At 68.1% G+C, this 115343-nt stretch carries 105 protein-coding genes and 3 tRNA genes (2 of these 108 running past the window's edge); 70 read left to right on the plus strand and 38 right to left on the minus strand.

Annotation, left to right across the window (positions count from 1 at the left end; translation table 11 throughout):
• The 12 genes from ACQ5DX_RS23785 to ACQ5DX_RS23840 all read left to right on the plus strand — a co-directional run.
• Positions 1-37: the 3' portion of a metal-dependent hydrolase gene (locus ACQ5DX_RS23785; RefSeq protein WP_430334930.1), read on the plus strand. 887 nt of this gene lie to the left of the window's left edge; only the last 37 of its 924 coding nucleotides appear in the window; its start codon lies beyond the left edge, outside the window; its stop codon occupies positions 35-37.
• A complete protein-coding gene (locus ACQ5DX_RS23790) occupies positions 34-1155 on the plus strand; it encodes a PDR/VanB family oxidoreductase (RefSeq protein WP_430334931.1) in 1122 nt (373 codons plus the stop codon). The genes ACQ5DX_RS23785 and ACQ5DX_RS23790 overlap by 4 nt, the downstream gene beginning before the upstream one ends.
• Before the next feature lie 24 nt (positions 1156-1179).
• Entirely contained in the window at positions 1180-2103 is a 924-nt protein-coding gene (locus tag ACQ5DX_RS23795; RefSeq protein WP_430334932.1) for an alpha/beta fold hydrolase, read from the plus strand.
• A gap of 230 nt (positions 2104-2333) precedes the next feature.
• Positions 2334-4367, plus strand: coding sequence for a DNA topoisomerase (ATP-hydrolyzing) subunit B (gene gyrB, locus ACQ5DX_RS23800; protein ID WP_430334933.1), 2034 nt, complete (start codon positions 2334-2336; stop codon positions 4365-4367).
• 186 nt (positions 4368-4553) lie between these two features.
• Positions 4554-7292, plus strand: a complete 2739-nt coding sequence (locus tag ACQ5DX_RS23805; protein ID WP_430334934.1) for an ATP-binding protein — start codon at positions 4554-4556, stop codon at positions 7290-7292.
• A complete protein-coding gene (locus tag ACQ5DX_RS23810; RefSeq protein ID WP_430334935.1) occupies positions 7289-7729 on the plus strand; it encodes a roadblock/LC7 domain-containing protein in 441 nt (146 codons plus the stop codon). Before ACQ5DX_RS23805 ends, ACQ5DX_RS23810 begins: the two co-directional genes overlap by 4 nt.
• A 13-nt stretch (positions 7730-7742) precedes the next feature.
• The gene (locus ACQ5DX_RS23815) at positions 7743-8117 is read left to right on the plus strand and encodes a DUF742 domain-containing protein (RefSeq protein ID WP_430334936.1); all 375 of its coding nucleotides are present in this window, start codon (positions 7743-7745) and stop codon (positions 8115-8117) included.
• A gap of 16 nt (positions 8118-8133) precedes the next feature.
• Positions 8134-8685 carry a GTP-binding protein gene (locus ACQ5DX_RS23820; protein ID WP_430334937.1) on the plus strand — a complete coding sequence of 184 codons (552 nt, stop codon included), beginning with the start codon at positions 8134-8136 and terminating at the stop codon, positions 8683-8685.
• A 206-nt stretch (positions 8686-8891) separates the two neighbouring features.
• Positions 8892-11402 (plus strand): DNA gyrase subunit A, encoded by a 2511-nt coding sequence (gene gyrA / locus ACQ5DX_RS23825; protein WP_430334938.1) that lies wholly within the window; start codon positions 8892-8894, stop codon positions 11400-11402.
• Positions 11403-12614, plus strand: coding sequence for a DUF3566 domain-containing protein (locus ACQ5DX_RS23830; RefSeq protein WP_430334939.1), 1212 nt, complete (start codon positions 11403-11405; stop codon positions 12612-12614).
• Positions 12615-12689: 75 nt separating this feature from the next.
• Positions 12690-12763: transfer RNA gene (locus tag ACQ5DX_RS23835), tRNA-Ile, on the plus strand.
• A 161-nt stretch (positions 12764-12924) separates the two neighbouring features.
• Positions 12925-12997 (plus strand) — tRNA-Ala (locus ACQ5DX_RS23840).
• 167 nt (positions 12998-13164) lie between these two features.
• On the opposite strand, the gene ACQ5DX_RS23845 is transcribed toward ACQ5DX_RS23840, so the two are convergent.
• Positions 13165-13539, minus strand: coding sequence for a nuclear transport factor 2 family protein (locus tag ACQ5DX_RS23845; protein WP_430334940.1), 375 nt, complete (start codon positions 13537-13539; stop codon positions 13165-13167).
• 933 nt (positions 13540-14472) lie between these two features.
• On the opposite strand from ACQ5DX_RS23845, the gene ACQ5DX_RS23850 reads away from it, so the two are divergent.
• From ACQ5DX_RS23850 to ACQ5DX_RS23860, 3 genes are read left to right on the plus strand one after another with little or no spacing between them, the layout of a single operon-like run.
• Positions 14473-15219 (plus strand): class I SAM-dependent methyltransferase, encoded by a 747-nt coding sequence (locus ACQ5DX_RS23850; protein WP_430334941.1) that lies wholly within the window; start codon positions 14473-14475, stop codon positions 15217-15219.
• Positions 15216-16478, plus strand: coding sequence for a TetR/AcrR family transcriptional regulator (locus ACQ5DX_RS23855; protein ID WP_430334942.1), 1263 nt, complete (start codon positions 15216-15218; stop codon positions 16476-16478). The genes ACQ5DX_RS23850 and ACQ5DX_RS23855 overlap by 4 nt, the downstream gene beginning before the upstream one ends.
• A gap of 30 nt (positions 16479-16508) precedes the next feature.
• Positions 16509-17768 carry a lipase family protein gene (locus ACQ5DX_RS23860; protein WP_430334943.1) on the plus strand — a complete coding sequence of 420 codons (1260 nt, stop codon included), beginning with the start codon at positions 16509-16511 and terminating at the stop codon, positions 17766-17768.
• Positions 17769-17771: 3 nt separating this feature from the next.
• On the opposite strand, the gene ACQ5DX_RS23865 is transcribed toward ACQ5DX_RS23860, so the two are convergent.
• Positions 17772-17948 (minus strand): hypothetical protein, encoded by a 177-nt coding sequence (locus tag ACQ5DX_RS23865; RefSeq protein WP_430334944.1) that lies wholly within the window; start codon positions 17946-17948, stop codon positions 17772-17774.
• Positions 17949-18006: 58 nt separating this feature from the next.
• On the opposite strand from ACQ5DX_RS23865, the gene ACQ5DX_RS23870 reads away from it, so the two are divergent.
• The gene (locus ACQ5DX_RS23870) at positions 18007-18528 is read left to right on the plus strand and encodes a peptidylprolyl isomerase (protein WP_430334945.1); all 522 of its coding nucleotides are present in this window, start codon (positions 18007-18009) and stop codon (positions 18526-18528) included.
• A 15-nt stretch (positions 18529-18543) separates the two neighbouring features.
• The gene (locus tag ACQ5DX_RS23875; RefSeq protein WP_430334946.1) at positions 18544-19446 is read left to right on the plus strand and encodes a rhomboid family intramembrane serine protease; all 903 of its coding nucleotides are present in this window, start codon (positions 18544-18546) and stop codon (positions 19444-19446) included.
• Between the two features lie 4 nt (positions 19447-19450).
• Here the strand turns inward: ACQ5DX_RS23875 and ACQ5DX_RS23880 are convergent, their stop codons facing one another.
• Entirely contained in the window at positions 19451-19921 is a 471-nt protein-coding gene (locus tag ACQ5DX_RS23880; RefSeq protein WP_430334947.1) for a PH domain-containing protein, read from the minus strand.
• Positions 19922-20028: 107 nt separating this feature from the next.
• Positions 20029-20292: a cell division protein CrgA gene (crgA, locus tag ACQ5DX_RS23885; protein WP_430334948.1), complete on the minus strand. Its 264-nt coding sequence runs from the start codon at positions 20290-20292 to the stop codon at positions 20029-20031.
• A gap of 171 nt (positions 20293-20463) precedes the next feature.
• Between crgA and ACQ5DX_RS23890 the strand changes: the two genes are divergently transcribed.
• Both ACQ5DX_RS23890 and ACQ5DX_RS23895 read left to right on the plus strand, forming a co-directional pair.
• Positions 20464-21228, plus strand: coding sequence for a DUF881 domain-containing protein (locus ACQ5DX_RS23890; protein ID WP_430334949.1), 765 nt, complete (start codon positions 20464-20466; stop codon positions 21226-21228).
• Positions 21229-21272: 44 nt separating this feature from the next.
• Entirely contained in the window at positions 21273-21938 is a 666-nt protein-coding gene (locus ACQ5DX_RS23895) for an aminodeoxychorismate/anthranilate synthase component II (RefSeq protein ID WP_430334950.1), read from the plus strand.
• 62 nt (positions 21939-22000) lie between these two features.
• Here ACQ5DX_RS23895 and pknB read toward each other — a convergent pair whose 3' ends face one another.
• The 7 genes from pknB to ACQ5DX_RS23930 all read right to left on the minus strand — a co-directional run bounded on the left by pknB (position 22001) and on the right by ACQ5DX_RS23930 (position 31597).
• Positions 22001-23935: a Stk1 family PASTA domain-containing Ser/Thr kinase gene (gene pknB / locus ACQ5DX_RS23900; RefSeq protein ID WP_430334951.1), complete on the minus strand. Its 1935-nt coding sequence runs from the start codon at positions 23933-23935 to the stop codon at positions 22001-22003.
• Positions 23932-25314: a serine/threonine-protein kinase gene (locus tag ACQ5DX_RS23905; RefSeq protein WP_430334952.1), complete on the minus strand. Its 1383-nt coding sequence runs from the start codon at positions 25312-25314 to the stop codon at positions 23932-23934. Before ACQ5DX_RS23905 ends, pknB begins: the two co-directional genes overlap by 4 nt.
• Before the next feature lie 3 nt (positions 25315-25317).
• The gene (locus ACQ5DX_RS23910; RefSeq protein ID WP_430334953.1) at positions 25318-26805 is read right to left on the minus strand and encodes a peptidoglycan D,D-transpeptidase FtsI family protein; all 1488 of its coding nucleotides are present in this window, start codon (positions 26803-26805) and stop codon (positions 25318-25320) included.
• Entirely contained in the window at positions 26802-28244 is a 1443-nt protein-coding gene (locus ACQ5DX_RS23915) for an FtsW/RodA/SpoVE family cell cycle protein (RefSeq protein ID WP_430334954.1), read from the minus strand. Before ACQ5DX_RS23915 ends, ACQ5DX_RS23910 begins: the two co-directional genes overlap by 4 nt.
• Entirely contained in the window at positions 28244-29677 is a 1434-nt protein-coding gene (locus ACQ5DX_RS23920) for a PP2C family protein-serine/threonine phosphatase (protein WP_430334955.1), read from the minus strand. The genes ACQ5DX_RS23915 and ACQ5DX_RS23920 overlap by 1 nt, the downstream gene beginning before the upstream one ends.
• The gene (locus tag ACQ5DX_RS23925; RefSeq protein WP_430334956.1) at positions 29674-30141 is read right to left on the minus strand and encodes an FHA domain-containing protein FhaB/FipA; all 468 of its coding nucleotides are present in this window, start codon (positions 30139-30141) and stop codon (positions 29674-29676) included. The genes ACQ5DX_RS23920 and ACQ5DX_RS23925 overlap by 4 nt, the downstream gene beginning before the upstream one ends.
• Positions 30142-30304: 163 nt before the next feature.
• Positions 30305-31597 (minus strand): DUF3662 and FHA domain-containing protein, encoded by a 1293-nt coding sequence (locus ACQ5DX_RS23930; RefSeq protein ID WP_430334957.1) that lies wholly within the window; start codon positions 31595-31597, stop codon positions 30305-30307.
• A gap of 187 nt (positions 31598-31784) precedes the next feature.
• On the opposite strand from ACQ5DX_RS23930, the gene ACQ5DX_RS23935 reads away from it, so the two are divergent.
• Positions 31785-31867 (plus strand) — tRNA-Leu (locus ACQ5DX_RS23935).
• A gap of 137 nt (positions 31868-32004) precedes the next feature.
• Here the strand turns inward: ACQ5DX_RS23935 and ACQ5DX_RS23940 are convergent.
• Positions 32005-32460, minus strand: coding sequence for a MarR family winged helix-turn-helix transcriptional regulator (locus tag ACQ5DX_RS23940; RefSeq protein WP_430334958.1), 456 nt, complete (start codon positions 32458-32460; stop codon positions 32005-32007).
• Between the two features lie 181 nt (positions 32461-32641).
• Between ACQ5DX_RS23940 and ACQ5DX_RS23945 the strand changes: the two genes are divergently transcribed.
• From ACQ5DX_RS23945 to ACQ5DX_RS23970, 6 genes are all read left to right on the plus strand, one after another.
• Entirely contained in the window at positions 32642-34084 is a 1443-nt protein-coding gene (locus ACQ5DX_RS23945) for an MFS transporter (protein ID WP_430334959.1), read from the plus strand.
• Positions 34085-34748: 664 nt separating this feature from the next.
• Positions 34749-39365 carry a glutamate synthase large subunit gene (gene gltB / locus ACQ5DX_RS23950; protein WP_430334960.1) on the plus strand — a complete coding sequence of 1539 codons (4617 nt, stop codon included), beginning with the start codon at positions 34749-34751 and terminating at the stop codon, positions 39363-39365.
• Complete coding sequence (locus ACQ5DX_RS23955; protein ID WP_430334961.1) at positions 39358-40821, plus strand: glutamate synthase subunit beta; 1464 nt, start codon at positions 39358-39360, stop codon at positions 40819-40821. Before gltB ends, ACQ5DX_RS23955 begins: the two co-directional genes overlap by 8 nt.
• A 250-nt stretch (positions 40822-41071) precedes the next feature.
• Positions 41072-42859, plus strand: a complete 1788-nt coding sequence (locus ACQ5DX_RS23960; protein WP_430334962.1) for an Ig-like domain-containing protein — start codon at positions 41072-41074, stop codon at positions 42857-42859.
• 22 nt (positions 42860-42881) lie between these two features.
• The gene (locus ACQ5DX_RS23965) at positions 42882-44624 is read left to right on the plus strand and encodes an Ig-like domain-containing protein (protein ID WP_430334963.1); all 1743 of its coding nucleotides are present in this window, start codon (positions 42882-42884) and stop codon (positions 44622-44624) included.
• Positions 44625-44905: 281 nt separating this feature from the next.
• Positions 44906-45820: a cutinase family protein gene (locus ACQ5DX_RS23970; protein ID WP_430334964.1), complete on the plus strand. Its 915-nt coding sequence runs from the start codon at positions 44906-44908 to the stop codon at positions 45818-45820.
• A gap of 27 nt (positions 45821-45847) precedes the next feature.
• On the opposite strand, the gene ACQ5DX_RS23975 is transcribed toward ACQ5DX_RS23970, so the two are convergent.
• Positions 45848-46303: a DoxX family protein gene (locus tag ACQ5DX_RS23975; protein ID WP_430335785.1), complete on the minus strand. Its 456-nt coding sequence runs from the start codon at positions 46301-46303 to the stop codon at positions 45848-45850.
• Between the two features lie 192 nt (positions 46304-46495).
• Positions 46496-47101, minus strand: coding sequence for a DUF732 domain-containing protein (locus ACQ5DX_RS23980; protein ID WP_430334965.1), 606 nt, complete (start codon positions 47099-47101; stop codon positions 46496-46498).
• Positions 47102-47440: 339 nt separating this feature from the next.
• On the opposite strand from ACQ5DX_RS23980, the gene ACQ5DX_RS23985 reads away from it, so the two are divergent.
• Positions 47441-48394: a hypothetical protein gene (locus tag ACQ5DX_RS23985; RefSeq protein WP_430334966.1), complete on the plus strand. Its 954-nt coding sequence runs from the start codon at positions 47441-47443 to the stop codon at positions 48392-48394.
• A 60-nt stretch (positions 48395-48454) separates the two neighbouring features.
• Here the strand turns inward: ACQ5DX_RS23985 and ACQ5DX_RS23990 are convergent, their stop codons facing one another.
• Genes ACQ5DX_RS23990 through ACQ5DX_RS24000 form a run of 3 tightly spaced genes read right to left on the minus strand, consistent with a single transcriptional unit; the run spans position 48455 to position 51576 of the window.
• Positions 48455-49264, minus strand: a complete 810-nt coding sequence (locus ACQ5DX_RS23990; protein WP_430334967.1) for an SDR family oxidoreductase — start codon at positions 49262-49264, stop codon at positions 48455-48457.
• Positions 49261-50922 carry an FAD-binding dehydrogenase gene (locus ACQ5DX_RS23995; RefSeq protein WP_430334968.1) on the minus strand — a complete coding sequence of 554 codons (1662 nt, stop codon included), beginning with the start codon at positions 50920-50922 and terminating at the stop codon, positions 49261-49263. The genes ACQ5DX_RS23990 and ACQ5DX_RS23995 overlap by 4 nt, the downstream gene beginning before the upstream one ends.
• A gap of 3 nt (positions 50923-50925) precedes the next feature.
• Complete coding sequence (locus ACQ5DX_RS24000; RefSeq protein WP_430334969.1) at positions 50926-51576, minus strand: TetR/AcrR family transcriptional regulator; 651 nt, start codon at positions 51574-51576, stop codon at positions 50926-50928.
• 102 nt (positions 51577-51678) lie between these two features.
• Between ACQ5DX_RS24000 and ACQ5DX_RS24005 the strand changes: the two genes are divergently transcribed.
• Entirely contained in the window at positions 51679-52158 is a 480-nt protein-coding gene (locus ACQ5DX_RS24005; protein ID WP_430334970.1) for a hypothetical protein, read from the plus strand.
• A 56-nt stretch (positions 52159-52214) separates the two neighbouring features.
• Complete coding sequence (locus ACQ5DX_RS24010) at positions 52215-52508, plus strand: putative quinol monooxygenase (protein ID WP_430334971.1); 294 nt, start codon at positions 52215-52217, stop codon at positions 52506-52508.
• A 10-nt stretch (positions 52509-52518) separates the two neighbouring features.
• Here the strand turns inward: ACQ5DX_RS24010 and ACQ5DX_RS24015 are convergent, their stop codons facing one another.
• Together ACQ5DX_RS24015 and lysX are read right to left on the minus strand one after the other, a co-directional pair.
• Complete coding sequence (locus tag ACQ5DX_RS24015; RefSeq protein WP_430334972.1) at positions 52519-53226, minus strand: DUF998 domain-containing protein; 708 nt, start codon at positions 53224-53226, stop codon at positions 52519-52521.
• A gap of 7 nt (positions 53227-53233) precedes the next feature.
• Positions 53234-56614: a bifunctional lysylphosphatidylglycerol synthetase/lysine--tRNA ligase LysX gene (lysX, locus tag ACQ5DX_RS24020; protein ID WP_430334973.1), complete on the minus strand. Its 3381-nt coding sequence runs from the start codon at positions 56612-56614 to the stop codon at positions 53234-53236.
• Between the two features lie 84 nt (positions 56615-56698).
• Between lysX and ACQ5DX_RS24025 the strand changes: the two genes are divergently transcribed.
• Together ACQ5DX_RS24025 and ACQ5DX_RS24030 are read left to right on the plus strand one after the other, a co-directional pair.
• A complete protein-coding gene (locus ACQ5DX_RS24025; RefSeq protein WP_430334974.1) occupies positions 56699-56929 on the plus strand; it encodes an RNA-binding S4 domain-containing protein in 231 nt (76 codons plus the stop codon).
• Between the two features lie 118 nt (positions 56930-57047).
• The gene (locus tag ACQ5DX_RS24030) at positions 57048-58349 is read left to right on the plus strand and encodes an alpha/beta hydrolase (protein WP_430334975.1); all 1302 of its coding nucleotides are present in this window, start codon (positions 57048-57050) and stop codon (positions 58347-58349) included.
• Between the two features lies 1 nt (position 58350).
• Here the strand turns inward: ACQ5DX_RS24030 and rraA are convergent, their stop codons facing one another.
• From rraA to ACQ5DX_RS24050, 4 genes are all read right to left on the minus strand, one after another.
• On the minus strand, positions 58351-58821 hold the full coding sequence (rraA, locus tag ACQ5DX_RS24035) for a ribonuclease E activity regulator RraA (protein WP_430334976.1): 471 nt from the start codon (positions 58819-58821) through the stop codon (positions 58351-58353).
• Between the two features lie 64 nt (positions 58822-58885).
• Positions 58886-59266: a DUF5313 family protein gene (locus tag ACQ5DX_RS24040; RefSeq protein ID WP_430334977.1), complete on the minus strand. Its 381-nt coding sequence runs from the start codon at positions 59264-59266 to the stop codon at positions 58886-58888.
• A gap of 42 nt (positions 59267-59308) precedes the next feature.
• Positions 59309-59893: a TetR/AcrR family transcriptional regulator gene (locus ACQ5DX_RS24045; RefSeq protein WP_430334978.1), complete on the minus strand. Its 585-nt coding sequence runs from the start codon at positions 59891-59893 to the stop codon at positions 59309-59311.
• A gap of 150 nt (positions 59894-60043) precedes the next feature.
• Positions 60044-61081 (minus strand): phosphotransferase family protein, encoded by a 1038-nt coding sequence (locus ACQ5DX_RS24050; RefSeq protein ID WP_430334979.1) that lies wholly within the window; start codon positions 61079-61081, stop codon positions 60044-60046.
• 161 nt (positions 61082-61242) lie between these two features.
• Here ACQ5DX_RS24050 and ACQ5DX_RS24055 point away from each other — a divergent pair, with 161 nt between their 5' ends.
• The 16 genes from ACQ5DX_RS24055 (at position 61243) to ACQ5DX_RS24130 (ending at position 76031) form a co-directional block, all read left to right on the plus strand.
• On the plus strand, positions 61243-62061 hold the full coding sequence (locus tag ACQ5DX_RS24055; protein ID WP_430334980.1) for a sugar phosphate isomerase/epimerase family protein: 819 nt from the start codon (positions 61243-61245) through the stop codon (positions 62059-62061).
• A gap of 87 nt (positions 62062-62148) precedes the next feature.
• Positions 62149-63012, plus strand: coding sequence for a CoA transferase subunit A (locus tag ACQ5DX_RS24060; protein ID WP_430334981.1), 864 nt, complete (start codon positions 62149-62151; stop codon positions 63010-63012).
• A complete protein-coding gene (locus ACQ5DX_RS24065) occupies positions 63009-63767 on the plus strand; it encodes a CoA-transferase subunit beta (RefSeq protein ID WP_430334982.1) in 759 nt (252 codons plus the stop codon). Before ACQ5DX_RS24060 ends, ACQ5DX_RS24065 begins: the two co-directional genes overlap by 4 nt.
• Positions 63764-64849, plus strand: a complete 1086-nt coding sequence (locus ACQ5DX_RS24070) for an NAD(P)H-dependent flavin oxidoreductase (protein ID WP_430334983.1) — start codon at positions 63764-63766, stop codon at positions 64847-64849. Before ACQ5DX_RS24065 ends, ACQ5DX_RS24070 begins: the two co-directional genes overlap by 4 nt.
• 33 nt (positions 64850-64882) lie before the next feature.
• Entirely contained in the window at positions 64883-65758 is an 876-nt protein-coding gene (locus tag ACQ5DX_RS24075) for an SDR family oxidoreductase (RefSeq protein WP_430334984.1), read from the plus strand.
• Entirely contained in the window at positions 65751-66536 is a 786-nt protein-coding gene (locus ACQ5DX_RS24080; RefSeq protein WP_430334985.1) for an SDR family oxidoreductase, read from the plus strand. The genes ACQ5DX_RS24075 and ACQ5DX_RS24080 overlap by 8 nt, the downstream gene beginning before the upstream one ends.
• Before the next feature lie 27 nt (positions 66537-66563).
• Positions 66564-67013: an FAS1-like dehydratase domain-containing protein gene (locus ACQ5DX_RS24085; protein ID WP_430334986.1), complete on the plus strand. Its 450-nt coding sequence runs from the start codon at positions 66564-66566 to the stop codon at positions 67011-67013.
• Positions 67010-67426 (plus strand): MaoC/PaaZ C-terminal domain-containing protein, encoded by a 417-nt coding sequence (locus ACQ5DX_RS24090; protein WP_430334987.1) that lies wholly within the window; start codon positions 67010-67012, stop codon positions 67424-67426. Before ACQ5DX_RS24085 ends, ACQ5DX_RS24090 begins: the two co-directional genes overlap by 4 nt.
• Positions 67423-68400, plus strand: coding sequence for an NADPH:quinone oxidoreductase family protein (locus ACQ5DX_RS24095; protein WP_430334988.1), 978 nt, complete (start codon positions 67423-67425; stop codon positions 68398-68400). Before ACQ5DX_RS24090 ends, ACQ5DX_RS24095 begins: the two co-directional genes overlap by 4 nt.
• A 35-nt stretch (positions 68401-68435) precedes the next feature.
• Positions 68436-69635, plus strand: coding sequence for an acyl-CoA dehydrogenase family protein (locus ACQ5DX_RS24100; protein WP_430334989.1), 1200 nt, complete (start codon positions 68436-68438; stop codon positions 69633-69635).
• Between the two features lie 127 nt (positions 69636-69762).
• Positions 69763-70965 carry an ABC transporter substrate-binding protein gene (locus ACQ5DX_RS24105; RefSeq protein ID WP_430334990.1) on the plus strand — a complete coding sequence of 401 codons (1203 nt, stop codon included), beginning with the start codon at positions 69763-69765 and terminating at the stop codon, positions 70963-70965.
• Entirely contained in the window at positions 70962-71837 is an 876-nt protein-coding gene (locus tag ACQ5DX_RS24110; RefSeq protein WP_430334991.1) for a branched-chain amino acid ABC transporter permease, read from the plus strand. The genes ACQ5DX_RS24105 and ACQ5DX_RS24110 overlap by 4 nt, the downstream gene beginning before the upstream one ends.
• The gene (locus tag ACQ5DX_RS24115) at positions 71837-72883 is read left to right on the plus strand and encodes a branched-chain amino acid ABC transporter permease (RefSeq protein ID WP_430334992.1); all 1047 of its coding nucleotides are present in this window, start codon (positions 71837-71839) and stop codon (positions 72881-72883) included. The genes ACQ5DX_RS24110 and ACQ5DX_RS24115 overlap by 1 nt, the downstream gene beginning before the upstream one ends.
• A complete protein-coding gene (locus ACQ5DX_RS24120; protein ID WP_430334993.1) occupies positions 72880-73659 on the plus strand; it encodes an ABC transporter ATP-binding protein in 780 nt (259 codons plus the stop codon). The genes ACQ5DX_RS24115 and ACQ5DX_RS24120 overlap by 4 nt, the downstream gene beginning before the upstream one ends.
• A 4-nt stretch (positions 73660-73663) precedes the next feature.
• Positions 73664-74383, plus strand: coding sequence for an ABC transporter ATP-binding protein (locus ACQ5DX_RS24125; RefSeq protein WP_430335786.1), 720 nt, complete (start codon positions 73664-73666; stop codon positions 74381-74383).
• A 7-nt stretch (positions 74384-74390) separates the two neighbouring features.
• Positions 74391-76031, plus strand: coding sequence for a class I adenylate-forming enzyme family protein (locus ACQ5DX_RS24130; RefSeq protein ID WP_430334994.1), 1641 nt, complete (start codon positions 74391-74393; stop codon positions 76029-76031).
• Here ACQ5DX_RS24130 and ACQ5DX_RS24135 read toward each other — a convergent pair.
• The 4 genes from ACQ5DX_RS24135 to ACQ5DX_RS24150 all read right to left on the minus strand — a co-directional run bounded on the left by ACQ5DX_RS24135 (position 76012) and on the right by ACQ5DX_RS24150 (position 81125).
• Positions 76012-77853, minus strand: a complete 1842-nt coding sequence (locus ACQ5DX_RS24135) for an AMP-dependent synthetase/ligase (RefSeq protein ID WP_430334995.1) — start codon at positions 77851-77853, stop codon at positions 76012-76014. The two genes, ACQ5DX_RS24130 and ACQ5DX_RS24135, sit on opposite strands and share 20 nt — an antisense overlap.
• A gap of 97 nt (positions 77854-77950) precedes the next feature.
• Positions 77951-79582, minus strand: a complete 1632-nt coding sequence (locus ACQ5DX_RS24140) for an ABC transporter permease (protein ID WP_430334996.1) — start codon at positions 79580-79582, stop codon at positions 77951-77953.
• Complete coding sequence (locus ACQ5DX_RS24145; protein WP_430334997.1) at positions 79579-80478, minus strand: ATP-binding cassette domain-containing protein; 900 nt, start codon at positions 80476-80478, stop codon at positions 79579-79581. The genes ACQ5DX_RS24140 and ACQ5DX_RS24145 overlap by 4 nt, the downstream gene beginning before the upstream one ends.
• A complete protein-coding gene (locus ACQ5DX_RS24150) occupies positions 80475-81125 on the minus strand; it encodes a TetR family transcriptional regulator (RefSeq protein ID WP_430334998.1) in 651 nt (216 codons plus the stop codon). Before ACQ5DX_RS24150 ends, ACQ5DX_RS24145 begins: the two co-directional genes overlap by 4 nt.
• Before the next feature lie 186 nt (positions 81126-81311).
• On the opposite strand from ACQ5DX_RS24150, the gene ACQ5DX_RS24155 reads away from it, so the two are divergent.
• The 9 genes from ACQ5DX_RS24155 (at position 81312) to ACQ5DX_RS24195 (ending at position 93217) form a co-directional block, all read left to right on the plus strand.
• Positions 81312-82910, plus strand: coding sequence for an acyl-CoA synthetase (locus ACQ5DX_RS24155; RefSeq protein WP_430334999.1), 1599 nt, complete (start codon positions 81312-81314; stop codon positions 82908-82910).
• Positions 82911-82973: 63 nt separating this feature from the next.
• A complete protein-coding gene (locus ACQ5DX_RS24160) occupies positions 82974-84041 on the plus strand; it encodes a hypothetical protein (protein WP_430335000.1) in 1068 nt (355 codons plus the stop codon).
• 64 nt (positions 84042-84105) lie between these two features.
• Positions 84106-85659 carry a succinic semialdehyde dehydrogenase gene (locus ACQ5DX_RS24165; RefSeq protein ID WP_430335001.1) on the plus strand — a complete coding sequence of 518 codons (1554 nt, stop codon included), beginning with the start codon at positions 84106-84108 and terminating at the stop codon, positions 85657-85659.
• Positions 85660-85729: 70 nt separating this feature from the next.
• Positions 85730-86389, plus strand: a complete 660-nt coding sequence (locus tag ACQ5DX_RS24170) for a response regulator (RefSeq protein WP_430335002.1) — start codon at positions 85730-85732, stop codon at positions 86387-86389.
• Complete coding sequence (locus ACQ5DX_RS24175; RefSeq protein WP_430335003.1) at positions 86386-88095, plus strand: hypothetical protein; 1710 nt, start codon at positions 86386-86388, stop codon at positions 88093-88095. Before ACQ5DX_RS24170 ends, ACQ5DX_RS24175 begins: the two co-directional genes overlap by 4 nt.
• Positions 88096-88264: 169 nt before the next feature.
• The gene (locus tag ACQ5DX_RS24180) at positions 88265-88942 is read left to right on the plus strand and encodes a GAP family protein (RefSeq protein ID WP_430335004.1); all 678 of its coding nucleotides are present in this window, start codon (positions 88265-88267) and stop codon (positions 88940-88942) included.
• Positions 88943-88971: 29 nt separating this feature from the next.
• Entirely contained in the window at positions 88972-90519 is a 1548-nt protein-coding gene (locus ACQ5DX_RS24185) for a carboxylesterase/lipase family protein (protein WP_430335005.1), read from the plus strand.
• Between the two features lie 133 nt (positions 90520-90652).
• Entirely contained in the window at positions 90653-92296 is a 1644-nt protein-coding gene (locus tag ACQ5DX_RS24190; RefSeq protein WP_430335006.1) for a DHA2 family efflux MFS transporter permease subunit, read from the plus strand.
• 147 nt (positions 92297-92443) lie between these two features.
• Positions 92444-93217 (plus strand): SDR family NAD(P)-dependent oxidoreductase, encoded by a 774-nt coding sequence (locus tag ACQ5DX_RS24195; protein WP_430335007.1) that lies wholly within the window; start codon positions 92444-92446, stop codon positions 93215-93217.
• Between the two features lie 28 nt (positions 93218-93245).
• Here ACQ5DX_RS24195 and ACQ5DX_RS24200 read toward each other — a convergent pair whose 3' ends face one another.
• Together ACQ5DX_RS24200 and ACQ5DX_RS24205 are read right to left on the minus strand one after the other, a co-directional pair.
• On the minus strand, positions 93246-94232 hold the full coding sequence (locus ACQ5DX_RS24200) for a LuxR C-terminal-related transcriptional regulator (protein WP_430335008.1): 987 nt from the start codon (positions 94230-94232) through the stop codon (positions 93246-93248).
• Positions 94233-94373: 141 nt separating this feature from the next.
• Positions 94374-95906 (minus strand): APC family permease, encoded by a 1533-nt coding sequence (locus tag ACQ5DX_RS24205; RefSeq protein WP_430335009.1) that lies wholly within the window; start codon positions 95904-95906, stop codon positions 94374-94376.
• 223 nt (positions 95907-96129) lie between these two features.
• Between ACQ5DX_RS24205 and ACQ5DX_RS24210 the strand changes: the two genes are divergently transcribed.
• From ACQ5DX_RS24210 to ACQ5DX_RS24255, 10 genes are all read left to right on the plus strand, one after another.
• Positions 96130-97416 carry an aspartate aminotransferase family protein gene (locus ACQ5DX_RS24210; protein ID WP_430335010.1) on the plus strand — a complete coding sequence of 429 codons (1287 nt, stop codon included), beginning with the start codon at positions 96130-96132 and terminating at the stop codon, positions 97414-97416.
• Positions 97413-98990: an aldehyde dehydrogenase family protein gene (locus ACQ5DX_RS24215; RefSeq protein ID WP_430335011.1), complete on the plus strand. Its 1578-nt coding sequence runs from the start codon at positions 97413-97415 to the stop codon at positions 98988-98990. Before ACQ5DX_RS24210 ends, ACQ5DX_RS24215 begins: the two co-directional genes overlap by 4 nt.
• A gap of 3 nt (positions 98991-98993) precedes the next feature.
• Positions 98994-99599, plus strand: coding sequence for a BMC domain-containing protein (locus tag ACQ5DX_RS24220; RefSeq protein WP_430335012.1), 606 nt, complete (start codon positions 98994-98996; stop codon positions 99597-99599).
• A complete protein-coding gene (locus tag ACQ5DX_RS24225) occupies positions 99596-100108 on the plus strand; it encodes a hypothetical protein (RefSeq protein ID WP_430335013.1) in 513 nt (170 codons plus the stop codon). The genes ACQ5DX_RS24220 and ACQ5DX_RS24225 overlap by 4 nt, the downstream gene beginning before the upstream one ends.
• On the plus strand, positions 100105-100350 hold the full coding sequence (locus tag ACQ5DX_RS24230; protein WP_430335014.1) for a EutN/CcmL family microcompartment protein: 246 nt from the start codon (positions 100105-100107) through the stop codon (positions 100348-100350). The genes ACQ5DX_RS24225 and ACQ5DX_RS24230 overlap by 4 nt, the downstream gene beginning before the upstream one ends.
• A gap of 94 nt (positions 100351-100444) precedes the next feature.
• Positions 100445-100726, plus strand: coding sequence for a BMC domain-containing protein (locus ACQ5DX_RS24235; RefSeq protein ID WP_430335015.1), 282 nt, complete (start codon positions 100445-100447; stop codon positions 100724-100726).
• A gap of 84 nt (positions 100727-100810) precedes the next feature.
• Positions 100811-101419: a microcompartment protein gene (locus tag ACQ5DX_RS24240; RefSeq protein ID WP_430335787.1), complete on the plus strand. Its 609-nt coding sequence runs from the start codon at positions 100811-100813 to the stop codon at positions 101417-101419.
• Positions 101420-101449: 30 nt separating this feature from the next.
• Positions 101450-102448, plus strand: coding sequence for a phosphotransferase enzyme family protein (locus tag ACQ5DX_RS24245; RefSeq protein ID WP_430335016.1), 999 nt, complete (start codon positions 101450-101452; stop codon positions 102446-102448).
• A 32-nt stretch (positions 102449-102480) separates the two neighbouring features.
• Entirely contained in the window at positions 102481-103260 is a 780-nt protein-coding gene (gene fabG, locus ACQ5DX_RS24250) for a 3-oxoacyl-ACP reductase FabG (protein WP_430335017.1), read from the plus strand.
• Positions 103261-103344: 84 nt separating this feature from the next.
• Positions 103345-104154 carry a GntR family transcriptional regulator gene (locus ACQ5DX_RS24255; RefSeq protein ID WP_430335018.1) on the plus strand — a complete coding sequence of 270 codons (810 nt, stop codon included), beginning with the start codon at positions 103345-103347 and terminating at the stop codon, positions 104152-104154.
• Between the two features lie 233 nt (positions 104155-104387).
• Here the strand turns inward: ACQ5DX_RS24255 and ACQ5DX_RS24260 are convergent, their stop codons facing one another.
• The 7 genes from ACQ5DX_RS24260 to ACQ5DX_RS24290 form a co-directional block, all read right to left on the minus strand.
• A complete protein-coding gene (locus tag ACQ5DX_RS24260; RefSeq protein WP_430335019.1) occupies positions 104388-104720 on the minus strand; it encodes a hypothetical protein in 333 nt (110 codons plus the stop codon).
• Positions 104721-105036: 316 nt separating this feature from the next.
• On the minus strand, positions 105037-105249 hold the full coding sequence (locus ACQ5DX_RS24265; RefSeq protein WP_430335020.1) for a hypothetical protein: 213 nt from the start codon (positions 105247-105249) through the stop codon (positions 105037-105039).
• Between the two features lie 83 nt (positions 105250-105332).
• A complete protein-coding gene (locus ACQ5DX_RS24270) occupies positions 105333-106850 on the minus strand; it encodes a sodium:solute symporter family protein (protein WP_430335021.1) in 1518 nt (505 codons plus the stop codon).
• Position 106851: 1 nt separating this feature from the next.
• Positions 106852-107127 (minus strand): hypothetical protein, encoded by a 276-nt coding sequence (locus ACQ5DX_RS24275; protein ID WP_430335022.1) that lies wholly within the window; start codon positions 107125-107127, stop codon positions 106852-106854.
• A 30-nt stretch (positions 107128-107157) separates the two neighbouring features.
• Entirely contained in the window at positions 107158-108519 is a 1362-nt protein-coding gene (locus tag ACQ5DX_RS24280) for an ArgE/DapE family deacylase (RefSeq protein WP_430335023.1), read from the minus strand.
• 259 nt (positions 108520-108778) lie between these two features.
• Positions 108779-108976, minus strand: coding sequence for a hypothetical protein (locus tag ACQ5DX_RS24285; protein ID WP_430335024.1), 198 nt, complete (start codon positions 108974-108976; stop codon positions 108779-108781).
• Between the two features lie 27 nt (positions 108977-109003).
• On the minus strand, positions 109004-109441 hold the full coding sequence (locus ACQ5DX_RS24290; RefSeq protein WP_430335025.1) for an SPW repeat protein: 438 nt from the start codon (positions 109439-109441) through the stop codon (positions 109004-109006).
• A gap of 228 nt (positions 109442-109669) precedes the next feature.
• Here ACQ5DX_RS24290 and ACQ5DX_RS24295 point away from each other — a divergent pair, with 228 nt between their 5' ends.
• Positions 109670-110815 (plus strand): patatin-like phospholipase family protein, encoded by a 1146-nt coding sequence (locus ACQ5DX_RS24295; protein WP_430335026.1) that lies wholly within the window; start codon positions 109670-109672, stop codon positions 110813-110815.
• Positions 110816-111438: 623 nt separating this feature from the next.
• Positions 111439-111783 carry a hypothetical protein gene (locus tag ACQ5DX_RS24300; protein WP_430335027.1) on the plus strand — a complete coding sequence of 115 codons (345 nt, stop codon included), beginning with the start codon at positions 111439-111441 and terminating at the stop codon, positions 111781-111783.
• Between the two features lie 29 nt (positions 111784-111812).
• Here ACQ5DX_RS24300 and ACQ5DX_RS24305 read toward each other — a convergent pair whose 3' ends face one another.
• Entirely contained in the window at positions 111813-113408 is a 1596-nt protein-coding gene (locus ACQ5DX_RS24305; RefSeq protein ID WP_430335028.1) for an FMN-binding glutamate synthase family protein, read from the minus strand.
• A gap of 171 nt (positions 113409-113579) precedes the next feature.
• Positions 113580-114440: an SDR family NAD(P)-dependent oxidoreductase gene (locus tag ACQ5DX_RS24310; RefSeq protein WP_430335029.1), complete on the minus strand. Its 861-nt coding sequence runs from the start codon at positions 114438-114440 to the stop codon at positions 113580-113582.
• A 231-nt stretch (positions 114441-114671) separates the two neighbouring features.
• Between ACQ5DX_RS24310 and ACQ5DX_RS24315 the strand changes: the two genes are divergently transcribed.
• Together ACQ5DX_RS24315 and ACQ5DX_RS24320 are read left to right on the plus strand one after the other, a co-directional pair.
• Positions 114672-115199 (plus strand): hypothetical protein, encoded by a 528-nt coding sequence (locus tag ACQ5DX_RS24315; protein ID WP_430335030.1) that lies wholly within the window; start codon positions 114672-114674, stop codon positions 115197-115199.
• Positions 115200-115266: 67 nt separating this feature from the next.
• Positions 115267-115343, plus strand: partial view of a hypothetical protein gene (locus ACQ5DX_RS24320; RefSeq protein WP_430335031.1) — the 5' end (the start) only. 952 nt of this gene lie beyond the right edge of the window; the window shows 77 of its 1029 coding nt (coding positions 1-77); it begins with the start codon at positions 115267-115269; the stop codon falls past the right edge of the window.

The raw sequence follows: 115343 nt of genomic DNA on the forward strand, positions 1-115343 counted from the left end.
CGCGTCGTCTCCTGCGGCCCGGGCGGCGGCCCGGTGAAACTGTCCCGCGTGCGCGACCTCCTGTCGAAGCAGGAGGCGCTGACCCGGCCCGCGCCGCCGGCCGATCTCCAGGGCCGCGACCGGCCCGACCGTGCGATGACGCTCGTCGAGGCGGTGGCCGACAAGTACCTGCGGGTACTCACGTCGTACGACTACGACCCCGACGTGGCCGGCCACAACCCGGACACCGCGATGACGCTGATCGCCACCGAGCGCACGATCGTTGCGCAGGACGAGAACGTCGCGGCGCTCACCTTCGCGGCCGTCGACGGTGGCGACCTGCCCGCGTGGCAGCCCGGCTGCCATCTCGACTTCCATCTGCCGTCCGGCCTGCGACGTCAGTACTCGCTGTGCGGTGATCCGGCCGATCGGCGGCACTACCGGATCGCGGTGCGGTCGATCCCCGACGGCGGTGGCGGATCGATCGAGATGCACGGTCTCACTCCGGGCACCACCGTGACGGTCCGCGGTCCGCGCAACGGCTTCCCGTTCGTCCCCGAGGGCAGCGCGCTGTTCGTCGCGGGCGGCATCGGCATAACCCCGATCATCGCGATGGTCCGTGCGGCCCGGAAGTCCGGAATGGATTGGCGTTTCGTCTATTCCGGGCGTTCGCGGGAGTCCATGCCGTTCCTCGCCGAGATAGCGACGTGGGAATCCGATCGGGTGTTCGTCCGTCCCGACGACGAATTCGGCCTGCCCACCGCCGACGACCTGCTGGGTCGCGCTCCCTCCGGGGGAGCGGTGTACTGCTGCGGCCCCACGCCGATGCTCGACGCCGTCCGCGCCGGCTTCGTCGACTCGGGGGCGGCCGCGCTGCACTTCGAGCGGTTCGGGCCGCCGCCGGTGCTCGGCGGCACGCCGTTCGAGGTACAGCTGGTGGGCACCGGTGAGGTGCTCGAGATCCCCGCCGACGAGTCCGCGCTCGCGGTGATCAAGGAGCGGCAACCCGGCGTCGGCTACTCGTGTCAGCAGGGCTTCTGCGGAACCTGCAAGGTGCGGGTGCTCTCGGGCGCACCGGACCACCGGGAGAACCGTCTGACGCCGCAGGAGCAGGCGGACCACATGCTGATCTGCGTCTCGCGGGCCGACGGCGGACGCCTCATCCTCGATCTCTGAATCGACTGACCGGGAGGAACTTTCATGAGTGTGCTTGGCGCAGAGCCTCGCTTCGTCACCAACGGCGACGTCCGGCTCGCGGTGTACGAGCAGGGCAACCCGGCCGGCGAGACGCTGGTGCTGGTGCACGGCTGGCCCGACACCCACGACCTGTGGCAGCACGTGATTCCGCATTTCGCGGACCGGTTCCGGATCGTCAGCTACGACACCCGCGGCGCCGGCGCCAGCAGCGCACCGACGGCCGTCGCGGCGTACGAGTTGCCGCAGCTGGCGCGCGACCTGTTCGCCGTGATCGACGCCGTCAGCCCCGACGCCCCGGTCCACGTGCTCGCGCACGACTGGGGCGCGGTGGAGACGTGGGAAGCGGTGTGCGAACCGGGCGCCGAGCAGCGGATCGCGTCGTACACGTCGATCTCGGGGCCCAACCTCGATCACCTGGGTATGTGGATGCGGCGTCGGCTCGCGCAGCGACGCCCGGCAGGCCCGCTCGCGCAGGCGGCGGCGTCGGGCTACACGGTGCTGTTCCAGATCCCCGTCGTCGGGACGCTGCCGTTCCGACTGGGGCTGTGGCGGATCTGGCCGACGTTCCTGAAGTACTTCGACCGCCTGGACCCGACGCTCGTGCGGCCCGCGCCGACGCTGGCCGCGGACATGGTGACCGGGCTCAAGCGGTACCGGGCCAACATCCGGCCGCGGCTGCGCACACCGCGCGAGCGACGCACCGACGTGCCTGTCCAGCTGATCCTGAACCGGCGGGACCTCGCGGTGCGGCCCGTCGGGTACGAGGACACCGAACGGTGGGTTTCCGACCTGCGCCGACGCGAGTTGCCCGCCGGTCACTGGTCGCCGATCTCGCACGGCGCGGACGTGGCCCGCCTCACGACCGCGTTCGTGGATGATCTTCGCGCCGGAAGTACGCCGGACAGCGGTGCGGTCGGTTCGGCCTAAGGTTTGACCCGTCGGAGGCCGAGAAATCGCGTCTGCGGGGCAATCAGGGGTGTGTTCGGTGCCCTGTAGTCGGTGCCTACACGTAAGATGGTCGAGTAACCAGCGGCGAATCTCGACACACCGCTCGCGGTGCCTCGTTGTGCGTGCGGTCACCAGGCGTGGCCGGCGTCTTTCGAAGCGCGGAGTGGGGCCGTGTCGGCACACTACGGAGTAAGGAGAGCTACCCACCCGTGGCTGCCCAAAAGTCTGACAAGAGCAACACTTACGGCGCTTCCTCCATCACCGTCCTCGAGGGACTCGAAGCCGTCCGCAAGCGACCCGGCATGTACATCGGCTCCACCGGTGAACGCGGCCTGCACCACCTGATCTGGGAGGTCGTCGACAACTCGGTCGACGAGGCGATGGCCGGCTACGCGAGCAAGGTCGAGGTGACCATGCTCGAGGACGGCGGCATCCAGGTCGTCGACGACGGTCGTGGCATCCCGGTCGCGATGCACGCCTCCGGCGCCCCCACCGTCGAGGTCGTCATGACCCAGCTGCACGCCGGCGGCAAGTTCGACTCCGACGCGTATGCGGTGTCCGGCGGTCTGCACGGCGTCGGCATCTCCGTCGTCAACGCGCTGTCGACCAAGGTCGAGGTCGACATCAACGTCGACGGCTACCGCTGGTCGCAGACGTACGACCATGCCAAGCCCGGCCCGCTGGTGCAGGGCGAGCCGACGTCGGAGACCGGCACCACCGTCCGGTTCTGGGCGGACCCCGAGATCTTCGAGACCACCACGTTCAACTTCGAGACGGTCGCGCGCCGCCTGCAGGAGATGGCATTCCTCAACAAGGGTCTGACCATCACCCTCACCGACGAGCGCGTCGCCGAGGAGGAGATCACCGACGACGTCGTCTCCACCACGGCCGAGGCGCCCAAGACTGCCGACGAGGCGGAGGCCGAGGCGGCCGCCCCGGTGCACAAGGTCAAGTCCCGCGTCTACCACTACCCGGGCGGCCTCGAGGACTACGTGCGGTTCATCAACCGCACCAAGCAGCCGATCCACAACTCCGTCGTCGGCTTCACCGCCAAGGGAACCGGTCACGAGCTCGAGATCGCGATGCAGTGGAACTCGGGCTACTCCGAGTCGGTGCACACGTTCGCGAACACCATCAACACCCACGAGGGCGGCACCCACGAGGAGGGCTTCCGCGCCGCGCTCACCTCGGTGGTGAAGAAGTACGCGAAGGACAAGAAGCTCGTCAAGGACAAGGACCCGGAGCTCACCGGCGACGACATCCGCGAGGGTCTCGCCGCGATCATCTCGGTCAAGGTCGCCGAGCCGCAGTTCGAGGGCCAGACCAAGACCAAGCTCGGCAACACCGAGGTCAAGTCGTTCGTGCAGAAGGCCTGCAACGAGAACATCGCGCACTGGTTCGAGGCCAACCCCGCGGACGCCAAGACCATCGTCACCAAGGCGGTGTCGTCGGCGCAGGCGCGTACCGCCGCCCGCAAGGCGCGAGAGTTGGTGCGCCGCAAGAGCGCCACCGATATCGGTGGCCTGCCCGGCAAGCTCGCCGACTGCCGCTCGAACGACCCGAGCAAGTGCGAGATCTACATCGTGGAGGGCGACTCCGCAGGCGGCTCGGCCAAGTCCGGCCGTGACTCGATGTACCAGGCGATCCTGCCGCTGCGCGGCAAGATCATCAACGTCGAGAAAGCCCGCATCGACCGCGTCCTCAAGAACGCCGAGGTCCAATCGATCATCACCGCGTTCGGCACCGGCATCCACGACGAGTTCGACATCAGCAAGCTCCGCTACCACAAGATCGTGCTCATGGCCGACGCCGACGTCGACGGCCAGCACATCGCGACGCTGCTGCTCACGCTGCTGTTCCGGTTCATGCGTCCGCTCGTCGAGCAGGGCCACGTGTACCTGGCCCAGCCGCCGCTGTACAAGCTCAAGTGGCAGAAGGGTGCCGCGCCGGAGTTCGCATACTCCGACCGTGAGCGCGACGGCCTGCTCGCGGCCGGCCTGGAGTCGGGCAAGAAGATCAACAAGGACGACGGCATCCAGCGCTACAAGGGTCTGGGCGAGATGAACGCCAAGGAGCTGTGGGAGACCACGATGGACCCGAGCGTCCGCGTCCTGCGTCAGGTCACGCTCGACGACGCTGCCGCCGCCGACGAGCTGTTCAGCGTCCTCATGGGCGAGGACGTCGAGGCCCGTCGCAGCTTCATCACCCGCAACGCGAAGGACGTCCGCTTCCTCGACGTCTGAGTGACACAAAGCGCCGAGTCGGGCAAATGTGATTTCAATCACTTCAGTGCCCGGCTCGGCGCCTCTAGACTCCGGAACCGCCTAGGAGTCTGTCCTCAACTCCTTCCGGCAAAACTTGTTCTTGGTCCGGGGGAGGGCACGAGTGCGTCACTTGTGCCGGACCTAGGTGGAAAGCGAGCTTGGAAGATGAAGACCCAAACGGCGCCTGGCACCAGGCTCGGGAGGCTGTGGAACCTCGAGGGCTGGAGCCTGCGCTGGAAGGTCACCGCGGCGGTCGCCATCCCGATCACCGTGGCAACGGTGCTCGGTGGCCTCCGCGTGAAGGACGAACTCGGCACCGCTTCCCACTTCGGTGACGCCGCGAAGCAGACCGCCATCGTCGCGCCGATGCTGGACATGGACGTCGCGACCGGTTACGCCGTCGCCAACTACCTCTCCCGGCAGGGATCGCCGGCCGACGACGCCGAGCAGGTCAATCGAACGATCCGTGCGATGCGCGCGACGGTGGCCGACCCCGACATGGATCCCGCCCTGGTGGCCTCCGTGAACCAGGTGATCGACGACACCGAGGCCCTCCGGGCCGACATGACGAAGCTGTCCCTCGACGAACTCGGTACCCGGACGGCCGCTATCCAGGAGGCCGCGGCGAACACGGTCATCGCCGCGATCACGCCCATCGGTGACGGGGCGATTCTCAACGAGGGAACCCGGCTCATCGATGCCTGGGCTTCCCAACGCCGCCTCTTCGACCAGACACTGGCGATCATCAAGCGCTACCAGAACCCGAAATCGCCCGACACCGAGCTGGTTTCGGCCATCGGCTCCGAGTTGGCCATGATCGACGTCCTGGCCCGCTACTTCCCGCACGACGACCCCGCGCTGGTCGGACTGCGAAACGCGGTCGACACCCGCAGGCAGTTGATGCTCAACACACCGGCGGGCACCCCTCCGGGGCTCGAGATGCATCAGTCGATGCTCGACAGCCAGCAGATCTACACGCCGATGATCAAGAACTCGACGGCGTCGATCATCCGTCTGGTGGACGCGAAGTCCAACGAGACCCGTTCCGCGGCGCTGCGCGCCGCCGCCGTCGTGCTCATCACCCTGATCGCCACGATCCTGCTCGGCATCCTCGTCGCCCGGTCGCTGATTCGTCCGATCCGCCGGCTCCGGCGCGGGACGCTCGATGTCGCCCACCACGACCTTCCCGAAGCGATCGAGCAGATCAAGGTCGGCGACGGTTCCGCCGTCACCGAATTCGATCCGATCCCGGTGTACACCACCGAGGAGATCGGCCAGCTCGCACGCGCCGTCGACGACATGCACGGCCAGGCGCTCAGGCTCGCCGGCGAGCAGGCGCACCTTCGCCTGCAGATCGGCGACATGTTCGAGACCCTCGCCCGACGCAGCAAGTCGCTGGTCGACCAGCAGTTGGGCCTGATCGAGAGCCTCGAGTTCGAGGAGAAGGATCCCAAGCGCCTCGAAAGTCTGTTCCGGCTCGACCACCTCGCGGCCCGCATGCGCCGCAACGGCGACAACCTGCTGATTCTCTCCGGCAACCGGGTCCGCCGCGCGCAGTCCGCCCCGGTCCAGCTCGGTGACCTCGTGCGCGCCGCGATGTCCGAGGTGGAGGACTACCAGCGCGTGCAGGTCGGGTCCACCCCGCAGGGCGCGCTGAGCGGTGCCGCCGCGGCCGACGTCGTGCATCTGCTCGCCGAACTGCTCGACAACGCGTTGCGCGCCTCCCCGCCCGGCAGCTGGGTGAAGATCACCTTCGCCCGCGCGGTCGACGGCGGCGTGCTGATCGAGATCGCCGACAGCGGAATCGGATTGCCCGCAGATCGCTTCACCGAGATCAACGATCGTCTCGCCTCGGGTGGCGCGGTGGGGCCGGAGACTGCCCGGCACATGGGCCTGTTCGTCGTCGGCCGTCTCGCGACCCGCCACGGACTCACGGTCCGCCTGCGGCGGACTCACGAGACGCCGACCGATCAGGGCGTCACCGCGAGCGTGCACCTGCCCGACACCCTGCTGGTCTCGCCGTTGGAGATGCCGTCGACCGGTCCGGTCCCGCGCATCGACACCGGCGGGCTGCCGCAGGTGACCATCCTCCCGTCCGGCGCGATGCCGCAGTTGGTCATCGATCCCGCCCGGCAGGAGCCGACGCCCGCGGTGAACCCGTCCGCCGGGCTGCCGCAACGGACGCCCGGCGCGGCGGGCCTGCCGCAGCGGACGCCGGGCGCGGCGGGCCTGCCGCAGCGCGCTCCCGGCGGAGCCGGCCTGCCGCAGCGGACTCCGGGCCTCGGCGCTTCCGCGCCGCTCCCGCCGGAGCCCGCTCCCGTGCAACGCGAGCCCGTGGAGCAGTTCGTGGCGCCGTCGCCCGCGCCGCCGGTGGCCGTGCCCGAACCGGCCGCTCCGACACTCGGAGGCACCGACTCGCCCGAGCCCGCACAACCCGAGACCGCCGACGAATCGCCACGGGCGCGGCGTCACCGCTACCTGGGCAACGCCGCCAAAACCGCGTCGTTCTTCCAGGCGCGCCCGAATGCGACTGCATCCCAGGACGTTACGACCAACGGGACGCCGATCTTTTCCGGGATGGTCACGGACTGGCTCACGGATCCGATCGAGTCGGAGAACATCGGAAAGTTCGAATGGAAGTCGTCGGCCGACGAGGGCTGGACCGCCGCGCACCGGGCTAGCGAGACCCCGGTCGAGGCCAGGACCGAATCTGGTCTGCCGCAGCGCAAGCCGGGGCATCGGCTGGTGCCCGGTGGCGTCGACGCCGGCGACCGGGGCGCACACCGTCGACGGCTGCGGGATCCGGAGGCCGTCCGCGAGAATCTGAGCCGCCACCAAAAGGGAACTCTCGAGGGCCGTGCAGCGAGCTCGGCCGAGCGCACCAGCATCGGAGGAGACATATGAGCATCGACCAGGGATTCGAGTCGAACGGGGAGCCGGTTTCCGGCGGCCACCACCCCCTCGACTGGCTGGTCTCGAACTTCGCCAGGGACATCCCGGGCGTCTCGCACGCCGTGCTGGTGTCCGCGGACGGCCTGCTCATGGCGAGCAGTGCGCACCTCCCGATCGATCGCGCGGAGCAGCTCGCGGCGGTCACCTCGGGGCTCGCCAGCCTGTCGGTAGGGGTGTCGAACCTCTTCGACGGCGGCGGCGTCCTCCAGTCGGTCGTCGAAATGCAGCGCGGCTACCTGCTTCTGATGAGCGTCGGCGACGGATCGCACCTGGCCACGCTGACCTCCTCGTCGTGCGACATCGGGCAGGTCGGGTACGAGATGGCGCTGCTCGTCGAGCGGGTCGGCAGCTCGGTGGAAGCCACGCCGCGGTCGATGCTCGGAACCTGACCGGACTGTGGACATGAACAACGAGTACGACGAGGCGAGCGAGCGCGGACCGAACCTGGTGCGCCCGTACTCGCTCACCTCGGGCCGGACGAGGCCGGCGGTGGAACTGGCACTGGAGGCACTGATCCAGGCGCTGCCGCTCAAGGACTATCAACTCCCGGACCTGGGCGACATCGAGGCGACGATCATCGCGCTGTGCGCGCAGTCGCCGTCGGTCGCCGAGATCGCCGCCCGGGTGGGAGTGCCGATCGGTGTGGCGCGCGTGCTCGTCGCCGATCTGGTCGAGTCCGGTCACGTGCGGATCCTGGCAACCCTGCAAGACGACGCGAGCGACGGCGAACGTCGCGAACTAATCGAAAGGGTCCTCGGTGGACTACGGAACATCTAGCCCTCAGCGCGATCGGGTGACCTCGACCAAGATTGTCATCGCTGGTGGTTTCGGTGTCGGCAAGACCACACTCGTCGGCGCGGTGTCGGAGATCGTCCCGCTGCGGACCGAGGCGCTGGTCACCAATGCCTCCGACGGTGTGGACAATCTCACGGCCACCCCGCAGAAGGCGACCACGACCGTGGCGATGGACTTCGGCCGCATCAGCCTGGCGCCGGACCTGGTGCTGTACCTGTTCGGAACACCCGGACAGCAGCGGTTCTGGTTCATGTGGGACGACCTGGTCCGCGGTGCCATCGGCGCGATCGTGTTGATCGACACCCGTCGACTGGAGGAATCCTTCGGCGCCGTCGACTACTTCGAGGCCCGTAACCTGCCGTTCGTGGTCGCGGTCAACGAATTCGACGATGCGCCGCAGTACCCACTCGAGGAGATCCGGCAGGCGCTCGCGCTACCGGCACACGTGCCGATGCTCTCCATCGACGCCCGCAATCGGGAGTCGGCGAAGGGCGCGTTGGTCGCGATCACCGAGTACGCGCTCACCCGGCTCGGGTCGACGGTCGGATAGAACCCCGCCTCCACCGTCTTCGCCGGGCGTGCCCGGCTCGACAGGGAATCCCGGACAATGAGCGAGTGCTGCCAGGTCTAGCTGACCTGCACCTATAGACTTGACGGGTGCGTGTGCGTGGCGCCGGAGCCATCGAACTTCACCGCTTCGCACGCCCCGGGTCCGCAGGCTCTACCAGGACCGTTTGCTGAGAAGAAGAGGAGCCGATGACCGACACGACGTTGCCCCCGGAGGAACCGTCGCACGACCGCATCGAACCGGTCGACATCCAGCAGGAGATGCAGTCCAGCTACATCGACTACGCGATGAGCGTGATCGTGGGCCGCGCACTGCCCGATGTGCGTGACGGACTCAAGCCTGTGCACCGTCGCGTGCTCTACGCGATGTACGACAACGGCTACCGTCCGGACCGCGGCTACGTGAAGTCCGCCCGTCCGGTCGCCGACACGATGGGTAACTACCATCCGCACGGCGACAGCTCGATCTACGACACCCTCGTGCGTATGGCGCAGCCGTGGTCGCTGCGCTACCCGCTGGTCGACGGCCAGGGCAACTTCGGTTCCCGCGGCAACGACGGCGCGGCCGCGATGCGTTACACCGAGTGCCGGATGACGCCGCTCGCCATGGAGATGGTGCGCGAGATCGACCACGACACAGTCGATTTCGTTCCCAACTACGACGGCAAGACGCAGGAGCCGACGGTTCTGCCGAGCCGTATCCCGAACCTGCTGGTCAACGGTTCCGGCGGCATCGCCGTCGGTATGGCCACCAACATCCCGCCGCACAACCTGCGCGAGGTCGCCGAGGCCATCTACTGGGCGCTCGACAACCACGAGGCCGACGAGGAAGCCACCCTCGAGGCCGTCATGGAGCGGGTCAAGGGACCGGACTTCCCGACCTCCGGCCTGATCGTCGGTGGCCAGGGCATCCAGGACGCCTACCGGACGGGCCGCGGCTCGATCCGCATGCGCGGTGTCGTGGAGATCGAGGAATCCGATCGTGGCGCCACCCAGATCGTCATCACCGAGCTGCCGTACCAGGTCAACCCGGACAACCTGATCACCTCGATCGCAGAGCAGGTGCGCGACGGCAAGATCGCCGGCATCTCCAAGATCGAGGACCAGTCGTCCGACCGTGTGGGCATGCGCATCGTCGTCGTCATCAAGCGTGACGCCGTCGCGAAGGTGGTGCTCAACAACCTCTACAAGCACTCGCAGCTGCAGACCAGCTTCGGTGCGAACATGCTGTCCATCGTCGACGGCGTCCCGCGCACCCTGCGCCTCGACCAGATGGTCCGCTTCTACGTGGCCCATCAGCTCGAGGTCATCGTTCGGCGCACCCGGTACCTGCTGCGCAAGGCCGAGGAGCGGGCCCACATCCTGCGCGGCCTGGTCAAGGCGCTCGACGCCCTCGACGAGGTCATCGCGCTCATCCGCTCGTCGCAGACCGTCGACGTCGCACGCACCGGTCTGATGGGCCTGCTCGAGGTCGACGAGATACAGGCCGACGCGATCCTCGCGATGCAGCTGCGTCGCCTGGCCGCCCTCGAGCGCCAGAAGATCGTCGACGAGTTGGCCGAGATCGAGCGCGAGATCGCCGACCTGAAGGACATCCTCGAGAAGCCCGAGCGTCAGCGCCAGATCGTCAAGGATGAGCTCTTCGAGATCGTCGAGAAGTACGGCGACGACCGTCGCACCCGCATCATCGCGGCGGACGGGGACGTCACCGACGAGGACCTCATCGCCCGCGAAGACGTGGTCGTCACGATCACCGAGACCGGGTACGCCAAGCGCACCAAGACCGACCTGTACCGCTCCCAGAAGCGCGGCGGCAAGGGCGTCAAGGGCGCGGAGCTCAAGCAGGAAGACATCGTCAAGAACTTCTTCGTCTGCTCGACACACGACTGGCTGTTGTTCTTCACCACCAAGGGCCGGGTCTACCGCGCCAAGGCGTACGAGCTGCCGGAGGCCAACCGCACCGCGCGCGGCCAGCACGTGGCGAACCTGCTGGCGTTCCAGCCGGACGAGAAGATCCAGGGCATCATCCACATCAAGTCGTACGAGGACGCGCCGTACCTGGTGCTCGCGACCCGCAACGGCCTGGTGAAGAAGTCCAAGCTGGGCGACTTCGACTCGAACCGCTCGGGCGGCATCGTCGCGATCAATCTGCGCGACGAGGACGAACTGGTCGGCGCCGTGCTGTGCTCGGCCGAAGACGACCTGCTGCTCGTGTCGGCCAAGGGCCAGTCGATCCGCTTCGCCGCGACCGACGAGGCACTGCGCCCGATGGGCCGCGCGACGTCCGGTGTGCAGGGCATGCGGTTCAACCAGGACGACGAGCTGCTGTCGCTCAACGTGGTCCGGGAGGGCACGTACCTGCTGGTGGCGACGTCGGGTGGTTACGCCAAGCGCACCCCGATCGAGGACTACGTCGCACAGGGCCGCGGCGGCAAGGGCGTTCTCACCATCCAGTACGACCCGAAACGTGGCACCCTGGTCGGTGCGGTCATCGTCGACGACGACGACGAGCTGTACGCGATCACCTCGGGCGGCGGTGTCATCCGCACTGCGGCCAAGCAGGTGCGCAAGGCAGGCCGTCAGACGAAGGGCGTGCGGTTGATGAACCTCGGGGAGGGCGACACCCTGCTCGCGATCGCGCGCAACGCGGACGAGCCCGACGAGGATGCTGCGGGTTCCGATGGAGCGAAGGAGTCGTAGTTGAGCACTCCCCGAAAGCCCGGCGAGCAGGGCGACGGCACCGCGGGCGACAAGCCTGAACAGGAGGCCCCCGAGGCCACCCAGGCGCCAGAAGCCACCGGGGCCGCAAAGGCCGCAAAGGCGGCTGAGGCCGGGCCGGCTCAGGCAGCGAAAGCGGCTCAGCCGCAGCCCGGGGATTCCAAGGAACCCAAGGATCCGAAGGCCGCCGCGGTGGCACAGGAGCCCAAGGGAGCCAAGGTATCCCAGCAGCCCGGTGAGTCGACGGACCGCAAGGCGGCCGCCGCCCCGGCCGCCGCCGTGAACGGCGCCGGCACGCAGAAGCCGCCGACGCAGAAGGCGTCGGCCCCGACGCCGCCGTGGCAGCGGGGACAGCAACAGGGCGCACCGAAGACGGATGCGAACCGTCCGGGTGCGCCCACGGCGGGACCGGCAGGGGGCGCCAAGCCCCCCGCCGCTCCCGGCCAGCCGGGCAACAACGGCGCCGGCAAGCCGCCGGCGCCGGCTCGGCCCGTCATCACCGGCACGGCGGCACCCAAGCCGCCGGCCAAGCCGGGCACCCCGGTCCCGCCGGGCAAGCCCGTCGTGACGGGCACGGCGGCTCCCAAGCAGCCTGTGCCCGCCGGGCCTGCCGGCGACGCGGTGGACCGCAGGGCGGCGGCTCAGTCGAAGGCAGCGGTCATCGACGGCCCCACCCGCAGCATCGCGCGCGCCGATCTGGCGAAGGACATGCCGGACCTGTCGGAGGTCAAGCATCCGTCGCCCGGCAGGGCGGCAACGGCGCCGGCGCCCGCACCGACCGGAGCGATCCGCAAGGCCGCGGCCGCCGCGTTGACTGCTACCGCGCCGGTCGACGGGGACGGCCTGCGGGCCACCGTGCAGCTGCGCCGTGTGGACCCGTGGTCGATGCTCAAGGTGTCGCTCGTCATCTCGGTCGCGCTGTTCTTCGTGTGGATGGTGGCCGTCGGCCTGCTGTACGTCGTGCTCGACGGCATGGGTGTGTGGGACCGGCTCAACAACGCCTTCACCGAGATCATCAGCGATTCGAACAGCGGCGGGCTCGTGACGTCCGGCCAGGTGTTCGGCTACGCGGCCCTCATCGGCCTGATGAATGTGGTGCTTATCACAGCACTCGCGACGATCGGTTCGTTCATCTACAACCTGTGTTCCGACCTGGTCGGCGGCGTGCAGGTTACGTTGGCCGACCCCGACTGACCAGGTAAAACAGTGCCCTGCCGGACCCGTTTTGGTATCTGCCCTTCCGGTGGGGTACTGTTCTGCCTGGTTCGAGGGCCTATAGCTCAGGCGGTTAGAGCGCTTCGCTGATAACGAAGAGGTCGGAGGTTCAAGTCCTCCTAGGCCCACTCCCACGTGCCGACGAAGGGTAGCCACCATGAAGGTCATCCTGATCGCAGGAGCCGGATTGCTGGTCGCACTCGGGCTCGCCAAGTTGCTCTCCAAGCGACGCGGCGCCGATGTCTGGCACGAGGTCACAAGTCGCTGAATCCGCGGATTCGGTGCAGACGGGGCCTTAGCTCAGTTGGTAGAGCGCTGCCTTTGCAAGGCAGATGTCAGGAGTTCGAATCTCCTAGGCTCCACACCTGAAAGACGCCATCCCGATCGGGACGGCGTCTTTTTCGTATGTCGGGGGGTCTGCCGGTCCGGTCCCCGAACGGTGGGGGCGTGAGCGCCCTACTGGCCTGCTGCGCGGTCGATTACGCGCGCGGAACGCCGGTCGGCGCGCAGCAGGCCTGTCGGGGCCGGCTCAGCCGGTGATCATGTCCTCCGGGCCCCACACGGCACGCATGCTGACGATCTTGCCGTCGTCGTCGAACTCCATGACGTCGATCGGGGCGATCTCGACGGTCTGGTCACCCATCTTGGTGACGAGCCGGAAGTGGAAGGCCGCGGTGTTCGCTGCGATGCGCAGCGTCACCAGTTCGGCCTCCTGATCGAGCGGTTCGATGATGGCGTAGAACTCGCGGATCGAGTCCCGGGTCGTGCGCACCGGCGTGCCCACCGGATCCTCGACCGTGGCGCCCTCGGCGTACAGCGCCAGGACGTCGTCGGCGGTCCCGGTCGCGACCGCCTTGATGTAGTTCTCGACGGTGTTCCGGATGCTCTCGGGTGACGCGGCCATGATGCTCCTTCTGACTAGAACTTGTTTCAGTCGCGAGGGTATCCCAGCAAGCCCGGCGCGGAACAGGGTTCGTCCGGTACCGCCACGAACGGGAACGTAGCGAGACTCCATTCGGAAAACGGACGTTCGACCTGGTCGGGTCGGATACGATCACCGCAATTCTCCGTCCCGTGGTCTGCGCGGGACGCCTGCGGACGAAAGGTATTGATCCACAAGGAGGGCGACGACAAGCTTCGGGTGTGTGCGGACGACGCGGACTTGCCGCGCGTAGCACGCACTCTGCTCATTCGGTGCGGGAATGGCTTGAACTGGGATCGGCATCACATCCGTTGGCTCGGGTGGTGCGAGGTCCGGTCCGCCCGACACCTCGAGAGCTGCCATCGAGCTCGGGAAGATGGCTGCCACAGCCGCATTCGTCACCACAGCCGTCGCCGTGGAGTCGGGGACGGCCGCGGCGGATCCGGGACGGTCACGACCGTGCTCGACGCCGGAACCTTCGGCATCGAGGCAGACGACAGCCAAGTGGGCGTCGTCCGTGACGACGCTGTCTCGTCGTCGGTGCGATTTCCCTCGCCTACCGGATCGACGGCCGGGTGTTTCCGATTGCCGGCGGTGTCGGCGGTGACGGGTGTGCTCCGGCATTGACGCCGCAGCAGAATCCATTGCCTACCAAACAGGTTCGCATCGACGATCCAGTCGCTCGGCAGAAGCGGATCGAGGAGGCTCGGAAGAGTCAGGCCGGCGCGGTGATCGGCACGGACATCCAGGGCGGCCCGCCGAGGCGTCAGGTGTTCATGGACCTCATAATCCCTTGATCTCCAACAGCTTTCATGCGATGCCCGGGGTCCGTTGACGGCGGGCGTCAAAATGTACCCGGGTGTATTCCGCGCAAAATGCGTGCAGGAACTAACATTCGGGACTCAAAATGGATGCGTGGATGAACTTTCGCGTGGACCGCGTCAGGCGGTCTCCCACGCCGCCACCAAGGCTTGGGAGCGGATCGGTGCCGCGGTGTACGACCCCGTGGTGGCCACCGCCGAGCGGCGTGGCATGGCGGAGTGTCGCCGTCGGCTGCTCGCGTCCGCGAAGGGTGCGGTCGTCGAGATCGGTGCCGGCACCGGGCTGAACGTGCCGTACTACCCGCGCGAGATCACATCACTGGTCCTCACCGAACCGACCGCGGCGATGGCAGCGCACCTGCGTCGCCGGGTGCGGACGGCGCGTCCGGACACGAAGGTGATCGAGACTCCCGGCGACCGGTTGCCCGCCGAGTCCGGGTCGGTGGACACCGTCGTGAGCACACTCGTGTTGTGCACGGTGCCGGACCCGGAGGCGGTGCTCGCCGAAATCGTCCGTGTTCTGCGGCCGAATGGTCAGTTCCTGTTCTGCGAGCACGTACGCTCTGATGTTCCGGCGTCGGCGAGGTGGCAGGATCGCCTCGCCGGGCCGTGGTCGGTGTTCGCTCAAGGATGCCGGTGCAATCGCCGTACGCTGGCGACGATCGAGGAGACGTTCGGGGGCGTCGAGGTCGATCGAGGCGTGTGGCAGGGGATGCCGGCGATCGTCCGTCCATTGGTGATCGGGCGGGCGGTGCCGGGAAGCGAGTCCGGTGGGGTCGAAGGCTCGACCGGGGGTTATGAAGTGCGGCCTCGGGCCGTGGAATCGGGGGGAGAGAAGTGAGTCGAACGGGAAGGGCGTCGGCGTCGTCCGGCGCTGGCGGACAGGACAAGCCGGACAAACGCGCCGAGATCCTCGCGGCGTCCTCGGGACTGTTCGCGGCCAAGGGGTACACGGGTACGTCGATGCGGGACATCGCATCCGGCACCGGCATGCTGGCCGGGAGCCTCTACTACCACTTCGAATCGAAGGAAGCGCTGGCCGCGACGATGGTGCGCGCGCTGCGGGACGGCGTCGTCGCGGCGGCACAGGCACCGGCGGTGCCGTCGGACTCGCCGATCGACGCCATCCGCCGATTCGCGATGGACATCGCCGACGTGTCCGCGCAGCACCCCGGCGCACTTCAGGTGTGCCTGGGCGTGCCGGACACGAAGGACGACGAGCTGGCGTCGCTGCTGGTAGCCGAGCCGAAGTGGTCGGAGAAGAAGTGGCAGACGCTGCTGCGCGCTGCCGCGGACGCGGGGCTGGTGCGGCCCGAGGTCGACGCGAGAATCCTGCGGGAGGTACTGCGCGTCGCCGAGATGTACAGTGCGACGCTCGCGCCCACCGGATTCACCTCCCGCAAGGTTGCCGGCTGCACGGTCGACCTGCTGTTCAACGGCCTCGCCGCGAAGCCGGCCGACGACGACCTGTCGGATTCGGACGCGGCCCGCGTTGCGCGCAAGGTGATCGCCTCCTGGGATCGTGAGAGCCCGATGGCCTACTCCGACAAGCAGGATCGCATCCTCGACGCGGCCCGGTTCGTGTTCGCCGAGCGCGGCTTCGACGCCACCACCACCCGCGACATCGCCAATGCGGTCGGTCTGACCCAGGGCAGTCTCTACCACCACTTCGAATCGCGGGAAGCGATTCTCGTCGCGATCCTGCAGAGCTTCTCGTCCCGGATGTTGGCCGCGCACCAGGAGATCGGCGCGGCCGGAGGGACACCGCTCGAGACCGTCGACGCCCTCATTCGGATGCGCAGTGCGGCCGGCAAGCACTACGAACCCGAGGTGACCATCCTCAAGTCGTGGGCGATGCTCGTCGGCAACGACCACTTCGACTTCCTCATGCTCGACGGTCGAAAAGTGCTGCAGGTGTGGGACAGTGCGTTCTCTGCGGGGGTGCGCGACGGCAGCATCACGATGCCCGGCTCGAGCCGCCTGGTATTCCAGTGCCTCGGGGAGCTCCTGTGGTCCACCCACGGGCTGCCCCGGATCTCGACGGAGCGTCTGACGCGGTACAACCTCGAGACCATCCTGTGGGGTGCCTCGCCGAAGTAAACGGAGATCAACGCGATCAGGGAGGTCGGCATGATCGGAAGGTGGTGTGCCGCAGCGGCGGCGGTGATCGGCACGATGGTGATCGGGAGTCCGGTTGCGACCGCGGAGCCGGATTTCTATCAACCGCCGCCGACCCTCCCTGGGGCGGCCGGGGACCTGATCCGGACCGAGTCGATGCCGTTGGTGTGGCAGGCCGGCGCCTTCCCGGCGAAGGCGACACGAATCATGTATCGCAGCAACGACACCCACGGATCGGCGAATGCGGTCACCGGCACCTTCTTCGACCCGGCAGTGCCGTGGAGCGGCCCGGGTCCGCGGCCCCTGGTGAGCCTGGCTCCCGGGACACAGGGGCAGGGCGACCAGTGCGCCCCGTCGAAGACTATGGGCACTGTGCTCTCCTACACGCCGCCGTCGAACGTCGTGGCGTCGTACGAGGTGCTGTTCGTGAATGCTCTTCTATCGCGGGGCATCTCGGTGGTCGTGACGGACTACGAGGGTCTCGGCACCCCCGGCGTCCACACGTATGTCAACCGCGCGGCGGAGGCGCACGCGTTACTCGACGCGGCGCGTGCCGCGAAGCAGCTGCCCGGCACCGGCATCACACCCGACGGTCCGGTGGCGTTGTGGGGGTACTCGCAGGGCGGCGGGGCGTCGGCGGCCGCGGTGGAACTGCAGCCCGAGTACGCGCCCGAATTGGACCTGCGGGGCGCCTACGCCGGTGCGCCGCCCGCGGACCTGGCCGCGACGCTGGAGCAGATCGACGGCACGATTCTCACCGGCGCGATCGGATACACGCTGAACGGCATCGAACAGGCGTATCCGGAGGCGCGGCCGATGATCGAGGAGCAGTTGAACGACCGCGGACGGCAGATGCTGGCCGACGTCGCGAACCAGTGTGTCGGCGAGACCCGCCTGAAGTACGGATTCCAGCGCACGTCGTCGTTCACGCGGACCGGTGAATCGCTGTCGGTGGTGACGGCCCGGTATCCACTCGCGACCGAACTGTTCGCCGAACAGCGGATCGGCAACCGCACCCCGAAGGCACCGGTGTTGATCGAATCCGGGATCCACGACGACCTGGTGCCGTTCGGTCAGGCCCGTCAGCTCGCCGACGACTGGTGCGCCAAGGGATCGACGGTCCAGTTCAGTGAGAACCTCTTGCCGCCGGTCGATCCCGGCGCCGGTATCAACCACGCCGCCCCGTATCCGCTGGGGACACCCGAGGCGCTCACCTGGATCACCGACCGGTTCAGCGGCGTGCCCGCGCCGAGCAATTGCCGGATGCGCTGAGGACTAGCGCGGGTTGGGGTCGTTCAGTGACGGCGGACGGGGTGCGACGGGCGGCATCTCCGGGCGTCGGGTCACCGCGACTGTGACGGCGCCGACGGCAGCCGCGGCTGCACCGAGACCGATCAGCACCCGTCGACGGCCGGACGTCGGGACGGAAGCACGCTTGCTCGCACGGGTCATGGCTCCACTCTTGCACAGCTCGTGGGCGGCGCCCGGACCGCAATGGCACCATAGGGGGGTGACTTCACAGACTGCTACCGCAACGCTGCACACCAACCGCGGCGACATCAAGATCGCGCTGTTCGGTAACCATGCGCCGAAGACCGTCGAGAACTTCGTCGGTCTGGCGGACGGTTCCAAGGAGTACTCGACGCAGAACGCGCAGGGCGGCGCCAACGGCCCGTTCTACGACGGTGCGATCTTCCACCGCGTCATCGACGGCTTCATGATCCAGGGCGGCGACCCGACCGGCACCGGTCGCGGCGGCCCGGGCTACAAGTTCGCGGACGAGTTCCACCCGGAACTGCAGTTCGACCGCGGCTACCTGCTGGCAATGGCCAACGCCGGCCCGGGCACCAACGGCTCGCAGTTCTTCATCACCGTGGGCCCCACCCCGCACCTGAACCGTCGCCACACCATCTTCGGTGAGGTGCTGGACGAGGAGTCGAAGAAGGTCGTCGACGCCATCGCCACCACCGCGACCGACCGCGGCGACCGCCCGGTCGACGATGTCGTCATCAACAGCATCACCATTTCCTGAGGCGAGGATCCACATATGACGAACCCCGGCTGGGGTGGTGCGGCGAGCGAGGGCACCCCGCCACCTCAGCCGAGGTGCGTGCGCCACCCCGATCGCCCCACGGCACTCGCCTGTACCCGGTGCGGCCGCCCGGCCTGCCCGGACTGCCTGCGTGCGGCGTCCGTCGGACACCAGTGCGTCGACTGCGTCGTCGCCGGGCAACGCGACGCGCGTCCGGCCCGCACCGTCGCCGGTGCCACAGTCCGAACCCAGGTGCCGACGCCTCTGCTCACCTACTTCCTGATCGCGGCCAACGTTGCGATCTTCGCGGTCACCGCCGTGCAGTCGCGCAGCGTGCTCGACAACCACCTGTCGTCGCCGCTGTTCGTCGACTGGGTCCTGTGGGGGCCCGCCGTCGCCGCCGGCGAGTACGGCCGCATCGTGACCAGCGGCTTCCTGCACATCGGGCTGATGCACCTGGCCGTGAACATGTTCGCGCTGTACGTCATCGGCCGCGACATCGAGATCGTCCTCGGCCGGGCCCGCTACCTGGCGGTGTACCTGATCTCGCTGCTCGGCGGATCGGCGTCGGTGCTGCTGCTCGACCCGATGGTGCCTACCGCGGGAGCCTCCGGCGCGATCTTCGGTCTGCTCGGTGCGCAGGCGGTGATCCTGCTGCGACTGCGGCGCAGCCCGACGCCCGTCCTCGCGGTCATCGCGATCAACGTCATCATCAGCCTCACGATCCCCGGCATCTCGCTGTGGGGACACATGGGTGGCCTGGTTGCCGGAGCCGTCGCGACCGCGGCGCTGCTCTACGCCCCGTCCGCGGTCGGAGCGAAGGAGGCCGACCGGGTGCGGACAGCAGGATGGACGGCGTTGGGCGCGGTGGGCGTGCTCACGCTGATCGCCACGGCCGCGGCCGTCGCCGCGATCTGACGGGTCACCCCTCCGCCGGCACGAGTCCGTGCACGGAGAGGGCGTCGAACACCACCATCGGGTCCGTGCCCAGGTCCCAGCGCCCGAATATCAGCAGTCGTTCGGTGCCGTCGGGGTCGAGCGCATCGATCTCGAGCATCGGCACTCGCCGACCCATCCGCGGATACCGCACGATGCGGATCCGCGCGATGGCGTCGCGGGCGTAGACCCGACGACCCCGCACACGCGTCGCCGCGATCGCGGGCACGCCCCCGCGCTGGACGATCGCGAGTTTCGGCCGCTGTCGGGCACCCAGGCCCGCGAGTACGGACAGCGCGATCGCGGCGATGGCGGCGAGGAATCGTCCCGGTGCGTCCAGCCCCAGCAACAGTGCGGCGGCGATCATCACGACCGCACCGGCTGCGAGGGCCGCTACCGCGCTGAGTGGAGTGGACCACTCCAGCGACGGTTCATGATCGACTTCATCCTCAGGCATGTGTACAGATCCCCCTGTTATCCACAGGTGTTATCCACACTGGGGATGAATGACACGTGTGTAATTGCACGGAGGCGGACAGACCGGCCGGTCTGGAAATCGGCAGGTCAGCGCCACCGCATGGTCATGACGAGGCCCACGACCATGAAGCCGAAGCCGATCAGGAAGTTGTACGCCCCCAAGTTGTTCATCCATGTGAGGTTCTCGCCGGCCAAGTAATACACAATCAGCCACGCCAGCCCGACCAACATGAAACCGAGCATCACCGACACGTACAGCGCACTCGACGGACCCGCCTTCACCTTCACCGGCGTGCGGTTCGCGGGGTTGATCGTGTAGGCGGTCTTCTTCCGGACCTTCGACTTCGGCATGACGTCCTTGTCTCGTGGGATGGGGAGAGCGGGATCTGCTGCCCGGATCGGTCCGGGCGAACAGGGTAGATTCGGGACCACCTGTTCTTGTAGTACACGCTAACCCAAATAAGCACAGCCGGGACCGGTCCGTCACGTACCGAATGTCCGAGGTGGAAGTGGTGGTCGAGGGTGCCGGACGTCGAAACGCAGCCGCAGGGCCCGGGCCCGCGGTTCGGTTTCTGGTCGATCGCCGTCATCGTCGTCTGCCTCGTCGCCGGGTTGCTGCTGGCGACCACGCGTGAGGTCTCCCACGGAAACGAGATCCGGGCGGCCGACTCGACCCGACTGTCCGATCTGGTGCGCCGCGCGCAGGACGACGTCGACAACGCTGCCGCCACCCGCGACGAGCTCGCCACCGAGGTCGAGGAGCTCCAGGAGAACGCGGCCGGCACCGACACCCGGGTCGCGGCGGCGCTCGCCGACAGTCGGGCGCTCGCCGACGCGGCCGGCCTGACCCCGCTCAGCGGGCCCGGCATCGTCGTCACCCTCACCGACGCGCCCCGCGACGCCGACGGCAAGTACCCGGCCGGTGCGTCACCCGACGACCTCGTCGTCCACCAGCAGGACGTGCAGAGCGTCCTCAACGCGCTGTGGACGGGCGGCGCGGAGGCGATCGCGATGCAGGACCAGCGGATCGTGAACACATCGGCGCCGCGGTGCATCGGCAACACGCTGCTGCTGCACGGCCGTACCTACAGCCCGCCGTACGTGGTGACCGCGATCGGGGACCCGGTCCGCCTCGCCGCGACCCTCGCGAACGAGCCCGGGATCAAGGTGTTCAAGCAGTACGGCGTTCGATACGGCCTCGGATACACGCAGCAGGAGTCGGGGCACCTCACCGTTCCCGCATACACGGGGCAGCTGCACACCGAGTACGCGCAGCCGGTCGCGTAATCCCTGCGTACCGCGCAAGATCACGCAGGCACTACCCTCGGTTCATGCGCATTCTGGTCGTCGACAACTACGACAGCTTCGTGTTCAACCTGGTCCAGTACCTGGGCCAGCTCGGGACGCAGGCCGAAGTGTGGCGCAACGACGACCCGCGACTGACCGGGGACGCCGCAATCGCGGCCGCCGCGAAGGACTACGACGGCATCCTGCTCAGCCCCGGCCCCGGTACCCCGCAGCGCGCCGGTGCGACGATGCCGCTGGTCGGCGCGTGCGCCACCGCCCAGACCCCGCTGCTGGGCGTGTGCCTGGGTCATCAGGCGATCGGAGCCGCGTTCGGCGCCACCGTCGACCGCGCGCCCGAACTGCTGCACGGCAAGACCAGCCTGGTCCACCACAACGACAGCGGCGTTCTCGCCGGGCTGCCCGACCCGTTCACCGCGACCCGCTACCACTCGCTGACGGTCCTCGAGAACACCATCCCTGCCGAACTGGAGGTCACCGCCCACACCGACAGCGGCATCGTGATGGCGATGCGGCACCGCGAACTGCCGATCCACGGGGTGCAGTTCCACCCGGAGTCGGTGCTCACGCAGGGCGGTCACCGGATGCTCGCGAACTGGCTCGGCGTGTGCGGGCAGTCGCCGGCCGAGTCCCTCGTCGCGACGCTCGAGGACGAGGTCGCCCGGTCGCTCGGAGACGCGCTCGCGCGCTGACCCCCGGAAATCGACTGCGGCGGTCCCCATGTGGGGACCGCCGCAGTCGATTTCACGGGTTCCTAGCGGGGAATTCCCAGCTCGCCGACGATCACCGTCAGCTGCGCGTTCTTCGCGACATCGCTGCCGGCCGCCTGTTGCTGGCCGACGATCTTGCCCACCAGATCCCTGTCGAGCGTCGCCTGCTTCGTCTGCGACATCTGGTTCGACGAGCCCGTCCAGCCGGCCCTGCGCAGCGCGTCGAGGGCCTGCGACACCGTCATCTCGGTCAGGTCGGGCATCGTGAACAGCTTGCCGTTCGACACCTGGAGGCGAATGGTGTCGCCCTTCGCCGCGGACGATCCACCGGACGGCGAGGTGGAGATGACCTCGCCCTCGGGCTTGCCCGAGTCGACCTTCTCGACCTGCACCTTGAAGCCGGCGCCCTCGATGTTCGGCTGCGCGACATCAATCGTCTGGCCGACGACGTTCGGCACCCGCACCTGCTCGGGACCCGAGCCCAGCGTGATCGCCACCATGGAGTCGAGGTTGATCTTCGCTCCCGACGACGGATCCTGGCCGACGACCTTGTCGAGCTGACTCGGATCCGACGGCGCGTGATTGAGGTCCGGGTCCAGTCGCAGTCCGACCGCGCCCAGCGCCTTCTCCGCGTCGTCCTGCGTCATGCCGGACAGCTTGGGGACCTGCACCTGCTCGGGACCCGACGAGACCTGCAGCGTCACGCTGCTCTTCTCGTCCACCGAGGTACCGGCCGCCGGGTTGGTGCCGATGACGTTGCCGCTCGCCACCACCGGGTCGGGCCGGGACTGGATGGTCGAGTCGAGCTTCGCGTTCCGCAGCATCGTCTCGGCCTCCTGCACGCTGCGGCCCGCGACGTTCGGCACTGTCACCTTCGCCGGCGAGGACAGCACCGACGCCGCGAACGCAGCGATGATGCCGAACACGACGAGCACCGCGAGAGCGATCAGCACGTTGCGGGTCGTGTTCTTCTTCTTCTTCGGCGGGGCCGTCGGTGGGATCACCGTCGGCTCGGCGGTCGCCGTCGCGGTGCGAGCAGGCTCGGCCTGGTAGCCGGAACTGGTGGCCGAGGCGCCGTCGACGGCGCCGAGGATCGTGGTGCGGTCCTCGTCCGTCATCACCATCGGTGCGCTCGGACGCTGCCCGCCGAGCACTCGCACCAGGTCGCTGCGCATCTCGGCGGCGCTCTGGTAGCGGTTGGCCGGGTTCTTGCTCATCGCCTTGAGGATCACCGAATCCAGTGCGCGCGGCACCGAGGGATTCACCAGCGACGGCGTCTTCGGATCCTCCCGCACGTGCTGGTACGCGACCGCCACCGGGGAATCACCCTTGAACGGGGGCTCACCGGTGAGGAGTTCGTACAGCACACAGCCGAGCGAGTACACGTCCGAGCGGGCGTCCACCTGGTCGCCGCGGGCCTGCTCCGGCGACAGGTACTGCGCGGTGCCGATCACGGCGGCGGTCTGCGTCATCGTGCTCTGCCCGTCGGCCATCGCGCGTGCGATACCGAAATCCATCACCTTCACCGCGCCGGCGCGGTTGATCATGATGTTGGCGGGCTTCATGTCCCGGTGCACGATGCCGTTGCGGTGGCTGAAGTCCAGCGCCGCGCACACGTCGGCGATGACCTCCATCGCCCGCCGCGGCGCCATCGGCCCCTCGGTGCGGAGGATGTCGCGCAGCGTGTCACCGTCGACGTACTCCATGACGATGTACGGCAGCGGACCAGCGTCGGTCTCGGCCTCGCCGGTGTCGTACACCGCGACGATCGCCGGGTGGTTCAGCGCGGCCGCATTCTGCGCCTCACGGCGGAACCGCAGGTAGAACGTGGGGTCGCGGGCCAGGTCGGCGCGCAGCACCTTGATCGCGACGTCGCGACTCAGCCGCAGGTCACGTCCGAGGTGCACCTCGGACATGCCACCGAACCCGAGAATCTCGCCCAGCTCGTACCGGGAGGAGAGATTGCGCGGCGTCGTCATGGCAGTCCTTGCGTGGCCGTGGTTGTGGTGGCCGTCGTTGTGGTGGTCGTGGTCTCGGGTTCTGTTGTCGTCGTCGTGGTCCGCGGCGGCGTGGTGGTCGTCGTGGTCCGCGGCGGCGTCGTGGTCGTTGTCGTCGGCGGTGGCGGCGTCGTCGTGGTGGTGGTGGTCGTTGTCGTCGGCGGCGCTGTGGTGGTCGTCGTGGTCGGCGCCGCCGTCGTCGTCGCGCGGGTCGTCGTCACCGTCGTCCGCGGCGTCGACGTCACCGCCGGCGCGGACGGTTTGTTGTCGCCGCCCCCGAACAGCAGCAGGCCGAACGTGACGATCACCGCGAGGGTGAGCAGACCACCACCGGCCCATGCGAGCGCCTTCTGGCCGCTGGTCCAGCGGGAACCACTGTCGCCGTCGCCCTGCGGCTCCGCAACTCTGCCGGTGTCACCTGCGTAGTTGCGCTGGTTCGTCGGCATCATCGCGGTCGGTGCGGCCGCCGGGACCGGCGTCACCACCCGGGTCGCGGCCGTCGGCACCCGACCGGGCGGCGGCGGCCGGTGTCCGGTGCGCACCGCGGCAACCGTGTCGGCGAACTCGCCGCCGTTGGCGTAGCGGCCGGCAGGGTCCTTCGTCAGCGTGATGTCGATGAGCTCGCGGATCGGCGCAGGCAGGTCGACCGGCATCGGCTCCGGCGGCTCCTGCACGTGCTTCATCGCCACCGTGAGGGTGCCGCCGCCACCGAACGGGCGCCGGCCGGACAGTGCCTCGTAGCCGACCACGCCGAGCGAGTACACGTCGCTCGCGGCAGTGGCCTCCTGGCCGAGCGCCTGCTCCGGGGCGATGTACTGCGCGGTGCCCATCACCATGCCGGTGCGGGTGACCGGGGAGGCATCGACCGCCTTGGCGATGCCGAAGTCGGTGATCTTCACCTGCCCGGAGGGGGTGATGAGGATGTTGCCCGGCTTGACGTCGCGGTGCACGACGCCGGCCGTATGCGCGGCCTGCAGAGCCCGACCGGTCTGCTCGAGCATGTCCAGGGCGTGCGGAACGGACAGACGGCCCACCCGCGCGAGCACCGCGTTGAGCGGTTCGCCCGCCACCAGTTCCATCACCAGGTAGGCGAGGTTGGCGCCGGCCTCGTCCCGCGTCTCGCCGTAGTCGTACACGCCCGCGATGCCGGGATGGTTGAGCTGCGCGGTGGTCCGGGCCTCGATGCGGAACCGCTCGAGGAACTCCGGGTCCGACGAGAACTCGGCCTTGAGGACCTTCACGGCGACACGGCGATCGAGGCGGCTGTCGGTGGCCTCCCACACCTGACCCATGCCCCCGGTGGCGATCAGCCGCTGCAGGCGATAGCGGCCTCCGATCACCGATCCGTTCGTCAACGACATGCCCTATCCCCTCTGCAATCCGGCCGCGATGACAGCCCGTCCGATCGGCGCCGCGACCGAGCCGCCGGTAGCGGCGAGTGCCCGGTCGCCGCCGTCCTCGACGATGACCGCGATCGCGACGGTCGGGTTCTGGGCGGGCGCAAAACCGATGTACCAGGCGTGCGGCGGGGTGTTGCGCGGGTCGCTGCCGTGCTCGGCGGTGCCGGTCTTGGAGGCGATCTGCACACCCGGGATCTTGCCGCCGCCGGCAGTGTTGTTCTCCGACCCGATCATCAGCTGGGTCAGCGTCGACGCCACCTCGGGGGACACCGCGCGCCCGACCGACTTCGGCGACGTGGTCGCCAGGTTCGACAGGTCCGGGCTCTGCAGCTGCGACACCAGATGCGACTCCATGCGCATGCCACCGTTGGCGATGGTCGCGGCGATCTCGGCGTTCTGCAGCGGCGTCAGCGCGACGTCACGCTGGCCGATGCTGGACTGGCCGAGCGCGGCGTCGTCCGGGATGGACCCGATCGTGCTGTCGGCGACCGGGATCGGGATGCCCGGGGTGTTGGGTCCGATACCGAACGCCTTCGCCTGGTCGCCGAGGGCGTCGGCCCCGGTCTTGATGCCCAGTTCGACGAACGCCGTGTTGCACGAGCGTGCGAACGCCTCCCGCAGCGACGCCGTCGGGCCGCCGCCGCACGTGGTGCCGTTGTAGTTCTCGAGCGTCGTCGACGTGCCCGGCAGGGTGATGTTCGGTGCTGCGGTCAGCTGCTCGTCCGGGTTCGCGCCGTGTTCCAGCGCCGCCGCGGTGACGACGACCTTGAACGTCGAACCGGGCGGGTACGTCGCGGACACCGCGCGGTTGAGCATCGGCTTGTCCGGGTCGGAGCTCAACTCCTCCCACGCCGCCGACGTCTCGGCGCCGTCGTGGCTCGACAGCCGGTTGGGGTCGTAGCTGGGGGTGCTGGCCATCGCGAGGATGTTGCCGGTGCTCGGCTCGATCGCGACCACCGATCCGGTGTAGCCCTTCGCCGTCAGCTGGTCGTACGCGACCTGCTGCATCACCGGATCGATCGTGCTGACGACGTTGCCGCCCCGCGGATCGCGGCCCGACACCAGGTCGAAGAAGCGGTTGCTGAAAAGGCGGTTGTCGGAACCGTTGAGCACCGGGTCCTCGGCCTTCTCGAGGCCGGCGCTGCCGTACTGCATCGAGTAGAAGCCGGTGACCGGCGCGTTCGCGAGCGGGCTCGACGGCGCCGACTGGTTCGGCGGGTACACGCGTAGGTACTTGTAGCGGTCGTCGGTGGGGACCGACGCGGCGAGCACCTGCCCGCCCGCGGAGATCTGGCCGCGCTGACGCGAGTACTCGTCGAGCAGCACCCGCGAGTTGCGCGGATCGTTGCGCAGGTCGTCGGCCTTGATGACCTGCACGTAGGTGGCGTTGGCGAGCAGCGCGACGACCATCACCATGACGGCCAGCGCGACGCGGCGAAGTGGTGTGTTCATTGGCGACCCAGCATTTCCGTCGGAGCGTCCGCGATCGGGGCAGGCCCCTTCTTCACGGGTGCCGCGGGGGTGCGGGCGGCGTCGGAGATCTTCATCAGCAGTGCCAGTAGCAGGTAGTTCGCGAGCAGCGACGATCCACCGTACGACATGAACGGAGTGGTCAGGCCGGTGAGGGGGATCAGCTTCGTCACACCGCCCACGACGACGAACAGTTGGATGGCGATCGTGAACGCCAGCCCGGCGGCGAGCAGCTTGCCGAAGCTGTCGCGCACGGCCAGCGCGGTCCGCAGTCCGCGCACCACGAAGATCAGGAACAGCATCAGGATGGCGGCCAAGCCGACCAGGCCCAGCTCCTCACCGATCGCGGCGATGATGAAGTCGGTCTTGGCGAACGGGACCTGCGACGGGCGTCCACTGCCCAGGCCGGTGCCTGCGACCCCGCCGGTCGCGAGGCCGAACAGCGACTGCGAGATCTGGTATCCGGTGTCCTGGTAGTCGCCGAGCGGGTCGATCCACGTGTTCACGCGCACCCGGACGTGGCCGAACATCTGGTACGCGAAGAAGAACCCGATGAGGAGCAGCACACCACCGATCACCAGCCAGCCGGCCCGCTCCGTCGCGATGTACAGCATCACCAGCACGGTGCCGAAGATCAGCAACGACGTGCCCAGATCCTTCTCGAACACCATGATGCCGACGGAGACGATCCACGCCACCAGGATCGGGCCGAGGTCGCGGGCGCGGGGGAGATCCATACCGAAGAAGTGGCGGCCCGCGACGGTGAAGAGGTCACGCTTCGCGACCAGCACCGCCGCGAAGAAGATGATCAACAGGATCTTCGCGAACTCACCCGGCTGGATGCTGAACCCGGGCAGCTTGATCCAGATCTTGGCGCCGTTGACCTCGGAGAACCGGGACGGCAGCAGCGCCGGGATGGCCAGCAGCACGAGTCCCGCGAGGCCCACCGTGTACCCGTACCGGGCCAGCAGGCGGTAGTCGCGCAGCAGCACCAGGACGGTGATGAACCCGGCGATCGCGAGCGCCGCCCACAGCACCTGTTGGGTCGCGTCGGGGGAGGGCACCGGTAGGCCCTGGTGGATCGCGGAGTCGGCGTCGGCGAGGTCGAGACGATGGATCAGGACCAGGCCGAGCCCGTTGAGCAGCGCCACGATCGGCAGCAGCAGCGGGTCGGCGTACGGCGCGAAACGCCGCACCGCGAGGTGCGCGACGAGGAACATCGCCGCGTACGCGATCCCGTACTTCGCGAGGTCCCACGTGAGGGTCTGTTCCTGGCTGGCCTCGACCAGCACCAGCGACACCGTCGTGATCGCGATGGCGCCGCACAGCAGGATCAGTTCGGTGTTCCGGCGGTTCGACTGGACGGGTGCGGCGGCGAAGCCGCCCGGTGGACTGGGGAACGGGGCGTCGGACGTGGTCATCAGCTACCGGTCCTGCAGTTCTGTCCGGGGATCTGTTCAACCGTCGGACCCGGCGCCGCGGGCGGCGGCGCCGTCGTCGTCGGGGCTGGTGGGGCGGCCTCGCCGGCCGGCGAGGGAGTCGGTGCAGGCGTCGGGGTCGGCGTCGGCGTAGGGGTGGGCGTTGTTGTCGGTTCCGGCGTGCACAGCGGCAGCAGGTCGTTCGCGGCGAGTCGCCGCATCTGCGCGGTCGCGTCGTCCTGCGAACCCGACGGCAGACCGGCCCGCACCTGCTCGCGCGCCGACGGCTGCAGGTCGTCGACCTTCAGCACCCGGCAGTCGCTCGGCAGCGTGTTCGGGTCGACGATGGTGAGGACGCCGCTGTCGGTGACGCAGCCGACGAGCGCGCTGTCCTGCAACGAGATGCCCAGGACCGAACCGGGGACGCCCCGCAGGACCGTGACCTGCTCGTCGGACGCGCCGACGTAGTAGTAGTTGCGGATCATCGAGCGGCCCACGACCATGCCGCCCGCGACCAGCACGATCAGCCCCAGAGCGGCCAGCGTCCACCGCATCTTGTGGGACTTCTTCGGGGTCTCCTCGGGGGCGGCGACCACCCGCTTCGGGGTCGCGCGCGGCGGCCGCATGGCCGCGGCCCGGCCCGCGGCGGTGTTCGGCGGCGGCGTGTCCTCCTCCTCGTCGGAGGCGGCACCACCGACGATCGGATGACTCTGGCCGTAGTCGAGATCGATGACGTCGGCCACGATGACCGTGACGTTGTCGGGCCCGCCGCTGCGCAGGGCCAGCTCGATGAGCCGGTCGGCGCACTCGTCGTGGGTGCCCTCGCGCATCGTGTTCGCGATCGTCTCGTCGCTGACCACGTCGGACAGGCCGTCGGAGCACAGCAGGTAACGGTCGCCGGCCCGAGCCTCGCGCATGATCAGCGTCGGCTCGACCTCGTTGCCGGTGAGCGCCCGCATGATGAGCGACCGCTGCGGGTGCGTGTGCGCCTGCTCGGCCGTGATCCGTCCCTCGTCGACGAGAGACTGCACGAACGTGTCGTCGCGGGTGATCTGGGTGAGCTGGTCGTCGCGCAGCAGGTACGCGCGCGAGTCGCCGATGTGGACCAGGCCCAGCTTGCTGCCCGCGAACAGGATCGCGGTGAGCGTGGTGCCCATGCCCTCGAGCTCGGGATCCTCCTCGACATGGTCGGCGATGGTCGCGTTGCCCTCGCGGGTCGCGGCGTCGAGCTTGCCGAGCAAGTCCTCGCCGGGCTCGTCGTCGTCGAGGTGCGCGAGAGCGGCGATCATCAGCTGCGACGCGACCTCGCCGGCCGCGTGCCCGCCCATCCCGTCGGCGAGCGCGAGCAACCGGGCGCCCGCATACACGGAGTCTTCGTTGTTGGCGCGAACCAGACCGCGGTCGCTTCGGGCCGCGTAGCGCAGAACCAGTGTCACGGGCGCAGCTCGATCACTGTCTTGCCGACACGCACGGGGGTGCCCAGGGGCACCCGAACCGCTGTGGTGACCTTGGCCCGGTCCAGGTAGGTGCCGTTGGTCGAGCCCAGATCCTCGACGTACCAGTCGACGCCGCGCGGCGACAGCCGGGCGTGCCGGGTCGACGCGTAGTCGTCGGTGAGGACGAGCGTCGAGTCGTCGGCACGGCCGATCAGAACCGGCTGGGTGCTCAGCGTGATGCGGGTACCGGCAAGCGCACCCTGCGTCACCACCAGATACTTGGCGACCTTCTGCTTGCTGAGCGCCGGCAGCACCGACGGGCGGCGGGTGTACCGCGACGCGACCCGTCCACCGCTCACGCCCGCGTAGACGTCGCTGCGCAGGGCGCGGATGACCGCCCACACGAAGAGCCAGAGCAGCAGCAGGAAGCCTGCTCGCGTCAGTTGGAGAATCAGTCCCTGCACTGCTCGACACCTCCTTCGGGAGCACGGCCATGCGGATGCGCAGCCGGGGCATTTTCAGCTGGCTGCATCATATGTGGAAGCCGACGACAGCGATCATGATCTCTACCCGCGCCCGGTGTCCCGAGGCGGGGTGTCGTGTGTCGGCGGAGGGCGTCTGCAGTGGTCAGAGGATGCGCACCAGGATCTCGGAGTGCCCGGCGCGAATCACATCACCGTCGGCGAGCTGCCAGTCCTGGACGGCCGCGCCATTGACGGTGGTGCCGTTCGTGGACCCGAGATCGGAGAGCATCGCGACCTGACCGTCCCATCGGATGTCGAGGTGACGGCGCGAGACGCCGGTGTCGGGCAGCCGGAACTGCGCGTCCTGCCCGCGTCCGACGATGTTGTTGCCCTCGCGCAGCTGGTAGAAGCGTCCGCTGCCGTCCTCGAGCTGCAGGGTCGCGGTGAACGTGCGTCCCGCCTCCGGCGCGTATCCGGCCTGGTAGCCCTGGTCGTAGCTCTGCTGTCCGTATGCCTGGTTGTACCCGGCCTGGTCGTAGCCCTGCTGGCCGTAGCCCTGCTGCTGGTAGTCGTAGTCGGCGTAGCTCTGGTCGTAGCCGCCCTGCTGCTGGTCGTAACCGCCCTGCTGCTGGTCGTAGCCGCCCTGGTAGCCCTGGTCGTAGCCGGCCTGGTTGTAGTCCTGGTGGTAGCCGGGGTACTGCCCTGGGTACGGCTGCTGCGCGTCGTACTGCTGCTGGTCCTGCTGCTGGTAGTCGGACTGATAGCCGACCTGCTGCGGGTAGCCCGCGTCCTGCGGGTAGCCGCCCTGCTGCGGCGCCCCGTACGCCTGGTCGTAGCGCTGGGTGTACCCCTGCGGGTAGTCCTGCTGATAACCCTGCTGGTAGCCCTGCGCCTGATCCTGACCCGGGTGCGCACTGCCGTTGCGCGACTGGTCGTGTTCCTGGCCGCGATTCTTGGGGTCGCGTCCGGGCTCGTATCCGGAGTTCTGCGTCATGGGGCCTGCTCCTGGGGTCGGTGTAACGGGTACGGGGGCACGTCCCGCACGGGGTCCGGGTCCGGGTTCGCCGGCGTCGCCGCGGCGCGCGTCCGGATCGACCGATCCTGTCGTGCGGAACTGCCCGGTGTGCAGCGTCGGGGACGGCTCGAATCGGACTTCGATGTCACCGTACGTCTGCCACCCCTGTTCGCGGATGTATCCCTCGAGGTGTCGGGCAAAAGTTTTCACGGTCAGCTCGTGATCCGACGACAGCTTCTCGTGATCGGACTCGTTGATCGTGATCACGTAGCTGTTGGGGGCCAGAGAGTGGCCTCCGTCGAGTTGCTGGACACGGTCGGCAGCCTCACGCTGCAGCGCGGTCTCCACTTCCTGAGGTACGACGCCCCCGCCGAAGACGCGCGCGAAGGCGTCACCGACGGCCCCCTGAAGCTTGCGCTCGAAACGTTGAACGATCCCCACGGCATGAACCTTGCTGTTGTTTGTTCGCGGTCAGTCTGCGTGTCGCGGCGTCGCCGCCGCCTCTGCATGATATCTGGACACCTCTTCGGCACGGGGTCCGGCCGCGTTCCAGGGGCCGATTTTCTGGCTCCTACCTGCACGAATCGTCAATTCTGTGACGTGCATGCTAGTGTTTCCAACGTCGCTCGGGCGAGTGGCGGAATGGCAGACGCGCTGGCTTCAGGTGCCAGTGTCCTTCGGGACGTGGGGGTTCAAGTCCCCCTTCGCCCACAACAGCAGTTCACGAACTGCGACGAACGAGGTCACGAACTCGAAAGGGTTCGTGACCTCGTTTTTTTGGTTGACCGGACGCGATCGTCCGGCGTGCGACGATCGCGGATCCGTGCCTTCTCATTCCTGCCGCCCGGTCACGCCCGCGGCCACGGCCGCCCGTCGAGTCGTTCTATGTCGATGTTGAACCGCTCGAGATAGGCCGCGAACGCCGCGACGTCGTCGGGTTCCCAGTCCTTCAGTACCTGCTCGAGGGCGTCGATGCTGCCCGCGCGTTCGGCGTCGAGTCGACTGTGTCCTTCGGGGGTGATGCGGTACTTGCGGGCCATCCCGCCGTCCGGGTCGGGGATGCGTTCGACCAATCCGGCGCCCAGGATCGCCGTGGTCTGTCGGTGCAGCGTCGACGTGTCGAGGCCGAGAGCGTCGCTGAGTTGTCCGATCGACATCGGACCCTCCATGGCGAGCCGGCTGAGCAGGATGTACGCGCTGGTGTCGAGGAGTCCGGTGCTGCGGCGGGGGCGTGGGCTGTTGAGGCGCAGGTGTCGGCCGAGCACCATCGTCTCGAACTCGATCAAGTGCGTGGGCTTGTCCATTCCGTCCTCTCACGACCCCCATCCGATGCCCCGTATCCGGCGCATCTTCATTGTGCCCGTTGGAAACGGGCAAACCTCCCGCATCGAGGCATCTGTGACGCATCTTGTTGCAGGATGCAATGTAGTTGTATTCTGCAACCAACTTGCATCATGCAATTTTACTGATAGAGGAGGGTTACGCGTGGAAAGTCCCGCGTCCACCGACCGCTCGAACGGCGTCGTCGCAGTGCTCGCGACCGCCGGCATCGTGGCGGCACTAATGCAGACCCTGGTGGTGCCGCTCATCGGCGAGCTGCCGCAGATTCTCGACACGACGTCGTCCAACGCGTCGTGGGTCATCACCATCACGCTGCTGGTGGGTGCGGTCGCGACGCCGGTCACCGGCCGCCTCGGCGACCTGCTGGGCAAGCGGAAGATGCTGCTGTTCTGCTCGCTACCGATGGTGCTCGGGTCCGTGACGTGCGCCCTGGCGACGTCGCTGGCGCCGATGGTCATCGGCCGCGGCCTGCAGGGCCTCGGAATGGGCATGGTGCCGCTGGGCATCAGCGCCCTGCGTGAGCTGGTGCCGCCGCAGAAGCTGGGCTCGTCGATCGCCATGATGAGCGCGACGATGGGCATCGGCGGCGCGCTGGGTCTGCCGATCGCCGCGGCGGTCACCGAGAACACCAGCTGGCGGGTGCTGTTCTGGGGCTGCGCGGTGCTCAGCGTCCTGATCGGCGTCCTGATCTGGCGTTTGATCCCGGCCACGCCCGCGCTCGCTGCGGGTGGACGCTTCGACTTCGTCGGTGCCGTCGGTCTCGGTATCGGGCTGGTGTCGCTGCTGCTCGCCGTCTCGAAGGGCGCCGTCTGGGGCTGGGGGAGCGCTTCGATCCTGGGTCTGTTCGCGGTCGCGGTGATCGTGCTGCTCGCGTGGGGATGGTGGGAATTGCGCACCGCCGACCCGCTGGTCGATCTGCGGGTGACCGCACGCCGGCAGGTGCTGCTGACCAACGCGGCGTCCATCGTCGTCGGCTTCTCGATGTACGCGCAGTCGCTGATCGTTCCGCAGCTCCTGCAGCTCCCCGAGGCCACCGGCTATGGCCTGGGTCAGTCGATGCTGGCGATGGGTCTGTGGATGGCTCCCGGTGGCTTCGTGATGATGGTGATCTCGCCGCTCGGGGCGAAGCTGTCCGCGGCGCGCGGCCCCAAGGTCACGCTGTGCGTCGGTGCCCTGATCGTCGCGATCGGTTACGGCTCGTCGATGGTGCTGATGAACTCGGCCTGGGGCCTGATGCTGGTGGTCAGCATCTGCGGCGCGGGCACCGGCTTCGCGTACGGCGCCATGCCTGCGCTGATCATGAGTGCCGTCCCGCCGTCGGAGACGGGCTCGGCCAACAGCTTCAACACCCTGATGCGCTCGGTCGGTACGTCCGTGGCGGCCGCGGTGGTGGGCGTCGTGCTCTCGCAGATGAGTGTCGCGGTCGGCGGTGGATACACGATTCCGACCGAGGCCGGCTTCCGTACGGGTCTGCTCATCGGTTGCGGTGTCGCCCTCGTCGCGGCGGCGATCGCACTCGCCATCCCGGGGCGCAAGCCCGCTCCGACGACTGTCGAGGTGGCCGAACCGGTCGCCGCGAAGGTCTGAACTGGGCGTTCGTTTCGCCGGATAAGCGTCTCCGACAAGGATTCCCGATCCGCGTGAGACAAACGTTCAACTGGTGCTAATGTTCGTCCTGCACTGGCCGCAGCTGTCCACTCGCTGCGGCCAGTAGCTATTTTTGCACCCGGATCCCGGGCCCTCCGATGTTTCACGCGAAACGGTATTCGCGGGCATTCGACGGTGTCGTCCGCCGTCGTGGCGGGCCGACCGGCGTGCCCCGCACCCGCCTGCTCCGAAACCGTCCCGACACCGGAACGATACGACGCCGCAGCGCAGCCGTAGGACGATCGTTCCGATGCTGCAATTCGTCGGGGCAACGGTGGCGAAACATTCACCCTAGGCTGTGACGTGCGTTGCATCGTCCCAGCACGGGCGAGGATAAGCACAGGTCACGGGGTGGAGAGGGGAGCCTTGCTTGCGTTTCTCCCAGGGGCGTGAATTAACCTTTTCTCAACACGGTCGACTCACGAACGTCTGAAACGCCCTAGAGCAACGTCGCCAGGGTGGACGTCGGTCCCGTGTCGAGGCTCAACGAGGAGCCGTTCTCGGTCGGTGCCGTACACAGTGTCGTGTCGGTACATGCTCTGCAGTTGTATGACCATCAGCGCTGCTGGTCGTCGGTGCATTTACGCATACGAAGGCAGTAGGTATGAAGCATCTTCCCGGGCCCCAGGGGCTCTACCACCCGGCAAACGAGCACGACGCGTGTGGCGTCGCATTCGTGGTCGACATGCACGGTCGCCGCAGCCGCGACATCGTGGAGAAGGCGATCACCGCGCTGGTGAACCTCGAGCACCGCGGTGCCGCGGGCTCCGAGCCCAACACCGGTGACGGCGCCGGCATTCTGCTCCAGGTCCCGGACCGCTTCCTGCGCGCCGTCGTCGACTTCCAGCTGCCCGCCGAGGGCGCGTACGCCACGGGCATCGCGTTCCTGCCGCAGGGCGACGCCGCCGCCGACGAGGCCGCCGCGGGTGTCGAGAAGATCGTCGCCGAGGAGGGCATGAGGGTCCTCGGCTGGCGTGCGGTCCCCATCGACGACTCGTCGCTGGGTTCGCTGGCGCAGGCCGCGATGCCGACGTTCCGCCAGGTGTTCATCGGTTCGGCCGACGACGCCGTGACCGGGATGGACCTCGAGCGCCGCGCGTACGTCATCCGCAAGCGCGTCGAGCACGAGCTCGGCGACGGCGGCGCCGGCGAGGACGGCCCGGGCCGCGAGTCGGTGTACTTCCCGAGCCTGTCGGGTCAGACGTTCGTCTACAAGGGCATGCTCACCACCCCGCAGCTCAAGGGCTTCTACCTGGACCTGCAGGACGATCGCCTCGAGAGCGCGCTGGGCCTGGTGCACTCGCGCTTCTCCACCAACACGTTCCCGTCGTGGCCGCTGGCGCATCCGTTCCGCCGCGTCGCCCACAACGGCGAGATCAACACCGTCAGCGGTAACGAGAACTGGATGCGGGCCCGCGAGGCGCTCATCGAGTCCGACGTGTTCGCGTCAGGGGAGGTTGGGCCCGGCAAGGACCAGCGCAGTGCGCTCGAGAAGATCTTCCCGATCTGCACCCCGGGCGCCTCGGACACCGCGCGCTTCGACGAGGTGCTCGAGCTGCTGCACCTCGGCGGCCGGAGCCTGCCGCACGCCGTGCTGATGATGATCCCGGAGGCCTGGGAGCGTCACGAGAGCATGGACCCGGCCCGCAAGGCGTTCTACGAGTACCACTCGGCGCTCATGGAGCCGTGGGACGGCCCGGCGTCGGTGTGCTTCACCGACGGCACCGTCGTCGGCGCCGTGCTCGACCGCAACGGCCTGCGTCCGTCACGCGTGTGGGTCACCGACGACGGTCTGGTCGTCATGGCGTCGGAGGTCGGAGTCCTCGACATCGCGCCGGAGAAGATCGTGCGCCGCATGCGCATGCAGCCGGGCCGCATGTTCCTGGTCGACACCGCGCAGGGCCGCATCATCTCCGACGACGAGATCAAGTCGGAGCTCGCCGCCGCGCACCCGTACCAGCAGTGGGTCGACGAGGTCCTGGTCCGGATCGAGGACCTGCCGGATCACAAGTACACGTACATGACCCACGACCGGGTCGTGCTGCGCCAGCAGATCTTCGGCTACACCAACGAAGAGGTGAACCTCCTCGTCAAGCCGATGGCTGCCACCGGTGGCGAGGCGCTGGGCTCTATGGGCACCGACACCCCGATCGCGGTGCTCTCGGCCCGGCCTCGGATGCTGTTCGACTACTTCCAGCAGCTGTTCGCACAGGTGACCAACCCGCCGCTCGACGCGATCCGCGAGGAGATCGTCACGAGCGTGGGCGGCACCATCGGACCCGAGTCCGACCTGCTGGACTCGTCGATGTCGCCGTGCCGCCAGATCGTGCTGCAGCAGCCGATCCTGCACAACGACGACCTGTCGAAGCTGATCCACCTCAACGACACCGCCGATTTCCCGCACTTCCGCAGCGTCGTCGTGCGCGGCGTGTACCCGGTCGCGGACGGCGGCGAGGGTCTGCGCAAGGCCCTGGACACGGTGCGCGAGAAGGTCTCCGAGGCGATCGCCGGCGGTGCCCGCATCATCGTGCTGTCGGACCGCGAGTCCAACGAGAAGTACGCGCCGATCCCGTCGCTGCTCCTCACCTCCGCGGTGCACCACCACCTGGTGCGTGAGAAGACCCGCACCAAGGTCGGTCTGATCGTCGAGTCCGGTGACGCCCGCGAGGTCCACCACATGGCGGCGCTGCTCGGCTTCGGTGCTGCGGCGGTCAACCCCTACATGGCGTTCGAGACCATCGACGAGCTGATGCAGAGCAACCAGCTGCCGGGTCTGACGCTCGACAAGGCCGTCGCGAACTACATCAAGGCCGCCGGCAAGGGCGTGCTGAAGGTGATGTCGAAGATGGGCATCTCGACGCTCGCGTCGTACACCGGTGCCCAGCTGTTCCAGGTGATCGGTCTGTCGCAGGAGCTCGTCGACGAGTACTTCACCGGTCTGCACTCCAACCTGGACGGTATCGGCCTGGACGAGATCGCGGCGGATGTCGCTGTGCGCCATGCCAATGCGTACCTGGATCGTCCGGAGCTGCGCGCACACCGCGAGCTCGAGGTCGGCGGCGAGTACCAGTGGCGTCGAGAGGGCGAGTACCACCTGTTCAACCCGGACACGGTGTTCAAGCTCCAGCACTCCACCAAGACAGGCCAGTACAAGGTCTTCAAGGAGTACACCAAACTGGTCGACGACCAGTCGGAGCGGCTGGCGTCGCTGCGCGGCCTGTTCAAGTTCAAGGCCGGTCTGCGCGAGCCCATCTCGATCGAAGAGGTGGAGCCCGCGAGCGAGATCGTCAAGCGCTTCTCCACCGGCGCGATGAGCTACGGCTCGATCTCCGCGGAGGCGCACGAGACCCTCGCGATCGCGATGAACCGTCTCGGTGCTCGCTCGAATTCCGGTGAGGGCGGCGAGCATCCGTCGCGCTTCACGCCGGACGAGAACGGCGACTGGCGCCGGTCGGCGATCAAGCAGGTCGCGTCGGGCCGCTTCGGCGTCACGTCGCACTACCTGACCAACTGCACCGACATCCAGATCAAGATGGCGCAGGGCGCCAAGCCCGGTGAGGGCGGCCAGCTGCCGCCGCACAAGGTGTACCCGTGGGTCGCCGAGGTGCGTGGCTCCACCCCGGGCGTCGGCCTCATCTCGCCGCCGCCGCACCACGACATCTACTCGATCGAGGATCTGGCGCAGCTGATCCACGACCTCAAGAACGCGAACCCGCAGGCGCGGATCCACGTCAAGCTGGTCTCGGAGATCGGTGTCGGCACCGTCGCCGCCGGTGTCTCGAAGGCGCACGCCGACGTCGTCCTGATCTCGGGTCACGACGGTGGCACCGGCGCGTCGCCGCTGACGTCGCTCAAGCACGCGGGCGCCCCGTGGGAGCTCGGTCTGGCCGAGACCCAGCAGACGCTGCTGCTCAACGGTCTTCGTGACCGCATCGTGGTCCAGGTCGACGGTCAGATGAAGACCGGCCGCGACGTCGTGATCGCGACGCTGCTCGGTGGCGAGGAGTTCGGTTTCGCGACCGCGCCGCTGGTGGTCTCGGGCTGCATCATGATGCGCGTGTGCCACCTCGACACCTGTCCGGTGGGTGTGGCGACGCAGAACCCGGTGCTGCGCAAGCGTTTCGCGGGCAAGCCCGAGTTCGTCGAGAACTTCTTCATGTTCATCGCCGAGGAGGTGCGTGAGCTGCTCGCCGAGCTGGGCTTCCGCACGCTGCAGGAGGCGGTCGGCCAGGTCGACGTCCTCGACACCACCGCGGCGCTCGAGCACTGGAAGGCGTCCAAGCTGGACCTGTCGCCGATCCTGCACAAGGTCGAGTCCGCGTTCGCGGACCAGGACCTGTACTGTTCCGGCACGCAGGAGCACGGCCTGGAGAAGGCACTCGACCAGCAGCTGATCGAGCAGGCCCGTTCGGCCCTCGACAAGGGCGAGGCCGTCGCGTTCGCGTCGGAGATCACCAACGTCAACCGCACGGTCGGCACCATGCTCGGCCACGAGGTGACGAAGGTCTACGGCGCGGCGGGCCTGCCGGACAACACGATCGACATCACGTTCACCGGTTCGGCCGGCAACAGCTTCGGCGCGTTCGTGCCCAAGGGCATGACACTGCGGCTGCAGGGCGACGCCAACGACTTCGTCGGCAAGGGCCTGTCGGGTGGACGGATCGTCGTCCGTCCGCCGCTGAAGACGGCCGAGGGCTTCGTGCCCGAGGAGAACATCATCGGCGGCAACGTGATCCTGTTCGGTGCCACCACGGGTGAGGCTCTCATCCGCGGCATCGTCGGTGAGCGTTTCGCAGTCCGCAACTCCGGCGCCACCGCTGTCGTCGAGGGTGTGGGCGATCACGGTTGCGAGTACATGACCGGCGGCAAGGTGGTCATCCTCGGCAAGACCGGACGCAACTTCGGTGCCGGCATGTCCGGTGGTGTGGCGTTCATCTTCAACCCGGACCGTGATTTCGGGACCAACCTCAACACCGAGTTGGTCGATCTCGAGGACCTCAGCGTCGAGGACTTCGAGTGGCTGCACGGCGCCATCGAGCGCCACCGCGACGAGACCGGATCCGAGGTTGCGGCTCGGATCCTCGCCGACTGGTCGCACCAGAAGGCACATTTCGCGAAGGTCATGCCGCGCGACTACAAGAAGGTCCTCGTCGCTATCGAGACCGCGAAGAAGAACGGAATCAACGTGGACGACGCAATCATGGAGGCAGCTCGTGGGTGATCCGAACGGCTTCCTGAAGCACACGTCGCGCGAGCTGCCCATCCGCCGCCCGGTGCCGCTGCGCCTGATGGACTGGAAGGAGGTGTACGAGGATTTCTCCTCGGACACCCTGAAGACTCAGGCCGGCCGGTGCATGGACTGCGGTATCCCGTTCTGCCACAACGGCTGCCCGCTCGGAAACCTGATTCCCGAGTGGAACGACCTGATCCACAAGGATCGGTGGCGCGAGGGCATCGACCGGCTGCACGCGACCAACAACTTCCCGGAGTTCACCGGTCGGCTGTGCCCGGCGCCGTGTGAGGCGTCGTGCGTGCTCGGCATCAACCAGGACGCGGTGACCATCAAGCAGGTCGAGGTCGAGATCATCGACCGCGCCTTCGACGAGGGTTGGGTCCAGCCGGTGCGCGCGTCGCACATCACCGGCAAGAAGGTTGCCGTCGTCGGCTCCGGCCCGGCGGGCCTGTCTGCCGCGCAGCAGCTCACGCGCGCCGGCCACTCGGTGACGGTGTTCGAGCGCGAGGACCGCATCGGCGGCCTGCTGCGCTACGGCATCCCCGAGTTCAAGATGGAGAAGCGCCACATCGACCGCCGTCTGGCGCAGATGGAGGCCGAGGGCACGGTGTTCCGCACCGGCGTCAACGTCGGTGTCGACATCACCGCCGAGCAGCTGCGCGAGCAGTTCGACGCGGTGGTCCTCGCCGGCGGTGCCACCGAGGCACGCGACCTGCCGATCCCGGGCCGCGAGCTCGACGGCATCCATCAGGCGATGGAGTTCCTGCCGATCGCGAACCGCGTCCAGCTGGGCGACCTGACCGATCCGACCATCACGGCGAAGGGCAAGAAGGTCGTCATCATCGGCGGCGGCGACACCGGTGCCGACTGCCTCGGCACCAGCCACCGCCAGGGCGCCGAGAGCGTGCACCAGTTCGAGATCATGCCGCGGCCGCCGGCCGAGCGCGCCGGCTCCACCCCGTGGCCGACGTACCCGCTGATGTACCGCGTGTCGTCCGCCCATGAGGAGGGTGGCGAGCGCGTGTTCTCGGTCAACACCGAGGCATTCGTCGGACGCGAGGAGAACGGCCGGCAAGTCGTCGCTGGTTTGAAGGCGCACGAGGTCACGATGGTGAACGGCCGCTTCGAGAAGGTCGAGGGCTCGGACTTCGAGCTCGAGGCCGACATCGTGTTCCTCGCGATGGGCTTCGTCGGCCCCGAGAAGCCGGGTCTGCTCACCGACCTGGGCGTCGACCTCAACGAGCGCGGCAACGTCGCCCGCTCGTCGGAGTGGGCCACCAACGTCGACGGCGTGTTCGTCGCGGGCGACATGGGTCGCGGCCAGTCGCTGATCGTGTGGGCCATCGCGGAGGGTCGCTCCTGCGCGGCCGCGGTCGACAAGTTCCTCGAGGGTTCGACGGCGCTGCCCACGCCGATCGTGCCGACTGCTGCACCGCAGCGCTGATCGGGGCGGGGACCAACGTCGTTCCCCGCCACCAGGGCTCGAAGGCCCCATTCCATGCAATTCGCCTCGCGTGGAATGGGGCTTTCGTCTGTTTTGTCGGCCCTCTTTTGGACGATTGACCAGAAAACAGGTTTGCAACGATCCTGCAACGGCTATTCTCCGTCTTCATGTGATTCGTGACACGTGACCGCCCGTGTCGGGGAGGCGGCCCAACCGAGGAGGATCAGTGCGTTCGTCGAAACTTCGCAGAGTGGCCGCGCCGCTCGTGGCCATGGTCAGCGCCGCCGCGCTGGCTCTGGCCATGACCGGCACGGCTGGAGCGGACCCCAGCGGGCCGCCACCGTCGTCGTCGTCCGGTGACCAGACGGCCGACAATCTCGGTTGGAAGACCGAGGTAGTCAGCGTCAACGGCGTTGCCGGGACCAACATCGCCAATCCCGGCGACACCGTGACCTACCGCTCCAGCATCTGGGAGAACTCGGCGGTCGCGCTGAATCTGGGTCGCTACATCACCGCCGCCCGGCACACCGCACCCGCCGGCTTCGAGTACCAGAGTGGGTCCACCTCGCTGGCCGGGACGATCACGAACGAGGGCGTCAACGGCGTCAAGGCAGTCTGCACCGGCGGTGGATGCAGCTCGGTGCCGTTGCTCGGCACCAAGGGCTTCAAGATCATCGGCAGCACCGTGCTGACCTTCACCACGACCTACAAGGTGCCCGCGAACTTCGCGTTCGGCGACTACAACAGCGCCTTCGTCTTCGACGTGTACTCGTTCAGCAGCCAGCAGGGCAGCAACGCCTCCGGCGCGGAGGTCCGGGTCGAGGCAAAGCGTGACAACACCACGACCACGGTTTCGGCGCCGCCCACCGCAGCCAAGGGCAGCGACACGACTCTGACGGCGACGGTCTCGCCGTCCAATGCGACCGGCACGGTGCAGTTCTTCGATGGCGCGAACCCGATCGGTGACCCGGTCGAGGTCAACGGCGGCACCGCCACCCTGACGCACGCTTTCGACGAGATGGGCACCCACTCCATCTCCGCCAAGTACACCGCGACGGGCCTCTTCAACAGCTCGGAGTCCGGAACCACGCAGATCGAGGTCGGCGCAGTCCAGACCGGCACGACCGTGAGCGTCCCGGCGACGGCCGACGCCGGATCGACGGTTCCGTTGCAGGCCACCGTCACCCCGGCCGACGCTCAGGGCGCCGTCCAGTTCGCGGTCAACGGCATCAACGTCGGAAACCCGGTGCAGGTCAACGGCGGCACCGCGGCTCTGGATCACCGCTTCGACGATCCGGGCAACTTTGACGTGACGGCGCACTTCGTCGGCGGATACGGCTTCTCCGATTCGGCCGCTACCGCCCAGCAGGTCAACGTCGCCTACGGCGCCTGGCAGACCACCAGCGTGGTCGTCGAGCCGGTTACCGCCGAGGCCGGTAGCCCGACCAACCTGATGGCGACCGTTCGCCCGATCCCGACCGGCGGCACCGTCACCTTCTCCGTCGACGGCGTCGAGGTCGGCACCGCTGATCTGGGCACCGCTGACGGCGTCGCGGTTCTCGAGCACACCTTCGGCGAAGCCGGTGCCCACCAGGTGATCGCGAACTACGCGGGCACCGAGGGCTTCTCGGCGTCCGCGTCCGCGCCGTTCACGGCCACGGTCGCTCCGACCGCGCCCGTGCTCACCACGGTGAACGCGGAACTGAAGGTCCAGGGCCTGTCGGTCGTCGGCCAGACGGTCACGCTCACCGTGGACGTCGCCCCGTCCGACGCGCAGGGCACCGTCCAGTTCTACAAGGGCAGCGAGGCCATCGGCGCGCCGGTGGCGATCGTCGACGGCAAGGCGACGATCACGACCACGCTCGACTTCGAGGGCACGCAGGTGCTCAGCGCGAAGTTCATCGGCGGCGACGGCTACCGGGACACCGTCTCGAACCCGGTCGTGCTGAATGTGTCCGCTGCGCCTGATAACCCGGACACGGGTGCGGGAAGCCTGGGCTCGCTGAGCGGGCTGTTCACCGGATCGCTGGGGGGCTGACGAGATGAGTGCAGGAGGATCGATGAGTTCCAAGCTGTACCGCTACATCGCGCCGGTCGCGGTCGGCGCGACCGTTGCCGCGGGCGCGGCCGTCTTCGGCGCCGCGACCGCTTCGGCGGACACCACCACGGTCACTTTCAACAACGCGTGCCGTGCGACGCCGTCGAACAGCCTGGCCGGCGGGCCGCAGGACCAGGTGCAGGAGGCGTCGGTGGCGGTCGACGCGCCGGCGAGCGTGGCGCCCGGCGAGGAGTTCGACGTGACCATCACGCCGCCGCCGATCTCGGTTCCCAACGACCCCGGGTCGGGCGCGAGCTTGAGCAGTGTCTCCCGGTTGAAGATCGACGTGGAGATGCCGCAGAACGCGCAGCTGATCAGCGGCGACATCGTGCCGGGCACCGGATTCGGCCTCGGCGGCGTCGCCCCCAACGTGATCGTCGTGAACGATTCGGGCAACCCGGACGCGAACGGGCAGATCATCCGCCTGTCCGGAAACAACCAGACGATCGGTAACGGCCCGAACTCGGCGAAGAACTCCGAGGGCGGCATCAAGGTGAACGCCACGAGCGGCGCCAACACGACCTTCCAGCTGCCGCAGGTCAAGGCGCGGCTGAAGGCCGGGGCCACGGGCCAGATCCAGCTGAAGCTGCGCACGGCCGGCGCTGCGGGCAACTTCGCCAACGACGCCAATTTCCTGACGTTCCTGCCGAAGGTGAACGCGCCCATCGTGGGAGCCGTGTGGGCACCGACGCAGTGCAGCCCGCGTGACACCACCGGCGGTCCGCTCAACCAGGGTGCCGGTCCGCTCACGACGGTGCAGATCCGCCGCGCCGTCGTCGATACCGTCACCCATCTGGACGGTCCCAGCGCGGTGACCAACGGCGGCGCGTTCACTCTCAGCGCCACCGTCGTCCCCACCCCCGACAGCGGGCAGGTCCAGTTCACCCGTGACGGTGAGGATCTCGGGGCTCCGGTCGATCTGGTGAACGGCAAGGCCACGCTGAACGAGACTCTCGACGTGGACGGTGACTACGCGTACGCGGCGAAGTTCCTCGGCTCGGAGTTCTCGAACCCGTCGTCGGGCACCAAGACGGTGACGGTGACCTCGCAGGACATCCAGACCACCACGTCGGTCACCGGACCGGCCCAGGACGCCTACCGCGACCAGCCGGTCAACCTGACCGCCAAGGTCGAGCCGGGAGTTTCCGGCGGCACGGTGACCTTCGAGGTGGACGGCGTCGCGGTGGGGACGGCTGATGTGAAGGATGACGGCGCCGCCGTGCTGCCGCACACCTTCGACACCAACGGCACTCACCGGGTGATCGCGCGCTACTCGGGCACCGAGGGTGTCTCCCCGTCGGTCTCGGTGCAGTACCCGGTCAGCGTGACCGAGGCCCCGGCCGCCGCGGTTGCCACCACGATCACCGTCGATCCGATCGCTTCGACCGGGAAGGGCTCGGCGGTGACCCTCACCGCACGTCTCGACCCGGCCGACGCGCGCGGCGCGGTGCAGTTCAAGCTGGGTGACACACTGCTCGGCGGGCCCGTGCGGGTGGATGCGAACGGCGTCGCGACCCTGACGACGTTCTTCCAGAACCCCGGTGAGTTCGTGGTCACTGCCCAGTTCACGGGCGACAGCGGCTTCATCGACTCGGCCGCGGCCCCCGTGGACGTCACCGTGACCGGCGACCCGGACACGCTGCCGGGCGATGGCGCGGGAAGCCTCGGCAGCCTGTCGGGGATGTTCGGAAGCTTGGGCGGCTGAGCAAGATCGAGCAGCTGAGCTGAACAGTGCGGTGGGTCCTCTCGGGAAACCGAGGGGGCCCACCGCCCTTTTGTCGAACACCCCATTCTTCGCCGGGACGAAGGACCCCACATTTCGCCGCCCTCCGGTAACGTGCGTTTACCGATCGTGCACCGTCACGACATCTGGACCTGCCAGGATCGAGGTGTCGCGTCACCGACAGGCGTTGTCACGGGAGGGGACGTCACGGCACGTGGTCATGGAGATGGCCGCCTGGATCGAGTGAGTGGGGTGCGGTGTTGATGCGTGTGAAGAAGTCGCTGACCGTGCTAGGTGCATGTGTCGCAACAATTTTCGGGTCCATGGTCGCGGTGGGAGCGGGGACGGCGCAGGCCGCGCCGGCGTGCCCGTCACTGCAGGTGGTCGCGATTCCGGGTACGTGGGAGACCACGACGGATCCGGGTGAACATCGCGGTCCGGGGATGCTCGGCGCCGTCACCGATCGCCTGCCCGCGTCGGTGGGTGTCGACTATGTGACCTATGCGGCGACGGCGTTCCCGTGGGAGACCGAGATTTACGGCGCATCCAAGCGCCAGGCCGTCGACGCCGCGCGGGGGATCATCGCCGACGTCGCGCAGCGATGCGACAACACGAACTTCGCACTCATCGGTTACAGCCAGGGCGCCGACGCAGCAGGTGATCTCGCTGCGGAGATCGGTACCGGGCTCGGCGTGGTGCCGGCGTCCCGGATTGCGGCGGTGGGCCTCCTGTCCGATCCGCGCCGGTCGGAGGCCGACACGCTGGTCGGTCCGCGGGTGGTCGGAAACGGCGCCGGCGGACCGCGTGTCGGCGGCTTCGGCCTGGTCACCCCGCAGACCCGCACGTTCTGCGCGGCCGGTGATCTCTACTGCTCCACTCCGAAGGACGATTTCGTCACGCGGATGGCCGGATTCCTCGCCCAGAACTCGTCGCCGATGGCCCCGCTGACCGGGCGGTACGTGCAGGAGGCGATGTCGATCGTCGACGATCTGATCGCGGCAGGTGGCATGCCGACGCTGCAGGCGCAGTCGTCCGACGGCGCCAACGAGGATCGTGCCGAGAAGCTCAGCCAGTTCTACGGCTCGCAGGTTCATCAGGACTACGTGACGTACGTCGTCGACCCCTCAGGCGCGACGGCGACGTCGTGGCTCGCGAACTGGTTGCGTTCCAAGGCCTGACGCCGTCGCCGTCCGCCGGAGGTTCGTTCAGGCGGTGGTCGCCGACGTCGGCTGCGGCTCACTCCAGAATGCGGCGAGTTGGGCCGCCGCCGAGCCGATTCCGACGGCGACGGCGGTGGCCGCCGCGGGCACGCCGCTGAGGCGACGATCCAGGCCGAGTGCCCGATCGACGCTGTACCTGCCCGGCCCCAGTGCGGCGAGGGCGGCGGTGGCAGCGCCGAGGTTCAGTACGAACTCGTAGCCCTCGGCCGTGATGAAGAAGCCCTTGCGCATGTGCACCGACCGGGCGGCGACGGCCATCGTGCCGATGACGGCAGCGGCCGACAGTGGTGTGGCGGCACCCGCCACGATCAGTGCGCCGGCACCGACCTCGACGACGGCGCTCGCCTGGGCCTGCAGGCGGGGGCGCCGGAATCCGATCGAACCGAACCAACCCGCGGTGCCGTCGAGGGTCCGACCGTGCCGCATGCCGTGGGCGATCATCGTCCCGCCCACCGTCGTACGCAGGATCAGTCGTGCGAGGTCGAGCCCTCGTCCCTTGCTGTTCACGCTCCACTCCCTGTCTGTCCGTGTCGATTCCGGCCAACGTACAGGGCTGCGGACACTTCGAGGACCGTCGGTCTCGCGGGGTGGGAACCGGGCGCAATGGTGCCCGCCGACGTCGAACTCGGGGAATCAGCAGTAGGTTGTCTCCGCCGTCGAGACGTAGATCTCGGCAATCCGGCTCGCGGGCATGGGCAGGAACTGGGCGTAAGTCTTTCCGACCGAGTCGAATTCGGCGAGCACGCTCGCCCGTGAGTCACCTCGAGCCAGAGCGTCACACGTACCCTGCGCGTACAGCACCTCGGCCGCGTCCATGCCCGTCGGCGGGATGCCGGCAGCGCGCAGTCCCGCGAGGTAGCGCTGGCCCCGTTCCCCGGACTCGGCGACGATCTGTTCGGGGGAGCGGCTGTCGATCTCACCCGGAGTGGCCCGTGGTGCCGGCGGCACCGTGGTCGCCGGAGCCGGGGCTGCGACGGTCGTGGTCGGAGCCGCCGCCGGCGCGGGTGAGTCGGGCGCGACCGGTGCCGCGGATGCCGGGTCGGGTGCCGACGCCGATGCCGACGCCATGACCGACGCCGACGCGATGGTGGACGTGGCCGTGCCCGTCGAGCTCGCCGCGGTCCCGGACGCTGCGCCGGTCGCGGATTGATCGGTATCCGCGTGGGATCCCCCGCATGCCGTCAGGAGGAGAGCTCCCGCCGTCGCGGCCACGGCGATAACTGCACGTGTGCTGGTCATGGTGAAACAGTGTGACATGTGAAACTACCGACTGGTAGACCTCGGGCGAGAGAATTTCCCGAGACTTCTGAAACTTCGCATTCGTCGGCATCCGCTGTGATATAAACCACCTCAGCTGTTACCTCTCGTAACAGTCGGATTGCGTGACGAGTCTGCATGAACGTGCAGTTCCAAGCCGTTCTTTCGGTGGGCTCGAGGTGTCGTGGTCAGCGTGATGTGACCACGGCACGGATCTGTTCAGCATGGCCCGCGGCGGGCTCCTGTCCGTCGTTGCTCGTCCCTCTCGGCAACCACAAACGTGGTCGTCCACATCGAATGTTCGGTAACTGAGGAGAACGCGTGAAGAAAGATTCGAACGATTCGCGGCGGCTCGGCGGTAAGCGCGTCGCTCTGGTAGGCGGCGTGGTCGGTGCCTCGATGGCACTGCTCGCACCGTTGGCGTCGGCTGCACCGGCCCCGGTTCCCGGCGGCGGTGTCTGCGACCCGGCACTGACCCAGGGCTGTCTGACGGTGAAGGTCAGCGGCGGCACCTTCGCCAACAACGGCTTCACGTTGCCGATCTCGGACGGCGACATGATCATTGCCGGCAACACCGTGGAATCGGACTTCATCCCCCGCGATGACGGCCACCACGGCGTCTACAGCAAGCCGATCACCGTTCCCGGTGGTGTGCTCGGCGTGGATCTGCCGTTCGGCAACCTGTTCGGCCTGGCCGACGTGACTGCGACCGTCGAGGCCGTCGATGTCCCGACGTTCGGCGAGAACCTCTTCGAGTTCGACATGACCCTGCCGGTGCGGATGAAGATCGACAATCCGTTCCTCGGCGACAAGTGCTACATCGGCGGCGAGTCGGCTCCGGTGGTACTGAACCTGCACAAGTCGAATCCGGCCGACGACCCGTCGAGCATCGGTGTCAGCGACGGCACTCAGTGGCCCGCCGGAGTTCTCGTGGCATCCAACATTCAGAACACGGCGACCAACTTCGCGTTGCCGGGGGCGACGGGGTGCGGACCGTTCGGAGTGCTCAATCCCATCGTCAACTGGCGGGCCAAGGTGCCCAATTCCACCGGAACGACGTTGACCACCAAGGCGACCGGATTCATCTCGGACTCCTCCTTCGGCGGCACCGATCCGCTCGACGACATGGGCGACGGCACGGGCTCGAGCGGGTCCTCCGGCTCCAGCGGCTCCAGCGGATCGAGCGGTTCCAGTGGATCGAGCGGTTCCAGCGGTTCGAGTGGCTCCAGTGGATCGAGCGGTTCCAGTGGATCGAGCGGTTCCAGCGGTAGCTGATCCCACGAAACATGAGGGCGTCCTGTCGATCCGTCGGGGTTCGACAGGACGCCCTTTCCGTCACTTCAGCCCGTGGAACCGGGCCATCATCTTCTCGGTGAATGCCCGGGGTGCGAGCCGGCGGACGGTGAACACGAGCGGTGCCATGTTGCCGACCGCGTAGAGCGGCTTGGGGCGGTCGGCCTCGATCGCCTTGACCACCAGTTCGGCGACCGTCGATGCTTTGATGCCACGATCCTCGTTGCGCTGCATCGCCTTCGACACGGTCGTGTAGTCGCCTGTGTAGGGGGAGTAGTCGCCGATGTACCGGGTGCGGCGGTCGCCGATGCCGGTGGCGATGGTGCCTGGTTCGACGGTGGTGAGCCACACGCCGAACGGGCTCAGCTCCCGACGGGCGGCCGTCGCGAACCCCTTCAGCGCGCACTTGGCCGCGACGTACGACGAGCGGAACGCCAGCGGGAAGCTGGCGAGCATCGAGCCCACCATCACCACGCGGCCGTAGCCACGCTCGCGCATGCCCGGCAGCAGCAGTTGTGTCAGCTGCACCGCGCCCAGCACGTTCACCTGGAACAGGCGGTCGATCGCGTCCAGTGGGAGTTCCTCGAGCGGCCCCATCTGGCTCTCGCCGGCGTTGTTGACGAGGATATCGACACCCCCGCCGTCGCCCGCTGCCCGCGCGCACGCCTCGATACTCGCCCGGTCCGTCAGGTCCAAGGCCACGTACTCGACGCCCGGGATCCGCGAGCTCTCCTGCAGCGCATCGGGATTGCGGGTGGTACCGAGCACCCGGTACCCGCGGGAGACCAGCGCACGGGCCACCTCCATGCCGATGCCCGACGACGCCCCGGTCACCAGTGCACGGCGACTCATCCGAGGCTCCGTCCCAGCGCCCGCCCGGCGGCCCGGCCGGAGAAGATGCAGCCGCCCAGGAAGGTGCCCTCGAGGGCGTTGTAGCCGTGCACGCCGCCGCCGCCGAACCCGGCGACCTCACCGGCGGCGTACAGGCCGTCGAAGACGCTGCCGTCGGGGCGGATCACCTGCGAGTCCAGGTTGGTCTCGAGCCCGCCGAGGGTCTTGCGGGTGAGCAGGTTCAGGCGCACCGCGATCAGCGGACCGTGGGCGGGATCGAGCAGGCGGTGTGGCTTGGCCACGCGGATCGCCTTGTCCGCGAGGTAGGTTCGCGCGTTGCGGATGGCCATCACCTGCATGTCCTTGGAGTAGGTGTTGTCCATCTCGCGGTCGCGTGCGACCACCTCGCGCTCCACCTGTGCGTAGTCGAGCTTCGCGTCGGGCGTGAGGGCATTCATGCCGTCGACCAGGTCGCGCAGGTTGTCGCGGACCACGAAGTCCACGCCGTGCTGCTTGAACGCCTCCACCGGCCCGGGCGCGCCCTTCTTCACGCGGCCGAGCAGCAGTTTCATGTCCTTGCCGGTGAGGTCGGGGTTCTGCTCGGAACCCGAGAGCGCGAACTCCTTCTCGATGATCGACTGGGTGAGGACGAACCACGTGTGGTCGTGACCGGTGCCGACGATGTGCTTAAGCGTCGCGAGGGTGTCGAAGCCCGGGAACAGCGGCACCGGCAGGCGCTTGCCGGTGGCGTCGAGCCACAGCGACGACGGGCCGGGGATGATCCGGATGGCGTGGTTGGGCCAGATCGGATCCCAGTTGACGATGCCCTCGGTGTAGTGCCACATGCGGTCGCGGTTGACGATGTTGCCGCCCGCGTTCTCGGTGATCTCGAGCATCCGGCCGTCGACGTGGGCGGGCACGCCGGTGATCATCCGCTTCGGTGCCGGACCCAGGCGGTCGACGGGCCAGTTCTTGCGCACCAGATCGAAATTGCCGCCGATGCCGCCGGACGTCACCACCACCGCCTGGGCGCGCAGCTCGAATTCGCCTGCGGGCGTGCGCGACGACTGCACCCCCCGTGGTTCGGTCGACGGTTCGAGGACGGTGCCGCGGACGCCGACGGCGGCGCCGTTCTCGACGATCAGGTCGTCCACCTGGTGGCGGTAGCGGAAGGTGACCTGGCCGCGGCTCGCGGCGTCGAGCACCGGTTCGCGGAACACCCGCACCACCTCCGGGCCGGTGCCCCACGTGATGTGGAAGCGCGGCACCGAGTTTCCGTGTCCGGACGCGAGTCCGCCGCCGCGTTCGGCCCAGCCGACGTTCGGCATGACGCGCAGCCCGAGGTCGTGCAGGTAGGCCCGCTTCTCGCCGGCCGCGAAGTCGACGTACGCCTCGGCCCACTGCCGCGGCCAGTGGTCCTCACGGTCGCGGTCGAATCCGGCGCTGCCCAGCCAGTCCTGCAGGGCCAGCTCGCGGGAGTCCTTGATGCCCATGCGGCGCTGCTCGGGGCTGTCGACGAGGAACAGCCCGCCGAGCGACCAGAATGCCTGTCCGCCCAGGTTTTCCACGTTCTCCTGGTCGACGACCAGAACCTTGCGCCCGGCCTTGACCAGTTCGTGGGTCGCGACCAAACCTGCCAGTCCCGCTCCGACGACGATGACGTCGGCTTGTTCTGCCACGGTCTATCTCCTGTCCGTATCGGTGCTGCTGTAACTGCTCACGACGGTGACGAACAGGCGCAGCCGCGCCTGCCGGACCGCCTCGTTCTCGGGTTCCATCAGGACCTGCACGGCGGTGCCGTCGTGCACCGCGACCAGCGCCCGGCCGAGCGCCTCGTGGTCGGTGATCCGCCGGCCGGTGGTGGCCAGGGCGTCCTCGACGATCGGCAGGATCGTGCGCAGGATGGCGTCCTCGCGCGCGGCCATCACCCGCTTGAGGACGGGGTTGCGCAGGGCGTGGGCGGTGAACTCGGCGGTGATCCGGTACCAGGCGTCGTCGACGGGGATCGCCGCGAGCACGCGTTCGATCGCGGTCTCGAGCGTCAGCGACGCGGGTTGGGCGGCGGCGTCGGCGAGGGCGCCGCGGATACCGTCGAGCATGAGCGCCGAGCGCTGCTCCCACATCGCGAGGAACAACTCGTCGAGCGAGGTGAAGTTCGAGTAGAACGCGCCGCGCGTGTACCCGGCGCGCTCGCACACCTGCTCGACGGTGGAGCGTCCGAAGCCCTCCTCGGCGAACGTCTCGCCGGCGGCGTCGAGCAGGCGCTGACGGGTCTCGGCGCGGCGCTTGGTGACCCGCTTGGGTCGCGGCACGTCCGTCGTCAGATCGGGCATCGGCACTGGTCACACCCGCTTTCCGGTTCCCGGGAACACGTTCGATACAAAACTGTATCCGATGGGTGCGCGCGTAGGGTCGGAATTGTGCAGGTCTGGTACGTGAGTTACGGATCGAACATGTCGCGGGCCCGGTTGGACTGCTACCTGCGCGGCGGCTGTCCGGACGGTGGCGGGCGCACGTACGTCGGCGCGCGGGATCCGCGCCGGCCCGCTGCCCGGATCGCGGTCCGACTGCCCGGCACGGTCTATTTCACCGGCGAATCCCTCGTGTGGGGCGGGGGACGGGCCTTCTACGACCCCGATCTGGCCGGCGACACCGCCGCGTGCGGCTACCTCGTGACCGGTGAGCAGTTCGACGACATCCTGGCGCAGGAACCGCCGTGCTACGACCGCGTCCTCGACCTCGGTGTTCGCGACGGTGCGCCGATGCGCACGTTCACGTCCGTCGTCGGTCGGGCAGACGTCATGCGGACCGAACCGTCGACCGCATACCTCGCCGCGATGACGGCGGGGCTTCGCGAAGTGTTCGGCTGGAGTTCCGAACGGGCCCAGACGTATTTGCGGCATTTGCGGTGCTGACCGGGGTACGGTCGGGGGGCCGCACGGTGTGTCGGCGCTCACAGAAGAGGAGTTCGATGTCGAACCTGCATGTCGTAGCGACAATTCCGGCCAAGCCCGGGTCCGAGAACGCGGTCCGTGCCGCGCTCACCGCGCTGGTGGAGGCCAGCCGCAAGGAGGACGGCTGCGTCTCCTACGACCTGTACGAGTCGACTTCGGCACCCGGCACGTTCGTCGTCGTCGAGGTGTGGACCGACCAGCACGCTCTCGACATCCACATGAAGTCGCCGCACATGCGTGAGGCGGCCGCGACGTTCGGCTCGCACCTCTCCGCCGCGCCCGGCATCCACCCGCTGCGCCCGCTCGCCTGACCCGTCTGTTTCACGTGGAACCCGCCGCGACACCCTCCGTCGCGGTGGGTGCGGTGATGCCGTGCAGCTCCCGCCAGGTCCGGTCGTTGAGCACCGTTGCGGCGACGAGCACCATCCACCCGCTCATCGACAGCAGTTCGACGCGCTGCGCGAAGCCGAGCCAGTAGTGGCCGCCGGTCGGGTCGTCGACGCCGACGAGCATCCACAGGGTGCCGATCAGGAACAGCACGACGACGGTGAGCCCCGACCACCACATGGCCCGCGGCGCGCGGTAGACGAAGATCGCGATGATGAAGGCGACCGCCGAGACCACCGCGGCCGTCACCGACACCGTGCTCGTCAGCGCGTGCCACTGGTGGGTGAGTGGGACCTGCGTCGCCTCGCACGCCGGCTTCGAACACCGCAGCGGCAGCCGCGAGTCGGCGATCGTGCCGACCGCGAACACGCCCAGCGCGAGCCAACCCACCGTGGTGAGGAACCGGCGCGGGGTCAGCGTGAGGCCGATGACTGCGGCAACCGTCAGAACGATGCCGGTCAGCAGATCGCCACTTCGGTAGAGGATCCCGTTCTCCTGATCCGTGGCCGCGAGCTGGCTGGCGAAGCCCTCGAACGGATTGCCGCCCGGGTTGAGGAAGAAGGCCAGCACCCACGACGAATACAGCACCGCGCCCGCGATCAGCAGCGCGGCGAGTGCGTAGCGCCGCACTGTCACCGACATGGGGTCCTCAATTTCTGGGCTTGGCGAACGGGAATGCGAGGGACTCGCGGATGCTACCCCCGGTGACGAGCATGACCACACGGTCGACGCCCATTCCGAGTCCGCCGGTCGGCGGCATCGCGTGCTCGAGGGCCTGCAGGAAGTCCTCGTCGAGTTCCATCGCCTCCGCGTCGCCGCCGGCCGCGAGCAGTGACTGCTCGGTGAGCCGCTGCCGCTGGTCGATCGGGTCGGTCAGCTCGCTGTAGGCGGTGCCCAGTTCCATGCCCCACGCCACCAGGTCCCACTTCGCGGCGACGCCGGGGATCGTCGGGTGCGGCCGGGTCAGAGGCGACATCGACGTCGGGAAGTTGGTGTAGAACGTCGGGAACTCGGTCTGGCCCTCCACCAGGTGCTCGTACAGTTCCTGCGCGACGGCACCCGCATCCCACGACTTCTGGTACTCGATGTCGTTGGCGTCGCACAGCTTCCGCAGGTCCCCGAGCGAGGTCTCGGGGGTGACGTCGACGCCGAGTTTCTCGCCGATCGCGCCGTGCATCGTCTTGACCGGCCATTCGCCCGAGATGTCGACGGGCACGAGTTCGCCGTCCGGTCCGGGCCGCATGACCGTCTGGCTGCCGTGCGCGGCGACGGCGGCGGCCTGGATCAGTTCGCGGCACACCACCATCATGCGTTCGTAGTCGCTGTGCGCCTCGTACGCCTCGAGGATCGTGAACTCCGGGTTGTGCTTGAAGTCGACGCCCTCGTTGCGGAACACGCGACCGATCTCGAACACCTTCTCCATGCCCCCCACGCACAGCCGCTTGAGGAACAGCTCGGGCGCGATCCGCAGGTACAGGTCCAGGTCGTACGTGTTGATGTGGGTGACGAACGGGGCCGCGTTGGCGCCGCCGTGGATGCGCTGCAGGATCGGTGTCTCCACCTCGAGGTAGCCGCGGCCGGAGAGCGTATCGCGCAGCGACTTCACGATCGCGGTGCGCGCCGCCAGCAGTCGACGCGACTCCTGGTTGATCGCGAGGTCGACGTAGCGCTGCCGGACCTTCGTCTCGGCGTCGGTCAGGCCCTTCCACTTGTCCGGCAGCGGATGCAGGCACTTGCCGATCATCCGCCAGTCCGTGGCCAGCAGCGACAGTTCGCCCTTGCGGCTGCGGCCGATGGTGCCGCTGACCTCCATGAGGTCGCCCAGGTCGAAGTCGGAGGCGAACTCGTCGAGTCGGTCGCCGACGGTGGTGCGTTCGATGAGCACCTGGATGTCGCCGGACCAGTCCCGCAGGACCGCGAACGCGACCCCGCCGTAGGTGCGGATCCGCAACAGCCGACCGGCGATTCGCACACGGGTGCCCTCGGGGGAGGCGGTGGCCGCGGCCACCGTGTGCGTCGGGGGATACGCGACCGGGTAGGCGTCGATGCCCTCGTCGCCGAGGCGGGCCAGCTTGTCCATCCGGACCCGCACCTGCTCCGGCCGTCGAGGACCGATCGTTTCGGGAGCGGCGGCTGCACCGGCTCCAGTCGCAGGCGCGACGTCGGGGGCGCTGCCGTCGGCGTGCAGGAGGCCGGAGACCGCGATGGCCTCCGGTACTGCGGCACGGGTGCCGGTGTGGGTGACGGCGTTCGCCCGGTGCCCCAACGAGGGGATGGTCAGGAATCCCTCGGCGACGGCCGACGCGATGCCCACGCGGGGCAGATGGCGGTTGTCGTCGAAGCACAGGTAGCGCGGCGCCCAGTCCGGCTGGTACTTCACGTTGGACCGGTACAGCGCCTCGAGCTGCCACCAGCGGGAGAAGAACAGCAGCATCGACCGCCACATCCGCAGGATCGGTCCGGCGCCGATGCGTGCGCCCTCCTCGAAGGTGGACCGGAACACCGCGAAGTTGAGCGACACCCGGACGATCCCGAACTCGTCGCCCCGGGTCGCGAGTTCGCTGACCATCAGTTCGACGATGCCGTTGGGGGCCATCGGGTTCCGGCGCATCAGGTCGAGCGAGACCCCGTTGGGGCCCCATGGCACGAGCGAGAGCATGCCGAGCACGCCCCCCTCGCCGGCCGGACCGCTCCCGCCCGATCCCTCTCCGCCGATGGCTTCCACCAGCAGGCAGTCGCCGTCGAGCGGGTCGCCGAGACGGCCGAGGGCCATCGAGAAGCCGCGCTCGGTCTCGGTGTCGCGCCAGTTGTCGGCGCGCGAGATCACGTCGGCCATCTCCTGCGGCGGGATGTCGCGGTGACGTCGGATCCGGACGGTCACACCCTGTTTCTGCACGCGATGGACGGCCTGCCGCACCTGCCGCATCTCGCGGCCGTTCAGCGTGAAGTCGCGGGTTTCGAGGATCGCCTCGTCGCCGAGTTGCAGCACCGACAGGCCGCCACGCTGGTACGCGGTGGCGCCGGCCTCGCTCGCGCCCATCACGGCGGGCGCCCAGCCGTACTGCGAGCACAGCCCGAGCCACGCGTCGACCGCGTGCGGCCAGGCCTCCGGGTTTCCGATCGGGTCGCCACTGGCCAGGCACACCCCGAGCTCGACGCGGTACGTCACGGCAGCCTTGCCGCTGGGCGCGAACACGACCGCCTTGTCGCGGCGGGTCGCGAAGTAGCCGAGGGAGTCGCCCCCGCCGAAGGTGTCGAGGAGGCCACGCAGGGCCGACTCGTCGTTCCCCGTCAACGCGTTCGACGCCCGCTGCGACCGGAACAGGGTGATCACCGCGGCCAGGAGGGCGAGCGCGCCGAAGAGGCCGAGGAGGGTGTTGACGAAGACGTGCGGGTGGCCGTCGAACTGTTCGTTCTCGACGACGGACAGGGCCGTCACCCGGTTGAGGGCCCACAGGAAGCGTTCGTTCCGCGGCAGCGTGCCGGGAAACATCTCGACCAGGGCCCACCCGAGGAGCGTGCCGATGGCGAGTCCGGACACCAGGACGCCGAGTGCTTTCCAGGCGGCGCCCCGTCGGACGCGGGTGTAGAACTCCTTGCGCGACGCGATGAGGCCGACGAACACCACGATGTGAACCGCGCAGGCCACGGCCGCGCTGGCGTTCTTGTCGATTGCCGCCTCGAGCGCGTTGACGACCGCGAAAAGGAACATGTAGATCGTCAGCAGCCACCAGGCGATGCGTTTGCGGCTGGCCAGGGCCGCTGCGACCAATCCCAGCACGAGTGCCCACGACAGGCTCGTATCGGGCGCGTCGAAGTAGTAGTTGTCGATGTACACCCGCGGGGTGTGCACGAGGTACCGCAGCGCGGGCGACAGACTCCACAGGAAGACGAGCACGGAGTACACGCCGAGGATCAGGCCGGCGATGTGCGGCACCTCGGCGAGGCGCCCGCGTTTCGATGCGACCGGTGCTCCGCGTTCTTCCCGCTTGCCCGCCGCGTCGACCGGGCTGCCGGTGCTCGTGGCCATCTACGTCCTTTCCGTCACAGCGTCGTGTCCTACTCCAGTGTGAGGCGTTTCGGTGCTGTTTGGGGAAAGGGGGAAGATGGAGCCATGTCTGACGCTGTGGACGAGGTGCCGATCCGTGACGAGTCGATCCGCTTGGGTCAGTTCCTCAAACTCGCGAACCTCATCGAATCGGGCGCCGAGGCCAAGGGTGTCATCGCGGACGGGCTCGTGAGCGTCAACGGTGAGGTCGAGGTCCGACGCGGCCGGCAGTTGCGCGACGGCGACGTCGTGGAGATCGGCGGCCTGGCGGCACGAGTGGCCGGTCCGCGGACGTAGTCCACGCATCGCCCGTCAGGTACCAGGCGGGTACATACCCTCCGCGTAGTCGTGTCGTCGGGCCGGTCTGTCGGCGAGAATGGCACTGCCCGGGTCCGATGGACGGAGGAGGCACGCCATGGCCGAGATGACGGTGACGTCGAGTGGGCTCATGGTCGCGCTGTCCCGTGGCGAGAAGATCGCCGCGCTCCGCGGTGACGTCCGCATCCCGCTGTCGCAGATCCGAGACGTCGACGTGCTCGCGGACGCGTTCACGAACATTCGCGGTCGGCGTGTGCCGGGACTGGCGGTACCCGGCCGGATCCGGATCGGCACGTGGCGTGGCGGGAGACTGCGGACGTTCGTCGTCGCCCGTCGTGGGGTGCCGGCCGTGCGGGTGTGCACCGTCGGCACCGAGGCCGGCGCGGAGGTCGACGAGCTGATCGTCACCACCGCGAACGCGGCGACGGACGCGCAGCGACTGCGGGATGCGCTGGCGTCGGGGCGGCCCGAGTTCACCGAGCGGGAGGTGGCGTTCGAATCCTTCGACGGCACGACACTGGTCGGCATGCTCGCGGTGCCCAGCGGCGGCACGTCGGGGCCGGCTGCGTTGATTCTCAACGGTTCCGGGGTGATCGATCGGGACGGCGACCATGCCCGTTTGCCGATCGGGGTCAGCCGCGCCATCGCGCACGCGCTGGCGCGCAACGGTATGGCGTCGCTGCGGTACGACAAGCGTGGCGTCGGTGCGTCGGGGGGTGACTACCTGACGGCGGGGTTCGACGACAACGTGGAGGACGCCGCGTCCGCGGTCGAATGGCTGCGCACGACAGGAGGGTTCGCGCGGGACGCGGTCGCGGTGATCGGGCACAGCGAGGGCGCCTGCCTGGCGATGTCGCTGGGTGCCCGGCCCGGCAGCCGACCGGCGGCGGTGGTGCTGTTGTCGGCGCCGGCGATGACCGGGCGGGAGGTGCTGCTGTGGCAGACGGGCAAGGCCGTCGACGGGATGCCGCGTGCGGTGCGCTCGGTCCTGCGTCTGCTGCGGATCGACGTGCTGGCCCGGCAGCGCAAGGCGTTCGCCGAGCTGTATCGCAGCGACGGTGACGTCGGGCGACTGGGGAGGCGCAAGGTGAACGCGCGGTGGTTCCGGGAGTTCCTCGACTTCGATCCGAAACCGATTCTGCGGGAGAACCTTTCCCCGGTTCTCGCGATCACCGGGGCGAAGGACATCCAGGTGGACCCGGACGATCTCGAGGTGATCGCAGCGCTGGTGCCGGACGAGGTCGACACCGTGCGGGTCCCGGACCTGACCCACCTGCTGCGGCGGGATCGGAACGCGCCGTCGCTGCGTGCCTACCGCGGGCTGGTGCGCCGACCGGTGGACGCCGAGGTGCTGTCGCTGGTGGCCGACTGGACGGCCGGCCACCTGCAACGCATCTGAATCAGCGGACGACGACGCCGTCGTCGTCGCTGAAGACCGTCTCGCCCGGGTTGAAGGTGACGCCGCCGAAGGAGACGGGCACGTTCTTCTCGCCGGAACCGGTCTGGGTGCTCTTGCGGGGGTTGGTGCCGAGCGCCTTGATACCGATGTCGAGGGTGCGCAGGATCGCCGAGTCGCGCACCGCGCCGTTGACGATCACACCCGCCCAGCCGTTGGAGACGCCGCGGCCGGCGATGATGTCGCCGACGAGCGCGGTGTGCACGCTGGCATCACCGTCGACCACCAGGACGCCGCCGTTGCCCGGCTCGCTGAGGGTCTGCTTGACCAGCAGGTTGTCCTGGAAGCACTTGATGGTGGTGATCGGGCCGGAGAACGCCGCCCGGGCACCGAACTGGATGAACTGGGTGTCGCAGCTGCGGATCTCCGGGCCGATCTCGTCGGCCAGGTCGGCGGTCGCCACCGGCTCGCTCATGGGTTCCTTCCCTTCGTCGGTTTCGCCCGTCCACCATAGTTGACCGGTCGGTAACTTGTGCTGGTCAGCCGCGTCCGTGCCGCCGCTCGTAGTCGTCGCGGATCTGCTGCTCCCGCCGCTGTGTCTTCTCGGCGACCAGGTCGGGGTCGAGTCCGTGGCTCTGCAGTCGGTGCCGGCGGTAGACCCGCATGAGCGCGATCGCGAAGTACACCAGCGGGATGAACAGCAGCGCCATCATCGCCAGCGGAATCCAGATCGGCCCGGGGATGAGCAGGAACAGCGCCAGGATCGGCAGCACCGGAATCGTGAACCGGATCAGGTAGCGCACGGACGCGCCCGGACCGACCAGGTCGTTGCGGACCCAGTCCTGCAGCGAATCGGGCAGCGTCCGCCCGAACTGGTATCCCACGTACTGCCCGAATGTGGGGCGCTGAGGTGCCGACATGGGTCCAGGGTAGATCGGCGGCGCCCCTGACCGGCCTGGGGCTCAGCCCCGACCCTCGATGCCTTCCAGGAACACCGAGACGACGGCGTCCGCCAGGTTCTCGATACCGAATTCGGCGGTAGGAGAGAACCAGCGCAGCGACAGCCAGACGGCGTCGCGGATCATGCCGTACAGCACCTCGGCGGGCAGGTCCGAGCGGAAGGCGCCGGAGTCGATGCCCGACTCGATGACCGACATCCACGCGTCCTTCGTGGTGTGGGCGGCATTGCGAATCTTCCGATGGGCACTCAGCTTTCGCAGATAGGTGCCGTTGTTCTGGTAGATCTCGGACGCATGCGGGTGGGCCTGGCTGACCCGGAAGGACGCCTTGACGAGTTCGTCGAGGCGGTCCTTCGGGTCGTTCGGCGAGGCGAGGATCGCCTTGTACTCGTCGACGAGGGAGTCGAGGTACTGGGTGACGATCAGTTCGGCGATCGCATCCTTGGAAGGAAAGTAGTGATACAGGCTGCCGGAGAGGATGCCTACGCTGTCGGCGATGTCCCGGACCTTGGTGCCGGCGATGCCCTTCGTGGCGAACAGGACCGCGGCCTGCTCCATGATCAGGGTGTGGCGCTCGGACCACTCCATGCCTACCTCCGAAATCGAAAAATATGCTGACGACCAGCGGGATCGCATTTGCCGGCGTCGACTCTACCGAGCGCATCAAACATTTGCTGCAGGGAGGTCGGGCTAAGTCGTCCGCGGGCGATCGAATGGTTCGAGCTGCGCGACGGGTCGTCACAGCCGCTGTGCGTACCGCCAGGCCTGCGCGGCGAGGCGTTCGGCCTGTGCGCCGAACGACTCCGGCGACCGATCGGTCGAGCCCATCGCGCCGCGGAGGGTACGGGTGTAGACGCCCTCGACGATGCAGGCGATCTTCCACCAGTTGTAGGCGATGTAGAAGTCGATGTCGGGCACCGTGTTCGGCCGTGCCGCGGCGAGATACTGCTCCACGAGGGCGTCGCGGGTGGGGAACCCGGCCACCCGGGTGGGTGGGTTCTCGAGCGCGCATACCTCGTCGCCGGGTTGCGCCCAGTACGCCAGCAACTGGCCGAGATCGGCGAGCGGGTCGCCCACGGTGGTGAGCTCCCAGTCGAGGATGCCGCCGATCGCGCCGTCGGGCTTGAACAGGCAGTTGTCGAGCCGGAAGTCGCCGTGGACGATCCGTGCGGCGCCCTGTCGCGGAATGCGCTCGAGCAGGCGGTCGTGAGCGCGGCCGATGTCGTCGAGCACGCGGACCCGATCCTGCGCCCAGTTGGTGGACCAGCGCCGTAGTTGCCGCGCCACGTAGTCGTCGCGATCCGCGAGGCCACCCCAGCCGACGTCGCGCGGATCGACGGCGTGCAGGACGGCCAGCGCCTGCACCAGTGCGCTCGCGACGGCGGGTCGCCGATCGGCGGGCACCGTGGCCGCGACGGTCTCCGGGTCGCGGAGCACCACCCCGTCGATGTGGTTCATCACGAAGAACGGTGCGCCGGTGACGGCGTCGTCGTCGCAGGTGCCGACGACCCGCGGGGCGGGCACCGCAGTTCCACGCAGGCGGTCGAGCACCTCTGCCTCGCGGAGCACGTCGTGGGCGCGGGAATGTGCCATTCCCAGGGGTGGTCTGCGCAGCACCCATCGGGTGTCGTCGGCGCCTGTCACGAGATACGTCAGGTTCGAACGGCCGCCGGCGATGCGGTCGAAGCGCAGCGGCCCGCGTGCGCCGTCCACGTGCTCGGTGAACCACCGGGAGACCTGGTCGTCCCGTATGCCGGTGTCGGTGATGCTGCTCATCGGATGCCCTTCCAGTCGAGGCCGGCCTGGATGCCGTCGGCGGACATCGCTGCAGCGAATCGCCGGTTCGCGGTCGAGACTATACGGCGCATCAAACATTTGCTACATTACGTTCGTACCGCGGTCACGACATCGTCACCTGCACTGCGACAGGAGGTTTCGTGCAAAGCTCCCAATTGGACACGGCGCGCCGGTCCACCCTCGGTGTCTGTCTCGCGGCGACGGCCGATCGTCCGATCGGCGAGTCGCTGGAGATGCTCGGCCGCATCGGAGCGGACCGATTCGGTCTGCTGGCGGCGACCATGTCGGCGCAGGGTTGGGACGAGTCGATCGAGGTGATTCGGTCGACCGGCCTGCGGCCCGAGTTCATTGCCGGCGGGTGCCGTGCCATGCACGACGGCGACGGATGGGAGCGGGTGCTGTCGTCGCTCGAGCGCGCGGTCGACGCCGCGGTGGCGACGGGTGCGCCCACGGTGTGCTTCACCTCGGGCGGCTCCGGCCGTCTCTCCTGGGAGGAAGCCGCGGATGCGGCGGTCGACAGGTTCGGTCCGCTCGTCGAGTACGCCCAGGCGAGGGGCATCGGTCTCGCGCTGGAGAACACGATGTCGATCCGATCGGCGATGAGCTTCACCCACAGCGTCGCGGACATCGCGAATCTGGGCCGCAGGCTGGGGGTCGGGCTGATGGTGGACCTCTGTTCGGCCTGGCAGGAGCGGGGCTTGATACAGACCATCGCCGACAACCTGGACTCGATCCGGATCGTGCAGATCGGTGATCGTCACGCCGAGGCGACGTCGGTGCCGAACCGGCGGGTGCCGGGGGAGGGGAGCATTCCCCTCGACCGGATGGTGTCCGAGGTGAGCGCGCTCGGATACGTCGGGCTGGTCGATCTCGAACTGCTCGGTCCGGCGATCGACGAGGAGGGCGCCGAGAGTGCGCTGGCACGCGGGCTGGAGTGGATGCGGACGTACGTGCCGTGACCGACCACCACATGTAGCAAATGTTTGATGCGCGCGTTCCGTGAATCCCCGGGGCGCGGACAGAAGCAGACGAAGGATGGAAACGAATTGTCGGACAAGAGAATGTCGGAGAAAGAGGTGGTCAGCCGGCTGAAATCCGGCATGACCATCGGTATCGGCGGCTGGGGATCGCGGCGCAAGCCGATGTCGCTCGTGCGGGAGATCCTGCGGTCGGACATCGACGATCTCACGGTCGTGTCCTACGGCGGGCCGGACGTGGGATTGCTGTGTGCCGCGGGCAAGGTGCGCAAGGTCGTCTTCGGGTTCGTCTCGCTCGATTCGATCCCGCTCGACCCACACTTCCGGGCCGCTCGTCAGAGCGGAAGCATCGAGGTCGCCGAGTACGACGAGGGCATGCTGCAGTGGGGTCTGTACGCCGCCGGGATCCGGCTGCCCTACCTGCCGACCCGTGCGGGTCTCGGCTCGGACGTCATGCGCGTCAACCCCGAACTGCGCACCGTCACCGACCCTTACGGTGACGAGACCCTCGTCGCGATGCCGGCGATTCCGCTCGATGCGGCGCTGGTGCACATGAACCGCGCCGACATGCACGGCAACGCGCAGTACCTGGGTCCGGACCTGTACTTCGACGACCTGTTCTGCATGGCGGCCGAGCAGGTGTACGTCTCGTGCGAGCGCGTCGTGCCGACTGCCGAACTCACCGCCGAGGCCCATCCGTCGACGATCCGGATTCCCCGGTTGCTGGTCTCGGGAGTGGTTGCCGCTCCCGGCGGCGCTCATTTCACGTCGTGCGTACCGGACTACGACCGCGACGAGGCGTTCCAGCGTGAATACGTCTCGGCGGCAAAGGACCCGGAGAAGTGGCAGGCCTTCGTCGACCGCTACCTGGCGGTCCCGGAAGCGGAGTATCAGCGTGCGGTGCGCGACGAGCGTGAGGAGGCTTCGGCATGAGTGCAGCGACACGAGCGGAAGTGTGCGTGGTGGCGTGCGCGGAGGCGTACCGCGGCAACGGTGAGGTGATCGCCAGCGCGTTCGGAACCATCCCGGCGATCGGGGTCCGCCTGGCACGACACACGTTCGAGCCGGACCTCGTGGTCTCGGACGGTGAGGCCAGTGCGGTCCGCGGAACGTGGGCCGTCGGCGGTGCCGCCGAGGGGGACGTCGAGGCATGGTTGCCGTTCAACCAGATCTTCGATCTCGTGTGGAACGGCAAGCGCCACATCATGATGATTCCGACTCAGCTCGACACCTACGGCAACTGCAACATCTCCGCGATCGGAGACCATGCGCAGCCGAAGGTGCAGTTGCTGGGAGTGCGCGGCGCGCCGGGCAACACCGTCTACCACCCCACCAGCTACTGGGTGCCCAAGCACAGCTCCCGGGTGTTCGTGCCCAAGGTCGACATGGTGTCCGGTGTCGGCTACGACAACGCGCGCAAGGCGGGTCCGGCGGCCACGCGATACCACGAACTGCGCCGCGTGGTCACGGATCTGGCGGTCCTCGACTTCACGCCGGACACCGGCCGGCTGCGGCTGGTGTCGGTCCATCCCGGGGTCACCGTCGACGACGTCGTCGCGGCCACCGGGTTCGATCTGGTGATCCCCGAGTCGGTTCCGCAGACGCGCACCCCGACCGCCGCGGAACTCGAACTGATCCGCACCGTCATCGACCCCCGCAACCTGCGCGACAAGGAGGTACCCGCGTGACCACCGTCGAATCGAATCCCGGTGCGCTGCACACCCGCGTGTGCGACCTGTTCGGGGTGAAGTACCCGATCGTGCAGACCGGGATGGGGTACGTCTCCGACGCCAAGCTCACCGCGGCCACCGCGGCGGCCGGCGGTCTGGGCATCATCGCCGGCGGCATGCTGAGCTACGACGAGCTCGAGCAGGCGATCAACTATGTCAAGGACCGCACCGACGCACCGTTCGGGGTGAACCTGCGCGCCAACCAGGAGGACGTCGGCCGGCGGCTCGACCTGCTGATCCGCTCCGGGGTCAAGGTGGCGTCGTTCGCGCTCGCGCCCAAGCGGGACCTGATCGCCAAGCTCAAGGACGCCGGGCTGGTGGTGGTGCCGTCGATCGGTGCGCGGCGGCACGCGGAGAAGGTCGCCGAGTGGGGCGTCGACGCTGTCGTGGTGCAAGGCGGGGAGGGCGGCGGTCACACCGGCGCGGTCCCGACGAGCCTGCTGCTGCCGCAGGTGGTCGACGCCGTCGACATCCCGGTGATCGCGGCCGGCGGTTACTTCGACGGTCGCGGCCTGGTCTCGGCGCTGGCGTACGGCGCCGACGGCATCGCGATGGGCACCCGGTTCATGCTGACCAGCGACTCGCCGGTGGCGGAGGCGGTCAAGGACGTCTACCTGTCGAAGTCGGTCAACGACACCGTGGTGACGCTGGAGATCGACGGTGTGCCGCAGCGCGTGCTCCGGGCCGGCACCATCGACCAGCTCGAGTCCACCCGGGGCCCGCAGCGCGTGTTGCGCGCCGTGCGCAATGCCGTTGCGTTCCAGAAGCTCTCGGGCACCCCGTGGAAGGACATGATCCGCGAGGGACTCGAGATGAAGAAGAGTCACGAGCTCGGTTGGCGCCAGGTGGTGATGGCCGCGAACGCGCCGATGTTGTACCGCTCGGCGCTCGTCGACGGCAACGCCGACATCGGTGTGATGGCCACCGGCCAGGTGGTCGGCCTGATCGACGACATCCCCAGCTGCGCCGAGCTCATCGAGCGCATCGTCGCCGAGGCCGAGGCGACGCTCGCACGCCTGACCCGCGCCGACGGTGCGTAGCAAATATTTGATGCTTCCAGGAGGAGGACGACGATGAACCAACTCGACAATCGCGTGATCGTGGTGACCGGCGCGGGACGCGGCATCGGCCGCGAGCACGCCCTGCTGGCCGCCGCCGAGGGTGCCCGCGTGGTCGTCAACGACACCGGCGCCGGTCCCGACGGCAAGGGATCGGACCCGTCGTTGGCGACTCGGGTTGCCGACGAGATCACCGCGGCCGGTGGTGTCGCGGTCGCGAACGACGCGGACGTCACCACGATCGACGGCGCGAAGAGCCTGCTCGACACGGCGCTCGGCAGCTTCGGCGAGGTGCACGGACTGGTCAACAACGCGGGCATCCTGCGAGACCGCATGTTCGTCAACATGAGTGAGGACGAGTGGGACGACGTCATCACCGGACAGCTCCGGGCCACGTTCGCCCCGTGCCGCGTCTTCGGCGCACACTGGCGCGACCGGTCGAAGGCAGGTGACGACGTCAAGGCGTCGATCGTGAACGTCTCGAGCACGTCCGGTCTACTCGGTGCCGTCGGGCAGAGCAACTACGGCGCCGCGAAGGCCGGTATCGCGTCGCTCACGGTGATCCTGGCGCAGGAGTTGCAGCGCTACGGGATTCGCGTCAATGCCATCACCCCGGTGGCCCGCACGCGCATGACCGAGGACGTCCCCGGCATCAAGGAGATGGTGGCGGTGCCCGCGGACCCGGACGCGTTCGACGTGTACCACCCGGGCAACGTCTCGCCGGTCGTCGCGTACCTGCTCACCGAGCAGTGCCCGGCGAGCGGTTCGGTGTTCTACGCCAAGGGCGGCGAGATCCGTCAGTTCCTCGGCTGGCAGTACGGGAAGATCCTCGACAAGGGCGCGCGTTGGACCGTCGACGAGCTGGTGCAGGAGATGAGCGGTCTTGTCTGAGCTCGCCACTCCCACCCCCGGCCCCGCACATGGACTCGTCCAGGGGCGCTCCGTGATCGTCACCGCGGCGGCCGGCACCGGAATCGGATTCGCTGCGGCACAGCGATTCGCGGCCGAGGGCGCGCGATTGACGATCAGCGACCGGCACGAGCGTCGGCTCACCGAGGCCGCAGACCGCATCGAATCCGAGTTCGGCACCCGGCCGCTCACGATCGTATGCGACGTGACCGACCAGCAACAGATCGACGACCTCATGGACGGTGCGGTGGCCGCGTACGGAGCCGTCGACGTCCTGGTCAACAACGCGGGTCTCGGCGGCACGGCGAGCGTCACGGACATGACCGACGACCAATGGAATTCGGTCCTCGACGTCACGCTCACCAGCACGTTCCGCGCCACCCGTTCGGTGTTGCGACACATGGTGCCGCGCCGCGCCGGCGTGATCATCAACAACGCCTCGGTGATCGGCTGGCGGGCCCAGGCCGGGCAGGCGCACTACGCCGCCGCCAAGGCGGGTGTGATGGCACTGACCCGGTGCTCGGCACTGGACGTCGCCGAGCACGGCATCCGCATCAACGCGGTCTCGCCCAGCATCGCGATGCACGCCCACCTGGCCAAGGTCACCAGCGACGAACTCCTCGGACAGCTCAGCGCCCGTGAGGCTTTCGGGCGGGCGGCCGAGCCGTGGGAGATCGCGAACGTCATGGTGTTCCTGGCCAGCGACTACTCGTCGTACATGACCGGCGAGGTCGTCTCCGTCAGCAGTCAGCACGCCTGATTCGGCCCGCACATCCCTGGAGGGAACATGGCAAACGCAGACGCCGTCGGCATCGAGGGCAAGACTTACGACCTCGATGTCGAGCGTGGCAAGATCCGCGAGTTCGCAGTGGCGACCTACTCGTCGAACCCCGATTATCTCGCGCGTGAGGATGCGGTGTCGCCGCCGACCTTCCTCACCACCACGAACTTCTGGGCCCCGCCCGAGGGAAATCCCTGGAACGCAGTCGAATTCGACGGCAAGCGCGGCCTGCACGCCGAACAGCAGTACGAGTTCTACGGCCCTCCGCCGAAGGCCGGGACGCGGTTGCGGTGCACGTCCCGGATCACCGACGTCTACACCAAGCAGGGCCGTCGCGGCGGCAAGTTGACGTTCGCGGTGATGGTCACCGACTTCGTCGACGAGACGGGCACGCTCGTGGCCCGAGCAATCATGACCGGCGTCGAAACCGCCCGACCCGCAACGGAGGACGCATGACCATCACTTCGACAGTTCCCGCTCCCTGGACCGTCGGGCCGGTCAGCCGGACCGACTTCGTCCGCTACCAGGGAGCCTCGGGCGACATGAACCCGATCCACCACGACCAGACGTTCGCCGAGGCCGCCGGCTATCCGTCGCCGTTCTCGGTCGGCATGTTCCAGGCCGGACTGCTCGCGACGTACGCGTGTGAGTGGCTCGGCGCCGAGAACATCCGCTCGTACCGGGTCCGCTTCCTCGAACAGGTGTGGCCCGACGACGTGCTCACCTGCACCGGGCAGATCCTGCGCCAGCACGAGGAGGACGGCGTCGCCAAGGTCGATCTCGAGCTCGACTGCGCCCGACAGACGGGCGGACTCGCGGTCAAGGCGTGGGCCACGTTCGTCACCGACCCCGCCGGGGAGTCGGCGTGAAGGCTCAGCTGTGCCGGACGCTGGGAGCGCCGGACACGTTGCGGTACGAGGACGTCGCGTCGCCGGTCCCCGGCCCCGGCGAGGTGCTGGTGGAGGTGCACGCATCCGGCGTGAACTTCCCCGACGGCCTCATCGTCGCAGGCAACTACCAGACCAAGCCGCCGCTGCCGTTCGTGCCCGGCTCGGAGGCGGCCGGGGTGGTGCAGGCTATCGGCGCCGACGTTACCGGCATCGCCGTCGGCACCCGGGTGCTCGCCTTCTGCGGCATGGGCGGCTACGCGGAGCAGGTCGTCGTCTCCGCGAGCATGATCTTCCCCATCCCGGATGCGATGTCGTACACCGACGCCGCCGGGTTCGCCGTCACCTACGGGACGTCGTGCCACGGCCTGGTCGACCGAGCCGATCTCCGGGCGGGGGAGACTCTGCTGGTGCTCGGAGCGTCGGGTGGCGTCGGGCTGACCGCCGTCGAGATCGGCAAGGCCCTGGGGGCACGCGTGATCGCCGCGGCGTCGAGCCCGGAGAAGCTCGAGCTCTGCCGGGCTCACGGTGCGGACGAGACGATCGACTACTCCCGTGACGACCTGAAGGAGCGGCTCGCCGCGCTCACGGACGGCGGGGTGGACGTCGTGTACGACCCGGTGGGCGGCGACCACGCACAGACGGCGGTGCGCTCGCTCGCGTGGGGTGGGCGCTACCTGACGGTCGGGTACGCGTCGGGCGACATCCCGAAGGTGGGGCTCAACCGCTTGCTCGTGTGCTCGGGCTCCGTGCACGGGGTGCTGTGGGGCGCGTGGGCGAAGCGCAACCCGGAACGCAACGCCGACAACATGAATCGCCTGTTCGGCTGGTACGAGCGGGGTGCCCTCCGGCCGCACGTCAGTGCGACCTTCCCGCTGACGAACGCGGCGGAAGCGCTGGACGTCGTCATGGGACGCCGAGCGCTCGGCAAGGTCGTCCTGACGTCCGCCGGATAGCCGCACCGCCACCTTCGAATCGAGAGGAACCCCTGGTGGATCTGTCACCGAGTCCCGAAGCCCGCGAGATCATCGCCCGGCTCGAGAAGTTCATGGACGAGTACGTGTACCCTGCGGAGGAGGTGTACGCGAAGCAACTCGCGGCCGACGGCCCGCACAGCCACGTCCTGCCGCCGGTCGTCGAGGAACTCAAGACCGAAGCCCGCCGGCAGGGGATGTGGAACCTCTTCCTGCCGGCGCTGTCCGGGCTCACCCACCTGGACTACGCGCACATCGCGGAGGTGACGGGTCGATCGCCCTACATCGCGCCGGAGGCCCTCAACTGTTCCGCACCCTCGACCGGGAACATGGAGATCCTCCACATGTTCGGCACGGACGAGCAGAAGCAGCGGTGGCTCGAGCCTCTGCTCGACGGCCGCATCCGGTCGGGCTTCTCCATGACGGAACCGGACGTCGCGTCGTCCGACGCCCGGAACATCTCCACGTCGATCGTCCGCGACGGCGACGAGTACGTGATCAACGGGCGCAAGTGGTGGACGACGGGCGCGGCCGACCCGCGCTGCGAGATCCTCGTGGTGATGGGCAAGACGGATCCCGACGCGGCGCCACACCGCCAGCAGTCGATGATCCTCGTGCCGGTTGCGACGCTCGGCGTCGAGATCATCCGGTCGCTACCGATCTTCGGCTACCACGACCAGCAGGGGCACGCCGAGATCCAGTTCACCGACGTCCGGGTTCCGGTCGCCAACATGCTCGCCGGTGAGGGCGAGGGCTTCGCGATCGCCCAGGCGCGGCTGGGTCCCGGCCGCATCCACCACGCGATGCGTTGCATCGGGATGGCCGAGCGCGGACTGGAGTTGATGGTGCGACGCACAATGGCGCGCAACGCCTTCGGCGGTCCCATCTCCGACCAGGGTGTGGTTCGCACCTGGATCGCCGAGTCCCGCATGGAGATCGAACAGGCACGGCTACTGGTGCTCAAGACAGCGTGGATGATCGACCGTGTCGGTGCGAAGGGTGCGCAGATCGAGATCGCGGCCGTCAAGGTGATCGGTCCACGTGTGGCCCGGTCGGTGTTGAACCGGTCGATCCAATGCCACGGCGGCGGAGGCGTCACCGACGACTTCCCGATCGCGCGCATGTGGGCCAGCGCCCGCATCCTCGGAATCGCCGACGGCCCGGACGAGGTGCACATCCGCAGCGTCGCACGGCAAGAGTTGCGGAAGTACCGCTGATACCGGAGGTCGGGTCGGAATTATTGTCGGACAGAGTATTTCGGCCCGATTTCCGGAACGATCTGCCTCCGGGAGGCTATCGTGTTTGTAGCAAACGTTTGATTCGTTACCGGCCGAGAGGTTGAAGATGCGGAAGAAACGTGGCATGCAGGTCGCGCTCGTCGCGACGGGAGTGCTTCTTGTGGGCGGTTGTTCGGCAGTGTCGGAGCCGGCCCCGGACACCATCGTCATCGGCATGGACGAGGATTCGACCGGTCCCGGCGCGTCCTACAGCGTCATCGTCGGAGACACGGTGCGAGCGGCGGTTGCCGACATCAACGCGAGCGGCGGGATCAACGGCCGCCGGATCGTCCTCGAGGTCGGCAACGACGAGAGCGATCCCACGAAGACGCCGTCGGTCATCCGGCGCATGGTCGACAAGGGGGCCAGTGCCGTCATCCTCGCCACCGGCAGCGGGTCGGTGATGCAGGCGAAGTCGGTTCTCCAACGGTCCGGAATCCCCGGCATCTCGCCGAACGTACTGGTGGACAGCTTCGCCCGCGCACCCGACGAGCAGTACGCCTTCATGGTCGCGAACTCGCTCTCGCAGTACGCCGAGGTCTACTGCGGCGCCTTTGCTGCCGAGAAGTACGGCAGACTCGCGGTCCTGGCCGATTCCAGTGCGGCCATCGACGGCGTGATGGCCACGCTCGAACCGCCGCTGCGGCAGTGCGTCGATATCACCAAGGTCGAGAAGGCGGACGTCGACGCCGCGGACATGACCGCACAGGTGTCGCGTCTGCTCGAGACGAAACCGGACGCGGTCCTCGTGGCCAGCGTCGGGGGACACTTCGAGATCCTCGCGCACGACACCCTGCACCGGAATGCGCCGCAACTGCCCCGATTCTCGTTGGCATCCATCGGAAACCAACCCAAGTCGTGGGCACTCGCCGATCGGGGGGCGCTCGACGGAATGGTGTTCATGGGCAGCCTCACAAGTGCGAACCCGCGGACCGTGGAACTTGCCGACATGTTGAAGCCGACGAAGGGTGCCGACTACCAGCCCACCGCCTACGACGCGCAGGCCCTCGACACCGTCCGGCTGCTGCAACGGGCGTTGGGTTCGGTGGACGACCCGCAGGATCGAGGTGCGGTGCGGGACGCGCTCGAGAGCGTCCGCGATCTGCCCGCGTCGTTCGGACAGTCGGCGCTCACGCTGTCGTACGGCCCCACGGACCACCTCGCCGCGGACAGCCTGTGTGGGCTCGTCCTCATGGAGTTCGGTCCGGACAACACCCCGCAGGGTCCGTGGGGTGCGTACCAACCGTCCTGCATCGAGGAGGCCCCGTGAGCAACGCACAACTCTGGATTGCGGCTGTCGAGATCGGCGCCTTCTTCGCGCTGATAGCCCTGGCCATGTATCTCGTAGTGATCGGCACCGACTTCTTCAACTTCGCGATGGGGCCCTACGCGATGGCCGCCGCGCTTTCGGCGAGTTGGCTGGTGGTCGAGCAGGGAGTCCCGCTCTGGCTCGCGGTCGTCGCCGGCACAGCCCTGGCGGTCGTACTGTCCCTCGCCACCGAACTGCTCGTGATCCGTCCGGTCCAAAGGAGATCCGGGCGCGGAGAACTGCCCGCCCTCGTCGCCGTCACCGCGGTCCTGTTCGCGGTCCAACAGCTCGCGGGCACAGTCTTCGGGCGAACGCCTCTACCCGGAACGAGCCTGTTCGACATCGGTCCCTTCGTTGTCCTCGGTGTCACAGTGAGCGGCACGACTGTCACCCTGGTGGTGGGCGCGGCGATCGTGTTCGCGCTCACCGTGTGGTGGCTGCACTCGTCGGCTACAGGCCGGTTGCTGCGGGCGGTTGGCGACAACCCCGAGGCAGCGCGGACACTCGGCCTGCCCGTCGCGCGAATTCGCCTGGTGGCCTTCGCGGTCGCCGGCGTCATCGCGGCCCTTGCGGGAATCCTGTTCGCGCCCAAATCCGGTGTGCAGTTCACGAGCGGCCTGTCGTGGACACTCACCGCATTCCTCGCCCTGGTCATCGGCGGAACCGGACGGGCCTGGGCGCCGCTCGTAGGTGGCTTGATTCTCGGATTTGCGCAGGTGTTCGCCCCCTACTACTTCGGCGCGAGCGCCGCCCAGACAGCGATCTTGGTGATCGCGTTGGCGTTCTTCGCATTCCGGCCGGAAGGACTGATCACCCGAAAGGTGCGTGTGTGATGACTGTCTCGACTACCGATACCGCGCCGAGTCGGTCGCGCCCGCGTGTGCGGGCCGCCCGGGGACCTCGCTCTGTACGCGAACTGGGCATCACCGTCGGCGTTCTTGCCGTGGTGCTGATCTGGGTGGGACCAAGCCTGTACCGACAGGACCTCGTCTTCCTTGCGGCGATGTACGGCCTGGTGGCGCTGGGCATGTATGTGCCGTTCGTTCTCGCCGGCTCGCTGTCGATGGCGTACAGCGCCTACGCGGCGATCGGCGCCTACGCGGTGGCGCTCGTCGCGAAGCACACCGACTGGTCGATGTGGTGGGGATGGATTGCCGGAGCCGTCGTGTCAGCCGTTGTCGCGCTGGTTCTCGGACTCGTGACGCAGCGGCTGTCCGGGTTCTATCTCGCGGCCGTGACGTTGCTCTTCAGTCTCGCCTTCAAGTACTGGATGATCGACGCGCGATCGATCACGGGCGGCGCGGGCGGCATCACCCGGATCCCCCCGGTCTCCGTATTCGGTTGGGAACCACCCGGTTATCTTCTGGTCGCTGGGGCCGTCGTTTTCGTCTGTGCGATCGCGGTGCTCGTCGATCGGCTGAGGAAGTCCGTCTGGGGAATCATCCTCCAAGCGTCCCGCGAGAGCGATGACGCGGTCCGAGCTGCCGGTGTGAAGCCGGCCCACCTGCGTATGGTCGCGTTGGCGATCGGGGCGGCGATCGCCGCCTTCGGAGGCTCGCTCTTCGTCGGCTCCGTACAGGCCGTGACTCCCGAGACGCTCACGCTCAATCTGGTCTTCCTGGCGATCTTCATGCCGATCATCGGTGGTCGTGGCACGGCTTGGGGAGCACCACTGGGCGCGGTTGTGGTCGTCGCGGTCACATTGAACATGCCCGGCTACCAGGGCAGCGGTGAACTCCTCCTGGCCCTGGCCGTCCTCTTGATCATCATCGTCGCTCCCGGGGGCCTGATCGGATACGCGCAGTGGTGCTGGACCCGGGTGCAGGCGGTGATGTCGGCACGACGGGGGAACTCCACCGACGAGAGGGGGAGACGATGACAGCGTCCACGGCGACGGAGCCGCTCCTCGAGGTGCGCGGGCTGTCGAAGTCGTACGGCGGAGTTAAAGCCGTGCAGGATATTTCGTTCTCGGTGGGACCGGGGGAGGTGGTCGCGCTCGTCGGGCCGAACGGGGCCGGCAAGACGACCCTGATCGACATCGTCTTCGGGACCCAACGTGCGGACGCCGGTGAGGTCCGCTTGCGCGGACGTCCGCTGACCGGCTCGAGCGAGCGCCGCGCTCGGCAGGGTCTGGCCCGGACGTTCCAGCACCCTCAGGTGGCCCTGGAGTTGACCGCTCTCGAGAACATCGTGCCGGGGCTGTTCGGCAACCGGATCGGATCCTTCCGATCCGCGTGGGCATGGGCGTGGCGGGGGCTGTCCAGCGCACCCGAGTCTGCGATCACCATTGCCGCAGAGGTCGCGGCCCGGTACGGGATCGACGACGTGACAGTGCCCTGTGGGGACGTGAGCCTGGGTACCCGCAGGCTCGTGGAGGTGGCACGCGCGATGGCGAGCGAACCCGCCGTGCTCCTGCTCGACGAGCCCTTCGCCAGTGGTGACCCGGAGAGTATCGAGGCGATCGCCGGTGCCGTTCGCACCATCCAGGAGGCGGGCAACGGCGTGGTGCTCGTCGACCACAACGTCGATCTCGTTCGTGAACTCGCGACCAGTGTCGTCCTCCTCAACTTCGGCGAGGTCGCCTTCGCGGGGACACCGGAAGCATGCATGAGCAGCCCCGCTATGCGCGAGGTGTACTTCGGAGAGGAGGCGTGACGTGATGCTGCGGGTGCAGGAGATGACGGTGCGCTACGGATCGGCCGTCGCTGTGTCGTCGGTGTCGATCACGGCCGAATCAGGCAGTGTGACAGCGGTGGTCGGTCCGAACGGTGCGGGCAAGAGCAGCTTGTTCTCGGGTGTATTCGGCGCGATCCGCTCGACGGGTGCGGTCCACCTGGACGGTGCGGACCTCAGCCGGGAGTCCGCGATGACACGCGGTCGGCGTGGGTTCGCGTATGTCCCACAGGGCCGGCAACTCTTCATGAAGATGTCGGTCGTCGAGAACCTGGTGGTCGGCGCAGATCTGCTCGGCCTTCCGAAGTCGTCGGTCGATTCCGCGATGGACCGGTTCCCGGTTCTGCGGGAACGGGCCGGACGTTACGCCGGAGTGCTCAGTGGTGGCGAGCAGCAGATGCTGGTGCTGGCACGTGCTCTGCTCGCGGATCCCAAGGTGCTGCTTCTCGACGAGATGACCACCGGGCTTGCGCCCAAGATCGTTGCGGGACTGCGTGAGACCGTACGTGACCTCGCTGCGTCCGGTGTCGCGGTGCTGATCGCCGAACCCGCACTGACCGCACTGAAGACGATCGTCGACCGGGGATACGTGATGCAGCGGGGGCGCATCGTCGCGGAGTGCGGCGGCGCGGACGAACTCGACAGACAGTACCGCCGCTCGATGGGTGTGACCGAGGCGAGCATCGATGCGGCGCTACACGAATGAGGTGAACATGACGACGAACGGCGATGTGGTGGCACAGCCCATCCTCCCGGGCACTTTCGCGACCGCACCCGAACTCTACGAGGTACTCTCGGTAAGCGAGGTCGTGCGCAGCTGGGCGCGGCAGATTCCCGATCGTCCTGCGCTCGTCACGCCCGACCGGTCGACGACGTGGCACGAGTACGACCGGTTGGCCGATGCGGTGGGGCGGGCACTGCGCGGGGCCGCGGCGGGTCCGGGCTCGCAGGTGGCGCTGCTACTGCCCGACACGGCGGGAGTGCATGCCGCGCTGTGCGGTTGCTTCCGGTCCGGCCGGGTCGCCGCGGCCATCGGTGTGCGCTCCGGGGTGCGGGAGGTCGCGCACATCATGCGCCGTGCGGGCGCCGCGGTACTGGTGACCGCGCAGTCGATTCGCGGACGGTCGTGGCGCGACCTCGTCGACCAACTGCGTGAGCAGGGTGTGTCACCCGCGGACGTCGTGGTGATCGACGAGGACGCCGGCACCGCGACCCGGCATCGACTCGGCGGCGTCGAGTCGACCGGCGTCGTGCCGCCGGGGGTGCCGTTCACCACGTCCGACGTGACGATCCTGAATTCGACGTCCGGTACGACGGGGTTGCCGAAAGTGGTGGCGCACAACGAACGGAAGTGGGTGGAGTTCGCCCGCGAGGCCATGCTGGGCGGCCGGATAGGTCCCGGCGACGTGGTCTGTTCGGTGGTCCCGGCGCCGTTCGGGTTCGGTCTGTGGTCGGCGCACTTCCTGCCGGCGCTTCTCGGTGTCCCGGTCGTGGTGACGCCGAGATTCGACGTCGACGAGATGGCAATGATGATCGAGCGTGAGCGGGTAACCGTACTGTGCTGTGTCAGTACACAGTTCAGGATTCTCCTGCGGTCGGAAGCAGTGAATCGGCACGACCTGTCGAGTCTCCGAGTCCTGTACACCGGGGGTGAACCGGTCCCGTACCGAGACGCCCGGGCGTTCGAGGAGCGCACCGGCGCCAGGGTTCTGCAGTTCTACGGTTCCAACGAAGCTGGTGTCGTGAGCCGCACGACCCTGGATGACGACGTCGAGACGCGACTGCGTACGTGCGGTCACGTGCTCGAGTCGGCGAACGTGCGGGTGCTCGACGACTCCGGGGCCGACTGCACGGGCACGCCCCGGCGCGGTCAGCCCGCGGTGTGCGGTCCGCTCGTATCGTCCGGGTACTGGGAGGATTCGGCGGCGAACGCCGAGCTGTACACCGACGACGGCTGGATGCTGCTCGGCGACGTGGTGGAGATCGACGACGCGGGCCGGGTGCGCGTCGTCGGTCGCAAGGCGGACTTCATCATCCGCGGTGGCAAGAACATCTCGGTCGTCGAGATCGAGGAACTCGTCGGCGGCCACGAGGCGGTGTCGGATGTGGCGGCCGTCGGGGTGCCCGACGACGTCTTCGGTGAACGCGTCTGCGCTGTAGTCGTTCTCGTCGACGGCGGTCATCTCGACACCGGTACGCTCGCGGACTGGCTGCGATCTCGGGGAGTGACGACCGAGTACCTGCCCGAGCACGTCGTCACCGTCGACTCACTCGTGCTGGGACCGGGCGGCAAGACCGATCGCCGGGCCGCACGGGCCGTCGCGGTGGCGGCGCTCAGCCGTACAGTTCCGTGATGCGCTCGGAGAAGTTGTCGACCACCTTCTTGCGCTTGAGTTTCATGCTCGGGGTGATCTCGCCGTTCTCCACGGTGAGTTCCCGCTCGAGGATCGTGAACCGCTTGATCTGTTCCCAGCGGTTGAGCCCGGCGTTGAGCTGATCCACGTAGGCGCTCATCATCGCGACGGTCGGTCCGGCGGTGGCGATCTCGCGCAGGGGCTTGTCTCCCATGCCGTTCTCGACCGCCCACTCGGCGATCGCCTCGCCGTCGAGGCTGATGAGGGCGACGCAGTACGACTTGCCCTCGCCGTCCACGATGATCTCGCCGACGTACGGGCAGATGCCCTTGAACGTCGCGGCGATCGCCGACGGTGCCACGTACTTGCCGTTGGACGTCTTGAACATGTCCTTCTTGCGGTCGGTGATCCGCAGGAAGCCGTCGGCGTCGATCGTGCCGATGTCGCCGGTGCGGAACCAGCCGTCGGGTTCGAGTGATTCGGCGGTCGCCTCCGGATTCTGGTGGTAGCCGCTCATCACACCTGGGCCCTTGACGAGGATCTCGCCGTCCTCGGCGATCTTCACGTCGGTGCCGGGGATGGGCCAGCCGACGGTCCCGAACCGGTACGCCGACGGCCGGTTCACGAGCGACGCGGCGCTCGTCTCCGACAGCCCGTAGCCCTCGAGGACGACGATGCCGACCGCGTCGAACCACCGCGCCACCTCGCGATCCAACGCGGCGGAACCGGAGATGAAGAACTTCAGCCGGCCACCGAACCGCTCACGGATCGTGCGGAACACCAGTCGGTCGGCGACGGCGTGCTGGACTTTCTGCTTGCGCGACAGCGGCTTTCCCGCCGGTTGTGCCTTCGACGCGGTCAGTCCCACGCCGATCGCCCAGTCGAAGATCTTCTCCTTCACGCCGCCCTCGGTCTTGACCGTGCCGACGATGCGGGCGTAGGCCTTCTCGAAGATCCGTGGCGCCGCACCCATGAACGTCGGCTTCACGACCGCGAGGTTGTCGATGATCTTGTCGACCCGGCCGTCGACGGCGGTCGCGAACCCGATCTGCAGCGGTAGCGTCAGCAGCACCTTCCCGAACACGTGCGACAACGGCAGCCACAGGTACTGCAAGTCGTCCGCGTCGATGATGCCGGTGGCGTCGATCGCCGCGGCCTCGTACGTCCACGCCGAGTGCGGCAGCCGCACACCCTTGGGTCGTCCCGTCGTGCCCGACGTGTAGATCAGCGTCGCCAGGCTGTCCGGCGAGATCCGGGCGATCCGCTCGTCGACGGCGCCGGGGCGTTCGGCGAGCAGTCGGTCGCCGAGCCGCTCGAGCTCGTCGAAGCCGATCACCCACTCGTCGTCGGGCGCGGTGCCGTCGATGAGCACCACCCGCTGCACGTCGGGCAGCTCGTCGCGGTGCTCACGGAGCTTGGCGAGCTGGGCCTCGTTCTCGGCGACGACGAGCCGGCTGCCCGAGTTCGACACGATGAACGCGACGTCGGGCGCGGTCGTCGTGGGATAGACGGTGGTGGTCGCGGCGCCCGCGCACATCACCGCCAGATCGGCGAGCACCCACTCGTAACGGGTGGTCGACGCCACCGCGACGCGCTGCTCTGCTTCGACGCCCAGCGCGATCAGACCGGCCGCCAACGTGCGGACCCGTTTGCCCGCCTCGGACCAGGTGACGCTCGACCACCCATCACCACTGGGGTACCGGAAGGCTTCGGATCGGGGTGTCGCGGCAACCCGGTCGACGAAGAGATGAGCAACCGACGGCGCCCGCTCCTCGATCTTGGACCAGTCCACGACCTCGTCTGACGCGCGCGAAGCTGTCATGTTTCCGAGTCTAGGAACCCCGCCGCAACCCCTGAACGGGAATTCACGGCACGGTTCGGTCTCGAAAGCGTGACGTGAATTCCCGTTGAAGCGGTGGTCAGCGGAGATCGCGGCGGCGCAGCGCGGCGAGGCCGGTGACCAGGAGTGCCGCGGCGATCAGCAGCAGCCACACGATCGGCGCGACCTCGAACGAGCCGCCGGGCAGGCGGGGCAGGTGCAGGAAGGGCACCAGGTCGAGCAGCGGCCGCGGGACGTCGGCGACCATGCCGAACACGTACAGCGCCATAATCGCGCCGAAGACACCCCACGCGGCGGGCGCGAAGCGCGGGATCAAGCCGAACATCGCGACCGCGATCCCGGTCAGCAGCCACACGCCGGGCAGCTGCACCAGCCCGGCGGCGAGAATGCGCGGCACCTGTCCGCCGACGTCGTCGATCGACGTCCCGTACGCGATTCCCGCCGCGAGGCCGGCGATCGTGAGTGCGACAGCGGGGCCGAGGAGCGCGAACCCGATGTGGCTCATCGCCCAGCGCGGCCGCCCGATGGACGCGGCCAGCACCGACTCGGCGCGGCCGGATTCCTCCTCGTCGTGCAGTTGCAGCACCGCGGAGATCGAGTACGCGCCGGCGAGAAGCCCGAAGATGGTGAACGCCAACTGGAGGAACGAGTCCTCGATCGCCTGCGCGCCGCCCAGACGGGCCAGCGCCTGCGTGACGGCTGTGCTGCTCCCCAGCTGATCGCTGACACCGTGTGCGGCGCCGCCCATCACGAGCGCGAACACCGTCAGTCCCACGGTCCACGCGACCAGGAGTCCGCGTTGCGAGTGCCACGCCAGTCCGACCGGACCGGACAGCGACGGCGGCGACGTTGCCGGGCCGGGGCGTTCGGCGATGAGGCCGGCGCCGAGGTCCCGGTGCATGAGCAGTCGGTATGCGACGGCGACGAGCACGACGGCGGTCACGGCCGACAGCAGCAGCACCCACCAGCGTTCGTCGGCGTACGGGCGCAGCTGCTGCGCCCAGCCGATCGGCGACAGCCACGACAGCGTCCCCGATCCGGCGTCGCCCACGGCGCGGAACAGGAAGGCGACCGCGAGCACCGCGAACGCGATGCCGCGGGCGAGCCGGGCGCCGGTGCTCACCTGCGCGGTCACCGCGGCGACGCCGGCGAACACGACACCCGCCCCGAACACGGCCGCCCCGAACGCGATTGCGCCGGAGCCGCCGATTCCGATCGAGATCAGGCCGAGGGCGCCGACGACGGCGCTGACGGCCGTTCCGATCGCCGCGACGAGCAGCGCCGCCGTCAGGCCCGCGTACCGACCGACCGCTGTCGAATCGAGCAGTTCGGTGCGGCCCGTCTCCTCCTCGTTCCGGCTGTGCCGGATCACCGTGAGGATGACGGCGACGGCGACGAACGTGAACAGGTAGCCGGCACGCCACGTCGTCAGCGCGCCCACACTGGATCCGAAGATCGGTCCCACCAAGGCGATTTCGGACTTCAGGGACGCGGTGGACGCCGCGAAGGCGTCGAGCTGACTCTGGGTGGTGTACAGCCCCATGATCGCTTTGCCGTAGACGATCGGCAGCAGGCCGATGGTGATCGACCACAACGGCAGGATCACGCGATCGCGTCGCAGGGCCAGGCGCACCAACGCCGCGGTGCCGGTGAAAGGCGAAGACGCCGAGGCCGCCGGGCGGACGGCGGTCGGAGCCACGGTGGTGGTCATACCCGCACCTCCTCCGAGAGTTCGTAGTGCCGCAGGAACAGCTCCTCGAGCGTCGGCGGCGTGCTGACGAGGCTGCGCACGCCGGTGTCGCCGAGCGTGCGGATCAGTGCGCCGAGACTGTCGGCGTCCACCTGGCAGTGCAGCGTGCTGCCGTCGATCCGGATGTCCTCGACACCGGGAATCCGGCTGAGATCACCTGGGTCGCCGGTGAGTTCGGCCGTGATCGACGTGCGGCTGAGGTGACGCATCGACGCGATGGAGCCGCTCTCGACGGCCTTTCCGGCCCGGATGATGGTGACCTTCTCGCACAGCGCCTCGACCTCGGACAGGATGTGACTCGACAGCAGCACCGTCGTGCCACGTGTGCCGGCCTCCGTGACGCAATCACGGAACACCTTCTCCATCAAGGGATCCAGTCCCGACGTGGGCTCGTCCAGCAGGAGCAGGCGGGCGTGCGACGAGAGGGCGGAGATCACCGCGACCTTCTGCCGGTTGCCCTTCGAGTACGAGCGCGCCTTCTTGTGCGGGTCGAGGTCGAATCGCTCGATCAGGTCGGCGCGTCGATCCCGGTCGAGTCCGCCGCGCATCCGGGCGAGCAGGTCGATGATCTCCCCGCCGGTCAGCGACGGCCACAGCGTCACGTCACCCGGGACGTACGCGACATCGCGGTGCAGGTCGACGGCGTCGCGCCACGCGTCGCGGCCGAACACCGTCGCCGTGCCACCGTTCGCGCGCAGCAGGCCCAGCAGCACCCGGATCGTGGTGGACTTGCCGGCGCCGTTGGGGCCGAGGAACCCGTGGACCTCGCCCTCGCCGACCGTCAGGTCCAGCCCGTCGAGTGCCCGGGTGGAGCCGAACGACTTCTGAAGCTTCTCGACTTCGATGATCGTGGTCATGCCCTCTCCTCGGAAGGTGGGTTGTGGGTGTAGGCGTCGAGCATCGTCGAATCGGCCAGCAGCCCTTCGGTGTAGACCTCGAGTGCGGGGAGCATGATCTCGTCGGTCATCTCCCGGATCACGCGGGCGTAGTCCACCGAGCCGTCCGTATCGGCGTGCATCTGCAGGTACAGCAGTGTCGAGCCGAGGCTCTGCATCGCGAGGTATCGGGCTCGCGCGGCAGGGTCGCGACTCGGTCGCACCCGCCCCTCGGCGACGCCGGCCTCGAGGTACTCCTCGACACCGACGACCATGTGTTCGAACAGGGATGCGGCGAGCTCGCCACCGGCCTGGAACGACCGGACGAGATACGCGACGAGCGGCACGTACCGGTCGATCTCGCTGAGGGACTCGAGCATCCGGGCCGGACCGGTCGCCGTGAGCACCTCACGCTTCTCGGTCAGGATGATGTCCGAGACGTACTCGTCGCACGTAGCCCGGAGGCCCTGCTTGGAGCCGAAGTGATGGTTCACCAGGCCGGGCGAGACCCCGGCCGTCGTCGCGACCGCGCGGATCCCGGCGCCGAATCCCTGCTCACCGAAGACGCGGATCGCGGCGTCGCGGATACGCGCCCGGGTGTTGAGATCCCGGTCCGGCGGAACAGCCATGGCTGAACACATGTTCAAAGTGTTGCTCGCCTGTTCAATGCCAGGCAAGGGTCCGGGCGCGTTCCTGACGGGATCTTGACGGCGACACCGGCGCAACGATTTTGGCCCATCAAACGCTCGATTGTGTTAGCTTCGCGAACGAATGGGCCCGTGATCCGGGTCACTACCGAGTGAGGATGGACTTTCGTGACGCTGAACATCGCCGACCTGTACGAAGCCGTCACGGACGCGATTCCCGACCGGGCTCCGGTGGTGTGCGGCGACGAGCGGCGCAGCTACGTGGAGCTGGACCGGAGGGCCAACCGGCTCGCGCACCACCTCGCGTCGGTCGGGGTGCAGCCGGGGCAGCACGTCGCCATCCACATGCGTAACCGCATGGAGTACGTCGAGGCACTGTTGGCGTGCATGAAGATCCGGGCGGTCCCCATCAACGTCAACTTCCGCTACACCGACGCCGAGCTGGTCTACCTCTACACCAACTCCGAGAGCGTGGTGCTGATCGTCGAGAACGAGTACCTCGAGTCGGCCGGCGCCGCGCTGCCGCAGGCGCCCGGGATCGGGCACGTCGTCGTGGTCGGCGAGCACGACGGACTACCATCCGGCTACGACACCGTGACCGTCGCGGACTACGAGGACGCTCTGGCGGCGCAGCCCGACACGCGCGGCTTCGGCCCGCGCAGCGCGGACGATCACTTCGTCATCTACACCGGAGGCACCACCGGCATGCCCAAGGGCGTGGTGTGGCGGCACGAGGACTTCTACTACGCGGCCCTGTCCGGCGGGAACATCGGTGGCGCACCAAGGCATTCGGTCGAGGAGGTGGTTGCCGGCGCGGTCGCGAACACCGAACCGCAGGTGTACCTGCTGATCCCGCCGCTGATGCACGGCGCCGCGATCTACTCGCTGCTCACCGCGTTCCTCATGGGCGCGCCCCGCGTTCTCACCCGCACCTTCGACCCGGTCGAGGTGCTGCGGCTGATCGAGGCGGAGAAGATCGCCGGTGTCACCGTCGTCGGCGATGCCATCGCGCGGCCCATCGCGGAGGCCATCCGCGAGCACGGCGACCGCTACGACCTCAGCTCGCTGAAGCTGATGGGCTCCGGCGGTGCGCTGTTCTCGCCCAAGCTCAAGGACGAACTGCGCGAGATGGTTCCGGGTCTGGTCATCAAGGACGCCTTCGGGGCGTCGGAGACCGGCAACGACGGCATCGTCGAGTTCGGCGACGACGGCACCAAGCGAATCCGGTCCAACCCCAACATGGTTCTCGTGGACGAGGCGTTCCGGTCGATCGCGGCGGGCAGCGACGAGGTGGGCTACCTCGCGCGCAAGGGCCACGTCCCGGTCGCGTACTACAACGACGACGCGAAGACCGCGGCGACGTTCCCGGTGGTCGACGGGGTGCGGATGGCCGTGCTCGGCGACATGGGGCGGATGGAGGCGGACGGCACCATCCTGCTCCTCGGCCGCGGCTCCACGTGCATCAATTCCGGTGGCGAGAAGGTGTATCCGGAGGAGGTGGAGCAGGCGCTCAAGACGCACCCGGCGGTGCTGGACGCGCTGGTCGCCGGGGCACCCGACATCCGGTTCGGCGAGAAGGTCGCCGCCGTGGTTCAGCTGCGGCCCGGATTCGACGACGCCGATGCCGCCGCGATCGCCGAGCACTGCCGTACCCACGTGGCGGGCTACAAGATCCCGCGGTCCGTGGTGGTGGTTCCGGTGATCCGCAGGTCCCCCAGCGGGAAGGCCGACTACCGCTGGGCGAAGGAGGTCGTTTCGGCCATCTGAGCCGGGATTTTCCGGTTCCTCGCAAGTGCGCAATTGTGGACAAGCGTCCAATTGTTTGTTGAAATGAGTCGCTTCGAGCGCATCTCGACCACCGTCTCGGTAGCCCTTGTCTCGGTACAGCACTGGAGGAACGAGTTGCGTAGGATCCCGTCGCTCCACGACGACGTGTCCGGCGGTGTGACCGTCGGGTACTCCGCGAAGGTGCGCTCCAGGAGTTCTGTGTTGCGGCGGTTCCTGACGCTGCTCGCCTTGGTCGCATCGATCGCCGCGGCGTCGACGACGGTCGTTCACGCCGCCCCCGTGTCCACCGCGAGTGGAGACGGGGTCGGAATCCGACTGCTGGATCCTTCGGGCGGAAGCTTCCCGGAGCAGAACTACATCATCGACCATCGTCAGCCCGGCGGGACGATCCAACGGCGCGTGCAGGTCACGAACAGCACGGCTCAGAACCGGACCGTCGACGTCTACGCCGGCGCCGCCTCGCTGCGGAACGGTGAGTTCACGGTCCAGGACCGGGGCACCGCCAATCGGCTCACCACCTGGGCGAGCGTGAACAGGCAGAGCCTGCCGCTCGCCGGCGGCACGAGTGCCGACGTGACGGTGACGATCACCGTCCCCGCGGACGCACCGGCGGGGACCCAGTACGGCGTCGTCTGGGCACAGCCCGTCACCGATGGCTCCGCACTGGCGACGGCGCCCCGGGTGGGCGTCCGGGCGTACGTGACGGTGGAGCCCCCGACCGGACGCACCGCGGACTACACGATCGTCGGGCTTGCCGCCGAACGTGATTCCCGCGGCCAGGCCGTCGTCGTCGCCGACGTCCGCAACACCGGCACCTGGGCGGTGGCCCTCGAGGGCGAGGTGACCCTCTCCCGCGGACCCGGAGGGGCGACCGTCGAGCCGGTGCCGTCCGACGACGCGACCATTGCCGCCGGGGCCACCGGAAAGGTGCGCTTCCGGATCCCCGACAGCGCCGACCTTCCGAACGGACCGTGGCAGGCGGGCGTGACCCTCCGGAGCGCCGCGATCGAGCGTGAGTACGCCGGCGAGATCACCTTCCCGACCGCCGGCACCGGTGGGGGTTCGCTCGGCAGTCTCGGATTCGGCAGCCTCGGATCCGGATCCCTGTGACGGTGACCACGGACGGGGTAGGTTGTGTGTAACTCGAAATCTACTCACCGGTAGGAGTACAAAAATGCCTGCTCCGTCAGCGGCGACGTTCGCCCGCCTCGCCGATCTCATCGCGATCCCCGACCGGGCCGACCGACCGACTCGTCCGGTCGTCGAGGCCTTCACCGGGCGTGAACTCGCGACCGTCCCGGTGGGGACCGCGGCCGATGCGATCGCCGCGATCGAGCGGGCCCGCGTGGCGCAGAAGGCATGGGAGCAGCGGTCGCCGTCCGAGCGTGCCGAGATCTTCCTGCGCTACCACGATCTGGTGCTCGCGCACCGCGATGCGCTGATGGACATGGCGCAGGCCGAGACCGGCAAGTCCCGGGCGTCGGCGATGGAGGAGGTCCTCGACATCGCGATGACCTCCCGCCACTACGCCCGCGTGGCCCCGAAGCTGCTGCGCCCCAAGCGCGTCCAGGGCATGCTGCCCGGGCTCACCAAGACCGTGGTGCGGCACCACGCGAAGGGCGTCGTCGGCGTCATCTCGCCGTGGAACTACCCGATGACCCTCGCGGTGTCCGACGCGATCGCCGCGCTGCTCGCGGGCAACGCCGTCGTGATCAAGCCGGACAGCCAGACGCCGTACTGCGCGCTGGCGTGCGTCGAGCTGCTGTACCAGGCGGGGCTGCCGCGCGAACTCTTCGCAGTGGTGCCCGGCCCCGGCTCGGTGGTCGGCACCGCGCTCGTCGAGCACACCGACTACCTGATGTTCACCGGCTCCACCGCCACCGGACGGCTGCTCGCCGAGCAGGCCGGACGTCGCCTGATCGGGTTCTCCGCCGAACTGGGCGGCAAGAACCCGATGATCGTCGCGGCGGGCGCGAACCTGCGCGAGGTGTGCGACGCCGCGGTCCGTGCGTGCTTCTCGAACTCCGGTCAGCTGTGCATCTCGGTCGAGCGCATCTACGTCGAGGAGGCGATCGCGCCCGAGTTCATCCGCATGTTCGGTGAGCGGGTCCGGAACATCGGCCTGGCGCCCGGCTACGAGTTCGGCATCGAGATGGGCAGCCTCGTCTCCGAGGACCAGGTCAAGACCGTGTCCGGCCATGTCGACGACGCGGTCGCGAAGGGCGCCACCGTCGTTGCCGGCGGCAAGGCACGTCCCGACCTGGGCCCGCTGTTCTACGAGCCGACGGTGCTCACCGATGTCACCCCCGAGATGGAGTGCTACGCGAACGAGACGTTCGGGCCGCTGGTGTCGATCTACCCGGTCGCCGACGTCGAGGAGGCCATCGCGCGCGCCAACGACACCGAGTACGGACTCAACGCCAGCGTGTGGGCCGGCAGCCACGCCGAGGGCGAGGCCATCGCGGCCCGCGTGAAGGCGGGCACCGTCAACGTCGACGAGGGTTACGCCCCGACCTGGGGCAGCACCGCCGCCCCGATGGGCGGCATGGGTGTGTCCGGTGTCGGACGTCGACACGGTGCCGACGGCCTGCTCAAGTACACCGAGGCACAGACGGTCGCGACCACCCGCGTGGTCAATCTCGGTGGCCCGCCGTGGCTTCCGGCCAAGGCGTGGGCCAAGCTCCTGCCGCCGTCCGTCAAGGCCCTCAAGTACCTGCCGGGGCGCTGACCAGCCCGACACATCGTTAGCCATGCGTACGACCTCTCGAGGGGGTGGGCGCACCCGTTAGTCTCGTCCGATGAGCGAAACCGCGTGGGTGCGAAGGGCGCTGGTCGTCGAGGACCAGCCCCTCATGCGGTCGCTGGTGGCCGAGGCGCTCCGACATGCGGGATTCGAGGTGCACGACCGCCCGTCCGCGGCGGCCGCGCTCGCCGACTTCGACGCCGTCGACCCCGACGTGCTGATCACCGACATCGATCTCGGCACGCGCCCCAACGGCATGGAGCTGGCGATGATCGTCCACGCGCGGGCTCCACACTGCGCGGTCGTGTTCCTGACCAACTACCCGCGGGCGGGAATCGCTCCGGGGGAGGGCGTTCCGGCCGGGTCGGTCTTCCTCGACAAGGTCGGGCTCGAGTCGGTCGACGACCTGGTGGCGGCGGTGGAGTCGGCGCTGGCCGAGAAGCCGGTGCCGTCGGATCCGGCGCGGGGCGGCGGCCCGGATGCGGCGCTCGAGCGGCTCACCCGAACCCAGTTGGACGTGTTGCGCTGCATCGCGCTCGGGTGGTCCAACGCCGAGATCGCGCGCCGCCGGGGGTCGAGCCTGCGCAGCGTCGAGAAGATGGTGACCCGCACCTTCGACGCGCTCGGGGTCAACCACAGTCCCGAGCTGAATCCGCGGGTCGCCGCCGCGCAGTTGTACGTCCGGCGCTTCGGGATGCCGGCGGAGATCGGTTGAGGCGTCCCTTCTCCTGGCTGTCGCGGATCGGCAGCGGGTCCGCCGTCACCCGCTGGTCGTGGATCCTGACCGCCCCGTTCGCCGTGACGGTCATGGGCAGCTACTTGTCCGCCCGCGGGCCGGCGGACTGGCCGACGTACTTCAGCGTGGCGGTGGTGGTGCACCTGATCGTGGGCGTCGCACTGCTGATCGTCTGGCTCACCGTCCTGCACCCCAACCGAACTCGCGCCCGTCCGGCGCTCGCTGTCGCCGTCTTCGCCCTGCTCGGCGCGACGCGGCCGTTCCTGCTGGACGCGCTGATCGCGATCCAGGGACTGCCGACCGATCCCCGGAACATGGGGGTACGGCTGATCATCAACATCACGACCGCCGTCGTGGCACTCTCGTTGATCGCGATTCTCGTCGACTCGGTGCGCGAGCACAACGCGGTGATGGCGCGGCTGCGGGCCGCACGCGCGGCACTCGACGAGCAGCGCCGCATCGACGAGGAGTATCTCGCCGGGCTGGGCCGGCGGTGCGCCGACGACCTGGCCGCACGGATCGACGCCGCGCTCGCGCACACCGATCGCACGTCCGTCGACGCTGAGCGCGACGCGCGTCTCTTGCGCGGCATCTCCGAGGACATCGTGCGCCCCATGAGCCACGCGCTGTTCGACGATGCCACTCCGCCGCCGCTGCCGGCGTCCCCACCGCCGACGCTGACCCGACGGGAGCGCCTGCGCGGCGTGCTGCAGGCGGTGCGCCCGGCGCCACTTCTCCTGCCGGCGCTGCTGTACACGGCGGTGATTCTGACGTTCCTGCTGGCGAGTTACGGCCTCCGCGAGACGGTCCTGCAGGTGGCGGCCGGCCTGGCGGTGTGCGTGCTCGGCAGTTGGGTGGTGCAGCGCACCGTGATGCGGATCGGGAGTGGTACCCGTCGGCTCGCGGTGATGGCGCTCGCGTACAGCGCCGTCGCGGCGGCAACCGCCCTGATCCTCTGGATCATTCTCGGCGGCAACGGATTCCCACCCGCCTTCGTCATACCCGGTGTGGCCTTCTATCCGTTCGCGGCGCTTGCCATGTCTCTGATCGCCGCCGCGAACGAGCAGCGGGGAATCGAGGAACGGCAGCTCGCAGACACGCTCGGCGACCACAGTCGGCAGGCGGCCGATGTGCACGGCCGGGTGATCGCCGCCCGGCGTCGGCTGGCCCACGTGCTGCACTCGTCGGTGCAGGGCGAACTCGTGGCCACGGCCCTCGCGATGCGGAGGGACTCGGGTGCGCTGGACGTCTCGGTGGGGGAGATCGTCGACCGCCTGCTGCGCGAGGTGGCGCGGGACGAACCGCCGCCCACGGCGCGGCCGGACGCCCGGCAGCAGATCACCGAGCTGATCGACATGTGGGCGGCGGCCGTGCCGGTCCGGGCGGACCTCGACGAGGGCGTGTGGCCGCTGCTGTCGGACAGCCCGGTCCGGCTCGAGCACGCGGTGGACGTGTTGTCGGAGGGGTTCACCAACGCGATCCGGCACGGGCGCGGCGGGCCGTTGCGCGTGCAGATGACGGTCGATCCGCGAACGTCCGTGATCTGCATCGGTATCCGGTCTCCCGGGCAGGTCGTCCGCGACCGCGGGGACGGGCTGGGGCTGGCGACGCTGTCGAGCCGGGTGGGCTCCGCCGAGCTCGTCGAGGAGCCCGGATCGGTGCTGCTGTCGGTGCGCCTCGACTGATCCCGAACAGGAGTTTCGCGCTCGGCGGGCGCCGGATGTCGCAATACCCGAACATCGGACGGTTGCGGCGAAACACGCTTCCTATCGTTCGTGACGGATGCTTGTGACGGCCGCGTCGAGCTGAGCCCCGTCCCGCATCCACGTGTGAACGAAGGGACGTGATGTCGGCATGGGAAACGCAGTGGCGCAACTGATTCTGGTCGGCATCGAGATGATCGTCAGCCCGGTCCCGCTTGCCGCGCTCATCGCGATCCTGCTGTCCGCGCGAGCGAAGACGAACGCCGCGATCTTCACCGCGACGGCCGTCACCGCATCGGTCGTCGTCATCGGCGTCTCGGCGCTCACGGCCGAGGAAGGTACCGGACGCACCGACCGTGCCGGCCATTCGAGCCAGTTCGTGTTCGCGACGGTCTTCGGGCTCGCCTTCGTGGCGCTGGCCGCCGTCAGTTGGCGGAGCCGCCCGAGGCCGGGCACCGTGGCGGCGATGCCGTCGTGGATGGCGCAGATCGACACCATGAACGGCGCCAAGACGGCGGTCCTGAGCCTGCTGCTCACCGTCCCCAACGCGAAGAACCTGCCGCTCGAGCTGCACGCCGGCGCCGTGGTCGCGGGTGCGCACGCGCCGGCGGGGCAGGCGGCGCTGATAGTCCTCGGCGTCGCGGTGCTCGGTGGCGCCGGGCTGATCGCGCTGTCGGTCCTCGCTGCCGTGCCGTCGAAGCGCGTCTCCGCCGCCCTGGGCGTGGTCAAGGACGAACTGATCCGTCACAACGCCGCCATCATGACCGTGCTGTTCCTGCTGCTGGCCGGTCTTCAGGTCTCGCACCTCGTCACCGCACTCACCGTGTGACATTCCGCGATTCGAAGGAGGAAACACCCATGACTCTCATCGCACCCGACACCACCGTGGTCCACACGACCCACGGACCGGTGCGCGGCACCGTCGACGGACCCGTCAACGTGTGGAAGGGCATCCCGTACGCCGCCGCACCGACGGGGTGGCACCGCTTCCGGGCCCCGGTCGCACCCGAACCCTGGACCGACGTGTTCGACGCCGACCGTTTCGGTCCGGCGGCGCCGCAGAGCCCGATGCCGGGGATGCCGCTGGGGAACGTGCGCAAGGACGAGGACTGCCTCTCGCTCAACGTGTGGTCGACCGGGACCGCCGGTGACCGTCGCCCGGTGATGGTGTGGATCCACGGCGGGGCCTATTTCCGCGGTGCGTCGAGCCAGCCGGTGTTCGACGGCCGTGCGCTCGCCGACCAGGGCGACGTCGTGGTCGTGACGCTGAACTACCGACTCGGGGTGTTCGGGTTCGTCGACTTCTCGTCGCTGAACACCGACGACTTCCGCTTCGACACCAACGTCGCGCTGCTGGACATGATCGCGGCCCTGCGCTGGGTGCAGGCGAACATCGCGGCGTTCGGCGGCGACCCGGACTGCGTGACGCTTTTCGGGGAGTCGGCCGGCGGCGGCGCGGTCACCACCCTGCTGACGGTGCCGGCGGCGCAGGGCCTGTTCCACCGCGCGATCGCCGAGAGCTCGCCGGCGACGTCGGTCTACAACCAGGAGCGGGCCGCGCACGTCGCGCGGGTCTTCCTCGACATCCTCGGTGGCGCAGGCGATCCCGTCGATCGGCTGCTCACCGCAAGCACCGACGAGCTGCTGGCGGCGTCGGACGAGCTGTTCGCGCGGATCCCCACCGAGACGCCCGGCACGCTCGCGTTCGGGCCGATCGTGGACGGCGACTTGGTGCCCGACTACCCGGTCAACTCGTTCTGGAACGGCACCGCGGCCCGGGTCCCGCTGCTGATCGGCACCAACAAGGACGAGTCGACGCTGTTCAAGCTGATGAAGTCGCCGCTCATGCCGCTCGATCCCGATGTCATCCGGGGGATGTTCGCCGAGATCGCGGCCGAGCACCCGGACGTCGAGTTTCCCGATCAGGCCCGCATCGAATCGGCGTACTCGGGTCTGGAGACCCGGGACGACGCGCTGGGGCTGACGCGCGACTTCGGATTCCGCCTGCCGACGCTGTGGATCGTCGAGGCTCACGCTCGCTACGCGCCGACCTGGCTGTATCGCTTCGACTACGCGACCCCCATGCTGAAGGCGCTGGGGATCGGCGCGGCCCACGCGACCGAACTGCCGTACGTGTTCGGCAACATTGCGCACGGGCCCAAGGAGATCCCGTTCCTGCTCGGCGGACTGTCGACCGCGCGGAAGGTCTCGGCGCGGATGCAGCAGCGGTGGCTCGAGTTCGCGAAAAATGCTGTGCCGGTGGGACTCGACGGCGAACCCACGTGGGATCCCTACGACCCGATCGGCCGGGCCACGATGGTGATCGACAAGCACGACACGGTGATTGCCGATCTGGACGGCCCGCTGCGGGCGGCGTGGGGCGAGCAGGTGATCGCGTTCACGTGACGCGCCGCGGCGCGCGAAATCGTCCGAAAGTTGGAAATGCCGGGGTGTCCGGCCGTTCGGCGCGAGATTGCGCGCCGCCTCTGCTGAGATCGCGGTAGCGTCGTCTCGAGGCGCAGGGAGGAAGGCGCGCGCCATGGCAGTGGAATCGACCGAAACCCAAGTGGGGCCGCGGGAATGGATCGGTCTGGGCGTCCTCGCCACCGGCCTGTCGCTGATCGTCGTGGACGGGACCATCGTCAACGTCTCGCTGCCGGTGATCATCGACGAGTTGGGTCTCGATCTCACCGACGCCCAGTGGATCAACAGTATCTACTCGGTGGTGTTCGCGGCGCTGCTGCTCACCGCCGGCCGGCTCGGCGACCGGCTGGGCCGCCGCCTGCTGTTCATCCTCGGTGTACTGGTGTTCATCGGCGGCAGCCTGATGGCGGCGGCGTCGGACAGCTCGACCGCGCTCATCGTGGCCCGCGTCGTGCAAGGCGTCGGCGGCGCGTTCGTGCTGCCGTGCACGCTGTCGACCGTCAACGCGACCTTCCGTGGCCGCGACCGGGCGATCGCGTTCGGCGTGTGGGGCGCGGTGATCTCCGGCATGGCCGCCGTCGGGCCGCTGCTCGGCGGCTGGCTCACGACGTCGTTCACGTGGCCGTGGATCTTCCTCGTCAACGTCCCGATCGGCATCCTCGTCATCATCGGCGCCCTCCTCGCCGTCCCCGAGACGCGGGCGAAGATCACGGTGCCCGGACTCGATGTGGTGGGTCTGCTGCTCAGCGCAATCGGCTTCGGCGCGTTGATCTTCGCGCTCATCGAGGGCCAGACCCTCGGGTGGTGGAAGCCGATCGCCGACCTGAACGTGTTCGGCCTGACCTGGCCCGCGACCGCCCCGATCTCGGCGACCCCGGTCATCGCCGCCGTCGGCGTGGTCACGCTGGTCGGGTTCGTGGTGTGGGAGCGACACCGGGCACGGATCGCGTACTCGGCCATCCTCGACCTGGCGCTGTTCCGGTTCCGCACCTTCAGCTGGGGCAACTGCACCGCGATGGCCGTCGCGATCGGCGAGTTCGGTCTGCTGCTGGTGCTGCCGCTGTTCCTCGTCAATGCGTACGGTCTCAGCACCCTCGGCGCCGGCTACGTGCTCGCGGTCATGGCGCTCGGCGCCTTCGCCTCCGGTGCTGCCGCCCGCCACGTCACCGCCCGTTTCGGTGCCCCGCGCACCGTGATGCTCGGCCTGGCGCTCGAGGTGATCGGTGTGCTCGCGTTCGCGCTGTACCTGCGTCCGTCGTCCGAGACCTGGCTGATGGCACTGCTGTTGGCGATCTACGGGCTCGGCCTGGGGCTGGCGTCGGCGCAGCTCACCGGCACCGTCCTGGTCGACATCCCGACGTCCGAGTCGGGCCAGGGCTCGGCGACGCAGAGCACCGTCCGCCAGCTCGGGTCCGCGCTCGGCACCGCCATCCTCGGCACCGTGCTGTCCCTCGGGCTCGCCCACAGCCTCACCGACCGGCTCGATCCGGTCCCGCTGCCGCCGCAGGTGGAGGCGCAGCTCGTCGACAGCACCCGCGACTCCGCGGGCGGCACCATCCCGGCGATCCGCGAGCAGGGCGAGAACGGCAAGCTCGGCCCCACCGGGCCCGAGACCGCCGACGCGCTGTCCGAGGGCTTCGCCGACGCCACCCGCTGGTCGCTGTTCGGCGCCGCCGGTTTCCTGCTGGCCGGCCTCGCGACGGCGACGCAGCTGCAGTCCCGACGGCGCGAGGAGGCGGTGACGTCGAGCGCGCCTTGACCTGCGCGACCGGTCCTGCGGGTCCGTCAACTGACGGACCCCCCGGACGGAGCGAGGCGCGACAGTGGGTCGACCACCCGATGGCTACTTCTCGTCGCCGTTTCTAGCGTGGGAAACACCAGCAGGGCAACGACTTCGAGGAGCATCATGATCGATCTTTCAGGCAAGGTCGCGTTGGTGACCGGCGGATCCTCCGGGATCGGGCGAGCGATTGCGCAGACACTCGCTCGGGCCGGTGCTCACATCGTGATCGCCGATCTCACCGAGGCCGCAAGGGAGGGCGGGCCGACCACGGCCGAGTCGATCGTCGCCGACGGTGGCACGGCCGAACTCGTGGTGATCGACGTCTCGGACAGCGCTCAGGTGGCGGCAGCGGTCGCCGACGTCTCCGCTCGGCTCGACGGAATCGACATCCTGGTCAACAACGCCGGCGTCCTCGTCTCCGGATCCGTCGTCGAGACGGACGACGACACATGGCGGCGGCAGATGTCGGTCAACGTCGACGGCACCTTCCACTGCACCCGCGAGGTGATCCGGCAACTGCGCGCGTTGGACCGGCCGGGCAAGGTCGTCAACATCAGCTCCATCAGCGGCCTCCGCGGGAACCCCGGGTTCGCCGCCTACTGCGCGTCGAAGGGCGCGATCGTGAACTTCACCCGTCAGGTGGCGGTCGATTACGCCGCCCACGGGATCAACGTCAACGCGGTCGCCCCGGGTTTCGTGACGACCGAGATGACCGCCCTGTACGACGACGAGACGCGTGCAGCCCTTTCCGGCCAGACTCCCCGCGGCAAGTGGGCCACCGCGCAGGACATCGCGAACGCCGTGCTCTTCCTGGCCTCGCCGTTGGCCGACCACATCGTCGGCGAGAACCTCCTGGTCGACGGCGGCTGGACGATCGGGACCCCGGTCCAGTTGTGATGTCGCCGCCGGTCGGGTGCGCGGGCGCTCACCCGACCGGCGGCGCCACGATGCCTTCCGCGGTCGCGATCGCTGCCGCGGCCACCCGGGACCGACACTGCAACTTCTCGAGGATGTGTTCGACATGGGTGGCCACCGTCCGATGACTCAGATGCAACTCGCAGCCGATCTCCGAATTGCTGAGCCCCTGCGCGAGTAGCCCGAGAACCTCGAGTTCACGGACGGTCAGCCCCCGCGGCGGACGCTCCTCGTGCACCGTGACGATGTGTCCGGATGTAACCGGCGTGAGCTGCACCCGAACGGTCCGCCCGTCGTCGACGGTCGTGTAGGAGCTGTGCCGGCCGGCAAGCAGCGACGCGATCCGCACCTGCTTCTCGAGCGGACCACCCGCCGCCAGGAGAGGGCCGCCCTGCAGGCCGGGCAACGGAACCAGCTCGTCGCGCTGGGTCAGCAGTGCCGACTCCACGGCGGTCTCGACAAGTTCGGTCCAGGCCGGACCGTCGACCGTCCGCAGCGGGTCGATGAGCGAGCCCAGGACGGGACGCATCACCGCCAGGCAGTCGATGGCCCGGTCGCTGAGCGGAACCGCGAAGGTGGTGCTCAGGTGCAGTGAGCCGGTGTAGCGACCCTCCCGCGTGAACAGGCAGGTGGTGACACCTTCCCGAAAGCCTGAGGGACGGAAGATCTCTCGCGCACTGAATGTCTCGGCGTAGCGCGGAATGTCACACCATCGAAGGGGACGCGAATGCCGGAACCGCATGGCCAGGAAGGCCGGATCGTCGACGGTGAACCCGTCGTTGAGATACGAGACGACCTCACGCGGGTAGTCGGCGCCGGCAACGGTCGTGTGCACGTTGTCCGCCGGGTCGTACATCGACAGCGAGGCGGCCTCGAACGGAATGTCCGCGCGCAGACGCTCGATGACCGCCTTCGCCCGCTCGGATTCCGCCGTCGGCTCGGTACAGATCGCTGCGATGTCGGCGACCATCGCAAGGGTGTCGTGAGAGTTCGTCATGGCGGCTCCTCGTGCACCTGGGATATGGACAACGTGGATCATGCGCCCCGGAGGCATCCGGCGGAAGGGTTCCGTACGAAGCCGAGGCGGAATCCCACGTCGCGGGACTCCGCCTCGGTCGTTTGTTCGGTGAATCCGCGATCACTCCCGCTCGTGGGCCTCCTCCAGGACTATTCGACCGATCAGTTCGTAGCGCGCCGGATCACGGAACCGGAAGTAGGCGGCGATGGCGCCACCGGTGACGAACGTACCGACCACAATCCACGGTGTCAGCGTGAACAGCAGTGTGCCGGAGGCGGATCCTGCCGCATCCTCCTTGTGCTCCCACAGGAGATAGACGACGTAGAGCATCCCGATGCCGCCGAGCAGCGGCGCAGTGAACGTCTTGAACCAGTGTGCCGACTCCGGATGGTGCTTGCCCACATGGAAGTACGCGATCACGGCGAAGGCGCACAACGCCTGCACGATGAGGATCGCCATCGTTCCGAGAATGGCCAGCACCACGTACATCTCGCCGTACGGATCCATGCCGGCGGCGAGGAACAGCAGCACGATCGCCGTCGCGATCCCGGTCTGCACGAACGACGCGACGTGTGGGGAGCCGTGCTTCGGGTGGGTGGCGCCGAGCGTGCGCTGCAGGCGCAGCGACAGTCCCTCGCGTCCGAGCGCGTACAGGTACCGGGACGCGCAGTTGTGGAACGCCATCCCGCACGCGAAGGAACCCGTGACCAGCAGGATGTTGAAGGCGGTGACCGACCACGCCCCCAGGTATTCCCGCGCCGGCCCGAAGAAGATCTCCGAGGAAGTCGCGGAATCCTGTGCAAGAGCGATCGATTCCTGCGGACCCGTGCCGGCGATCGCCATCCACGACACGAACACGTAGAACGCGCCGACGCCGAGGACCGCGAACATGGTGGCGCGCGGGATGATCTTCTTCGGGTCGCGGGACTCCTCGCCGTACATCGCGGTGGACTCGAAACCGACCCACGACCAGAAGGCGAAGAACAGGCCGAGACCGGCACTGGCCACCGCGACGCCCTCTGCCGGCTTGAACGCGTTGAGCGGGTTGATCGACTCGGGGACGAAGCCCTCGGGCCCGCCGCCGTGGACGACGACGGCGAGTGCGCCCAGGGCGAGGATCGCGATCTCCGCCACGAGGAACACGCCCAGCACCTTCGCTGTCAGGTTGACGTCGAAGTAGGTGAGGATCGCGTTCAGCGCGAGCATGCCCAGCGCGAAAACGATCCAGTGAACCGAGAAGCCGAGTTCCGATCGGACCAGGTTGGCGGCGAAGAACGAGAAGATCCCGACAAGCGCCGCCTCGAAGACGACGTAGGCCATGGTGATGATGAATCCGCTTGCCATACCGACGATTCGGCCCAGACCGTGCGAGATGAAGCCGTAGAAGGCACCCGTCGCGGTGATGTGCTTCGCCATCGTCGCGTAGCCCAGGGCGAAGAGTCCCAGCACGATCGTCGCGACGAGATATCCGGCAGGTGCCGCCGAACCGTTGCCGAAGCCCACCGCGATCGGGACATTTCCGACCATGGCCGTGATCGGGGCGGACGTCGCTACGGCCATGAAGATGACGCCGATGGTCCCGACAGCGTTGCGTCTGAGCCGTTGTACGGAGGGACTCGGGGGCGTGAACTCCTGTTTTTCGGTCTGGGTCATGGGGGAGGCCTTCCGGAATCGTCGGACTGGCGTTGAATTTGTGGCCTGCGCCACAGTAAGCTGGCGGCAATAATGGCACTACCAAATGGGCCGCGCAAGACGTACAGCTGCGAAATATTCGTTGCAAGAAGACCATTGACATCTTTGGTCCGACCATTAGTATCGATGTCGACAGTGGCTGATCGCCCGATCTGATTCGGGCCTGACCGACGATGGGTAGGCCATGTACGACTACGGCTCATTCACTTTCGAGTCAAAGAGTGAAGTTCTCGAGAAGTCCGTGAGGTACTGGAATCCGGACAAGACCAAGTTCTGGACCAATTCCGGTGTGGATTTGGTTATCGACCGTCGCGAGGGCTACTTCCTGTGGGACATGAGCGGGCGTCGCCTCATCGACCTGCACCTCAACGGCGGGACCTACAACCTCGGGCATCGCAATCCGGAGGTCGTCGCCGCGGTCAAGGATGCGCTCGACCGCTTCGACGTCGGCAACCATCACTTCCCGTCCGTGGCGCGCACGGCACTCGCCGAGGCACTGATCGCCTCTGCGCCAGAAGGTTTGACGAAGGTGGCGTACGGATCCGGTGGTGGCGAGGCGATCGACATCGCGCTCAAGAGTGCGCGGCACGCCACGCAGAAGCGCAAGATCGTGTCGATCGTCAAGGCGTACCACGGGCACACCGGCCTCGCGCTGGCCACCGGCGACGACCGCTTCGCAAAGATCTTCCTCGCGGATCGGCCGGACGAGTTCGTCCAGGTGCCCTTCGGTGATCTCGAGGCGATGGAACGCGCACTCTCCGGTCGGGACGTTGCCGCGGTGATCATGGAAACCATCCCGGCCACATACGGTTTCCCGCTGCCGCCGCCGGGATACCTGGAGGCGGTCAAGGCGCTGACCGAGAAGTACGACGCGCTGTACATCGCCGACGAGGTGCAGACCGGCCTGATGCGCACCGGCGAACTCTGGGGCATCACCAAGCACGGAATCCAGCCCGACATCCTGGTGACCGGCAAGGGCATCTCGGGCGGGGTCTATCCGATCACCGCAGCCCTGCTGAGCGACCGCGCCGGCCAGTGGCTCGACCAGGACGGCTTCGCTCACATCTCCACCTTCGGCGGTGCCGAGGTGGGCTGTGTCGCGGCGCTCAAGACCCTGGAGATCACCACCCGCCCCGAGGTCCGCTCGATGGTCCACTACATCTCCGAGCTGATGCGCGACGGGTTGAACCGGATTCAGCAGATGTACCCGGACTGGATGGTCGGCGTCCGTCAGAACGGCGTCGTCGTCGGGCTCGAGTTCGATCATCCCGAGGGCGCCAAGTTCGTCATGCGTCACCTCTACGAGCTGGGTGTGTGGGCCATCTTCTCGACGCTCGATCCTCGGGTTCTGCAGTTCAAGCCCGGAATCCTCATGCCCCGCGACCTCTGCGAGGACGTGCTCGACCGGCTCGAAGTCGCGGTCGGTCGCGCACGCGCCGAGGTTCGCAGTACCGATCGGAGAGCAAGTTGACGAGTACGGCACGCGCCGGACACATTCTCGAACGGGCCCGTTGGGCGGCGGCCGCGTACGCCGACTACGACCGGGCGAGTGTCGACGCGATCGTGAACGCGGTCGCCGAAGCCGGCTTTCGGAACGCGGAGAAGTACGCGGAGTGGGCGGTCACCGAGACCGGGATGGGTGTCGTCGCGGACAAGGTTCGCAAGAACCAGGCGTGTTCGCGCGGGATCGTGGAGCACTACCGCGGCGAGGACTTCGTCTCGGCGCGGGTGGACGAGGCCCGCAAGATCGCCGAACTGCCCCGGCCGGCCGGCGTGGTCCTGGGACTCACGCCCACGACCAATCCGGTTGCAACGGTGTACTTCAAGATCATCCTCAGTCTGATGACCCGCAACGCCGTGGTCATCGCGCCCCATCCACGGGCCAAGGAGTGCTGCGTCGACGCGGCGCGCACGCTCGCCGAGGCCGCGACCGCCGCCGGCGCCCCTGACGGCATCGTGCAGATCATCGAGGACCCGTCGATCCCGCTGGTCGAGGAGCTCATGTCCGACGAGCGCACCGACGTCATCGTCGCGACCGGCGGCACGGGCGTCGTGCGCGCGGCGTACTCGTCGGGAAGCCCGGCTCTCGGCGTCGGACCCGGCAACGTGCCGGTCCTCGTGGATGCGACCGCGGACATCCGGGCTGCCGCGAAACGCATCGTCGACAGCAAGGCCTTCGACAACTCGGTGCTGTGCACCAACGAGTCGGTGCTGATCGTGGAGGAGTCCGTTGCCGACCGGCTCGAGCAGGAGATGGCCCGCGCCGGCGCGCACATCCTCGACGAGGAGTCGGTGAACCGGCTGCGGCAGTACATGTTCCCGGGTGGGCACCTAAACACCGACGTCGTGGGCAAGGACGCGACCTGGATTGCGTCCGAGGCAGGGATCGCGGTCGGCGCCAAGACGCGGCTACTGGTGGCTCCGTTCGACGTGGTGATCCCCGAGGAGCCCTTCACCCACGAGAAGCTCTCGCCGGTCATCGGCATGACACGGGTCGCCGATGCCCGGCGAGGTATCAATGTGGCCCGGGCGGTGGTCCGCATCGCCGGCGCCGGCCACTCGGGAGCGATCCACAGCTCCGACCCGGCGACGATCGTCGAGTTCGGGGCGCGCGTCCCGGTGCTACGGGTGTCCGTGAACGTCGGGAACAGTACGGGCGGCTCCGGTCTGGACACCAACCTGGCACCGTCGATGACGATCGGTACCGGGTTCGTGGGCCGCAGTTCGATCGGTGAGAACCTCGAGCCCCGGCACCTGCTGAACTGGACCCGCATCGCGTTCAACAGCGACCCCTCGGTCCCGATGGGTGCGATGACCGGTCTCGAGCCGTGGCGTGGTCGCACCGGACCGGTGCCGGGGTATCCGACCCCCTCGAACGATCCGGGAGCCGTTGCCGCCCAGCCGGCCTCCGCGCCACGGCGGGCCCAGCCTGCCGGACCCCGACCGACACCGCGCCCGGCCGACCGAACGCCGGGCACCGACCAACTCAGGGCCGAACTGCGGCGGATCGTCGTCGAAGAGCTCTCTCAACTCGTCAAGGGGTGAACCGTGGCAGAGCTGCGTTCCTTCATATTCATCGATCGACTACAACCACAGACCATGTCGTATCTGGGCAGCTGGATCCGCGGTGCACTTCCGCGGGCCGACATGGCGGCGCAGATCATCGAGGTGGCACCGGGTCTCGACATCGAGGGCGTCACCGACGTCGCGCTCAAGCACGCTGAGGTGCAGGCCGGAATCCTGGTCGTGGAAAGGCAATTCGGCTACCTCGAGTTCCACGGGGAGACCGGCGCGGTCACGGCGGCCGCGGAGGCCGCCCTCGATGCCCTCGACGCGACCACCAGTTCGGCACTGTCGCCGACGATCCTGGCGTCGAAGATCATCACCGGTGTCGAGCACCAGCACGCGTTTCTGATCAACCGCAACAAGATCGGTTCGATGGTGCTGGCGGGCGAATCGCTGTTCGTGCTCGAGGTCCAGCCCGCGTCGTACGCCATTCTGGCGACGAACGAGGCTGAGAAGGCCGCCGACGTGAAGGTGGTCGACTTCCGGATGATCGGCGCGACCGGCAGGGTCTACCTGTCCGGGGCCGAGGCCGACGTCCGGCAGGCAGCGGAAGCGGCTCGCGACGCGCTCGCGGGAGGTGTGCGATGAGCGATCTGCTCCCCGCCGAGATCCGGCAGATGGTCCGAGATGTCGTGCGCGAGGTGGTCGGCGACCTCAAGTCGAAGCCGAGCTCGTCTGCCGCACCGGCCAAGTCGATCACGCCGCCGCAGCCGGGACCGGCCACGTTCGCCGACCAGATCGGTGCGGCGCCGACCGGACCTCGCTCGGCCGCGGAGCGCAAACGTGTCGAGTCCGTGCGCATCAAGGACGATACCGATCTGTCGGCGTTCGTGCGGTCGCTGCTCGTCCTGTTCGAGAACCCCAAGTCCCGTGCGGACGTTCGGTCGGGACGCCTTCAGTTCCGGCTCCTCGGAGGCGCAGTCGCCGCCGGCGGTGCCGTCACCCGGATCGACCGGGGCGCGGTGACGGAGCGTCACATCGCGGCCGTCGCCGAGTCCGGTGGCCGACTGGTGCTTGCACCGGGAGCCGTCCTCACGCCGCTGGCACGGGAGAAGGCCCGTGCGTTGGGCGTCGAGATCGAGAAGGAGCGCAGATGATCCTCGCAACCGTCACCGGAAACGTCTGGGCGACCCGACGCGTCGAGGGGTTACCCCACGGTGCGTTCCTCGAGGTCGAGGCCGACAGCGGCGCCAGATTGATCGCATTCGACGTCCTGGGGTCAGGTCTCGGCGAAAAGGTCCTCGTCGCGCAGGGCTCGGTCGCGTCCGCCTGGCTTCCCGGTGCTGCACCGCCGGTGGACGCGCTGATCATCGGGTCGGTCGATCCCGTACCCGAATAGCACCCACCACACCCCGAACAGGTCGGCACATCGTGCCGGTCCCATCCACCCCGAGTTTTCGCACACCGCGTGCACATCACACCAAGGAGATGCAATGTCCAGCAACGCCATCGGAATGATCGAGACCAAGGGTTACGTCGCTGCTCTCGCTGCCGCCGACGCAATGGTCAAGGCCGCGAATGTGACCATCACGGACCGGCAGGACGTCGGAGACGGACTGGTGTCGGTGATCGTCAGCGGCGAGGTCGGAGCGGTGAAGGCGGCCACCGAGGCCGGTGCCGAGACCGCCTCGCAGGTAGGCGAACTCGTCAGCGTGCATGTCATTCCTCGTCCGCACGCGGAACTCGGCGCGCACTTCTCCGTCTCGTCGAAGTAGTCCTACATCCCACGCACAGACAGGAGGTGAGGCGCTGTGGGCGAGAAGCATGTCGGCACCCCCACCGATATCCGGGTTTACCTCATGGTGCACGACCTGCAGCGGCAGTTCGCGGCCTACATGGGTACGCCAACTCGAGCGCGCGGCTATCCGCCGTACGAGGGCGACCACGCGCTGATCGTCGAGGTGTCGCCGGCACTCGCGATCGAACGGGTCATCGACCTCGCATTGCGTTCGGTCCCGGATGTGGAGCCCGGAATCCTGTACGTCGAAAGGCAATTCGGTGTCCTGGAGATCCACTCTCGGTCGCTCGACGACGTCGTGCGGGCGGGGGAAGCGATTCTCCAGGGCACCGGCAACAAGGCGAGTGACCAACTCCGGCCGAAGGTCTTGTACCACGACATCATCGAGAGCATCACCGATCAGCACGCGGTGATCCTCAACCGGAACCGGCAGGCGTCGATGGTCATGCCGGGGGAGTCGTTGCTCGTGTACGAGATGACCCCCGCGTTGTTCGCCGCCGTCGCCGCGAACGAGGCGGAGCGAGCCGCGCCGGGAATCACGCTGGTCGACGTCCAGATGATCGGCGCGGCCGGTCGGCTCTACATCAGCGGATCCACCGAGGACGTCACGGTGGCCCGCGACCAGATCACCAAGGTCCTTGCGGGTATCGAAGGACGAGAGCACGGCTGACTCCGTCGGCCAGGGAACGAGGGTGGTGTTATGCCTGCGAACGGAGTCCGCTCGCTCGACGACGAGGTCGCCGACAGGGCGCTGACCGAGTACGCCTTTTCGGCGGAGACACGGTGCCGGATGATCAACCTCTCGGAGAACGCAACGTACCTGGTCGAGGATCCCGCCAGCGGTAGCGGCGGGATCCTCCGGGTACACCGCGAGGGGTATCACGAACTGGAGGCGATCGAGTCCGAACTCGATTGGCTCACTTCGCTGAGCGCCGACGGAGCGGTGTACGCGCCGGCGGTGATCCCGACCGTCGCCGGACGCCGGGTCGTGACGGTTCAGGTCGACGGCCGAGCGCGTCACGCCGTCCTGTTCGAGACGATGGGTGGCCTCGAACCTGACGAGAGTGGCATCACGACAGACGATTTCGAGACTCTGGGTACCGTCACGGCTCGCCTGCATCGGCACGCGCGCCAGTGGACCCCGCCCCGTCGCTTCACTCGGTTCGCGTGGGACTGGGAGCATTGCCTGGGCGCCGAGCCTCGGTGGGGGCGATGGGAGGACGGCAGCGGTCTGGGCGCGTCGGAGATCGCCCATCTGCGCCCCGCGGTCGACCTGCTCCGGGATCGCTTGGGCGCGTATGGACAGTCGCCCGAGCGGTTCGGCCTCATCCACGCCGACCTGCGGCTGGCCAACCTGCTCATGGAGCCGTCCCGTGTCAATGTCATCGACTTCGACGACTGCGGATTCGGTTGGTTCCTATACGACTTCGGCACCGCGGTCTCGTTCATCGAGCACGAGCCCGCGCTCGGGGACTGGCAGGAGGCATGGCTGATCGGGTACCGGTCCCAGTTCGAGTTGTCCGCCGAGGACGAGGCGATGCTCCCCACCTTCGTGCTGCTGCGCCGCCTCATGTTGACCGCGTGGATGGGATCGCACGCGCACTCTCGTGAATCACGCACGAAGAGTGCGAGTTACGCGTCCGGAACGTGCGAGCTGGCCGAGCGATACTTGCAATCGGGTGGGCGGTCGATCCTGTAGTACCTCTCCCTACGAGTGATTCGAGGAAGTCAATGTTCACATCCAATTCCGGCAGGTCTGTGATCGTGACCGGCGGCAGCAAGGGCATCGGCCGAGGCATCGCCCGGGTGTTCGCCGAGGCGGGCGCGGATGTCCTGATCACGGCGCGGGACGGAGAGGCACTCGAGAAGGCCGTCGCCGAACTGTCCGAACTGCCCGGCCGGGTGTCGGCGATGCAGGTCGACGTCACCGACCCGGACTCGTGCGCCGAAATGGTCGAGGTCGCCGTCGAGCGGTACGACGGATTGGACGTGTTGTGTGCGAATGCCGGCATCTTCCCGTCCTGCCGTCTCGAGGACCTGACGCCGCGCGATCTGGACGAGGTCCTCGCGGTCAACTTCAAGGGCACGGTGTTCGCGGTACAGGCCGCGGTGCCGGCGCTCGAAGCGAGCGGTAGCGGCCGCGTCGTCGTCACGTCGTCCATCACGGGACCGATGACCGGGTACCCCGGATGGTCGCACTACGGCGCCAGTAAGGCGGCGCAGTTGGGATTCGTCCGGACCGCGGCGATGGAACTGGCCCCCCGGAACATCACGGTCAACGCCGTGTTGCCTGGCAACATCAGGACCGAGGGCCTCGACGGAATGGGTGAGGAGTACCTGGCGGCGATGGCCGCGGCGGTACCGCAGGGGCGCCTGGGCGAGGTCGACGACATCGGCTTCGCCGCGATGTACTTCGCATCCCCCGAGGCCGGGTACGTCACCGGCCAGACCCTGGTGGTCGACGGTGGACAGGTTCTGCCCGAAAGCCTGCAAGCCCTGAACGAGATCTGAGATCCTCGCGCCGGCGCCTCGTGCGCCGGCGCGAGACTGTCGTCGGCGTAATGGTCGCGTGCGGTAGGATTTGGTCCTACCACAATGGGTGGGTTTGGGGAGGGCGTCTTGGGAAATCAAACGGAGGAACTACGCCGCCGTATCGTGGCCGATATCAGTTCCGGAGAGCTGCCACCTGGATCGAAGCTCGGCAGCGAGCGTGAACTGGCCGAGCACTACGGCGTCAGCCGATCCAGCCTGCGTCAGGTTCTGGCCGCCCTCGAGGAAGCCGGAATGGTCAACCGATCCATCGGCCGGTCCGGCGGCACTTTCATCAGCGACACCAAGGTCGAGCGAAACCTGTCCGGTGTGGTCGGTGTCCCCGCCTACCTGGCCAGCCAGGGGTACACCGCCGGTTCGCGGATCCTCTCGACCCGGATCACCGAGCCGGACGCCCAATCGGCTCGGGCGCTCGGGACCGGCGACGGAGACTTCGTCGTGGACATTCGTCGCATCCGCCTCGCGGACGGTGAACCGATCTCGCTCGAGCAGGTGCAGTTCCCGGCCGATCGATTCCCCGACCTGCTCGAGAAGCCGCTGGGTGGCTCCCTCTACGAACTGCTCGAGCAGAACTACGGACTGGTCCCGGGCGAGGCCGACGAGCGAATCGAGGCCGTGAACGCCGGCGAGCACGAGGCGTCGATGCTGTCGATCAAACCCAACGCCGCACTGTTGCTCATCACCCGCGTGACGCGGGACGAGGACGGCGTTCCGTTCGAGTTCTCACGCGACCTCTTCCGCGGCGACCGGACGCGGATCGCCGTCACCGCCCCCGGCCCGGGTGTGCGGGGACAGGCGCGGCGCAGCGGCTCGGTTCTCGAGCTGCGCGCGGACGGTGCCGCCGAGTCGGCGTAGCGGCTCGGGCCCGAACAGTCCCAGTCCCGACTTCGGTTCGGGTCAGTACCCAACCACTGCACACAGTTCGGCGTCGGTGATGCGGCCTGCTTCACATCGCTCAGCCGTATTCGGTCTGGTGTCCTCGATGTCCTTCGGTATGCCGGCAGGCTCGTCTGCAGTTGCCTCGCTGCGGTAGCCGATCGGGTCGACACCACGGGACGTGGCGCCGACCCGAAAAGCGGTGCGCTGAATCAGTTCGAGGAGCCGAACACCAGTTCCATGGAGCCGAATGTCAGGCGTGCTGCAGCGAGGTCCAGATCGGTGATCGGTGCCGTGGGGCACGGGCGGAAGCCGGTTCCGATGCCGCCTGCGTGAGCTTCCCGACACTCAGTGATCTGCTCCCGGGTGAAGGTCCGGTCGAATCGATGCGCATCCCAGAGGGTATCGACGTAACTCGACCGGACGTAGCTGCCTGTGGGAAGGCTCCCGCCACCGTTGGAGTCTTGGGCGTGGGCGACCGCAGGGGCTGCGGCCAGGAATAGCCCCGCGGCCAGGATTGCGGATCGGGTCAAGGTGAGTCTCATGGTGATCAGCTCCCTATGTAGCCGATAGTCGGCACGTATCCAGCGTTGCGGAAGGGCAAGTTTGCGCCCACCTCCAGGTAAGCGCCGCAGGTCAGCACTCGGCAGCACAGTACCGACTGAACGGTCCCATGTGACGAAAATGGGTAAATCGGTAGCCGCTCGAGCGCATGCGACAGCGCAACTGAACCATGCTGATCGAAGCACGATTGGGAGTACGCGAGCGTGCCGTCACTCCAGCGGGCCGGACCGGGAGTCGCCTGAAGGCGTTCGACGGCGTACGGTTCCGCGGTCACCGGCTCGACGGGCGTTTCGCGAATCACAGGGGAATGGGTGCGTTACCGCTCGATCCGCCTCGTCGGATCCGCTGCTCCGCTCGTTTGCTCCGCAGGCGCGCTGCGGCCTCCTGCACCCGAATGCGGAAGCGCGGGAGAGTCATACCGAATCTGACGAAGGTGTCCTCGGCCGGCGGCCCACCGAACGGTGCCCAGCGGGCGGCGAAGGCGAGCAGGTCGTGATCGTCGTGGCCCATGGCGTGCGACCTTTCCGTGGGGAATGGGACGGGAAACGAGAACTGCCTCGGCAGCGACCGTGGTCGCTGCCGAGGCAGTCGGGTCAGATCTTGGCTTCGGCGGGGCTGATGATCGGAGTGGGGCGGGCCGCCTCGACGAAGAGGGCATCGACGCGACTGCGCTCGTCGTCGCTGATCCCTGTCATCGCTGAGACGGCAAGGTAGACAACCAGGTTGAGTGCAAGGGCCACGACGCCTCCGGTGAGGCTCCCGAGCCCGGCGATGTCGTCCGGGTAGAACCATGTCAGCGCGATCGCGGTCAGGAAGCCCACGGACATCCCGGCGACGGCGCCGTACTTGTTGCCGCCGCGCCAGAAGATCCCGAGGAAGAGCGGAACGGCCAACTGGACGATTCCCTGGTAGGAGATCTGCGCGAGCAACTGCAGCCGGGTCATGTCGAAGGTCAGGTACGCGACCAGTGCGGCCGCTGCCATGAAGACGACCATCGAGGACTTCGCGACGTAGGTGAGCGTGGTGTCGGTCAGCGGACGCTTCTCCGAGCGGATGATGTCGTTCGCGATCTGCAGACCGCACACCTGGACGCTGCCGTCGATGTGACCCATCGACGCGGCGAACACCATCGTCACGGCAAGACCCAGCATCCAGGTTCCGCCGTAGTCGAACATGAGCGTGAACCAGCCGTTCTGAGGCGCCTCGGCGACGTCGGGCAGCACCGAGGCGGCGATCGCGAGCAGCATCAGCAGGGAGTAGAAGACGCCCGAGAGCACGACCGTCCGGATGGTCCCCGACTTCACCGCCCGCACTCCCGACGCGGTGTAGATGCGCTGGAAGCTGGTGGGCCAACACAGGGAGCCGATGACTCCGGTGAAGATAAGGCTGAACAGATAGAGCGCGCCGTAGCCGTCCCCGTCGCCGGGAACCCGCAGCATCTGCTCGGGCACGGAGGCGAGGGTCGCGAAGCTGATCGGCGATCCACCGAGCCCGAACAGCATGAACAGACAGACCAGGGCGGCGACGACGTACGCGACGATGCCCTGGAATACGTCGGTCATGATCAGTCCGCGCATGCCCATCTTCACGGTCCAGAACTGCCGGATCACGATCATGGCCAGTCCCACGAGCAGCGAGGTGGTGAGCGACCAGCGGCCCTCGCTCGCGACCTCGAACAGCTGCCCCAAGGCCTGCATGCCGAGGACGACCCACGGGAACAGCGACACGACGCCGATGAGACTCGCGATGACCTTCACCGCTCGGGAACCGAACCGCATCTCCAGCAGATCCGGTTGTGAGCGCAGGTTGTACCGGGCGCCCCAACGCCACGCGCGGGTCGCCATGAAGTACATCATCGCCACGCCGAGGCTCGAGTACGCGAGTCCGTAGAATGCGAAAACGCCTGCACCGGCGGCGATTCCGAAGAAGGCGATGAAGACCGCGCCGGGCCACCACGAGTTCACGTACGACATGGCCACGAACCATGGGCCGTAACTGCGTCCGCCGACCGAATATTCGGTGAAGGACGGCTTCTCGTTGCGCTGGGTCGCGTACAGGATGTAGATGACGATCGCGTAGAACACCGCGATCATGCCGAGCATGATCGCCATGTCACTCACCGCCCGTCGGGATGGTGGCCGGCAGGTCCTCGTCCAGTTCGCCGCGGATGTCCTCCACGATGTACAGCGCCCACAGGGCGAGTCCCAGGATCACGGCGTCGAACAGCCAGTACGTGATGGCCCAGGGAAGCCCCAGGACGAGAGTCGCCGATCCGCTCGACGCGAGATAGAAGGGCGGGAACAGTGCCATCGCCAACGTGACCAGATAGATGGCACCGAAGACGATCCGAATCGTGCGTGGGTCGAGCCCACGAATGAAGTCCTTCATGGGTTGGAAACCTTTGTGTGGTCGGGGAGATCAGGAGGCGCTGCCGCACCAGTCGAGAGCGAGGGAGGCAAACGTTTTTGCTGCAGTGTGAATCTCGTCGACGAGACAGTATTCGTCGTCGGCATGGGCGACACGCAGGTCGCCGGGGCCGTAGCTGATCGCGGGAACGCCCGCATTGGTGAGGAACGAACAGTCCTCCACGGCGCAGAAGCCGGCGACGGTCGTCGGCCCAGCGTAGGGCGCGCTACCCGCTGCCCGGCCGTGCGCGCGGCTGACAGCCGACACGATGTCGTCCGCGGCCGGGCCGGGATCGTTCGCGGGCCAGTTGAGCTTCCATTCGACCGACGGAGGATTCTCCCGCAACCAACCGTCGGTGCGGGCGATCGCCTCGATCTGCGCCTCGATCTCCGCCTTGACGTTCGCCGGATCCTCCTGCGGCGGATACCAGACGCAGTACTCGATCGTCATGTACTCGGACAGGATGAAGGGCACGAGAACGCCGTGCGGTCCACCCGTAACCACACCGGGATGGATCGTGAAATGACCGGGGGAGAAGAGCGGATGCGTCTTCGTGAACGCCCACTCCTCCTCCAGGCGCTGCAACGCCTGGAACACGAGCATGCCCTTGTCGATCGCGTTCACGCCGATCGACGCGCCGCCGCCTCCGGCGCGTATCGTCTGGCCGCGCATCGAGGAGTGAGTTGCCTTGCCGCCCACGGTTACCGAGAACCACAACAGCCCCGGGGTGACCGGGATGACGCCGAGTGCCGTCGGACCGCTGGGTTCTGCGACCACCGCCGCGTCCGCGCGGTACCCGTGTTCGAGCGTCGACGTCACGCCGCACTCGTGGTCCATCACCTCTTCACCGACGACCGCCTGGATGATCAGATCGCCCGACAACTGCACACCCGCACGCTGCAGTGCCTTGACCGCGAACGCCTGCGCGACCAGACCGGCCTTCATGTCGCTGGCGCCGCGCCCCCAGATCCGGTCGTCGTCGATCCGGCCGGAGAACGGGTCACCGGATTCCCACTTCGCGGTGTTACCCGGGGGCACGACGTCCACGTGTCCGTTCAGGATGAGTGACCGCCCACCGCCGCTGCCGGCGATCGTGCCGACCGCGTTGGTGCGGCCCCGTTCGACCGCCCAGCGCTCGACGTCGGCGCCGGCATCCTCGTACACCTCCGCGAGGATCTCGCTCACTCGGCCCTCGAGGCCCACGACCTCGTCGTAGTTCTGCCCGGGGTACTTGGGGTTGACGCTGGGGATCGAGATGATCTGCGAGAGCATCGCGGTCATCTCGTCGCGCAACGAGTCGACCGCGTCGAACACCCTGCGCTCGACGGCCCCGTCCGGGGCTGTCGTATCCGTGGTTTCTGCCAGATCAGTCACCGTGCACTCCTGAAGGATCGGGTCCCGCCGCGAATCGCGGGGACGAGCGCGTCGGCCTCGCCGACGGTGCCGCGGCGTCGTGCCGCGGCACTCCTCACGCTATGAGTGATCCAGATCACCGACTATCGGGTGATCGGCCCAATCGATGCAGGTGAACGAGCGCGGGTATCCGTCATTCGACGGATACCCGCGGACGGATCAGGGCAGCCGTGGCTAGGCTGCCGAAGGTCTGGAGGAGGACGTACGGGGCGCCCAGTCGTCACTCGTCGCCGGGCGGGAGCACCCGCCACAGCGCGACGACGGCGATCACGGCGAGGATGCACAGGAACCCCAGCGTGGCCGCCATCGGCAGCGAGCCGGCCAGACTCACGGCGACCGCCACGACGACGACCGCCGACACAGTGACGCCGACAACCAGCAGGTGCCGGACGGGCCTGCGTTCAGGCTCTTCCGGCATCGCGGCCGTCGGCGTCGATTTCTGCCGTTACCGGCGCGAACCTCCTCGCGTCATACCCATGCCCATGATCGCAGCCCCGAGAACGAGGACCACGGCACCTACCACCACGTTCGACCAGATCAGCCCCGCGGACCTGCTCACGTTCGACACGAGCCACGGCGAGACGATCAGCCAGACCCCCAGCAGAGGCGCGACGAACGTGATGCCGTGAGTGCGTGAGAACGTCGTGGCGTGACCGACGGCCAGCAGCGCGACGGCGAAACCGGCGAACAGATTGCACATCGTCAATGATGTCTGTCCACTGAACCCGACGATCCACGGTGACGCGGCCGCGTAGAGGCCGGCCAGAACCATCAGGCCCTCGACGACCTGGGGGACGGCGCTGCCCCCGAACTCGTCGTAGCGGGCGCGGAGTTCTGCGATGTCAGGGTGGGTTTCCATCGACATGGACGGTGTTGTCGACATGACGGATCATCTCCTCGACCTTGTGTCCCAATATCGAGACTAGTCCGCTTCCATGTACTTCCGCGATCACAGAACGATCCACGCGCCGGACTGCGAGAGGCGCGTCGACGGTGCTGCGCCTCTTCCGACGCTCCTTACGATGGGCACTGAACCCCGGACACTTCTTCGGTTTCCGCGCCCGATACTTGGAATATGTAGCGGCCGTTCGGTTTTTGGAGGTGGCTGTCGATGCCGCAGCGCACAGGGTTGGTCGTCGCGGGGGCGGGCGCGCGGGGCGCCTACGAGGCGGGCGCGCTGTCGGTGCTCGTGCCATGGATGGCCTCGACCGGACCTGCCCCGAGTGTGCTCGTGGGGACCAGCGCCGGTGCCATCAACATCGTCGCGCTGGCCGGGCTCGCGCACCTCGATCCCGCGGAGGCGGTCGACAGGTTGATCGCCACGTGGTCCGCCGTGCAGCTGAGCGACGTGTTCGTCCTGTCCAGTGGTGTCGCGACGGGCATTCGATACCTGGAGCAGCTCTTGGGCGTACCCGCTCGGCTGCCCAGTCTCCTCGACACCGAGCGCCTGCGTGGTCGGCTTGCACACTGGCTGCCCCTCCACTCGTTGCACCGGAACATCGACGACGGCCGGATCGACGCGGTCGCCGTGACCACGACATCCACCGCCACCGGTAGCACCGTCGTGTTCGTGGAGAAGAACCCGTCGATTGCCTTGCCCCCGCCCGATGTCGGCCGCAACATCACCTATGTCGAAACGCGGTTGACCGTGGAGCACGTCCTGGCATCGGCGGCGGTGCCGTTGCTGTTCCGCCCGGTCCAGGTGCGCGAGCCCAAGCGGTGGCACGGCTGGTACGTCGACGGCGGGCTGCGATTGAACGCTCCGTTGACACCGGCGATCGCATTCGGCTGTGAGCGACTCGGTGTCGTCGCGACCCAGCCGATGACCTCCACCACCTCACCGCCGCCTTCCGCGCGTCCCCGTACTCGTGGCGAACCGGCGACTGACCGTGCACAACCCGACGTGTACGCCGTCGCCGCACTGACGATGCGGGTGCTACTCGCGGACCGGATGATCGAGGATCTGCACCGACTCGCCGATCGCGGCCGTTCCGCGGCGGCGATCGATGTGGCCTTCGCGGGACCCCCGGCCGGTCGGCGCGGCGATATCGCCGCGCTGGCCGACGATGCGTTCCACGCTCGTTACGGCAAGCTCGGTGCAGCGCGGAACCCGTCTATGTGGTTGCTGTCGCGTTTGATCGGCGGTGACCCCGATGATCACGGCAACTTGTTGAGCTATCTGTTCTTCGATCCCGCGTTCACGCGACGCGCCGCGACTCTGGGGCGCAGTCATGCGCTTCGGCAACTTTATTCGTAGGTGCGTTTCGCGCGTAGCAGTGCCATTCTGGAACTGATCCGATTCGCCCGCACCGAGGCTGCGGTTTCGTGGTGGATCCGACCGGTTCCCACGAGAGGTGGGTGCCTATCGCCGGCGGCGTCGGTCGACCCGTCGCGATTGCGAGGAGGTGAGGGCGTCATGAGTTCCTATCACAGTCCGTGCCCCACCGTTATCGCAGCCAGTGCCGCTTAGTGCCGCTCAGTACCGGAGCGCACGCTTCGACCGGAACACACGGTTGTCCGTGGACGCCTGTGCCTTTCGAGTCGACCCGGCCGATGCGCGATTGCGCCGCATGCGTCGGCCGTCTGCGTTGACTGTGCGATCGAATCGAACCGCGCCTGTGGAGGGCCAGTGCTCCACAGTACGAAGAAAGGACTCATCCGATGTCACGCGTATTACCCGATGGCGTGCAGCCGCTTTCGCTGCACGACCTCGATCGGGGTTTCGTAAGGACCAGTAATGGATCGGACACTCGCACGTGGGCAAGTCGACCGAGTGCGATTCACGACCTTCCCGCGAAGATCGACTTCGAAACCGGTTGTCGGACATTTGGTCCAGACGATCGGGTTCGGCGGGATGGTCGGGGATCGGACTCGTTGTCGGTGTCGACCGAACCGATCACCGGGAGCACCGTCGCATCCGGTGTGGCGGCCCCCGGGATCGGTCAGGTGGTGACCGCTGCGCTCGAGGAAGTCGCTCTGGCCGTCATGGTGGGCAGCCTCACCGGAACGATCGCTGGTGCGACAATCGGTGGCCTGCTCGGCGGTGCCGGCCCGGCCTTCACCGGCGTCCTGTTGCCCGAATCCCTCGCGACATGCATCGGCGGCGCCATGATCGGCGCGCCGATCGGGGCGCTCGCCGGCACGGTCGCCGCCGGTGGTGGGGGACTGCTCGTCGCCTCGACGAAGATCGCGCTCAGTCTGGTGTCGAGTCCGCGACAGCCGTGAGTGCCGGCGGGCGTGGCCGTCCCGGTGCCTCATGCGCGTGGGACCGGCCCGAAGTGGTCCGGCGAGGCGGCTGCCCAATCCGACGCCCAGGACTTCGGCGGTTCGGCGAGCAGTTGACCGGGACGCAGCCATTCGTAGAGCTCGGTGTACGAGCGAATCGTGGTGGGAGAGACCTTCTTTCGAAGCATGTCGGTGGTCAGGTCGCCGGGTTGCCGCGCGCCCATCGAGGCCATGAGCTGGACGGCCTGACGTACCGTCGCCTCGTGGTAGCGCTGGACCCGTGCGGCCTTGTCCGGCACGTCGAGCGCCCTGGCGCGGCGAGGGTCTTGCGTGGCGACGCCGACCGGACACTTGTTGGTGTGGCAGCGCTGCGCTTGAATGCAACCGACTGCCATCATCATTGCCCGGGCAGCGTTGGTGTAGTCGGCGCCCTGGATCAGCCGCTTGACGATGTCGTTGCCGGTCGCAACCTTGCCGCTTGCGCCGATCTTGATCTGCTCGCGGAGCCCGGTGCCGACCAGGGCATTGTGCACGGTCATCAGCCCGTCGGTGAGCGGTAGCCCCACGTTGTCCTCGTATTCGAGTGGGGCGGCTGCGGTTCCGCCCTCCGCGCCGTCGACGACGACGAAATCGGGTGCCGTTCCCTCTTCGAGGATCGCCTTGCAGATCGCGAGCAGTTCGATGCGCGAGCCGACGCACAATTTGAATCCGATCGGCTTCCCTCCGGACAGGTCCCGCAGCGTCGCGATGAAGCGGATCAGCTCGCGGGGCGTACGGAAGACGGAGTGTGCCGACGGGCTGACGCACTTCTCGTGGGCGGGTACCCCGCGATAGCGGGCTATCTCGTTGCTGACCTTCGCGGCGGGCAGGACACCACCGATTCCCGGCTTCGCTCCCTGGCTCAGCTTCAGCGAGATCGCCTTGACGTGGTCGTGTGCCGACTTGTCGGCGAACTGCACCGGGTCGAAGTCACCGTCGGCCGTGCGGGTTCCGAAGTATCCGGAGCCGATTTCCCAGACCAGATCACCGCCGCCCTCGAGATGGTAGGGAGTCAGCCCGCCCTCGCCGGTGTCATGGGCGAAACCCCCTCGGGCCGCCCCCGCATTCAGAGCTCGCAGGGCATTCGCGGAGAGTGCCCCGAAACTCATGGCGGAGACGTTCAGGAGTGACATCGAGTACGGACGGGTGCAATCGGGACCCCCGATCCGGACCCTCGGAAGGGTGTCGGGTTCGGGAACCGGAGCTGTGGAGTGGACCAGGTACTCGTACCCGACCGCGCCGACGTCACGTTCGGTGCCGAACGAGAGTTCGCCGTGGACGCCCTTGGCTCGCTCGTAGATGATCGACCGCACGTCCCGGTCGTAGGGCCGACCGTCGAAGTTCCGTTCGATGAAGTACTGCTGCAGTTCCGGCCGAATGCTCTCGAAGATGTACCGCAGATGACCGAGCACCGGGTAGTTCCGCAACACCGAGTGCCGGCGCTGAAGAAGGTCGTAGACCGCGACGGCAAACAGGAAAGCCAGCAGCACGGCCAGCGCCCACCATCCCCATCCGCCCACAGTCGCAACCACACCGATCACCACGAGGGTGAAACCGATGAGTCCGACGAGGACGAATCGCAACACGGGGAGTTCTCCCAACCCCTCCCACGACGCTCGATCCTCCAGGGAACCAGCGGGGTGGTGGCACGGTGCCATCTGCTTCCAGCTTGCCTCCGATCGAGGGGGAACGGGAACGAATCATCCGATGAAGTGCCCGCGTGCCGGCCCCGCGGTTCCGGGAGATCCCGAGACGGCTCAGATCCCGGACGCGAACCGGCGGTGCCGGGCGGCATCGGCGCGTTCGGTGCTGATCGCGTCGACCAGGCGGGTCAGACGTCCGAAGGTCGGGCCGATCCGCCGCGGGCGGTCGACGATGGCGTCGCAGATGACCCGGCCGGCCTGGTCGGGGGTGAGCGCCGACGCCTTCAGGTACTGCTCGTTCGGGGCGATCATCGCGGTGCGCACCAGCGGCATGTACACCGACGTGAATGTGATGTTCTCGTCGAGGGTTTCGGCCTGGAACGACGTGGAGACCTCGTCGAGCGCGGCCTTCGAGGCGACGTAAGCGGAGTACCCCGGTCCGCCGAACAGGTTCGCCGCCGACAAGACGTTGATTACCTGGCCGAACCGGCGTTCCCGCATGCCCGGCAGCACCCCCAGCATCAGCCGTACCGCCGCGAAGTAGTTGAGCTGCATGGTGCGTTCGAAGTCGTGCGCGCGGTCGTACGACTGGGCGAGCGAGCGGCGGATGGACCGTCCGGCGTTGTTGACGAGGACGTCGACGCCGCCGTGCTCGTCGAGGACCTTTCGGATCATCGTGTCGGACGCGTCCGCGTCGTTGAGGTCGCACGGGTACGCGAACGCCTTGCCGCCGCGCGCGGTCACGGCGTCGACGACCTCCTGCAGTTCCGGTTCGCGGCGGGCGACCAGCAGCAGGGTGGCGCCGGTGGCGGCGAGTTCGATTGCGGCCGAGCGACCGATGCCCGACGACGCCCCGGTGATCATGACGCGCCGCCCGGCCACCGCCTCGGTGAGCGTGCGGCGCCGCCGCCGCGGGAACGGGCCCCGCGTGTCGAGCGCATGCCTGGCCTGGAACCACCACCCCGTCGAAGTCATGGTGACGGATCCTATGCGAGATGAGGGCGCTGGTCGGGCGGGTTGATCGGCGGCGAAACTCGTCGACGAAATCGGGCATCCGGACCTGGTTGATGGTGCATTATGCGTACAAACAAACGTTCTGCTGGACACTTGACCAACTAGCGAGTATCAATAATCGACCCCGAATCGGACCGTTCGGTTCTTCCTCGGGGAGCTGTCCGCTCGACCCGAACGTCCCGAAGAGGAATCATGCGCAAAATCACGCTTGCCGCTGCCGGTGTCGTCGCAGCCGCCGGGCTGTTGGTCCCCGCTACCGCCGCGAACGCCGACACCTCGGCCAACACCGATGTCACCTTCGTCATCACCGGTCTGGGCGGCAACCTGTCCCTGATCACCGGAGGCACGCTCGGCACCATCGTTCCCGGGTCGGGCGGCGCCAGCGGCACTCTCACCACCGTCACCGTGACCGACTCCCGTGACGGCTCCGGGCGCGGCTGGACCGCCACCGCGTCGTCGACCGACTTCGTCGGCACCAACATGACGATCCCCAAGAGCGCGGTCAGCTACAACGCGACGGCTGTCGCCGGCGGACTGTTAGGCGGAAGCGTGGGCTCGACCGGCGCACAGACCCTGGACGCCCCGAAGGCGGTGGTCAATCGGACCGGCCTGAACTGGCCGACCGAAATCATCACCTGGACTCCGGCGCTCACCGTCAACTACCAGGGCGGCGCCGCCATTGGGACCTACAAGGGCACTGTGACCATCTCGGTCGCCTAGAGCATTCGGCACCCACCGGCCGGGGCGCACACCCGAGTGCCCCGGCCGGCCCGCTAGAAAGTGATCCATGCGTCCCCTCTCCGCGCTGCGTAGCATCCTCGCCCTTCTCGCCGCCGTTCTCTTGGCGGTCGGGATTCCCGCGTC

Source organism: Rhodococcus sp. ACT016 (assembly GCF_050477185.1).
GTDB lineage: Bacteria > Actinomycetota > Actinomycetes > Mycobacteriales > Mycobacteriaceae > Prescottella.

Coding starts and splice junctions, on each gene's coding strand:
- ACQ5DX_RS23795 (WP_430334932.1), top strand. CDS start 1,180: ATGAGTGTGCTTGGCGCAGAGCCTCGCTTCGTCACCAACGGCGACGTC.
- ACQ5DX_RS23805 (WP_430334934.1), top strand. CDS start 4,554: ATGAAGACCCAAACGGCGCCTGGCACCAGGCTCGGGAGGCTGTGGAAC.
- ACQ5DX_RS23810 (WP_430334935.1), top strand. CDS start 7,289: ATGAGCATCGACCAGGGATTCGAGTCGAACGGGGAGCCGGTTTCCGGC.
- ACQ5DX_RS23815 (WP_430334936.1), top strand. CDS start 7,743: ATGAACAACGAGTACGACGAGGCGAGCGAGCGCGGACCGAACCTGGTG.
- gyrA (WP_430334938.1), top strand. CDS start 8,892: ATGACCGACACGACGTTGCCCCCGGAGGAACCGTCGCACGACCGCATC.
- ACQ5DX_RS23845 (WP_430334940.1), bottom strand. CDS start 13,539: ATGGCCGCGTCACCCGAGAGCATCCGGAACACCGTCGAGAACTACATC.
- ACQ5DX_RS23860 (WP_430334943.1), top strand. CDS start 16,509: ATGATCGGAAGGTGGTGTGCCGCAGCGGCGGCGGTGATCGGCACGATG.
- ACQ5DX_RS23865 (WP_430334944.1), bottom strand. CDS start 17,948: ATGACCCGTGCGAGCAAGCGTGCTTCCGTCCCGACGTCCGGCCGTCGA.
- ACQ5DX_RS23875 (WP_430334946.1), top strand. CDS start 18,544: ATGACGAACCCCGGCTGGGGTGGTGCGGCGAGCGAGGGCACCCCGCCA.
- ACQ5DX_RS23880 (WP_430334947.1), bottom strand. CDS start 19,921: ATGCCTGAGGATGAAGTCGATCATGAACCGTCGCTGGAGTGGTCCACT.
- crgA (WP_430334948.1), bottom strand. CDS start 20,292: ATGCCGAAGTCGAAGGTCCGGAAGAAGACCGCCTACACGATCAACCCC.
- ACQ5DX_RS23895 (WP_430334950.1), top strand. CDS start 21,273: ATGCGCATTCTGGTCGTCGACAACTACGACAGCTTCGTGTTCAACCTG.
- pknB (WP_430334951.1), bottom strand. CDS start 23,935: ATGACGACGCCGCGCAATCTCTCCTCCCGGTACGAGCTGGGCGAGATT.
- ACQ5DX_RS23905 (WP_430334952.1), bottom strand. CDS start 25,314: ATGTCGTTGACGAACGGATCGGTGATCGGAGGCCGCTATCGCCTGCAG.
- ACQ5DX_RS23910 (WP_430334953.1), bottom strand. CDS start 26,805: ATGAACACACCACTTCGCCGCGTCGCGCTGGCCGTCATGGTGATGGTC.
- ACQ5DX_RS23915 (WP_430334954.1), bottom strand. CDS start 28,244: ATGACCACGTCCGACGCCCCGTTCCCCAGTCCACCGGGCGGCTTCGCC.
- ACQ5DX_RS23940 (WP_430334958.1), bottom strand. CDS start 32,460: ATGGACAAGCCCACGCACTTGATCGAGTTCGAGACGATGGTGCTCGGC.
- gltB (WP_430334960.1), top strand. CDS start 34,749: ATGAAGCATCTTCCCGGGCCCCAGGGGCTCTACCACCCGGCAAACGAG.
- ACQ5DX_RS23965 (WP_430334963.1), top strand. CDS start 42,882: ATGAGTTCCAAGCTGTACCGCTACATCGCGCCGGTCGCGGTCGGCGCG.
- ACQ5DX_RS23970 (WP_430334964.1), top strand. CDS start 44,906: ATGCGTGTGAAGAAGTCGCTGACCGTGCTAGGTGCATGTGTCGCAACA.
- ACQ5DX_RS23975 (WP_430335785.1), bottom strand. CDS start 46,303: ATGATCGCCCACGGCATGCGGCACGGTCGGACCCTCGACGGCACCGCG.
- ACQ5DX_RS23980 (WP_430334965.1), bottom strand. CDS start 47,101: ATGACCAGCACACGTGCAGTTATCGCCGTGGCCGCGACGGCGGGAGCT.
- ACQ5DX_RS23990 (WP_430334967.1), bottom strand. CDS start 49,264: ATGAGTCGCCGTGCACTGGTGACCGGGGCGTCGTCGGGCATCGGCATG.
- ACQ5DX_RS24000 (WP_430334969.1), bottom strand. CDS start 51,576: ATGCCCGATCTGACGACGGACGTGCCGCGACCCAAGCGGGTCACCAAG.
- ACQ5DX_RS24010 (WP_430334971.1), top strand. CDS start 52,215: ATGTCGAACCTGCATGTCGTAGCGACAATTCCGGCCAAGCCCGGGTCC.
- ACQ5DX_RS24015 (WP_430334972.1), bottom strand. CDS start 53,226: ATGTCGGTGACAGTGCGGCGCTACGCACTCGCCGCGCTGCTGATCGCG.
- lysX (WP_430334973.1), bottom strand. CDS start 56,614: ATGGCCACGAGCACCGGCAGCCCGGTCGACGCGGCGGGCAAGCGGGAA.
- ACQ5DX_RS24025 (WP_430334974.1), top strand. CDS start 56,699: ATGTCTGACGCTGTGGACGAGGTGCCGATCCGTGACGAGTCGATCCGC.
- ACQ5DX_RS24030 (WP_430334975.1), top strand. CDS start 57,048: ATGGCCGAGATGACGGTGACGTCGAGTGGGCTCATGGTCGCGCTGTCC.
- rraA (WP_430334976.1), bottom strand. CDS start 58,821: ATGAGCGAGCCGGTGGCGACCGCCGACCTGGCCGACGAGATCGGCCCG.
- ACQ5DX_RS24040 (WP_430334977.1), bottom strand. CDS start 59,266: ATGTCGGCACCTCAGCGCCCCACATTCGGGCAGTACGTGGGATACCAG.
- ACQ5DX_RS24045 (WP_430334978.1), bottom strand. CDS start 59,893: ATGGAGTGGTCCGAGCGCCACACCCTGATCATGGAGCAGGCCGCGGTC.
- ACQ5DX_RS24050 (WP_430334979.1), bottom strand. CDS start 61,081: ATGAGCAGCATCACCGACACCGGCATACGGGACGACCAGGTCTCCCGG.
- ACQ5DX_RS24065 (WP_430334982.1), top strand. CDS start 63,009: ATGAGTGCAGCGACACGAGCGGAAGTGTGCGTGGTGGCGTGCGCGGAG.
- ACQ5DX_RS24075 (WP_430334984.1), top strand. CDS start 64,883: ATGAACCAACTCGACAATCGCGTGATCGTGGTGACCGGCGCGGGACGC.
- ACQ5DX_RS24085 (WP_430334986.1), top strand. CDS start 66,564: ATGGCAAACGCAGACGCCGTCGGCATCGAGGGCAAGACTTACGACCTC.
- ACQ5DX_RS24090 (WP_430334987.1), top strand. CDS start 67,010: ATGACCATCACTTCGACAGTTCCCGCTCCCTGGACCGTCGGGCCGGTC.
- ACQ5DX_RS24105 (WP_430334990.1), top strand. CDS start 69,763: ATGCGGAAGAAACGTGGCATGCAGGTCGCGCTCGTCGCGACGGGAGTG.
- ACQ5DX_RS24115 (WP_430334992.1), top strand. CDS start 71,837: ATGACTGTCTCGACTACCGATACCGCGCCGAGTCGGTCGCGCCCGCGT.
- ACQ5DX_RS24120 (WP_430334993.1), top strand. CDS start 72,880: ATGACAGCGTCCACGGCGACGGAGCCGCTCCTCGAGGTGCGCGGGCTG.
- ACQ5DX_RS24125 (WP_430335786.1), top strand. CDS start 73,664: ATGCTGCGGGTGCAGGAGATGACGGTGCGCTACGGATCGGCCGTCGCT.
- ACQ5DX_RS24130 (WP_430334994.1), top strand. CDS start 74,391: ATGACGACGAACGGCGATGTGGTGGCACAGCCCATCCTCCCGGGCACT.
- ACQ5DX_RS24135 (WP_430334995.1), bottom strand. CDS start 77,853: ATGACAGCTTCGCGCGCGTCAGACGAGGTCGTGGACTGGTCCAAGATC.
- ACQ5DX_RS24140 (WP_430334996.1), bottom strand. CDS start 79,582: ATGACCACCACCGTGGCTCCGACCGCCGTCCGCCCGGCGGCCTCGGCG.
- ACQ5DX_RS24145 (WP_430334997.1), bottom strand. CDS start 80,478: ATGACCACGATCATCGAAGTCGAGAAGCTTCAGAAGTCGTTCGGCTCC.
- ACQ5DX_RS24150 (WP_430334998.1), bottom strand. CDS start 81,125: ATGGCTGTTCCGCCGGACCGGGATCTCAACACCCGGGCGCGTATCCGC.
- ACQ5DX_RS24160 (WP_430335000.1), top strand. CDS start 82,974: ATGAGTCGCTTCGAGCGCATCTCGACCACCGTCTCGGTAGCCCTTGTC.
- ACQ5DX_RS24165 (WP_430335001.1), top strand. CDS start 84,106: ATGCCTGCTCCGTCAGCGGCGACGTTCGCCCGCCTCGCCGATCTCATC.
- ACQ5DX_RS24170 (WP_430335002.1), top strand. CDS start 85,730: ATGAGCGAAACCGCGTGGGTGCGAAGGGCGCTGGTCGTCGAGGACCAG.
- ACQ5DX_RS24180 (WP_430335004.1), top strand. CDS start 88,265: ATGGGAAACGCAGTGGCGCAACTGATTCTGGTCGGCATCGAGATGATC.
- ACQ5DX_RS24185 (WP_430335005.1), top strand. CDS start 88,972: ATGACTCTCATCGCACCCGACACCACCGTGGTCCACACGACCCACGGA.
- ACQ5DX_RS24190 (WP_430335006.1), top strand. CDS start 90,653: ATGGCAGTGGAATCGACCGAAACCCAAGTGGGGCCGCGGGAATGGATC.
- ACQ5DX_RS24195 (WP_430335007.1), top strand. CDS start 92,444: ATGATCGATCTTTCAGGCAAGGTCGCGTTGGTGACCGGCGGATCCTCC.
- ACQ5DX_RS24200 (WP_430335008.1), bottom strand. CDS start 94,232: ATGACGAACTCTCACGACACCCTTGCGATGGTCGCCGACATCGCAGCG.
- ACQ5DX_RS24205 (WP_430335009.1), bottom strand. CDS start 95,906: ATGACCCAGACCGAAAAACAGGAGTTCACGCCCCCGAGTCCCTCCGTA.
- ACQ5DX_RS24210 (WP_430335010.1), top strand. CDS start 96,130: ATGTACGACTACGGCTCATTCACTTTCGAGTCAAAGAGTGAAGTTCTC.
- ACQ5DX_RS24225 (WP_430335013.1), top strand. CDS start 99,596: ATGAGCGATCTGCTCCCCGCCGAGATCCGGCAGATGGTCCGAGATGTC.
- ACQ5DX_RS24230 (WP_430335014.1), top strand. CDS start 100,105: ATGATCCTCGCAACCGTCACCGGAAACGTCTGGGCGACCCGACGCGTC.
- ACQ5DX_RS24235 (WP_430335015.1), top strand. CDS start 100,445: ATGTCCAGCAACGCCATCGGAATGATCGAGACCAAGGGTTACGTCGCT.
- ACQ5DX_RS24240 (WP_430335787.1), top strand. CDS start 100,811: ATGGTGCACGACCTGCAGCGGCAGTTCGCGGCCTACATGGGTACGCCA.
- ACQ5DX_RS24245 (WP_430335016.1), top strand. CDS start 101,450: ATGCCTGCGAACGGAGTCCGCTCGCTCGACGACGAGGTCGCCGACAGG.
- fabG (WP_430335017.1), top strand. CDS start 102,481: ATGTTCACATCCAATTCCGGCAGGTCTGTGATCGTGACCGGCGGCAGC.
- ACQ5DX_RS24255 (WP_430335018.1), top strand. CDS start 103,345: ATGGGTGGGTTTGGGGAGGGCGTCTTGGGAAATCAAACGGAGGAACTA.
- ACQ5DX_RS24260 (WP_430335019.1), bottom strand. CDS start 104,720: ATGAGACTCACCTTGACCCGATCCGCAATCCTGGCCGCGGGGCTATTC.
- ACQ5DX_RS24265 (WP_430335020.1), bottom strand. CDS start 105,249: ATGGGCCACGACGATCACGACCTGCTCGCCTTCGCCGCCCGCTGGGCA.
- ACQ5DX_RS24270 (WP_430335021.1), bottom strand. CDS start 106,850: ATGGCGATCATGCTCGGCATGATCGCGGTGTTCTACGCGATCGTCATC.
- ACQ5DX_RS24275 (WP_430335022.1), bottom strand. CDS start 107,127: ATGAAGGACTTCATTCGTGGGCTCGACCCACGCACGATTCGGATCGTC.
- ACQ5DX_RS24285 (WP_430335024.1), bottom strand. CDS start 108,976: ATGCCGGAAGAGCCTGAACGCAGGCCCGTCCGGCACCTGCTGGTTGTC.
- ACQ5DX_RS24290 (WP_430335025.1), bottom strand. CDS start 109,441: ATGTCGACAACACCGTCCATGTCGATGGAAACCCACCCTGACATCGCA.
- ACQ5DX_RS24295 (WP_430335026.1), top strand. CDS start 109,670: ATGCCGCAGCGCACAGGGTTGGTCGTCGCGGGGGCGGGCGCGCGGGGC.
- ACQ5DX_RS24310 (WP_430335029.1), bottom strand. CDS start 114,440: ATGACTTCGACGGGGTGGTGGTTCCAGGCCAGGCATGCGCTCGACACG.
- ACQ5DX_RS24315 (WP_430335030.1), top strand. CDS start 114,672: ATGCGCAAAATCACGCTTGCCGCTGCCGGTGTCGTCGCAGCCGCCGGG.